The sequence below is a fragment of the Mesorhizobium japonicum MAFF 303099 genome, assembly GCF_000009625.1.
Lineage (GTDB): Bacteria > Pseudomonadota > Alphaproteobacteria > Rhizobiales > Rhizobiaceae > Mesorhizobium > Mesorhizobium japonicum.
In genome coordinates, this window is record NC_002678.2 from 2,870,338 (window position 1) to 2,982,903 (window position 112,566).

Below are 112,566 nucleotides of genomic sequence, written 5' to 3' on the forward strand. Positions count from 1 at the left end.
CGCGTCTCGATCAGCTCGATGACGGCGCGCAAATGGCGTTCGAGATAATTGCCGGGGTTCACCGAAAGCGTCGAATCGTCGACCGGCGCGCCGTCCGAGATCATCATCAGGATCTTGCGCTGTTCGGGCCGGGCAATCAGCCGGTTGTGCGCCCACAGCAGCGCCTCGCCGTCGATGTTTTCCTTGAGCAGGCCTTCACGCATCATCAGGCCGAGATTGCGCCGTGCCCGCCGCCACGGATGGTCGGCCGACTTATAGATGATGTGGCGCAGATCGTTGAGGCGGCCGGGGTTCGGCGGCTTGCCGTCCTTCAGCCACTTCTCGCGCGCTTGCCCGCCTTTCCACGCCCGCGTGGTGAAGCCGAGGATCTCGACCGAGACGCCGCAGCGTTCCAGCGTGCGCGCCAGAATGTCGGCACAGGTGGCGGCGACCGTGATCGGCCGGCCGCGCATCGAGCCCGAATTGTCGAGCACCAGCGTCACCACCGTGTCGCGGAATTTGGTGTCGCGTTCCTGCTTGAAGGACAGCGGCTGCATCGGGTCGATGACGACGCGCACCAGCCGCGCCGGGTCGAGGTAGCCCTCTTCCAGGTCGAAATCCCAGGACCGGTTCTGCTGCGCCATCAGCCGGCGCTGCAGCCGGTTGGCCAGCCGCCCGACGACACCGGACAGATTGGCCAGTTGCTTGTCGAGGAAGGCACGCAGCCGGTCGAGTTCTTCCTCTTCGCAGAGTTCCTCGGCGCCGACCGTCTCGTCGAAAGCTGATGTGAAGACCTTGTAGTCGATTTCCTTCGGAAGATTGGTGAAGGGGTTGTCGTTGCGGCGCGCCTCGCCGGGCGTTTCGGCGTCGGCATCGTCGTCGTCGGACAGATCGTCGGCGGTGGCGTCGGACGCCTCCGTCTCGGACGACTGCTCGTCATCGGCCGAAGCCTCGGCATCCTCGGACTGCGACTGCTCGGAGCCGGAATCCTCTTCCCCGCCCTCCTCGCTCTGTTCATCGCCTTGCGGCTGGTTGTCGTCATTGTCCTCGGAATCTTCCGTCTCCTGGTCGTCGCCGAGTTCCTCGGCCATCTCCATGGAGGCGAGCATCTCGCGCACGACGCGGGCGAAGGCCTGCTGATCGTCGAGCTTCGCGGACAGGCCGTCGAGGTCGGCCTTGGCCTTTTCCTCGACCCAGGGACGCCAGAGCTCGACCAGCCGCTCGCCGCTTTTCGGGACCGCCCGGCCGGTCAGCTTCTCGCGCACCATGAGCGCCAGCGCTTCCTCGATCGGCGCGTCGGCCTTGTCCTTGACGTCGACAAGATTGGCCTTGGCGTATTTGTCCTCCAGCATCGAGCCGATATTGTCGGCGACGCCTTGCATGGCGCGGCTGCCGATCGCCTCGACGCGGGCCTGCTCGACCGCGTCATAGATGGCGCGCGCCGCCTTGCCTTCCGGCGCCAGCTTGCTGTGGATGCGGGCATCATGGCAGGCGCGCTTGAGCGCCATGGAATCGCCGAGGCCGCGGGTGATCGCAATATCGGTCTTGGAGGCCTTCTTCGGCAGTTCGGGCAGTCGGGCGCGGCTGCCGGCAAGCGCCGGCCTGTCCTTGGCGAAGCCGACCTCCATGTCCTTGTCGCCGGCAATGGCGCGCATGCAGACGGTGACGGCGCGCTTGAAGCTGTCGGCTTCAGACCCCGTCTTCGACTTGTTGCGCGTGTTGTCGCCCGGACCCGCCATTATCTATCTCTATTTCGCCACAGGCTGTTGGCCAAGCTGAGAGCGGAGGAGGCCAACAATCTCTTCCACCGAGATTGTAAAGTAACCGCCCTTCCCACTGTCATATGCCTGTCTCCACAGACCATATCCATGGCCGAAGCCATCTGGAATTGTTCCCGTCCCCTCAAGCTCAACCACACTCTCCCTAAGCTGGTTGGCCGCTATAGGGAGGTGGGGAACAGTTTGCAGCGGCTTTCCGTCATTCGGTATCGGCGCATCGGTGACTGAAATCGACACGACCGGTTGATCTTCACCTTCCAGATTGTCGACCGCACCTATGATCACCCGCGAGGATATCGGCGTCGCTCCGCGATACGTCCAAGTCTGCCCGGGTTTGAATGGTTCGTCCTTGGCCATGGCTGCCTGTCCGAAACCAAAGCAGAGGATTGAAAAACTCCACAGGAACGTCCGACGGGTTGTTCCCATTGAGTGATGTTACCCCAGCACCACGTTGGCGGCGCTCTCGGGCAGATCCTCGCCGAAGGCGCGCTGGTAGAATTCGGCCACCACCGAACGCTCCAGCTCGTCGCACTTGTTGAGGAAGGTCAGCCGGAACGCCATACCGATATTGCCGAAGATCTCTGCGTTCTCGGCCCAGGTGATGACCGTACGCGGGCTCATCACCGTCGACAGGTCGCCATTGATGAAGGCCGAGCGCGTCATGTCGGCGACGCGCACCATCTTGTTGACGATGTCCTTGCCCTTGGTGTCGCGATAGTGCTTGGCCTTGGCCAGCACGATGTTCACTTCATTGTCGTGCGGCAGATAGTTCAGCGTGGTGACGATCGACCAGCGGTCCATCTGCGCCTGGTTGATCTGCTGCGTGCCGTGATAAAGGCCGGTCGTGTCGCCGAGTCCGACCGTGTTGGCGGTCGAGAACAGCCGGAACGCCGGATGCGGACGGATGACCCGGCTCTGGTCGAGCAGCGTCAGCCGGCCCGAGGATTCCAGCACGCGCTGGATGACGAACATCACATCCGGGCGGCCGGCATCATATTCGTCGAAGCACAGCGCGACATTGTGCTGGTAGGCCCAGGGCAGGATGCCGTCGCGGAATTCGGTGATCTGCAAGCCGTCCTTGACCACGATCGCGTCCTTGCCGACGAGGTCGATACGGCTGACATGGCTGTCGAGGTTGACGCGCACGCAGGGCCAATTGAGACGGGCGGCGACCTGTTCGATATGGGTCGACTTGCCGGTGCCGTGATAGCCCGACACCATGACGCGGCGATTGTAGGCAAAGCCGGCCAGGATCGCCAGCGTCGTTGCCTTGTCGAACAGATAGTCCGGATCGACGTCAGGCACATGTTCTGATGTCACCGAATAGGCCGGCACCACCATCTTGGAGTCGAAGCCGAATTTGTCCTTCACCGACACCGTCGTGTCGGGCAGGTTGGCGATGTCGCGATCGACCTTGTTCATATCTCTCAACGTCTCCACGGGCGAAACGTCCCGTTTCGCCGGCAATCGATTTTGTTCGGGGGCGGTCTTAGAGCCTTTTCCAACCTTATGAAAGTTGGAAAGCGACACAAACCGTAGGGTCGCTCAGCACAGGCCCGCCTGTTTGAGCACGCGATAGGCCTGCAGCACATCGCGGAACCGGTCTTCCGAACCTCTGTCGCCACCATTCGCATCCGGATGGTGACGTTTCACCAGTTCCTTATAGCGCGCCTTGATATCCTTGCCAGTCGCCTTTGTATCAAGGCCAAGCGTTTCCAGCGCCTTGGCCTCAAGTGGCTTGGCCTTGCGCTCGCGCGCCTCGCGCGGATCCTTCGGCCCCTTGAACAGGTCGAACGGGTCGCGCATGCGGTTGTAATAGCCGGCGCGGCCGGAGCGCATTTGCGCCATGTCGGGCGACGAGCGCGTCGAGGCGCCATTGACGCCCATCTTCCAGGTCGGCCGGTGACCGGTCATGGCTTCCTTCTGGAAGCGCGCGACCTCGGTGTCCGGCACGCCGGAGAAGTAGTTGAAGCCCTTGTTGTACTCGCGCACATGGTCGAAGCAGAAACGGAAATACTCGCCCTCCTTCATGCGCCCGACCGGCGCGCGATGGGTGCCCGGCTCCTTGCAGCCGTCCCACTGGCAGATCGGCGAGTGCGACTTCAGCTCCGCATCCTTCTCCGGGCGGATGCGAATCTTCTCGAAATATTTGGGATACGGCTTCATCTCACCCATTTATGGGGCGTTCGCAGATGCGAAACAAGAATTGACATTTTCGCGATCATCGCCCTAACCGCTGAATCGCGGCATAAAGCAGGCGAATGGCGGATTTAGTTGCGCAAGAGCGGCCCCCGGGCTGGTGCGCCAGCCATATGTGGTGAACGGAGACGGCAATGTCCATACAGGCGACCATGGAAGACAAGCTCAACAAGGCATTTTCGCCGGAGCGGCTGGTCATCATCAACGAAAGCCATCTCCACGCCGGCCACCATCACCACGGCTCGGACCATCACGGCGGCTATGACGGCACCGGCGAAACGCATTTTCGCGTCCGCGTCGTCTCGTCTGCCTTTGCCGGCATGAGCCGCATCGACCGCCACCGCGCCGTCAACGAACTGCTTGCCGACGAACTGAAGGCCGGCGTGCACGCGCTGGCGATCGAACCATCGGCGCCCGGCGAAAAGACCCGCTGGTAAGGTCAGTCCGCCCTGCCCCTCCGAGGCGCGGTCAGATCACTGCTTCGATCAGGAACGGCCCGCGCCGCGACAGGGCACTGTCCAGCAGCGCATCGAAGCGTTCGCATGTGTCGGCGCGCGCTGCCTCCACGCCCATGCCCTTGGCCAGCGACACCCAGTCCAGCGCGGGATGGTCGAGGTCGAGCATGCGCCTGGCGTTCTCGCCGATCGCGTTGACGCCGACATTCTTCATCTCGCCATGCAGGATCGCGTAGGTGCGGTTGGAAAAGACGATGGTCACCACGTCGAGATTTTCCCGCGCTTGCGTCCACAGGCCCTGCACCGTGTACATGCCGCTGCCGTCGGCCTCCAGATTGATCACCTTGCGGTCTGGACACGCGATCGCCGCTCCTGTCGCCATCGGAATGCCGCCGCCGATCGATCCGCCGGTGCCCATCATGTAATCATGCGGCGCGGCAAAGGCCGACAGGGCGAAGAAACGCCTGGCCGAGGTGACCGCCTCGTCGCAGACGATCGCATTATCCGGCAACTTGCGCGCCACCGACAGCGCGATGGCATCGTCCGTCAGCCCGCCGCTCGGCGCAGCCTCGTCGGGAAAAGCGGTTGCGAAGTCAGCCTGTAGCGATGGTTTGACGCCGAGTTCGTCGCGCAGCGCTTCCAGCGCCGCATGCAGATCATCGCCATGAGCAGCGAGCGTCAGCACCTGGCAGTCGTCGCGCACAAGCCGTCCCGGTTTTCCCGGATAGGCGAAGAAGGCAACCGGCTCCTTGCCGCCGACCAGCACCAGTACGTCGATATCTGCCAGCAGCGCCGTCGCCACATCGATCGGATAGGGGATGCGTGTGGGTGCGACGCGCCCACGCCCGCGTTGCATCCGGGCGATCAGGACCTCGCCGAACAGGCGGACATCGAAGGCCGTCGAAATCTGGCCGGCGATCTCGAGCGCATCGGCGCGCGCCGCTCGGCCGCGAACGATTATGCCGACACGCCCCTGAGCCGCACGGATCGCCGAGGCGACCTCGCGCACGGCGTCCCTATCGACGGCCGGCGGCGGCGGAAGCACGACCTTGCCCGGCGAGGCCGGGGCAGCATCGCCCCAGGCCGCATCCGCCGGCAGGATCAGCGTGGTGACACCTGGCGGCGTCAGCGAGGCGCGGAAAGCCGCCTCCGCTGCCGGTTGGACGTCTTCTGGCCCGGCAATGCGCCGCACCCAGTTGGACATCGGCGCCGCCAAACCCTCGATGTCGCTGGTCAGCGGTGCGTCGAGCGGCAAATGATAGGAGGCGTGGTCGCCGACGATGTTGATCATCGGGCTGAACGCACGCCGGGCGTTGTGCATGTTGGCCAGCCCATTGGCCAGGCCCGGGCCGGTATGCAGCAAAGTCGCGGCCGGGCGGTCGGTCATGCGCGCATAGCCGTCGGCGGCGCCCGTCACCACGCCCTCGAACAGGCCGAGCACGCAGCGCATCTCAGGCTTGCGGTCGAGTGCGGCGACGAAGTGCATTTCGGAGGTGCCGGGATTGGCGAAGCAGACCGTCACATCATTGGCCAGCAGCACGTCGCACAGGACATCGGCGCCATTCATGCAATTTTTCTCCAAGTCATGAGAACCAATTGCACCTAGCGATGTCCGCACGGCAATATCCTGCCGCTGCTTTTGGCATGATCCAGTTGCAGAAGGGGGCGGGCGGAAATCGGCCGCGATCAGCCGACGGTCGATTTCAGGAACGTCACCGCGGCAGCGGTCAGCGCGTCGCCATCCCTGCCGAAATCGCGGTTGATCGACATGTGCGTATAGGCGCTGCCGTCGAACAGCGTCACCTCGGTGCCCGTGGCGCGCAGGCGCTCGGCGAAGGCTTTCGACTCCTCGCCGCGGCCTGGCGCCCCCGAATACGCGATGAAGGTCGGCGGATGCTTGCGGCCATCGACATAACTGGCCGGCGAAAGTGCCGCCCATTGCGAAGGATCGGAAAAGACCCGCGCATAGGCCCGCACCATGCCGCCATTCTTCTCGAGCGCCGCAAGATCATAGGCCCTGGTATCGTCGAGAAGCAGGCCGGCGACGCCGGGCAGCCCGCCGCGCATGCCGGTTAGTGCGATCAGATGGCAGCCAGCCGAATGGCCCATGCCGACAATGCGCTTGGGGTCGCCACCATGCTTGGCGATGTTGGCCCTGACATAGGCATAGGCGTTTTCGACGTCGGCGGCCTGTGTAGCGACATCGGCCTCAGGCAGCATGCGATAGTCGATCGAGACGAAGCAGAAGCCATTGGCAAGCAGGAAGGCCGGCTTGGCGCCCACCTGGCTGCGCTTGCCGAACTCCCAGGCCCCGCCATGGACGAAGAAGACGACAGGCAGGCCGCTGGCGCCATCGGGCGCATAGATATCGAGCTTGGCCGGACCGTAGTCGAAGGTTTTCGGAGATGCTGCAGCGGCGGCAGAGGCGCCCGTCGGCAGAAAAGCCGCCATGGACGCCAGAAGCAGGGTTCGCCGATCGATCATCATCTTCTCCTGAACGCCTGGCGCAAAATGCACCGGGACGCCGCGAAGTTCCAATGAAGGATCGGTAACGTGGCCGAAAGTGACGCTACGCGATCGGCCTGATCCTCAACCGGGCGATCCGGTTCTTGTCGCGCTTCATGACGATGAAGCGCTTGCCGTGGAACGTAAAAGCCTGCTTCTCGTCGGGGATCGACTGCGCCTCGTGGATGACGAGGCCGGCAATCGTTGTCGCCTCCTCGTCCGGCAGGTTCCAGTCCAGCGCCCGGTTCAGGTCGCGGATCGGCACATTGCCGTCGACGACGACGGAGCCGTCGGCCTCCTGCTTGACGCCCTGGATGTCGACATCGTGCTCGTCGGCGATCTCGCCGACGATCTCCTCGATGATGTCCTCCAGCGTCACCAGCCCTTCGACCTCGCCATATTCGTCGACGACGACGGCGAAATGCGCCTTGCGGCGCAGGAAGGCGTTGAGCTGTTCCTGCAAGGTCGTGGTATCGGGCACGAACCAGGGCTTCGAGGCGATCTTCATCACGTCGATCTTGGAAAAGTCGTTGCCGACTTCGTTCAGCGCGCGCAGCAGGTCCTTGGCATGCAGCACGCCGACAATGTTGTCGAGCGAGCCTTTCCACAGCGGCATGCGGGTGTGCGGGCTCTGCAGGATCTCGCGCACCACCGCTTCCGGCGCATTGTCGGCATTGACCGAGCGCATGTTGGTGCGGTGGACCATGATATCGGAGACTTCGAGCTCTTCGAGGTCGAACAGGCCGCCGATGCGGTCGCGGTCCTCGCGCACCACCTGGCCATCGCGGCGGAAATCGTCAACCGCGCCACGCAACTCGTCCTGGCTCGAGCGCTGCGGCTCGATGTGCGACAGCTCGTAGCCGAACATGGCGAGAAGACGCGTGCGCACGGCAATGACCAGCAGGATGAGGATGGCAAGAACGGCGACGACGACCCAGCCGTTGTCCATTTCAGCCGGCTTTCCGGCTGGTTGGATGGTTTTCCCTCAGGAACGACAGCACTTCCGAAGCCGGAACGTCCTTGGCGATGAAAGCCTGGCCGATGCCGCGCGTCAGGATGAAGGTCAGCGCGCCGCGCGAAACCTTCTTGTCCTGGGTGATGAAGGCAAGCAGCGCCTCGGCATCGGGCAATTCACCTGGAATATCGGCCATCCGCCACGGCAGGCCAACGGCGCGCAGATGCGTCTCGACGCGTGCCGCGTCGTCGGGGCTGGCCAGATTGAGCCGCGAGGAGAAGCGATGCGCCAGCGCCATGCCGATGGCGACCCCCTCGCCATGGACGAGGCGGGCGCCGTCATACTGCGTGGCGGCTTCGAGCGCATGGCCGAATGTGTGGCCGAGATTGAGGAGCGCCCGGTCGCCGGTCTCGAACTCGTCGCGCGCGACGACATCGGCCTTGGCGCGGCAGGCTTCGGCAATCGCCTGCGCTCGCTCCGGCCCGCCGGCGAACACCTTCTGCCAGTTCGCCTCCAGCCAAGCGAAAAGTTCCGGCCGGTCGATCAGCCCGTACTTGGCGAGTTCGGCATAGCCGGCGCGGAATTCGCGGATCGGCAGCGTGTCGAGCACTTCCGTGTCGGCCAGCACCAGTTTCGGCTGCAGGAAGACGCCGACAAGGTTCTTGCCGCGCGGGCTGTTGATGCCGGTCTTGCCGCCCACCGAGGAATCGACCTGCGCCAGCAGCGAGGTCGGGACCTGTACGAAATTCATGCCGCGCCGCACGATGCCCGCGGAAAAACCGGTGAGATCGCCGATGACGCCGCCGCCCAGCGCGATGACGACGTCGCCACGCTCCAGCCTTGCGGCCAGAATCCCATCGACCACCTCTTCGAGATGGGCAAAGCTCTTGGTCTTCTCGCCGGGCGGCATCGTGATGACGGTGGGCTGGATGCCACCCTTCTCGAGCCCTGCCTTCAACGTATCGAGATGCGCGGCAGCGACATTCTCGTCGGTGACGACAGCCGCGCGCGTACCCGGCAGCCGGCGCGAAATCTCTTCGCCGGCGCGCGACAAAAGGCCGGAGCCGATCAATATGTCGTAGGCCCGGTCGCCAAGGCCGACTTCGACGGTGACTGGCTGGTCCGCGCTCACGATTCGATCTCGCCCGTCGCTGCAATTTCATCGATGCCGAAATGCCGGCACAGCGCATTCAGCACCTCGGCAGCGATGACTTCCTTGCGGTCGTCGCGGGTCGGCACGGTGACATCCGATGTCGCGTAGACCGGATACCGCTCGCTCATCAGCCGCTCCAGCACGGCGCGAGGATCGGCACTCTTCAACAGCGGCCGGTTCTGCTTCTTCGAGACCCGGTCCATCAGAAGGTCGAGCTCGGCCTTCAGCCACACCGACACGCCATGGCCGGCGATGGCCTCGCGCGTCTGCGCGTTCATGAAGGCGCCGCCGCCGGTCGACAGCACCTGCGGGCCATTTTCCAGCACGCGCAGGATGACGCGCTGCTCCAGGGCCCTGAACTCGGCCTCGCCATAGCGCTCGAACAGCTCCGGCACGGTCATGCGCGAGACGCTCTCGATCTCCTGGTCGCTGTCGATGAAAGGCAGCGAAAGCATCGTCGCCACCTTGCGCCCGATCGCCGTCTTGCCGGCGCCCATCAGGCCGACAAAGACGATGGACCGGCTGCCCAGCCGGCCAAGCAGCGCGGCGAGGCTCTCGCCTGGGGGATTTGCCTGGTGCGCGTTCATCAGCTGTTTCTTGGGCCCTCTTTGCCGGCGTATCGACATGAAAAGCCGGTTTGCGTCAAGCGTGCCGAGCATAGGCAAGCCTATATCGGGTGGAGGATGCCTGCATCAGAAGTTGCTGACAGGCCTCCGCTTCTTCCTTGAATTGGTCGGATTGGCGTCCCATAAGGGCACAGGGTTTGGAAACGCAGAACAAGAAGACGGGCGAAAATTGATGCCGACACTGTTTCGCTTTGTCGTGATCCTCGCGATTCTGGCCGGCATAGCCTATGGTACGATGTTCGCATTGGTGATGTTCGTCGAGCCCAAAAGAGCGGAGATGAGCGTGCGTATCCCGCCGGAAAAGCTGAACCCCAAGAAAAACTGACCCAGAAGAAAACTGATCCCCGAGGATGAACAGCGCCGCCCGCATCGAGGCCTTTCTGGAAATGATGAGCGCCGAGCGCGGCGCCGCCGAAAACACACTGTCCTCTTACCGCCGCGACCTCGAAGACGCTTCGAGCGGGATCGATGGTGGGCTTGCCGGTGCGGCCGCCGCCGATATCCGCGCCTATCTCGATGACATCGCCGAGCGCGGCTTCGCGCCGACCTCGCAGGCGCGCAAACTGTCGGCGATCCGCCAGTTCTTTAAGTTCCTCTACGCCGAGGGCCTGCGCACCGACGACCCGACCGGCACGCTGGACAGCCCGAAAAAGGCCCGTCCGCTGCCCAAGACGATGAGCGAGGCCGAGACCGGCCGGTTGATCGACCGCGCCGCGGTGGAAGCTGGCGACGCCGGGCTCGGCTACAGTGACAGGCTGGCCGCCCTGCGCCTGCATGCGCTGGTCGAGGTGCTCTACGCCACCGGCCTGCGCGTTTCCGAGCTGGTCGGCCTACCGGTGACGGTTGCGCAGCGCGACGACCGTTTCTTCATGGTGCGCGGCAAGGGCGACAAGGAACGCATGGTGCCGCTGTCGGCCAAGGCGCGGGTGGCGATGCGCGCCTGGCTTGCCGCCCGCGCCGGAGTGCCCGCCTTCGCCGACAGCCCGTTCCTGTTTCCGGCCGCGTCCGACAGCGGCTATCTCTCGCGCCAGGTCTTTGCCCGTGACCTGAAAGGGCTGGCGGCGCGGGCCGGCATCGCCTCGGCCAAGATATCGCCGCATGTGTTGCGCCATGCTTTCGCCAGCCATCTCCTGCAGAACGGCGCCGATCTCAGGGCGGTACAGCAGCTGCTCGGCCATGCCGACATATCGACGACACAGATTTACACCCATGTGCTGGAGGAGCGGCTGGTGCGGCTGGTCAACGATCATCATCCGCTTGCCGACTAGGCCTCATATCGCTATGTGAGGACGATATTTCACCGCCGGGAGCCTTGGTTTCAAGGGTTCCGCAGTCCTTGCCTTCCGACGTATCGGTCCGCTCAAGCATGTATAATTACCTCGATTTCGAAAAGCCGGTGCAGGATCTCGAGCTCAAGATCCTCGAGCTCAAGAAGCTTGCCGAGAATGGCGAGGCGGTCGATGTCGCCGATGAGATCACCAGGCTGGAGAAGCGTTCGCGCGACGCGCTGCGCGATCTCTACAAGGCGCTGACGCCCTGGCAGAAGGTGCAGGTGGCCCGCCATTCCGACAGGCCGCACTGCGTCGACTACATCAAAGGCCTGTTCAGCGACTTCACGCCGCTCGCCGGCGACCGCAATTTCGGCGAGGACCAGGCGATCGTCGGCGGTTTTGCCCGCTTCCGCGGCGAGCCTGTCGCGATCATCGGCCAGGAGAAGGGCTCGGACACGACCAGCCGCCTGAGGCACAATTTCGGTTCGGTGCGCCCGGAAGGCTACCGCAAGGCGGTCCGGCTGATGGAACTGGCCGACCGCTTCAAGATCCCGCTGTTGACGCTGGTCGACACGGCGGGCGCCTATCCCGGCGTCGGCGCCGAGGAGCGCGGCCAGGCCGAAGCCATTGCCCGCTCGACCTCGGCCTGCCTCGCACTGAAAGTGCCGTCGATCTCGGTGGTCATCGGCGAAGGCGGTTCGGGCGGCGCCATCGCGATCGCCACCGCCAACCGCGTCTATATGCTCGAACACGCCATCTATTCGGTGATTTCGCCGGAGGGGGCGGCCTCGATCCTGTGGCGCGACACCACGCGCTCCAAGGACGCGGCGACCAATATGAAGATCACCGCGCAGGATCTTCTGGAACTGAAGATCATCGACGCCATCATCCCCGAGCCGATGGGCGGTGCCCAGCGTGCGCCCGAAAAGGTGATTGCCGCGACCGGCGACCTCATTGCCAAGACGATGAAGGAATTCGCCGGCGCCAACACCGACTTCCGCGAACAGCGCCGCGAGAAATATCTGGCGATGGGCCGCAGCCTCTGACGGCATCTGCCGGTGGACAAGGCCATTGGAAGCCCCGCGCCCGCGGCAATGTGGCGGCAATGTGCAATTTCGCCACAAAAATGCCGCCGGATTCGGGTCAATGAAATTGCCGTGAGGGGTTGGTCGTAGCTTGCGGTAAGGAATTTTCAAGGTTAACGGGCTTACGGTCCGTCGGTGTTCAGCATACGGGCTCGGCCGTTTCGAAGCCATTGGCCCGAGGGAAAAGACATAGCCGCATCCATGTTTGCCAAGCTCGCCCGCACCGGAGTCCTCGCCGCCTCGATAGCCATCGCCGGCTGCAATGATTCGTCGATGAAGGACTTTGCCCCGGAAGCCAACAAGCCGCTGCCGGACAAGATCCTTGCCGACATGAAGGCCAAGGGCATGGTGCGCACCTCCTCGGTGATGGCGCGCATCTTCAAGGAAGAGGGCAAGCTCGAGATCTGGAAGGCCAAGACCAACGGCCGCTACGACATGGTGGCGAGCTACGACATCTGCAAATGGTCGGGCAAGCTGGGTCCCAAATACACCGAAGGCGACCGCCAGGCGCCGGAAGGCTTCTACACGGTCCGCCCGTCGCAGATGAATCCGCGTTCCAACTACCATCTGTCCTTCAACATCGGCTTTCCCAACGCCTATGACCGCGCCAATGGCCGCACCGGCCAGAACCTGATGGTGCATGGCGCCTGTTCGTCCTCGGGCTGCTATTCGATGACCGACGCCCAGATCGAGCAGATCTATGCCTTCGGCCGCGACGCCTTCCAGGGTGGGCAAACGGAGTTCCAGGTCGAAGCCTTTCCGTTCCGCATGACCGCCGCCAATATGGCGCGCTATCGCAACGACCCGAACTACGAGTTCTGGAAGATGCTGAAGGTCGGCTACGACAATTTCGAGGTCACCAAGGTGCCGCCGAAGGTCGATGTCTGCGAGAAGCGCTACGTCTTCAACCAGGTCGCCGCCGACGGCCAGACATTCGATCCGACCGGACCATGCCCGGCAACCACGCAGCCGGATTCGCTGAAGAGCGCCTATAACGCCTATCAGAGCACCTATGACGCGGCCTTCAACAGCGCGCTCAAGGCAAGCGTGCCGCCACCGAAGCCGACCATCGCCGGCGTCAAGGAAGCCAGTATCGTTTCGGACTGGTCGAAGCGCCGCGCGCGCGGCGAGCGCGTGCCGATCGATCCGCCCTCGCTCAATTCCGACGGCTCGGTGACCGAGACGGCGCGCATGGGCCGCATCGATTCGCCCGCCGGCCGCAAGATGGCGGCACTGGACGCCGAAAAGGCCGCCAAGCAGAAGGCCGAGGAACAGAGGCTGGCCGCCATAGAGGCCGCCAAGCAGGCCAAGGAGGCCGCAAAGGCGCAGGCGCTGGCCGAAAAGGAAGCGGCCAAGGCGCAAGCCGTGGCGGCAAAGGAAGCGGCCAAGGCCGCCAAGCAAGCTCCAGTCGCCACCGCCACCATCGCCGCCCCGACGGAGGCGGCGCCGGAAGCCGAAACGCAGGCAGCGAGCGCTGATGAGAGCCGGGTGACGAAGCTGAAGAACAAGCTGCTCGGCATGTTCGGCGGCTGAGCTTGGTCTTGGCCGGGGATACCGCTATCTACGACCTGAAAGGGCTGAACTGCCCTTTGCCGGTGCTGAAGGCAAAGAAGCGGCTGGCGGGAATGCAGCCGGGCAGCCGTCTCTGGCTCGAGACCACCGATCCCCTCGCCGTCATCGATATTCCCGCCTTTTGCTCGGATGCCGGCCACCAGCTGGTTGAAACAGCGGCGGTATCAGGCGGCCACCGGTTCCTGGTCGAGCGCGGCGAGACCGTCTGAATTTCGATGCAAAACGCTATCGTCCGGCAATCGCCAGCGGGTTGTTTTCCAATGCCGCGCGGTCGGGTGTGTCGATCGACGGCCGGTTGGTGAAGGCGGCGAACAGCCGGCGCACATAGTCTTCCGGCATATCGAGCGTGATCAGCACCAGCCGCGTGCCGCGCTGGCCGTCCGGCCAGGCGGGCAGCCTTGCCGGCGGATGCAGGATCTTCTGCACGCCGTGGATGACCAGCGGGCGTGACGGATCTTCGCTGAGTTCGATCACGCCCTTCATGCGCAGCAGCTTCTCGCCATGCGTCGAACGCAACAGGTCGAGGAACATTTCTATCGCTGAAAACGGCACCGGACCGTCATGGACCAGCGAATAGGAGCGCACGCGGGAATCGTGGCGATGGCCATGATCATGACTGTGATCGTGGTCATGCCCGTGGTCATGACCGTCATGGTGATGGCCGTGGGCATGGTCGTGCGCCGCTTCCTCGCCGAGCCAGCGGCGCACATCGGCGGATTTGGTGGCGGGGTTGTAGAGGCCGCAATCAAACAGCGCCGCCACGCCGGTTGTTAAATGGCCGGCATCAAGCAGTTCGGCGCCCGGATTGATCTGCCGCAGGCGCGCCCGCAGCGTGTCGAGATCGCCGGTATCGGTCACCAGGTCGACCTTGCTCAGCACGATGCGGTCGGCGACGGCGACCTGCTTGACTGCCTCGACATGAGCGTCGAGCGTGGCATTGCCATTGACCGCATCGACCAGCGCGATGACGCCGTCGAGCCGAAAAGCCTGGACAAGCGCCGGATGCGCCATGATCGACTGCAGCACCGGCGCCGGGTCGGCCAGCCCCGTGGTCTCGACGATGACGCGGGCGAGACGGGCGATACGGCCGGTCTGCAGCCGGTCGACCAGATCGGCCAGCGTGTCGACCAGTTCGCCGCGCACGGTGCAGCACAGGCAGCCGTCGGAAAGCTGGATGATGCCGTCGGAAGCCTGCTCGACCAGCAGATGGTCGATCGCCACCTCGCCATACTCGTTGATGATGACCGCGGTGTCGGCCAGCACCGGGTCTTTCAGCAGCCGATTGAGCAGCGTGGTCTTGCCAGCGCCGAGGAAGCCGGTCAGCACCGAGACGGGAATCGGGAACCCATTCATCGGGCTCTGTCTCTTTGTTTGAGCATGATCTTTTCCGAAAACCGGATTCCAAGTTTCGCTGACGCGGACCTTCGGTTCGGGATCATGCTCTAGTTCGCGACCTTGACCGGCTGGTCGCCTTGCGCGGCGGAACCGGCAACGGCCGGACCGGCGCCGGTCGGCGCCGGCTGATCGGGCCGCCAGTTCGGGATCGGCACGTCAGCATATTCCTGGCCACCCTGGTCGAGCATCGCCTTCGGCGCCGGACCGGTGGCGCCGCCGAGGCCGACGGCAACCAGCGTCGGCACATGGTCGAGCTTTTCCTGATAGGGCGATTTCGGCGCGTCCTTGGCGGCAGCCGCAGGCGGCGCCTCGGACTGCTCCTCCGACGTTTTCTTCTTCTTGCAGATCTCGTCATGCATGTCGTTGGGCGAGACCGTGTCGCCATAGGGCGCCAGTGTGGCGACGGTGGCCGAACCGGCCGTGGGCGTGTCAAACCCCTGGTCGAGCAGTTTTGCCGCGGCCTCGGCACGGCTGACCGCCGACTTCTCGCCGAGCACAACCGCGACCAGCGTGCGGCCGTTGCGCGTCGCCGAACCAATCATGTTGAAGCCGGAAGGACAGACGAAGCCTGTCTTCATGCCGTCTGCGCCGGGATAGCGGCCGATCAGGAGATTGTAGTTCGGAATGGCCTTCTTGCCGACCGCAAGACCTTCGATCGAGAACCATGGCGCATATTGCGGGAACTCGCGGCGGATCGCCATCACCAGGACCGAAAGGTCGCGCGCCGTCGTGTACTGGTCGGGCGAGTAGAGGCCGTTCGGATTGACGAAATGGGTGCCGTTCATGCCGAGCCGCGCCGCTTCGGCATTCATCCTTTCGGCGAAGGCGGCCTGCGAGCCGCCGACATTCTCACCGACCGCCATGGCGATGTCATTGGCCGATTTGACAAGCATCATCTTCAGCGCATTGTCGAGCCGCATGACCGAGCCCGGCTTGAACCCCATCTTGCTTGGCGGCTCGCCGGCGGAATGCTTGGTCACCTTGATTGGCGAATCGAGCTGGACCTCGCCGGCAGCGATCGCCCGGAAAGTCACGTAGGCGGTCATCAGCTTGCTAAGCGAGGCCGGATACCAGCGTTTGAAGGCATCCTGGTGCTGCAGGATCTGGCCGTTCTTCAGGTCGAAGACAACCACCGGATTGGCCAGCGCCGACCCGGCCAGGACCGACAGCATGATTGCGCCAGCCGAGAATAGTTTGAGGAAATGCCTGTGCCGCATGATCTAATCCGAAATCGCCTCTTGCCCTGATTGCCCCTGGCTCCGTAAGATTTCGTTACGCGACCGCCAGCACAATGAGTCCGCCCCTCAAAAACGGACCACATCGGTGCGGTGCTATTTACCCTATGTGACGCCAACATGGCAAAGTGCCTGACAATCACAATTCCAAAACCCCGGCGCAATTGCAAAACCCCGGGCACAATTGCAAAACACCAGGCTGAAGCCGGCTGCTCCAACAACGAATGGAACCATCATGCCAATCCTGAACCGCGCCGCTGAAATGCAGGACGAAGTCGCCGGCTGGCGCCGGCATCTGCACCAAACGCCGGAGCTGAACTTCGATGTCTTCAAGACGGCGGCTTTCGTCACCGAAAAGCTGAAAGAGTTCGGTTGCGACGATGTGGTCACCGGCCTCGGCAAGACCGGCGTCGTCGGCATCATCCGCGGCCGCCAGGGCGAAGGCGCCACCATCGGCCTGCGCGCCGACATGGATGCGCTGCCGCTCAACGAAATCACCGGAAAGCCCTATGCCTCGACCGTCCCCGGCAAGATGCACGCATGCGGACATGACGGCCACACGGCGATGCTTTTGGGGGCCGCGAAATATCTCGCCGAGACGCGCAATTTTGCCGGCTCCGTGGCGGTGATCTTCCAGCCGGCGGAGGAAGGCGGCGGCGGCGGCAATGAAATGGTCAAGGACGGCATGATGGAGCGTTTCGACATCTCCAAAGTGTTCGGCATGCACAACATGCCGGGCTTGCCCGTCGGCCAGTTCGCCATCCGCCCGGGTCCGATCATGGCGGCAACGGCCGAATTCACCATCACCGTTAAAGGTCGGGGCGGCCATGCCGCGATGCCGCACGGCACGATCGATCCGATCGTCATCACCAGCCAACTGGTCGGCGCGCTGCAGACGATCGCCTCGCGCAGCACCGATCCGGTCGAGGCCGTGGTGGTCTCGGTGACCAAGTTTCATGCCGGCGACGCCTACAACATCATCCCGGAATCGGCCGAGATCGCCGGCACCGTGCGCACCTTGCGCAAGGAGATCGCCAAGAAATCCGAAGAGTGCATCCGCACCATCTGCGACGGCCTGGCGACCGCTTTCGGCGCCAAGATCGAGGTCGACTACCAGGCAAATTACCCCGTCACCTTCAATCACGCCGAAGAGACGGTGTTTGCCAGCGATATCGCGGCCAATGTCGCCGGAGACGCCTATGTCCACCGCGGCATCCAGCCGGTGATGGGCGGCGAGGATTTCTCCTACATGCTGGAGGCCCGCCCCGGCGCCTTTATCTTCATCGGCAATGGTGACACCGCCGGCCTTCACAACCCGGCCTACGATTTCAACGACGAGGCCATCCCGCACGGCATGAGCTACTGGGTGAAGCTGGCGGAAACCGCGCTGGCCGCCTGATGAGCACCGCCCAAGGGGCCGGCCAATTGCATACGGCCGGCCTCTTGGCGAAACGGTCCGAAGCGGCTATGTGTCGGGCCGCGTGGTCCCGTAGCTCAGTAGGATAGAGCGGCAGATTCCTAATCTGTAGGTCACAGGTTCGATTCCTGTCGGGATCACCATGCATTTTCAAGAGCTTGGCGAAGAAGTACTGTACCTCTTTGCGAAATCAGGCCCGTTGAAGAGGACGAAGACATCACGCCCTCATGCGCACCCTTGATGAACGCCGGGCCGCGAAGGTGAGCGGGAAACCTCGCTTGCATTGGCATTTCGGTATTCGTCTGCTGCATTGGCTGACCGTGGCCGCATTCGCGGCGCAAATCGCCATTGCCTTCGGGCCGATGCGGGGGCCGGGCATGACGATGATGAACTGGCTGCCGCTTCACATGTCGATCGGCGTGACGATCCTGGCCGTCATCGTCCTCAGGCTTTGCTGGCGCAGCTTCACCCAGGCCCCTGTCAGGCCAACCTCACGGTTCGTGCGGTTCGCGACGGCTTTCTTCCACATGTTTCTCTATGTCACGATCCTCGCCGTCCTGATAACGGGATGGCTGGGCTACCGGCCAATGCCTTTCATGCCTCCCGCACGGCTTTTCGGAACCTTGCCCGTGCCGCTGGCGCCATCCGTTGGCGCGCTGTCGGCAAGGGGTTTCGCGTTCGTGCATCAGAAACTGGTCTGGATAATGCTTGGACTTGTCGGCATTCACGTCCTGGCCGCCATGGTGCATTTGGTGCTGTTGCGCGATGGCGTCATGCGAAGCATGGTCTTCGGCCGGCCAAGAACGGCCCCGCGCGAATGAAAATGCTGCTTGCGGTCGACGATGTGGACGATGGCTCACGCCGTCGCCCACAATCCTCCCGCGACGATCACCGCATAGCGTGCGGCCTTGCCTGTCGCGACAAGAGCGACGAACACCGCTAGGTTCACGCGTGCGGCGCCCGCGGCAAGGGTAAGAGCATCTCCGACGACCGGCAGCCAGGCAAACAACAGCGTCCATTCGCCAAAGCGACGGAACGTTCGGCATGCCTGCTCATAGCGATCGGCAGTGACTGGAAACCAGCGCCTGTTGCGCAGCCCGTCAATGCCACGCCCCAGAACCCAGTTCACCACGGAGCCGAGCGTGTTGCCGATCGTGGCGACGGTAAGGAGCAGCCAAGGGTCACCGCGGCCGGAGACGATCATGCCAGCGAGCACAGCCTCCGACGAAACCGGCAGGACGGTTGCGGCGAGGAAGGCACTGATGAACAATGCGCCATAGAGCGCCACCACGCCGGACTATGCCTGCACGTCGACTACGCCCATCATGCCGAGCTGCTCGTGCTCGAGGATGTGGCAGTGATACATCCTCGGCCCCGGCCGGTCCTGCCGAAGCAGCAGCCGCACCGCCTCCCCGCGCGCGACATTGACGGTGTCTTTCCAGGCGCGATAGGCCGGCTTTGATATGTTGCCGCCGCGTTCGTGCTCGACCACCTGGAACTGCGTCCCGTGCACATGGAATGGATGATCCATGTCCGCCTCGTTGACGATCTCCCAGAGTTCGACCTGCCCAGCCTTGGCGACGACGTCGATGCGCTGCATGTCGAAGGCGGCGCCGTTGATCAGGAAGCCCATCTCCATGCCGCTGGCGTTCATGGCCATGGTTTCGGTGAAGACGAAGCGGCGGCTGACGGCCGGGGCGCCGAGTTGTGCGATCGGCCGCAGCCTGTCGGGCAGTGGCGGAACAGGGTCCGCCTCGGTCTGCGAAACATTGACCGTCAGCAGCGTCAGTCCGGCATCGGCTGGTCGCCCGGGACCCATCCAGCCGCGGTCATAGTCGAGCGTCGTAAGCGCGGCCGCGCCGGGCTTATCGAACGAGACGACCAGTTCAAGCCGTTCCGCCGGGCTGAGCAGGATGTCGCCGGCCGCGACCGGGGCTTCTAGCAGACCGCCATCCGTTCCGATGATTGTCATCGACGCGCCGTCGAAGGAGAGCCGCAGAAAGCGCGCGTTGGTCGCATTGTAGAACCGGAAGCGCCGCTTCGCGCCAAAGGGCACCGTCAGTGTGGGATTCTTTTGGCCGTTGACCAGCACATGGTCGCCGACGCGCCCGTTCATCAGGTCCGTCATCGTGTTGTCGGGCAAGGTGCCATCGGCCGCAAGGCGCAGGTCGGTGAACACCAGCACGGTATCGCCATAGGCGGCCGGGATCGGATCGGCCTTCGGCTTAACCACGAACGCGCCGGCAAGGCCACGATAGACCTGCTCGGCGGTCTTGCCGTGCGGATGCGGGTGATACCAATAAGAGCCGGCGCTGGCTTCCGGCAGATCGAAACTGTAGGTACGATCGGTGCCGGTGGCGACCGGGTCCATTGGGTTGCCGTCCTGATCGGCCGGCACCGGCATGCCGTGCCAGTGGATGGTGCTTGCCTCGTTCGCGATCCGGTTGGCGAAGGTGATTTCGACGCGGTCGCCCTCGACTGCCTCGATCAGCGGCCCGGGGCTGGTGCCGTTGTAAGCGAGGATCGGCGTGTCCAGTCCCTTCGCAAAACGCGCCGTAGCGGACCCGGCCGTCAGCGTCGCCTTGAACAGACCCGGCCTGCTGGCTTCGTTCGCCAGCAGGGGCAATTCGCGCAACACCTCGCCCTCGGGCACAACGACCGTGCCTTGCGGCGCGGCGCCCATGTCGTGGCCCGCGTGACCGCCCATATCCATGCCCGGCATGTCGTCCATCTTCATCTGGGCAACGGCGCGCTCGCTCACAAGAACCGCCGCAAGACCTGCCGCCAGAAAACCTCGCCGATGCATCTGTCATTTCCTCGATCAGGCGTTGAACACCAAGGGCGCCCCTAGGAGACTGCCGATGGCCGGCCAGGTCAATGCGGCGTTTGGGCCGCCTGATCGGTTCGGTGTCCATAGTTCCTTGACATCGGGTATTTATCCGAAATTATGTAGGAAAGAAGGATCGCAGGCATGACGGGAATCGCGCTTTCGGGCGTATCGAAGCACTTTGGCGCAGTCGAAGTGATCCGCGACGTGAGCCTGGACATCGAGCCGGGAGAACTGGTCGTGTTTCTCGGTCCGTCCGGTTCCGGCAAGACGACGCTGCTGCGGATGATCGCCGGCCTCGAAAGCATTGACCAAGGCACGTTGACGATCGACGGGGTGCGCTCGGAGAACCTTGCGCCGGGCAGGCGCAACGTTGCGATGGTCTTCCAGAACTATGCGCTTTACCCGCATATGACGGTCGCGGAGAACATGGCCTTCGGGCTGCGGAACATTCGGGTCGCGCCGGATATCATACGCCAGCGGATCGCCGAGGCCGCGCGTATCCTGGAGATCGAAGCGCTGCTCCAGCGGCGGCCGTCGCAGCTCTCAGGCGGGCAGCGCCAGCGCGTGGCCATCGGGCGCGCGATCGTCAAGGAGCCCAAGGCATTCCTGTTCGACGAGCCACTCTCCAATCTGGACGCAGCGCTTCGAGCCCGCACACGCGTCGAGCTCGCCGAACTGCATCAGCGCTTGAAATCGACGATGATCTACGTCACCCACGACCAGGTGGAAGCGATGACGCTCGCCGACCGCATTGTGATCCTCAACAATTGCCGGATAGAGCAGATGGGAAGACCCGTCGATGTCTATGCACGTCCGGCGTCGCGATTCGTCGCGACCTTCGTCGGATCTCCGGCGATGAACATTCTGCCTGTCACGGTTTCGGGCTCGGGCGACAGGCTCAATGCGCGCTTGACGGATGGATCGCTCGTCGAACTTCCCGGCGCGCCGGTCAACATGGATTGGCGCGAACTCGGCGTGCGGCCGGAATCGCTGACTGTCGTCGCCGAGGGCAATGAAGCATCCGCCACGGCCACCGTTGTCGAGCGCCTTGGCGAGCGAACGCTGGTCTATGCGCGGCTCGCGGATGGGACGCAGGTGACGGCACAGGATCGCGGGCTTTCTAGCGTCAAACCGGGCGACGCCGTTCGGCTGAAGTTCGACACCACGGCCCTGCATCTCTTCGCCGCGGATGGATCGGCCTGGCACGCGGGCGCTGACGGGGCCTGAACCTGCCGAGCGAGGTCGTGCCCTCCGGCATTGCGGTGCACTTGCGGGCGCCTTAGCCCTTGATGCCTGCCGAGAGCGTTATCGCTTCGGTTACCCGGCGCTGGAAGAAGAGGTAGGCTAGTGCCACCGGCAGGCCGGCCAGCACGGCTGCCGACAGCTGGCGCGCGTAGTAGACACCGAAGGCATCATTGACCTGCGTGATGCCGACGGTGATCGTCATCATCTCGGTGCGGGTCACCGAGAGGAACGGCCACAAGAACGCATTCCACGTCCAGATGAAGCAGACGATCGACAGCGCCGTCGTCACCCCCCAGTTCATCGGCATGTAGATCTTGAAGAGGATTCCGAACTCGGATGCATTGTCCATGACCGCGGCCTCGCGGAAGTCCTTGGGGACCTGATCGAAGAACTGCTTGTACACGATGATGATGACGGGGTGGATAAGCTGCGGCAACATGATTCCGGCCCAGCTGTTGAGCAGGCCAAGGTTCGCGACCAGCACGAAATGATTGATGATAAGCGCCGAAGTCGGCACCATGAAGGAGGCGAGGATCAGCCACCATAGCGCGATGCGTCCCGGGAACCGCAATTGCGAGATCGCATAGCCGCACAGCATCGAGATGAAGATGGTGATGACCGTTACGCCGACCGCTACCGCCACCGAATTGACGTACCAGGCGCCGATCTGTGTGGTGGTCAGGGCGCTAATGTAGTTCTCCAGCGTCGGCGTCTCGGGCCAGAGTTCGATGTAAGGCCGGATGACCTCGTCGTCCGGCTTGAGCGATGAGATCACACCCCAATAGAGCGGGAACGCCCATAGGATGGCCCAGACGAGCGTCAGTGCCGTGATGATCCCGCCCCAGAAGTTCCAGCGTTGCGCAGCCACGGCGTTCATCGGCGCCGCCTTTCGGCGAACCGGAGCAGTTGGAATTGCAGGACCGAGACGACCACCACGAGCACGAAGAGGGTGACGGCGACAGCCGCCGCCCTGCCGCCCTGGTTCTGCTGGAAGGCCTTCTGGAAGATGTAATAGACGAGCACCATATTGTCGTTGGGCCGGCCGCCGATCGAGAACAGATAGACCTGATCGAAGATCTTGAGCTGTAGGATGAGCTGGATGGTGAATACCAGCGAGGTGATCGGCCATAGCAGCGGCCAGGTGATACGCCGGAACGTCGTCCATCGCGTCGAGTTGTCGAGTGCGGCGGCTTCGTAGATTTCCGCTGGTATGGACCGCAGTCCGGCGAGGAAGAGCAGGATCGAGAAGCCCGCGGTCCACCAGATCGTCACCCCGGCGACCGCCGGCAAGAACCAGACGCGCGACTTGAAGACAGGTACGCGCGGGATTCCCAGCCAGTCCAGCACGTGCATGGCGATCCCGAACTGGAAATTCAGCGTCCAGTCCCAGATCAGATAGACGACCGACACCGGCAGGATATAGGGCAGGAAGAACAGCGCCAGCACGATCGCCTGGAACCGGCCCTGGAGGCGTGAAACGCCAAGCGAGATCAACAGGGCGATGAGCGTCCCGGGGACGACTGTCATCAGCACGAAGTACGCGGTGTTCCAGACCGCGCGCCGGAACATCGGGTCGTTGTCGAGCCGCAGGTAGTTGTCGAGGCCAACCCACCGCCCCGCGCCGATCAGCGGCGCATCGGTGAAGGAGATGCGAAACATCTGAACTGTCGGATAGACAAACGCCAGCAGGTAGATCGCCAGGAAGGGAGCGACCAGCACCAGTGCGACAAGACGTTCAGTGCGGGAGTTGCGAAGCATGGCTCTTCCTCGAAACACGGCCGGGGCTGCCCTGGGCAGGACGGCCCCAGCCTTGAGCCTTACATGCTGTTCAACTCTTCCTTGATGGATTTCACCGCCTCGCCCGGGTCCATCTCGCCGTTGAGGGTCGGCACGAAATAATTGGACATGATGTCGAAGATCGGCCCGGCGACACCAGCCTTGGTCGACTTCGGATCGAAGATCATGTTGGCCGTCAGCGTCGAGTAGGTCGCATTGGGCTGCATTGCCTTATATTCGGCCGTCTCGGTGACTGGCTTGTATGCCGGGATGTGGCCTGCCGTGGCCCAGAACAGCGAGTGCTTGTCGATCCATGAGATCACCTCGAGAACGGCGGCACGCTTTTCCGGGCTGATCTCCTTGCCCTTGTTCTTCGGGATCGCGAACGAATGGCTGTCCGCATAGGTGCATGGTTTGTCGAAGATCACCGGGATCTCGACGGCGCCCCAGTCGAACAGCTTGCCTTGCTTGGCGAGGTCGGTCATCGTGGGAACTTCCCAGACGCCGTTGATCATCATTGCCGCCTTGCCCGAGGTGAACAGGGCGACGGTTGCGGGATAGTCGGTATAGGTCGACTGCAGCCCGGCCTTCGTCCACCCTTGCAGAACCGCCAAGGCGTTGGCCAGCTTCTTGCCGTTGTCGCCGGCGAGGAACTCGTTACCCGTCAGAAGCTCGCCGCCTTGCTGGCACACCAGCGAATAAATGGTGCGGTACATGAAGTTGCCGTCGGCGGTGACGCTGCCCAACGGGAATTCGACGCCGGCATCCTTCAACTTCTGCAGTGTCGCGGTGAATTCCTCCTTGTTTTTCATGCCCACCGGACGGCCGTCGTCGCCGAGCACGCCTGCCTTCTTCAGGAGGACGCGATTGTAGTACAGGACGATTGGATGGGTATCGAGCGGCACTGCGTATTGTTTGCCGTCGACCGTGACGGCGCCCATCGTCGTCTGGGCGAAGTCCGAAGCCGAAAGGCCCATCTTGCTCATGTCGTCGGCGGTGATTTCTTCGAGAAGGTCCTGGCTCACCGCCAGGGGGATGCGGCTTGCATGATAGGTCATGACGTCCGGCGCCTCACCGACCGCGGCCGAGGTCTGCACCTTCGCGTAGAAGGGCGTGCCCCACTCCAGCGTCGTGGCGTCGATCTTGATCTTGCCGACGTGGGCGGCGTTGAAGTCGGAGATCATCTGCTTCATGCGCACGCCGTCACCGCCGCCGAGGAAATCCCACCATGCGACGGTTTCCTCGGCCTGGGCCGCGACGGCCCAAAATCCTCCGGCCGCAACCACCGCTATAGCCATCATCCTGCGAAAGTTCATCTCAGCTTCCTCCCGAGTACGGCGGTTAGATCCGCCTTGAACGTTTCAATGCTACACCAAACCAAACCGCCTGCAACGGATTTTACGGTATATATCAGATAGTCGGATATTAACTCAGAGCGTCACGCGCACCATCGAGTAGGAGTGCGGCGGCAAGTTCAGCGTCATTCCCTTGCTGCTGAGCGCTGCCCCGTTGCCCTTGACCGGCGATACGGTGTCCGGCGCGTCCTTGGTGTTGCAGGCCCCGAGATCGTCATGACGGATGATCGTATGCTCGATGGACTTGGCGGCGAACCGCTCGAGGGCGACATCGGCCTCTATCGTCTCGGCCCCATGCCGGTTGATGGCGAAGAAGGTCAGCGTGCCGGCATTCGAATCGTGCACACCTGCGATGTCGAGCCATGGCACCTTGTCGGCCGCGGCCGCGTCATAAGTAGGCACCTCGACCGCGAGCTGCAGCGCGGTGCCGCGGCCGTGCCTGGAGGCCAGCATGAAAGGCCAGTAGATCGTCTGCCGCCAGGCGCCGCCGCCGGGATCGGTCATGATCGGCGCGATAACGTTCACCAGCTGCGCAATGCAGGCGATGCGAACAACGTCCGACCGGCGGATGAAGGTGTTGATGATGCAGCCGACCTGCAGCACGTCCTCGAAATTGTAGATGTCTTCCAAAAGCCTGGGCGCTTCCGGCCAGTCCCAGCCGCGCATGCGCTCGGCGTCCTGCTTGCGCTGATGGTACCAGACGTTCCACTCATCGAAGGAGATCTTCACGTCCCGCTTTGAGCGGGTCTTTGCCTTCACATAGTCGATGATACCCGCGACCGTGCCAATGTAGCGGTCGAGCTTGGCCGGAAGAGCGAGATATTCGGACGTATTCTTCTCGTAATTCTCGAAATACATGTGCAGGGAGATGTAGTCGACCTGCTCGTAGGTCGCCTCCAGCACGGTCGCTTCCCACTGCGGATAGGTCGGCATATTGGAATGCGACGAGCCGCAGACGACCAGTTCCACCGTCGGGTCGAGACCGCGCAGCGCCTTGGCGGTCTCGTTGGCGAGATGGCCGTATTCGCTCGCCGACTTGTGGCCGACCTGCCAGGGACCGTCCATTTCATTGCCGAGACACCAGAGGCGGCAGTTCCAGGGTTGCGCGCGTCCGTTCGTGGCCCTGAGGTCGGACCAGTAGCTGCCGCCCGGGTGGTTGACGTATTCGACGAAGGCCCGCGCCTCGTCGAGGCCGCGGGAACCGAGATTGACCGCAAGCATCATCTCGGTGCCGGCTTTTTCGGCCCAGTCGGCGAATTCGTGGATTCCAACCAGGTTCGGCTCCGTGGTGCGCCAGGCAAGATCGAGCCGCCGCGGGCGGTTCTCCTTTGGGCCTATGCCGTCCTCCCAATTGTAGGCGGACACGAAGTTGCCACCCGGGTAACGGCAGATCGGTGTGTCGAGCGCACGCACCAGCTCGATCACGTCCTTGCGCATCCCCTCTGCGTCCGCTTGCGGATGTCCGGGCTCGTAGATGCCCGTGTAGACCGCCCGGCCAAGGTGCTCGAGAAACGAGCCGTAGAGACGTTTGTCGATATCCGCGATGGCATAGGCCGCGTTCGCCGTGACTCTGGCCTTCATGATCCCTCCCTCTGCGGATTATAAATCCGACTATCCGATTTATATCCGGGTCATGGATCAATTAAGAGCGGAGTTCATCCGCCCGTCAAGGGCCTAACACGCCCTCAAGCCTTCAGCAGGCGCAGAACGATGTCGTTGCTGTAATTGCCGAAGCCGCTGCCGAAGATGTTTATGCCGCCGGGGTGACGCGCATCTTCCTTCACGCCGATGCGTATCCGGATCGAGCGGTGCCGCTCGAGCTCCAGATCAGCCAGCGAGCATTTGGAAACCTTGTCGTTGTTGCGATAGGTGCCGTTGTTGGTGACGCGCCAGTGCGCGAGGTCGCCATACTGCGATCCGGCCAGCTTCCACCAGCCGGGCGTGTGCTTGCCGCGCTTGTCGCCGTAGTCGGCCGGCGCCGTCCAGGTATCTATCTCGTGGCCGTTGATCGCGACCGTGATGTCCGATGGCCAGTCCTTCGATGTGCCCGGCACTTCGGACGAAAGCTCCATCGCCAGCTCCAGTCCGCCGACTTTGGCATTGGCAAGCGTCGCATTGTTGGGAAACTGGTATTCGACGAAGCCGCGCGTGAACCACAGCAGCCCGGCCCGCATACGGTCAGGATCGAGGAAAGTGTCGGGCACATCGAGAAGTCCGATGACGCCGTCCTTTGAACACAGGCCGCAGGGAGCGGAAACTTCGCATCTTGTGTAAAGTCCAAGCGGCATCGCCACTTCTATGACGCCGAGATCCTGCGCCGGAGTGCGGTCCTTGAAGACGACAACCAACTCGGAGAAGGTCGAATAACAGACCTTCTGGCTTCCCTTGCGCGCCTTCTGTGATTTCGTCTCGATCAAACCGACATCGACTAGAACCTGGATGTTCGCGGAAATCGTCGATTGCGGAAGACCCAGTTCTTCGGCCACTTGATTGACGTTTTTCGGCCCCTTGCGGTGCAGCAGTTCGAGAATCCGGACCCGGACCTCGCTCGCGAGGCTCTTCAACAAATCGAGCCGCTCAAGCGGATCGACAACCATGATTTCATTCGACATATGGCCCCGCACTCGTCATACGGGTTATGTATCAGCAGATCAGATACAAATAAAGCCGCGGCGTTGCGAATTGAACCACGTGGTCCGCGCCACTTGCAGGTCGGCCCATTGCCGACCTGCAAGCTTGGCACAACCGAGGCGGCCGGTTCAGGCCACCCGGACGACGAAATGCTTGGTTACCGGCTCGATGATCTTCCAGGTTCCCTTGAAATCGGCTTCCACCACGAAAGCATCGCCAGGGCCGACTTCGACCGGTGTGCCGCCGTCGGGCGTGATGATGATGCGGCCGGCGATCATGTGCACGAACTCATAGTCGGTGTAGGTCGCGTGATAGGTGCCGGGCGACGCCCGCCACGTTCCCGACATCACCTTGCCGTCCTCCGTCGTGTGCTGGACAGCGGTTTGCATGGTGGGGTGGCCCTCGACCACGATCCAGCCAGGCAGGTCGCCGGCTTCCGCGTGTTCGACGGGGCCGAATTTAAGGATCGTCTTGTTCGTCATGCCGGGTTCCTTCTGCTTCATGTGTCGCAGAGGTCGGATAGCCGATGCATGGGACCGGGGCAATGCATGCGCGATGACAACGAGCGGCGTTTACGCACCCAGACAGCACGGCCTGGAGAGACCTGCCGCCCGCGGAGCCTACGGCTTGTGACGGGCCGAGACCAGTTCCGCCTTGCGCCGCGCCGTCTCCAGCCCAAGGCCGATGAAGGCGCGCGCGTGCTTGGCGAGCGCCATGTTGTCGGCCCACAGATTGCGCCAGATGGCAGTCTTCTTCGACAGGTTCTCGTCGACGATCTCCGACGAGAAGGATTCGAAGCTGAGATCGTCGGCATAGCCGACGGCGGTCAGCGCATCGAAAATCGCTGCGAAGTCGATATTGCCGGTGCCGAGGAAACCGCGATGGCTCTCGCCGATATGGACATAGCCGATCTTGCCCGCGGCGTGGCGGATGGCCAGTCCGACATCGGCCTCCTCGATGTTCATGTGGAACGTGTCGAGATGCAGGAAGATGTTGTCCGAGCCGGTATCCTCGATGAAGGCGAGACCTTGCGCGGCGGTGTTGAGCAGATTGCTTTCGAAGCGGTTGACGATTTCGAGATTGAGCGTGACACCGGCCGCCTTCGCCGTCTCGGCAACTTTCGCCAGTGCAGCAGTGCTGCGGCTCCATTGATCGCGCGTCGGCGCTTCGAGCTGCAGGCCATGGCCGGCCGACAGGATGCCGGCGACCTTGCGGCCGCCAAGATCGCGCGTCAGCGCGACGGTCTCGTTGAGGATCTCGACGCCCCGCGCGGCGACCGCCTTGTCGGCGCTCGATATGTCGCCGTCACCAGGCAATCCGATGCTGATCGCCACGCCGAGGCCGAGATCGGCGATGCGTTTGGCAAGCCCGCCAATGTCGACATCGGCCGGGTCGAGATAGGAGAATTCGATCAGGTCGAAGCCGGCCTCCCTGGTGTTGGCCAGCGTGCGTTCAAGCTCGCTCTGTGCGGAGCTTGCCGACCAGACAAAAGAATGGATTCCGATGCGCGCCATGATCGTCTCCGGTTTGCGGCGATGAAGAAAGACGCGGCCGGACAAATCCGGCCGCGCTTGTTGGAGTGATCAGCGGGCCGCGGTCCAGCCCTTGTAGTCCTTCAGGTTCTCGGCGGTGATCAGCTTCGGATCGAGCAGCACGGTGGCCTCAGCCGGCTTCTTGCCGGCGAGCAGCTCCGCCGCCATCGTCAGCGACTGGCCGGCCATCACATAGGGATCCTGCGAGGCCGAGGCCTTGATCATCGAGGAGCCGGAAGAAAGCTCCTTTTCGATATCGGGCGCGCCATCGACCGCGGTGAAGATGAACTCGGAGCGGTTGAGCTGCTTGGCGGCGAGCTGGGCGCCGATCGCCGTCGGATCGTTGATGGCGAACACCGCGTCGATCTTGTCGAAGCGGGTGAGCAGCGACTGGAACACTTTCAGGCCACCGTCACGCGAACCTTCGGCGTTCTGGTCGTCGGACAGGATCTTGATGTCGGCATGCTGCGAAAGCACGTTCTTGCAGCCCTTGACCCGCTCCAGGATCGACGATGATGCCGGGCCGTTGAGGATGACGTAGTCGCCCTTGCCGCCGGTGTGATCGACCAGATACTGGCAGGCCTCCTCGCCGGCCTTGACGTTGTTGGTCATCACGGTGACATCGGCGCCCGGCGCCGAGACGTCGAAGGCGGCAACGATGATGCCGGCAGCCTGTGCCTTCTTCACCGCCGGCGCGATCGCCTTGGCGTCGACCGCGTTGAGCATGATCACGTCGACACCCGCGGCGATGAAGGAATCGACCTGCGAGACCTGCTTGTTGAGATCGTAGTCGGCCGACACCGACGTCACCTCGACCTTCGGATTGATCTTCTTGGCCGCGTCCTCGATGCCCTTGATGGTGGCTACGAAGAAGGGGTTGCCGAGCAGGCCGACCGAGATGCCGACCTTGTTGAGGTCCTTGGCCGATGCCGGCGCGATGGCGACGGCCGCGAACGCGGCGCCGCAGAGCAGTTTGGCGATGGTCTTCATTACGCTTACTTCCTCCTGATGCCCCGCGCCTCTCACGGTGCGTTACACAAGCCGGTCTTTGATGCCGGCGACTAGGTCACTCACGTTCTCGCCCCTGCCTGGAGCCGGTAGCGGTCGAGGGCGACCGCCACGATGATGACCAATCCCTTGATGATGTACTGCCAGATGTCCGAGACACCGGCCAAGATGAGCCCGTTGGACAGAACCGCGATGATCAGGCCGCCGATCAGCGTGCCCCAGATCGAGCCGACGCCGCCGACGAAACTGGTGCCGCCGAGGATGACGGCGGCGATGGCGTCGAGCTCGTAGGACTGGCCAAGCTGCAGGCCGTTGGCGGCGTAAAGCCTTGCCGCCGACATGGCGCCGCCGAGGCCGGCGAGCAGGCCGGACACGCCATAGACGAAGAGCAGCACCAGCGGCACCTTGATGCCGGTCAGCCGCGCCGCCTCGGCATTGCCGCCGACCGCATAGATCCAGGCGCCGAGCACGGTGCGCTTGAGCACCAGCCAGGACAGCACGACCACCGACAGCGCGATGACGACCAGCCAGGGAATGCCGAACAGCGAGCCATTGCCGATGAAGTCGAACGGCAGGTCCGAATTGAACACCGTCGTGTCCTGCCCGAGCAGGCGGGCAACGCCGCGCACGGCCGTCAGCGAACCCAGCGTGACGATGAAGGGTGGCAGCCTGATATAGGCGACGAGCAGCCCGTTCACGAGCCCGAAGCCGAGGCCGACGAGGATGGCCGCCGGCACGCCGAGCAGGCCCCAGTCGGGCACCAGTGACACCAGCACCGCCACCATCGCCGACGCGGCGAGGATGGAGCCGACCGACAGGTCGATGCCGCCGGTCAGGATGACGAAGGTCATGCCGGCGGCGAGCACGATGTTGATCGACGATTGCTGCGTGACGATGAGCAGATTGGTTTCGGTGAGGAAGCGCGGATTGATGAACTGGAAGCCCGCCGCCAGCAGCACCAGCACCGGCAGCATGCCGAGCGCCGCGAAGGCTGTGCGCAGCCGCCGGCTCCTGACCGCCGCCTGATCCACGCTCGTCGTCGTTCTGTCGGTCATTCCTGGGCCGCTCCCGTCGCAAGTTCCATGATCGCCTCCTGACGCAGCGGCTCGCCTCCGGATGCCGTCACCTCGCCTGCTATGGCGCCGTCGCGCATCACCAGCACGCGGTCGGCGACGCCGATCACCTCGGGCAATTCGCTTGAGATCATCAGGATGGCGATGCCCCGGTTGGCGAGGTTGTCGATCAGCCGGTAGATTTCCGACTTGGCGCCGACATCGACGCCGCGGGTCGGCTCGTCGAGGATGACGACTTTCGGCTCGGTCTCCAGCAGCCGGGCGAGCAGCACCTTCTGCTGGTTGCCGCCCGACAGCGAGCCGGCATTGGCCTGCGCCGAGCTGGTGCGGATCGACAGGTCCGCGATCGCCTTTGCCGCGCGCCTTTCGGCGGCGCCGAAGTCGCGCAATCCGCCGGTCAGCGCGTCCCTGGCCAGCACGCCCATGCTGATGTTGTCGGAGATCGACATGTCGAGGAACAGGCCGAGTTCCTTGCGGTCCTCGGTCAGGTAGGCAATGCCGGCGTCGAGCGCTTCGCGCGGCGAGCCAATGGAGATCGGTTTGCCGTCGAGCTCCAGCGTGCCGGCGCTGCGCCTGTCGGCGCCGAAGATCAGCCGGGCGAGCTCGGTGCGGCCGGAGCCGACGAGGCCCGCCAGGGCCAGCACCTCGCCCTTGTGCAGGTCGAACGAGCAGTTCTTCAGCAGGCGCCCGTCGGACATGCCGCGCACCGAGAGTGCGATGGCGCGCTTCGCGTCCGGCGGACGATGATCCTTCTTGTAGAAGGCGGAGAGATCGCGGCCGACCATCATCGACACCAGCCGCGAGGCGTTGAGGTCGGCGCGCTCCAGCGTGCCGACATAGCCGCTGTCGCGCAGCACGCTGACACGGTCGGCGAGCTGGTAGACCTCTTCCATGCGATGGCTGATGTAGATGATGGCGATGCCTTGCGTCTTCAGCGTCGCGATCACTTCAAACAGGCTATCGGTCTCGCGCGACGTCAGCGACGTCGTCGGCTCGTCCATGACGATGATGCGCGCATTGGTCGACAGCGCGCGCGCAATCTCGACCAGCTGGCGCTCGCCGAGCGACAGGCTGGAGACCAGCGCACGCGCCGAGAAGGAGACGCCGAGCCGCGCGATGATTTCGTTCGCCCGCCGGTTGCACTGATCGCGGTCGACAATGCCGAACCGCCGCGGCTCGTTGCCGAGGAAGATGTTCTGCGCCACCGTCAGATTGGGCGCCAGCGACAGCTCCTGATAGATCACCGCGATACCTGCGGCACGCGCCTTGATCGGATCGCCGGTTGCGGCGGGCGCGCCATCGATCAGGATCTCGCCGCCGGCATCCGGCCGATAGGCGCCCGACAGCACCTTCATCAGCGTCGACTTGCCGGCGCCGTTCTCGCCCATAAGAGCATGCAGCTCCCCGGCATGGACGGTGAGTGAAACATCATGCAAGGCGCGGATCGCACCGAAGGTCTTGGAGATGTGCCGCATCTCCAGCACCGGATGGCTGCTTGCCTGTTTCTGCGCCGTCGCGCTCATCGTGCACCACCCGCCGCCTTGATGGCGGTGCCCTGCCCGCCAACGCGATCGCGCCAGGCGTCGCGATAGCCGGCAAGGCCGGCGAAGCGTGCCGCATGCACCGGCTCCGGCGCCTCGGCGACGAAGTCGCGCCCGACGCTCTCGAAGGCTAGTGCTGCCGCGCCCGTGGCGCTGCCCTCCAGCGTGGCGCCCTGCAGGAAGGCCTGGCCGGGACGCAGCTCAGCCAGCAGTCCGGCAAGCAGGCCGCCAGCGTTCAGCCCGCCATCGACGATGACGGTGTCTTGAGACTGGATGAGGTCAAGGCAGAGATCGACCATCAGTGCCACATAGAGCAGCGCCGCCGCGGCGCGTTCTGCGGCATAGGGCGTGCGCCCGACCAGCCGGCCGGGGCGGTCCGGCATCGGCCCGCCCGGCGCGAAGCTCGGCAGCGCCATGATGCCGGCATCGATCGCTTGCTGGACCGCGCCAGGCGGGATCGCGCCTTGCCAGCCGGCGCTGATGGCGGCGAATTCGCGCCCGCCCATGAAGCGGATGGTCGGCACCGGGCCGCCGTCGACATCGACATTGACCAGCATGTCGCGGTCACGGTCGAGCACGTCCAGCGGGCAGCCGGGATTGAGCACGACGACCCAGGTGCCGGTCGACACCACAGTCAGCGGGCCAAGCTCCTGGCGGCGATAGGCATGGAGCGCAGCATTGGAGTCGTGGACGCCATTGTGGATGGCGATCGGCCGCGAGCTGCTCCCGAGACGCCGTTCGCCGATGACCGCGCCGGCGCGTGCGAAGGCCGGCATCTGGCCGCGCCACCCCTCGGCATCGACCAATGATGAAAAGTCTTGGCTGCGCGGCGCCCACAAATGCGAATGGCAGCCGAGATAGGACACCTCTGAGACCGGCCTGCCGCCGAGACGCCAGCTCCAGTATTGGGGGTAGCCGAGGATCGATTTCGCCGCCGCGAACGCATCGGGATCGACCTCCTGGACCCACAGCATGTGTCGACCATAGTTGAAGCCAAGCGGCAGACGGGGCGAGAACGTCTCGGCGAAATCCGGGATGCGGTGATCGATCCGGGCAGCGATTTCGGCCGGCGGCTCCTGCTCGTAGTCGAGGATCGGATGCGTCAGCGCCGCGTCGTCCACAAGGGCAAAGGTACAGCCATGGCCCGACACCATCACCCCTTCCACGCCATGGTTTTCGACCGCCTCCGTGACGGCACCGAGCGCCCAGTCATGGAGGGCGGCCTCGTCAAGCACGCTGAAGCCGTCCTGGTGCGTCCATTTCGGCTGGGTCCGGCGTTCGTCAAGGATGCCTCCATCCTGGCCGAAGACGAACAGCTTCGAATTGGTCTTGCCGAAATCGAGTACCGCCACTTTCACGGGACGGCTCCCGAGGTGGACGCGATCCGCACCATGACGCCGGCATCTTCCAGCATGCGCGCATCGGCATCGGAAAGACCGTCGTCGGTGATCAGCGTGCCGATGCGCGACAGCGGCAGAGCGACATTGCGCGCGTGGATCGACAGTTTGCGGCTGTCGGCCAGCACCACGATCTGGTCGGCGCAGAGGCTGAGATCGACAATGGAGCGCACCAGCAGCGGATGCGATTCCAGCACGCCTTCCTGGTTGAGGCCCTGCGCGCCGAGAAAGAATTTCGAGGCGTAGAAGGGCGTGGCCTGGGTCAGCGAATGGATAATGCCGGGTTCGCGATGGAGCTCGCCGCCGGCAACCGTCAGGCTGCAATAGCCATGGTCGCTGAGATAGGCCGCCAGCGGCATCGAATTGGTGTAGAGGCGGATGTTGCGCTCAGCGAGCTTGACGCCGAGATGGAAGCAGGTCGAGCCGCCATGGACGATGACGGCGTCGCCATCGCGCACCATGGTCGCCGCGATCGCCGCGATCTGCCGCTTGGCCTCGACCGCGAGGTCACGGTTCTCGTCATAGGGCCGCGCATAGGCCACGCCCGCATGCGATGCGCCGTCGAGCGCGGAGATACCGCCATAGACCTTGCGCGCCTCGCCGGCCTCGTCGATCCGGTCGATGTCGCGCCTGACCGTCGCCGCCGAAACGCCAAGCCGCTCCTGCAGCTCGCGCACCGAGGCGAACGGGCGGTCCCGCAGCAGTTCGACGATCTGACGCTGGCGGCCGGAATCGCTCAACTCATTCCTCCCAAGTGCCATTTTCCACGGCAGTTGGTGCAACTTACTCAACATTAGTCAGATTGCAAGCTAGTTTTGATGATAGTAGATCACTGTTGACGTAAGTCGCTCGCATCTGCGATATCAGCGCCAACACCGGCCCCAGCGGCGGGATTCCGGGCAAACGTTGAAGGAAAGGCGCATGGCATCCCAAGCTGACGCGCAGGAACTGGCGGCCTTGCGGGCGCTTTCGGCCAGCATCGGGCTCAACCCGCATATGACCCAGGCTGCAGGCGGCAACACCTCGCTCAAGGCCGGCGACACGCTGTGGATCAAGGCCTCCGGTACCTGGCTGAAGGATGCGCTCAGCGACGACATCATGGTGCCGGTGGCGATGGCGCCGCTGCTCGAGGCGGTCGAAGAGGGCGATCCCGCCGCCGACAAGCCGCAGGCCTTCGCCATTAATGAACTCAACCCGCGCGGCCTGCGCCCGTCGATCGAAACCACAGTGCACGCCTTGATGCCGCAACGCGTGGTTCTGCATGTCCACTGCGTCGACACGATTTCGCTTGCCGTGCAGGCCGATGGCGAGGCCGAGGTCGCCAGGCGGCTCGGCGGCATCGAATGGGCCTACGTGCCCTACTGCCGGCCGGGCCTGCCGCTCGCCCGCGGCATTTCCGAGAAACTGCGGCCTAATGTCGATGTCCTGATCCTTGGCAATCATGGGCTGGTCGTCGCCGCCGACACCGTCGCCGAGGCGCAGCGGCTGCTCCACCGTGTCCGCTCGCTATTGGCTCGGCCGGCGCGCGCGACAGCCGCGCCCGATATCGCGGCTCTGACGGCGCTTGCCGCCGACAGCGCCTATCGGTTGCCGGCGGATTTGGAAGCCCACGCAGTTGCGCTCGATCCGCAAAGCCGCCGCATGGCGGAGGCCGGCAGCCTCTATCCGGACCATGTCATCTTCCTCGGCCAGGGTTCGGTGGTGGCCAAGCCGGGCGAGAACGCGGCGGGGGTCGCCACGCGCCTCGGCGCGGCACCCGTGGCAATCCTGTTTCCCGGCGCCGGCGTGCTGGTGCGCGGCGACGCCAGCGCCGGCGCCGACGCCATGCAGCGCTGCCTCGCCGATGTGACGGCACGCGTCGATGTCGCGGCGCGGCTGAATTATCTCACCGCTGCCGAGAACGACGAACTGGTCAATTGGGACGCCGAGCAGTATCGCCAGAAGCTCAATGCCACAGGCGGCTAGCAAAGGACTGAAGACATGATGCCCCTTGTCATTGGCATCGACATCGGCACGTCAGGCGCGCGCGCTGTCGCCATGCGCCCGGATTTTTCCATTGCCGGCCAGTCCGCCGTTCGGCTCGACAAATTCGGTCAAAATCCCCGCGAGCCCTCGGCATGGTGGCAAGCGGTCCAGGCGGCTCTGATGGAACTTCTTTCGGGCATCGACCGCACTGCTGTCCGCGCCATCGCCGTCGACGGCACGTCGGGCACGCTGCTGCCGGTCGACGCCGCCGGGCGGCCGCTGGCCGAACCGCTGATGTACAACGACAAGGTCGACGACGCCGACATCCTGGCCGCCATCGCCCGCGAGGCGCCGGACGCGAGCGCCGCGCACGGCGCGACTTCAGGCCTGGCCAAGGCGTTGCGGTTCCAGCATCTGCCCGGCATCGCGGCCGTGCTGCACCAGGCCGACTGGATCGCCGCAAACCTCTCCGGCCGCTTTGACGTGAGCGACGAGAACAATGCGCTGAAGACAGGTTATGATGTCGAGGCGCGCCGCTGGCCGGACTGGATCGCGGCCACCGGCATGCGCATGGACTTGCTGCCTGATGTCGTCGAGCCGGGCGACGTCACCGGCACGCTCACCGCGGCCGCCGCGGATCTGTTCGGCCTGCTACGCGATGTGGCCGTGGTCGCCGGCACCACGGATGGCTGCGCCTCGTTCCTGGCGACGGGCGCCACTGCCACCGGCGACGGCGTAACGGCGCTGGGATCCTCACTCACCATCAAGATCCTGTCCGACCGGCCGATCTCGGCGCCGCGCTTCGGCATCTACAGCCATCGCCTCGGCGACACCTGGCTGGCCGGCGGCGCGTCGAATTCCGGTGGCAAGGTGCTGGCCCGGCATTTTCCGCTGGCGCGGATCGTCGAACTCAGCTCGGCAATCGACCCCGCGACGCAAACCGGCCTCGACTACTATCCACTGAGTACGCCGGGTGAACGATTTCCGATCGCCGATCCCACCTTGCCGCCGCGTCTTTCGCCACGACCAGCTGATGATGCCGACTATCTCAAGGCGATGTTCGAGGGCATGGCTGCGATCGAGGCGCTCGGCTACCGCAGGCTGACCGAACTCGGCGCGCCGGCGCTGACCTCTGTCAGGAGCGTCGGCGGCGGCGCGGCAAACGCGGCTTGGACGGCGATCCGGCAACGCAAGCTCGGCGTCGATTTCCTGCCCACGCTTTCCGACGAGGCGGCCGCCGGAACGGCGCGGCTGGCGCTCAAGGGCGCAAACAAGGCGGGACTGGTATGAGCGCGAAAACAATCGAACGCCTCGACGGTATCGGCCCGCTGGCTGAGCGCTACCAGGTCTTCCTGCTCGACCAGTTCGGCGTGCTGCATGACGGTCAGGCTCCTTATCCCGGTGCGGTGGAGGCATTGTCGGCGCTGAAGCGCGCCGGCAAGACGGTGGTGCTGATCTCCAATTCCGGCAAGCGCGCCAGGCCCAATGAGGTCCGTCTCCTGAAACTTGGCTTCGCCGCCGGCAGCTGGGACCATTTTGTCTCCTCCGGCGAGGTGGCGTGGCGATCCTTCAACGACATGGCGGCATCGGGAAAGCTACGTCCGGGGACAAAATGCCTGCTGATCAGCCGCGACAACGACCGCACGGCGATCGAGGGCTTGCCCTTTGTGCTGGCCGAGGCCGGCGAGGACGCCGAACTGGTGCTGATCTCGGCCAGCGAAGGCGATCGCTACGACCTCGACCATTATCGCGAACTGCTCGCCCCGGCGGCGGCGCGGCAGGTGCCTTGCTTCTGCACCAACCCCGACAGGATCATGCTGACGGCGGTCGGGCCGCGCTTCGGCGCCGGCGAGATCGCCGATCTCTACGAAAGCCTGGGCGGCAGCGTCATCCGCGTCGGCAAACCCTATCCGGCGATCTTCGATGCGGCTCTTGCGCTGGCCGGCGAGCCTGAGCGCGGCAGCGTGGTCTGCGTCGGCGACAGCATCGAGCACGACATTGCTGGCGGCAACGGCGTCGGCATCGCCACGGCGCTGGTGCTCGGCGGCATATTGGCGGACACACCGGATCTTGCCGCCGTTTTCGACGAGCAGCAGGCCTGGCCCGACTATGTCACGGGGTCCTTCAGCCTTCGCTGACCGCTTCGAGCATGCGCTTGGCGCTTTCCTCGTCGGTGATCAGGATCGTCGGCGCGATCAGGTTCATGGCGCCGAGCAGCGCCTCGGTCTTCTCCTCGCCGCCGGAGGTGAGGATGCGGATCGGCGCCGCGCGCAGGCGGTCGACTTCCACCGACATCACATGGCTGTTGACGGGATGGTCGACCAGATCGCCATTTCGGTCGAAGAAATGGAACAGAAGGTCGCCGACGGCGCCACGCTCGAGCAGGGCCTCGCGGTCTGCTTCCCTGAGAAAGCCGCCGCGGGAGAAGGTGGTGGCCGAGGCGATGCCGCCGACGCTCAGCAGAACCGCATCGAGCACGTTGGCCATCTCGAAAACCTCCTGCAGGCCGCAGCGCTCGACCAGTGCGATCTTCGTCTCGACGCTGTCGACGACGGCCGGCGTCGGGATCAGATAGCCGTCGCCCTGGAATATCTGCGCGAACCGCCAGGCGAACTCGGCCGGGTTGTAGCGCCGCACGACGCCGACACCGCCGAGCAGCGAGATGACCTTGAAGTCTGAGAGCGACTTGGCGCTGATGAAGGGCAGGCTGGAGAACAGCGTCCGGCCCCAGCCGACGCCGACGCGCATGCCGGATTTCATCGTGTCGGACAGGAAAGCGCCGGTCTTGGCGCTGATCGCCGGGATCGGATCGGCATTGGGTGCGGTGAGCGGGGCGACCAGCGCCTGCTGCAGGCCGAACGTCCGCTCCAGGGCGCGCTCCAGCCGCACGATCTCCGACAATTCGCTCTCGATGGTGATCTTCACCTCGTTGCGCGAACGCGCCTCGGCCAGCATGCGCACGATGGTGACGCGGCCGACGCCAAGCACGTCGGCGATCTCGTTCTGCGTCATCTGCTCGACGAAATACATCCAGGCGGCGCGAATCCTGAGGCGGTCCGTCCGGCTTTCACTGGCGACCTGCTCGGTCGCCTCGGCTCCTGCCCGCCTCTCTTCGGCCCGCCCCTCTTCGGTTTGTCGTCGCCTGGCCAATCATCCCTCCCCCGCGGCGACGGTCGAGCGCGCCGTCGCCGATTCTGCGTGCTGGTCTAGTATCGCCTATTGATCTACCAATCGATAGGAACAATGTAGAGTCGGCGGCTGGCCCCTCGCCGGCCGCCCTTCAAGCTACTTTCGAGGCAGACCGCGATGCTCCGACAAATCTCCGAAGACGTCCGCGTCAATTTGAAGGATCGGTTGCGGGAAGTCCGCGACATCATCCGGCAAAGCCGTCATGACGGCACCGGTGACGCCAGCGTGCTGCGCGAAGCGACCAGCCATCTGCCGCCATTTCCGGGCAAGGGCATCGAAGGCCTGCTCAGCCATGCCGCCAGCGCCGTCGACGAAGCGCTGTCGATCGCCGAATCCTTTGTTCCGCATGAGCGGCCGATCAAGGTGGACGGCACGACCGTGAAAGGCCTCGGCACCTATTTCCCGGCCGGGAACGAAGACCAGCAGTTGAGCGCCGAGCGCCTGTTCCGGCGCGACATGTACTATTTGACCAAGGCGGTGCTCGCCGGGCTGAAGATCGACAATGCCCGCATCCACGAAGCCGATTTCGCCGCCGCGCATGCCACGATGCGCAAGCGCCATGGTGATCTCCTGGCCGCGTTGACCGCGCCGGGCGCCGGGCTGCAGGCAATCGCGGCCACTTGCGCGGCGCTGCTGGCCGAACTGCTCAACCAGCGTCCGGTGCACCTTGGCGAAGCCGCGCCGGAAACGGCCGGGGAGCGCGCGCTCGACATAAGCTGCCTGGCGCCGGTGGTTCTGGCCTGCGGCCTGGCGACAACCGGCCGTGACGGCGCGCCGGAGCCCGACATGCTGGAGATCGCGATCCTGGCTGCCGATATCCGTCACGACCGCATCGCGCAGGCCTGCGCCAAGGCAAGCCCGGTCGAGGAACTGACACCAGTCTTTGCCACCTTGCTTGCGCATTTGCCGTAAGCTTCCGGCGCGCACGCGAACACAATTGCTTGCGTCGAATGTCGGAATTGGGCGCCAGCTCAGCGCATTTCATAGCGACTCCCTCACTATGGCCGGTATAAATTATCGATCAGGTCAGTGACTCGGGGAGAATCTGCATGCGCGGTCATTGCTTATGCGGCGCTATTGCTTTTGAAGTCGACGGCCCGACACAAGCATGCGTGAGCTGTCATTGTGAAAGTTGTCGGCGGCAATGTTCTGCGCCGATGACCACCTACATTGGCGTCTTGGACGACCAATGGCGGTGGCTGGGCAAGCCACCGAAGATATTCAACTCTTCTCCCGGTGTGGAAAGAACATTTTGCGATCACTGTGGCTCGCCGCTGTCCTTCTGCTCAAAGAACATGTCCGGTGTCATGCATTTTTTTGCCGCGGCGATGGAGGAGCCGGAAAAATTTGCACCAACGCTGCACGTCGCTTTTGAGGAGAAGCTGCCTTGGTTGAAACTCGCCGACGGCCTGCCGACACGTGTAGGGCCTGACTATACGAAAGACTAGGCTTCGCACTCCGCCCAAGGCGAACCAAAGCGCAAGGTGATATCGCCCATGTCCCATGATCAGTCTCCCATCAAGGAGATCGAAGCATTCTAGAACTTGCTAGCCTTTATGGGTATGCAGGCTATTCCCCAGCGGCCATGGCCGTGATTGTCTTCTTGGCGCGCTGGATCGAGGCCGGGCTCATCGAAAGCTCGGTCAGGCCCATCTCGATGAAGGCCGGGATCAGATCCGGGCGTCCGGCCGCCTCGCCGCACATGCCCACCATGATGCCGGCGGCGACGCCGGCTTTGGCCGTCAGCTCGATCGCCGACATGACCGCCGGATTGGTGACGTCATTGAGCTTGGCGACGGTCGGGTTGAGCCGGTCGGCGGCCATGATGTACTGGGTCAGATCGTTGGTGCCGATCGAGAAGAAGGCCACTTCCTTGGCCAGCGCCGGAGCGATCAGCACGGCGGCCGGAGTTTCGATCATCACGCCGAGATCGAATGTTGCATGCGGCACGCCTTCGGCCTTGAGTTCGGCGGCGCATTCATCGACCAGTGCGCGGGTGCGCGTGACTTCGGAAATATCGGACACCATCGGCAGCATCACCTTGATGTTGCCCTGCACGGCCGCCCTCAGCAGCGCCCTGAGCTGGCGCTTGAAGATATCCGGCCGGTCGAGGCACATGCGGATGCCGCGCCAGCCGAGAAAGGGATTGTCCTCGTCGGGAAACTCGATGCCGGCGATCGGCTTGTCGCCGCCGATGTCGAGCGTGCGTACGATGACCGGATGGGGGGCGAAGGCCTTGGCCAGCGCCGCATAGGTCTCGGCCTGCATGTCCTCCGAGGGGAGGTGCATATGGCGCATGAACAGCAACTCGGTGCGGAACAGCCCGACGCCCATGGCGCCCGCTTCCTGCGCCGCCTCGATTTCCTCGAGCGAACCGATATTGGCCGCAACCTCGATCACCTTGCCGTCGGCGCGCTTCGGCGTCACCGTCTTGAAGGTGGTCAGGCCGGCGCGTTCCTTCGCCGCTGCTTCGACGCGGCCCCCATAGTCGGCGCGTGTCGCCGCGTCCGGGTCGACGATCACATGGCCGGTGTTGCCGTCGAGCGCGACGTCGCGCGCGGTGCGCAAGGCATTGACCTGGTCGCCAAGGCCCAGCACCGCCGGAATGCCGTGCGAGCGCGCGATGATGGCGATGTGCGAGGTGGCGCCGCCATGGCCGCAAATCACCCCGCCAATGCGTTTCAGCGGCGCACGCGCCAAATCCCAGGCGCCGATATCGTCGGCGATCAGAATGGCGCCTTCGGGCATGCTTTCGAGGCTGACGTCGTCCTGGCCAAGCAGCACCAGGCAGATCTGCCGTCCGACGGCATGGACATCGTCGGCCCGCGCATTGAGGTAGTGATCGTCAACCGCGCTGAAATCGGCGGCGATGGTGGCGGCTGCGGTAATGACGGCCGAGACCGCGTCGTTGCCGCCCCTGATCGCCTTTTCGGCCTCGCCGGTCAGGCTGTCGTCGGCGGCGATATCCCTGAGTGCCGCGACGATGCCTCGGTCTCCGGCCGACAGGCTGTCCTGCGCCAAGGCCCGGTCCATGCGCGCCTGGACGGCGGCGACGGCGGCACGGAACCTGTCAATCTCGCCGACGATCTCGCTGGCCTGCAACACGCGGCCCTGTGCGGCGATCTCGGGCGGGAAATGCGCGAAGGCCGGCCCGATCGCGACGCCCTCGCTGGCTGCGACACCGCGCAAGCCGTTCGCTTCGCCTGTTACAGCCGGCACGGATTGGGGTGCCGGTGCGGGTGCCGCCTGGCCGGCATCATTGGCCGGGCTCTGCGGCTCGGCCTCGTCGTCGAGACCCGCCTCGGGGTTTTCCAGATAGCCGATCAGCGCTTCGATCGCCTCGATGGCATCGGCGCCGTTCGCCCGCACGGTGACTTCCTGGTTTTCCTTGACCGCCAGCAGCATCAGCTTGACGGAGCTCTTGGCGCTGACCGCCTTGCCGTCCTTGACCAGTTCGACATCGGATTCGAAGCCCTTGGCGAGCTTGACGAACCGCGTGGCGGGACGGGCGTGCAAACCTTCATGCACTCTGACGATGGTCGAGCGTTCCATGGCAAATACTCTGCTTTTCCTAGAGCAATTCGTCGTTTCTCGGAAACGGCGAATTGCTCTAACTCTTTGTTCTAACGCAATTCCGGGCGGAAAACCGTTTCACACTTTTCCTAGAATTGCTCTGGAGCCAAAACCAGATGGGCTGCGGCGCGAATGCTTCAGGCGGCGATGGTGATGATCGCGTCCGTCTTCAGGGCGGCTACGAGCGCCTGGGCATCGACCTGCGATGCACAGATTTCGCCCGGCCTCTCGGCCTCGGTGGCGCCGTTGAACGAGATGACGACATGGCCCATCTCGAGCACCTTGCTCCACGCACTGGAGCCGACGGCGGTTATGACAGCGGAAACCGGACCAAGGGTGATCGACGCGCCCTTTTGCGGCGCGCCGTCGCTGGGTCCGAGCTCCGTCTTGTGGAGCACCGAAACCTCGGCAAGCTCCGGCGGCGAGCCATCCGCAAACAGGATGACCACGCCCCCTTCGGCAAGATCCGCCACTTCGGGTCCGATGGAAGTGACCCTTGTTCTCAGCAGAACCGACATGTGGCGAACCTCATTTCCTTACTGTTTTTAAAACACGATCAGGCTGACGACCCAGGCGATCAGCACCGAGACCGGACCCATGATCTGGCGGCTGATGAGCACCGCCGGCACACCGATTTCGATCGTCTTCGGCTTGGCTTCACCGAGCGCCAGGCCGACGGGGACGAAGTCGCAACCCACCTGGGTATTGTAGGCAAACAGCGCCGGCAGCGCCATTGCCGGCGAAATCGTGCCGTTGGCGATCTGCGGGCCGATGATGGCGACGCCGATGACCTGCGCGATGACGGCGCCTGGCCCGAGGATGGGCGACAGGAATGGCAGGCCGCAAATGGCCGAGATGATCAGCAGGCCGACAATATTGTTGGCCAGCGGCCCCATCGGCTGGGCGAGCACGTCGCCGATGCCGGTGTAGAGGATCAGGCCGATGAGCATGGTCACGAAGGCCATGAACGGCAGCACGTTGCGCACCACCTGGTCGATCGTGCGGCGGCCGGCATTGAAGAAGATGCCGACCACCCGGCCCATGACGCGGCCGATCGAGCTGATCAGGCCGATCAGCCCGCCTTCGCTCGGCAGCGGCTGTGGCGCCGCGGCAGCAGTGTTATTGCCTGAACTCATCGATGCTGCTCCCCCCGCAGTGGTGACCGCCTCGGACCCGTCCGCCATAGTGACGTTGGCCGGCTTCACGCCCGAAACGTAGATGTCCTCCGTGATGAACTGGGCGAGCGGCCCAGCCTGGCCGACCGGCGTCAGATTGACGGTCGGGATGCGCTTGCGCGGATAGACGCCGCAACGTGCGGTGCCGCCGCAATCGACGACGACCACCGCCATCTCACCTTCGATTGGCGGCGCCTTGAAGCCGTCGACGGCCGTGGCGCCGGTCATGTCGGCGATGAGTTGGGCGACGGGATGGATGCCGCCGCCGGTGACGGAGACGACCTTGTCGCGCTGCGCGGTCGGCTCGATGACGAGCGGGCCGCCCCAGCCTGTGTTGCCCCGGGAGATCTTTACGGCTTTGAATGTCCTGTCCATGATGTCCTCCCCGCCCTTACAGCTCGACGCCCTGGCGGCGTGCCATGATGGTGGTGATGCGCTCGGTCAGCATGCCCTTGAGCAGGATGACGACGAGGCCGACAATGGCGTACCAGATCGCCACTTTGACGTGGTAACCGGCGACGACAACGCCCTTTTTCTCGAGCTCGAGCAGAGCCACGAGAATGCCGCCCCAGACGAAATATTCGCCGGGATTGATGTGCGGGAACAGGCCGAGCGGCGGATGCACGTAGGACACGGCCGCGTCATAGAAGGCCGGCTTGTGCTTTTCTTCCAGAAACGATCCGAACGTGTAGGCCATCGGATTGGTGAGGAAGAACACCGCCAGCAGCGGCAGCAGCGTATAGCGGGTCAAGGCAATCCTGCCGGCGCCGCGCGCCAGGCCATGCACGCGCTCCTCGCCGACCAGTTCGGTGACGGCGTAGAAGGCGGTCATCAGCACCACCAGCGTCGGAATGATGCCGGTGACGAAGCCGGCGAACACTTCGCCGCCCTTCTGGAAGATGCCGATGAAGTACTTGCCGATGGCGGTCAGCCAGCCGAGCTGCTCTTCCTGCTGGACTTCCTTCAGCTTTTCCTTGAACTGATCGACGGTTATGGGTCCGCTGTCTGCTTGCGCCAGGACAACGAGATGGTCGGAAGCATGCTCGACGGCGAGCTTGCCATGCAATGCAGCATCCGAGACCATGGCACCTGCGACATGCAGATTGTGCACGGCCATGTCGGCATGCTGCGCCAACAACGAAAATACAGACATTTCTCCTCCTTATGCCGCCCGCCGGTTATCCCAGTCGGTGCGGCCTCCTCTAGGCCCTTGCTACGTTCAAACCGGATAGACCCGGCTTCTTCCCCGGCTCCGACCGTGCTTTGTCGATCTGTTCGATCGCCCGCTTCACGGCCTCGGCCACACCGGGTTCCCCCTCCCCCATGATCGCAGGGTTGGACCGGACTCGATCGAGGGGAACACCCTCGAATTCTTCATGTCTTTTGAATTTGGTGAAGACGGACCGGCCGCTCATCACCATCAGGCGGCGCACGATCAGGTCAGGCGTCACCACGACGAGCGCGATGGTGCCCTTGGCCAGCCGGCCGCGAAAATTGCCGGCTCCGACGAAGCCGTCCTTGTACTGGTCGGTGACGCCCCGGAAGACATCCGAATAGTGCCGCATCTGCAGCCAGACGCCGAGCGACTGCAGCGCCCACACAATAACCAGCAGAAGCAGTCCCCACTGCCAAATCGCCATTCGGTTCTCCTCCCGAAGCCTATGTTGAACCGCACCTTGGACCGGCACGCGACAACATCAAAGTGAGAACATTTGTTTCCGCGAATGTCAATATGTATGATATTGGCCTCCGCTACGCCATCCACAGGGCCGTCTGCCGATTTCGGCGGCGGCATGGCTGTGGTAGCCTGTCGTCAAACGGGATGCATGAAATGGAACTGCCCTTCAGGGATGAACTGGCCCTTATGCCCGACCTGCGCCACCGGTTGCGGCAGCTGCGCTGGTTCCGCGCCACTTTCCGCGGCAGCGCCAAGGTGGTCTCGGACACATTCGGCGTGCGCTTCGAGATCGACGAGGCGAAGTTGACCCGAGCTTTTCTCGACTGGGTCGAGATCATGGAGGCACAAAAGCGCTTTGCCGCGATCGACCGCGCCGACTTCATCGTCTTTGCCGCCGGCCTGGTGCTGCGCGAGTTGATCAAGCAGGCGCCGGCCCGGGAAATCTCCGGCCTCGCCGAGCTCATCGAAACGGATCAGAATGCCGGCACGCTGGAAATCATCCGCTTCTGGCCGGAAGGTTTCCTCTACACCAACTACTGCGTCTCGGTGATTTCGGCGATCTATGAGCAGGAGTTCGGCAAGGCGCCCAGCATCGACAAATGCGCCGACGATCTGCGCACCTGGTGGTCCTATCGCGAGAATGTCACCGAGATGCCGGCCTACGCGGTGGCTTTCCTCGACCGCTTCCTCGGTGCCGAGCCGAACTGGATCACGCCGGACCGCGCACAGTCCCGGCAAGCCATGCAACGGGCGCTCGGATCCGGCCGCGCAAGCGACGCGCTGCGCCAGCTTTGACTGCCCGCCATTTCAGCCCCAAATCGTGCCCGAGACATCGCACTATTGAACATCTGACTTTTTGCCGATAGCGATGTGCGGAATTGACGTGAGGAGACGAGCGCGTGGCGCGACCAAGGCCTATCATTTTCGATTGCGACGGTGTTCTCGTCGACAGCGAGCCGCTGGCCGCCAGGGCATATGAGCGCGTCTATGAAAAGCACGGCATGCCGGGCGTCCATGGCGGCATCATCGCCCAATGCGTCGGCATGAAGCAGTCCGACATCATCGCCCGGATCAGGGAACTGACCGGCCACCAGTTTCCCGCTGCCGCCGATGGCGATATCTGGGCAGAGACCAAAGTGCTGTTCACCGAGGAATTGAAGCCGACCCCGGGGATCGCGGCATTTCTGGAAACGCTCGAGGGCGACCGCTGCGTCGCCTCATCGTCCTCCGTCGAGCGCATAAACCACAGCCTTGCCGTCACCGGGCTGGCGCATATCTTCGGCGAGGCGATCTACAGCTCCTCGATGGTCAAGAACGGCAAGCCGGCGCCCGACATCTTCCTGTTCGCCGCCGCCAGGATGGGCGCCGACCCGGCCGACTGCATCGTCATTGAGGATTCGCCCTTCGGCATCCAGGGCGCGGTCGCCGCCGGCATGACGGCGATCGGCTACACCGGCGGCGGTCACACCTATGCCGAGCACGCTGCGCGACTGACGGCGGCCGGCGCCGATTTCGTCTGCGCCGACTGGCACGAAGTTAGCCGGCAATTGTCCGGGCTCGGCGTGCCGGCCTGATCTAGTAGGGACTGGGTAATCTGAGAGCGGCCCATTCGCTGGGCGGAATTGGTGCGCCCACGCGGAAGTTGAAGGATACGACCTTCGTCGCATCGGTGTCGACCTCGCACCGAAAGCTCAGATGGTACCATGTGGTTGTCGTGCTGAACGCAACATCCGGGGCGTCTAGAATATTGCCCACCTTCAGCGGAATAGACGGTACCCATTTGGGAAAATAGGAAGCATCCAGCAGCTCCTGCTGCAATGCGCTGGCGCAGAGTTTGGCCGCACGCTGACCGCGAGGCACCCCGCCCATCGAGGTCGTGGCCAGCGCATCGCCGGTAGCGCCCTGCGAGTAGAGCCTGCGAACACCCGGAAGGCCCGAGTCCTTCCGAGATGCAGACTTCAAGGCCTTTGAGAGACTCGGCTTCGGCGCATTTGCGGGTTTGGGCTTTGGTGCTTCGGCTGATGTGGGAAGCTCGATCTCGCCGCCGCTATCGGCAGCCAAAGGCGCTGGTGCCGCGCCCTGTTGCTTGGCGTCGTCGAGCGCCGCCTGTTTGTCTGGCTCCTGTTTAGCTGCCTGTTGTTTATCCATCTCCGTGCTTGAAGCTGCCTGCTGCTCGGAGTCTGGCGGCGTGACAGGTTGGCTGTCTGCAGGCTTCGGCACGGCAGGCGGCTTCGAATCGTCATCCTTGGCCGGCGACGGCGAGCTGTCTTGGGCGCTGGCCCCATCCAGGGATTTCCTCGGGCCGGTATCCTTGTCGCCGTACTGAAAAACAGGCTTCAGGACCTCGACTGGCGGTGCCTTCGGCTGCTTCTCCGACGGAGGTTGTTTCTCAACTTTCTGCTCAGGCGGCTTTTCAACCTTCGGTTCCGGTGGCTTTGGCGCCGGCGGAACAGGTTTCGGCTTTGGCTGATCGGGCGGAGGCACGATGGCGACATTGACTGGCTGCTCCTCGCGCGGCTGTTGGGGAGCCACGGGCAGGCCATACACAAGGAGCGTCGCGACAAGCACGTGCAGGATCAGCGATGCGGGGATGCCCCACATCAGATTCCGACGCCGTTCTCGTGCCTCGTCCTTCATCATGACCGATGTGGAATGAAATAGCGGCGGCTTCAAGCACAGGCGCGGGATTGGCGCGGTTTAGCCGCTGGCAGCTTGTCGATTTGGATCACCACACCCAGGACGAGCCGGCCAAGGCGCTGGGGCGGCTCAATGAGCGGCCGCCCACGATCCGATCCATCAAGACCTGAGATCAGCCAGTTCGCCGCCAGGATGGGTGCCGACCCGGCCGACTGCATCGTCATCGAGGATTCGCCCTTCGGCATCCAGGGCGCGGTCGCCGCGGGCATGACGGCGATCGGCTACACCGGCGGCGGCCACACCTATGCCGAGCACGCCGCGTGACTGACGGCGTTTCGTCTGCGCCAATTGGGAAGAAATTAGCCGGCAATTCTGCTTTGCGTGCCAGCCTAATTTAGCGGATACTTGGTGAAACCACGGCTGGCCCATTCGCCAGGCGGGACTAGTGACCCCACACGGAAGTTGAAGGATAGGACCCTCGTCGCATCGGGGTCGACTTCACATCGGAAGTTTAGATTGTACCAAGTGTTTCTGGTGCTGAAGGCCGCTTGAGCTGGGTTGAGAACATTGCCTTTGTCCAGCGTAATGGTTGGCACCCATTTGACCGAATAGTCGGCACTTTGCAGTTTCTCGCTCAGAACATTGCCGCAAAGGGTGGCCACGCGCTGACCCCGCGGCACATTCTCCATGGAGCTTGTGGCGAAGGCATTGCCGGTTGCGCCTTGCGAATAGAGCTTTCGCACACCGGGAAGGCCCGAATAGATCGGCGATCCCGCGGCTGCGGCGTCGTTCGTGGGACTTGGCCTTCTGGCATTCCCGCTTGGGGCCTTAAAGGCTTTTGCGGATTTGAAATTCATCGTCTTTGCAGGTTTTGGCTTTGCCTTTTCGGCAGAGGGTGGCGGCGCTGGCTTATCACCAGTCTCAGCCGCCAAGGGCTTTGGCGTCACAACCGCTTGCTTTTCGGCGGGTTGCGGTGCGAGCTCCCGTTTGTCCGCCTGCTGTTTGTCAGCGTCCTCGGTCGCCTGCTTCTCCTCGTTTTGCGCAGGTTTGGCGTCCGGCGCGGCGGCCTCCTGCTTTTCCTCGCCTTGCGCGGGCTTTCCATCCGGCGCAATAGTGGCCGGCTTCTCGTCAGGCTTGCTGGGCTCTGCCTTCTGCTGTGGCGTTGCAACCGGGGCGGGCCGGGTCGGCACGGGTGTCGGTGTTATAGGCGGCTTCACCGCCTCATCCTTGGCCGGTGACGGCGTGTTGGGTTTAGCGCTGTTTCCGTCGAGCGATTTCTCCGGCCCCGTATCCTTCTGGCCGTACTGGAAAACGCGCTTCAGAACATGGTCGTCTGGCGGTTTCGGGGGCTCCGGAGGCGGCTTTTGTTCAGGCGGCTTTTCAGCCTTCTTTTCAGGTGTCGGCTCCGGTGGCTTTGGAGCAGGTTTCGGCTTAGGCTTCTCGGGTGGCGGCACAATCGCGACATTGACGGGCTGTTCCTGCTGATCCGGCTGCTGCTCGGATCTCGGCACGCCAAAGAACAAGAACGCTGCGATCAAGGCATGCAGGATCAGCGATGCGGCCAAGGCCCATCGCCAATTGCGAAACCACTCTCGTATCTTGCCGTTCATTACGCCCGATGTGGAATGAAATAGCGGCGGCTTCAAGCACAGGCACGGGATTGGCGCGGTTTAGCCGCTGACAGCTTGGTGATCGGGATGGTCAAACACGGGGCAGCTTTCACCGGTCCGCTGACGCGCATCAATGAGAAGCGTCCATCCTGACATTCACGACAAGCCGGTACTTATCAAGCCCCGAGGCTCTGTCCCGCGACCGCCACTGCCGCCGGGATCAGCCAGCCGGACTTTATGCGCAGCCGCGCCTGGGCTCCGCTCTCCAGCGTAAGCGGGTCTGGCTGCTCGAAATGCAAAGTGAGGTCAGGACCAGCGGCAGGCGCGAATTCGATGCGCGCGCCGCCACCCTGGTAGATCACCCGTTTGACGAGGCCGTCGAAGCCCGGGCCGTCGGTTGACACGTCGAGATCGGCCGACCGGCAGCAGATCTTCGCGCCCGCGCGTGGCGGTTCGCCAGCGCGGCAGCGGACCACCAGCTCGGTTCCGAGAACCCTGACCTTACAATGGCCACCGTCTTCGCCCGTCAGGACATCCGCCGGCAGCAGGATGCCTTGCGAGATGAAGGAGGCCACCATCTCATTTGCCGGCTCATGATAGAGTTCGCGCGGCGTCGCCAGCTGTGCCAGGCGCCCATGGTCCATCACCGCGATGCGATCGGCCAGCGCCATCGCCTCGGCCTGATCGTGGGTGATGTAGACGATAGTCGTGCCGGTGCGCTTGTGGAAGGCGGCGAACTCGTCCTCCATCGAGGCTCTCAGATGGACGTCGAGATTGGCGAGCGGCTCGTCGAACAACACAAGCGACGGTGCGGCGACAAGACAGCGCGCCAGCGCCACACGCTGGCGCTGACCACCGGACAGATTGGCCGGCCTGCGCTCGCCCAGCCCCTGCAGATTGACCAGAGCCAGCGCGTCTTCCACCTTCTGGCGCGCGACGACCTTGTCGAGCTTCGCCACCTTCAGCGAATAGCCGATATTCTCTGCCACCGTCATGTGCGGCCACAGGGCGTAGTTCTGGAAGACGATGCCGACACGCCGCTTTTCCGGAGCGACGCTGCCGCCGCTGTTCGACATGACATCGTTGCCGATGCGGATTTCGCCCGAGCTCACTTTCTCGAAGCCGGCGACGAGCCGCAGCAACGTCGTCTTGCCGCAGCCGGACGGCCCGAGCACGGCCAGGAACTCGCCGTCGGCGACGTCGATCGAGACGTCCTTCACGGCGTCGAAGTTGGCGAAGCTCTTGGTCACATGGTCCAGGCTCAGTCGCGCCATGGCAGCACTCCGTTGGGAAGGTAGGGGGCAAGCAGATTGGTCACCAGCATCAGCACGAAGGTGACCGCGACCGTGACGACCGACATTGCCGCCGCGTAGTTGGAATCGCCGCCCTGTTCGAAGGAAAACATCACCACGCCGATCGTCTCCGAGCCTGACGACCACAGCAGCGCCGAGACGGTGAGTTCGCTGAGTGCCGTCATGAAGATCAAAAGACCGCCGGCGATCGCCGCCGGCGCGACCAGTGGAAAGATGATGGTGCGCATGCGCGTGAACAGCCCGGCGCCCGCCGTCTGCGCGGCCTCCTCCAGCGCCCGGTCGATCTGTTGGTAGCCGCTGATGGTCGGCCGCAGCGCCAGCACCAGGAAGCGGGCGAGGTAGGCGTAGAGGATGATCCAGACCGTGTTGTAGAGTTGGATGCCGGTCAGTGGGATCGGCCTGAGGAAGAGCAGCAGCGAGGCGATCGCCAGCACCACGCCGGGCAAGGCATAGGGCAGTTCGACCGCCAGATTGAGCAGCCGCACCCAGCGCTGCTTGCCCCAGGCGATGAGATAGCCGACCGGCACGGCGACGACGACCGCGAAGAAGGCGGCCGCGATCGACAGCCAGAAACTGTTGAAGAAGGCGCGATTGGCGGCATCATGCTCGAACAGCACGAAACGATAATTGTCGAGCGTCATCGTCTTGGCGGTGAGCGCGATGCCATAGCCCGGCACCAATGAGGTCAGCACCAGCCCGAACAGCGGCAGGAACAGCACCAGCACGATCAGCAGCCACATGCCGACCTGAACAACGGGCCGCCAGCCGCCGAGTTCGTAAGGTTCGGCCGGCAGCGATGTCGAAGAGATGCGGTAGTCGCGGCGGCGGCTCATCACCTCCTGGGCGATAATGCCGGCCATCGCGATCACGCCGATCAGCACCGAAAGGAACGCGGCCTCGCCGAGCACGGCCGGACCACCGCCGGCCAGCTTCTGATAGATGAGCGTCGGCAGCACCAGATAATTGGCGGGAATGCCGAGGAAGGCGGGAATGCCGAAATTGCCGACGCAGGACACGAAGGCCAATGCCGCGGCCGCCATGATCGACGGCGTCATCAGCGGCAGCACGATGGTGGCGAGCACGGTGGACCAGCCGGCGCCGCCGGCGCGTGCGGCCTCGACCAGTTCGCGCGGCAGCTTGCGCAGGCCGGCCCGCACCAGCAGGAAAACCAGCGGGCCATATTGCACGCCAAGCAGCAGGATGATGCCCGAGGTCGAGTAAAGCGGGTTTTTCGTGCCGAGCGGCGGTGCCGCGCCGAACAGCTTGAGGAATGGGCTTGCCGGGCCGAACAGCTGCAGCCAGGCCAGCGCCGTCACCTGCGGCGCGATCATCAGCGGCATGACGTAGCACAGCACCAGGGCGCTGCGGCCGCGTATGTCGGTCAGCGAAACCAGCACCGCCACCAGCGTGCCCGACAGCACCGCAAGCAAGGTGCCACCGATGCCGACGACCAGCGTATGCCATGTCGCGACCCAGGTCGCCGGGCTTCTCAAGCCCGCCTCCACGGCCACGGTCGACAGCGTGCCGCCAGGTGCGATGATCTCCTTGATGAGGCGCAGCATGGGCAGCAGCGAAAGCAGCACGATGACGACGGCCACCGCCGCCGTCAGGACCATTTCCTGGCCCCGGCTTTCCCTGATGCGTGTCGACATAATTGCGCTTCCTGGGATCGGTGCGGGCGGGACGCCGCCGGAAACGGCATCCCGCCGCGATTGCCGGCTCAGCCGCCGAACAGTTCCTGGAACTTCGCCTTGTCGGCGTCGGTCTTGGCGACGATCACCTTGGTGTCGAACGGCATCACCTTGACCTTGACGCCTTCCGGCAGCCATTCGGGATGACCGAGCGAGGCGCGCGCCGGCAGGTACCCCATGGACAGTGCCAGCTTCTGGCCTTCATCCGACAGAATGAAGTCGACGAACTTCTTGGCGCCGTCGACATTCCTGGCGGTCTTCATGATGGCGACCGGTTCGGTCACCGCCGGCACGCCTTCGCTCGGGAATACGAACTCGACCGGCGAGCCCTTTTTCTTGGCGTTCATCGCCATGAAGTCGACGAGGATGCCATAGGGCTTCTCGCCTGAGGCCACCGATTTCAGCACCGCGCCATTGCCGCGCACGCTGACGGTGTTGTTGGCCTTCAGCTTCTGGAAGAAATCCCAGCCATAGTTGGTATCGCCGGCAAAACCGGAGAGCAGATAGGCGGCCGCACCCGAATAGAGCGGGCTCGGCATGACCAGGCCATCGGCATAGGCGGGCTTGGCGAGATCGGCCCAATGCTGCGGCTTTTCAGCAGCCCCGGTGTTGTAGACGATGCCGGTGGTGATCAACTTGCTGCCGAAGTAGGTCTTGTCGGCATCATAGGCATCGGCCTCGATGCCGTCGAGCTTGGCCTCGGGATAAGGCAGCAGCCGGTCGTCCTTCTTCAACAGCTCCATCGAGACCGCGTCGGCGATCAAGAGCACGTCGGGCTGCGGGCTGCCGGCGGCGAACTCGGCCGCCATCTTGGTCAGGATGTCGCTGGTCCCAGAGCGATAGATAGTCACGTCGATGCCGGGCTGCGCCTTCTTGAAGGCATCCACGGTCTTGGCCGCATCGGCTTCCGGCTGCGACGTGTAGAGCGTCAGTGTTTCGGCATTTGCCACGCCGGCAAACAAAGTTGCCGCGAGCGCCAGCTGGCTGGCCAGCAGCTTGATGAGTAGCGTCTTCATGAGACCTCCTGTCTTGTCTGTGCATGACCGGTCCGGCTCCTGGCCGGCTCCGCGTCCCTTCCTCCCTGCACGGCGCATATGACTGGTGGATGACAGCGGACATGCGCGATCAGATCAAGCGACGGCTTGGCGTGAGATGCTCTCACGGCACGACAGGAAGGCCCACGGAATTGGCTTTCCGCGAGCCTCATGGGCGCGACTGCACGCCGGACTAGGAGCTATGTTTCCCGATGCTGGTAAAAGGTGCCTCGACTGCCCCTACACCAGCATGCCCATCGGGTTCTCGATCAGCCGCTTGAAGGCGACCAACAATTCGGCGCCGAGCGCGCCATCAACGGCGCGATGATCGGTCGACAGCGTCACCGACATCACGGTGGCGATTTTGATCTCGCCATTCTTGACCACAGCCCGCTCTTCACCGGCGCCGACCGCCAGGATCGTCGCATGCGGCGGATTGATGACGGCGGCGAAGTCCTTGATGCCGAACATGCCGAGGTTGGAGACCGCCGTCGTGCCGCCCTGATACTCTTCCGGCTTCAGCTTGCGGCTGCGGGCACGGCTGGCCAGGTCCTTCATCTCGTTGGAAATGGTCGACAGCGTTTTTTCGTCCGCATGCCGAATGATCGGCGTGATCAGGCCGCCGGGGATCGACACGGCGACGCCGACATCGGCATGCTTGTGCTTGACCATGGCGGTTTCGGTCCACGAGGCATTGGCATCCGGCACCGCCTTCAGCGCCATCGCCATCGCCTTGATCACCATGTCGTTGACCGACAGCTTGTAGGCAGGCACGTCACCCTTTTCGGTCTTCTTCATCGGTGCGGCGGCATTGATCTGCGTGCGCAAGGCCAGCAACGCATCGAGTTCGCAGTCGAGCGTTAGATAAAAATGCGGGATGGTGGACTTGGCCTCGACCAGGCGGCGCGCGATGGTCTTGCGCATATTGTCGTGCGGGACGAGTTCGTAGGAGCCTTGCTCGAACAGCTTCAGCACTTGGTCGTCCGACATCGGCTTCACAGCCGGCGCGGGAGCGGCAGCCGGCGCACCGGCCGGAGCCTTGGCGGCGGGCGCTGCCTTGGCACCACCGCCGGCAATCGCTGCATCGACATCGGCCTTCACCACACGGCCATGCGGGCCGGTGCCGATGATGCCGGCAAGGGCAAGACCTGCCTCACGAGCCAGACGTCGGGCAAGCGGTGTCGCGCGTTCGCCTGGCGGTGATTGGCCAATCTCCCCCCTTGTGGGGGAGATGCCCGGCAGGGCAGAGGGGGGCATGACAGAATGCGACGTTGGTGGGACGACGTCCCCCTCTGTCGACTTCGCCGACATCTCCCCCACAAGGGGGGAGATTGGCGCCGCGTCTTGCTTGGCCCCATAAGCCTCATCGTCGGCGTAAATCCACGCAACCGGCGCGCCGACGGGAATGTCGACGCCTTCCTTGCCTGAGACGTCGCGCAGCACGCCGCTGGCCGGCGCATCGATCTCCATGGCCGCCTTGTCGGTCTCGATCTCGAACAGCACATCGCCCTTCTTGACCCGGGCACCTTCTTCGGCGAACCAGCGCGAGATCTGTCCGGTCGCCATGTCCATATCGACCTTGGGGAGAATGACTTCGGTCGGCATGTCTCAGCGAACCCCTTTCACGAGGTCGCGCGCGGCGCTGATGATGTCGGGAACCTGCGGCACCGTGGCCTTTTCGAGCTCCGGATTGTAGGGGATCGGCGTTTCCGCGCCGCCCAACCGCACGATCGGCGCGTCGAGATAGTCGAACGCCTCGCTCTCGGCGATCATGGCGCTGACCTCGGCGCCGATGCCCAGCGTCTTGACCGCTTCGTAGACGCACATCAGCCGCGACGTCTTCTTGACGCTGTCGATGACGGTCTGCTTGTCCATCGGCCGGATGGTCCTCAGATCGACGACTTCGACGTCGATGCCTTCGGCTTCCAGCGTGGCGGCGGCGTCGAGCGCCTTCTGCACCATGATCGAGGTGGCGACGATGGTGAGATCGCGGCCCTCGCGGCGGATGTCGGCCTTGCCGATCGGCACGGTGTAATAGCCCTCTGGCACCGGGCCCTTCATCTTGTAGAGCAGCTTGTGCTCGAAGATCATCACCGGATCGGGATCGGCGACCGCAGCCAGGAGCATGCCCTTGGCATCATAGGGCGTCGCCGGCTGGATGACCTTCAGGCCTGGCACATGGCCAAGCCAGGCTTCGAGGCTTTGGCTGTGCTGCGCGGCCGCACCCGTACCCGAACCGGCGGGAAAGCGCATCACCACGGGAACCGAAACCTCGCCTCCCAGCATGAATCGCATCTTGGCCGCCTGGTTGACGATCTGCTCCATGGCGAGCGTGGCGAAATCGGAAAACTGGAATTCGAAGATCGGCCGCATGCCGGTGAGCGCCGCACCCACCGCCACCCCCGCGCCGCCCAGTTCCGAGATCGGCGTGTCGATCACGCGCTCAGTGCCATAACGCTCCACCAGATCGCCGGTCACCTGGAAGGCGCCGCCATAGACGCCGATATCCTCGCCCATCAGGAAGACGCGCTCGTCCATGTCCATGGCGATCGCCATGGCTTCCTGGATCGCCTGGGCGTAGCTCAGTTCACGCACCGTCGCGTCCATCACGCCTGCTCCGTATACACGTAATTTCCGGTCTCGCTGACGTCAGGCGACGGGCTCGCCTTGGCGAACTCGATGCCGTCGGCGATCTCCTGCGACACCGCACTGCGAATGGCCTCGATGCCCTTGTCGTCGATGAAGCCGAATTCGCGCAGCTCGTTCTCGAACAGCGTGATCGGGTCGCGGTTCGACATCCAGTCCTCGATCTCTTCCTTGGTGCGATAGCGATTGCGGTCGCTCTTGGAATGGCCGCGATGGCGATAGGTCTTGGATTCGATCAGCGTCGGCCCTTCACCGGCGCGGGCGCGCTCGACGGCCCTGTAGGACGCCTCGGCGACTTCCGAAAAAATATTGCCGTTGACGATGACGCCGGGCATCGAATAGGCGGCGGCGCGGTCGGCGATGTTCTTCACCGCGGTCGAACGGGCGGTCGAGGTCGACATGCCATAGCCATTGTTCTCGCAGACGAAGATGACCGGCAGCTTCCAGACCGCCGCCATGTTGAGCGCCTCGTGGAAGGCGCCTTCATTGTTGGCGCCGTCGCCGAAGAAGGAGACGACCACCTTGCCGGTCTTCATCATCTTGGACGAGAGCGCCGCCCCGACGGCGATCGGAATACCGCCGCCGACAATGCCGTTGGCGCCGAGATTGCCCTTGGCGACATCGGCAATGTGCATCGAGCCGCCGCGGCCCTTGCAGTAGCCCGTGGTCTTGCCGAAGAACTCGGCGAACATGCGCTTGACCTCGGCGCCCTTGGCGATGCAATGGCCATGGCCGCGATGGGTCGAGGTGATCTGGTCATCCTCGCCAAGCGGCATGCAGATACCCATGGCGCTGGCTTCCTGGCCGATCGACAGATGCATGGTGCCGTGGATCAGGCCGCGCATGTAGCTTTCCTCCGCGCCCTCCTCGAAGCGGCGGATAAGATACATCTTGTAGAGCACCTCTCTGAGCTGCTCGGCGCTGTACTGGCGATAGACGAAAGGCAGGTTGGCGCGACTGTCCGCGACGGCTTTGCTGGCACCAGCCATGATCAGGCTCCCACGGTTCCGTAGACGAGCTTGTCCTGGCGGGCGCGCAGTTCGGCGATCTTGGAGCCAGGGGCAGGCACCGCATTGGCATAGGTGATGAGCTCGCCCTTCTTGATCGGCGCGGTGACCGAGCCGCCCTGCAGCAGGCCGCAGGGAATGGCCTTGGCGGCATGCGCTTCCGGCGCCGTCATGATCCAGGCGCGGTAGCAATATTCGCCGATCGCATCGAGCTTCTCGCCGGGCTGCATGTCTTTCTTGGCCACGGCGGCGACTTCGGCCACGGGCTTGGCCAGCGGCACCATGTCGGCCTTGCCGTAGAGCACGACGCGGGCACAGGTCAGCGGCACTTCGAGCGAGGTCAGGTGATAGGGGCGATGGAAGGTGAAATACGGACCCTTGCCCATCTTCAGATCCTCCATGCGTTCCGAAATGCGCGGATGCGACATGTCGGCAACGACGAAGACGCCAGGCGCCACACCCTTGCCGATCGAGTAGTCGACGACGCCGACCCTGGATAGCACGCCGCCATCCTTTTCAGGCACCAGCACTTTCGAGAGCTCGCCGAGCGTCGCCGCGGGGCCATGCATGCCGGCCTTGTCGGGCACCAGCCCGGTGGCATTGGCGATCGCCGCCATCTCGACCATGGTCTTCGAGCCGTCGACGAATTCAACCAGCATGCGCACATTCATGTGCCTGCGCTCCGCCTCTTCCTCATGGGCGGGCGGCGTGGCGTCGATGTTGAGCGGATTGTTCTTGCCCTTGCCGGCGGCCACGATCGGATGGCCCATGGCCGAGACGAATTCGATCAACTCCATGCAGGAGGACGGCTCGTCGCCGGCGCCCAGCGAATAGGTGACGCCGAGCCTGTCGGCCTCGCTCTTCAGATAGGCGCCGATGGTGACGTCGGCCTCGACATTCATCATCACCAGATGCTTGCCGTGTTCCATGGCGCGCAGCCCGATCTCGGCGCCGACGGCGGGAACGCCGGTCGCGTCGATGACAACGTCGATCAGGTCATTGTTGATGACCAGGCTGGCGTCATTGGTGACCGCCACCTTGCCGGCCTCCATGGCAGCCGTCATCGCCGAGGCGTTCGACACTTCGCGCGCATGGCCGGTTTCCTGGAAGGCGATGTCCACCGCCCTGCTGGCGGCGGGCAGGTTCAGTTCCGAGATCGCGCCGATCTCGATGCCGGACATATGGGCGACGCGGGTGACGATGTCGGTTCCCATCTCGCCGGAGCCGATCAGGCCGATGCGGATGGGCTTGCCCGACTTGCCGCGCTCATCGAGATCGCGGGCAAGGCCCGTCAACGAAATATTGGAAGCCATACCGCTCATTCCTCCCACATTGCAGGCTTGTTCATTCGCTTGACGGGTATTGAACATCTGTATTTCTGTCAAGACTAATGTCCAATTCCGTGTGCTTTTTGGCACCCTTTCGCGGAGACCATGTGTGCGCCAAAAACGCCGTGAAGGACGGCAACCGCGCAGGACGGTACGCAGGCAGACGTTCGCCGGGATACTATCCTTGGTGCACGGGAAATGGGCGGCCTCGTTTGGCCGACCGCGACGCTCGCCGCGTCACGGTCAGCGGAAGCCCTTCTCGGAATCGGGAACTTTACAGAACTCGATCCGATAGCGGCGGCACCGGAAAATCGTGGAAATGGACGATGACGCCATCCGCATCGATGAAGATCACCGCATAGGCGGGGGGCTCATGACCCAGGCTCCAGCTCTGCGAAAAATCGAGCGCGGTCTGATGGTTGGTGCTGCGCAGCGTGCTGACGGGAATCCCGCGCCAGCTCCCAGCGATCGACCGATGGACATGGCCGGCGAAGATATGCCGGACATTGTCGTGGCGCGACAGGACGTCATGGAAGGCATCGGCGTCGGCGAGCCTGACCTCGTCGAGCACCGGCATGTGTATCCGGAACGGCGGGTGATGCATGAACAGGACGACCGGCCGGTTCCCTGCCTCTTGCAGCCGTTCATCGAGCCATTCGAGCCGCGCGGCGCACAGCCTGCCCTCGACATGGCCGCTGTCCAGCGTGTCGAGCAGGATCAGCCGGCCCTCGCTGCCATCGAACACGCTCTGCACGAACCCTTGCTCGGCCCTAGCGTCGGGAAACATTTCGAGGAAAAGCGCCCGGTCGTCATGGTTGCCGAGCATCAGCCGGCAGGGCGCAGAAAATTGCGACAGCCTGTCCCGCAACGCCGCATAGGCTGCCCGCTCACCATCATTGGTCAAGTCGCCTGAGATCACCACCAGTTCGGCATCGGCGTGGTTCTTGCCGATGTCGGCAATGCAAGCCTCCAGCCTTGCCAGCGGGTCGGAGCCATAGAGGCGGCCACCCGGCGTCATCAGATGCGGATCGGAGAGCTGGATGATTTTCATGGACCTTGACCGCACCCTTCCCGCTGGCGCCGCGTGGCGCCAGCCAGAAACGCAACGCCTTGACTGACCCTCTACTGCGCCGTCCAGCCGCCGTCCATCGGCAAGGTCGTGCCGGTGATCTGCCTGGCCGCATCTGAGCACAGGAACAGTGTCAACGCCGCAAGTTCCTCCACGGTGACGAATTCCTTCGTCGGCTGTGCGGCGAGCAGCACGTCATGCTTGACCTGTTCCTCGGTCATGCCGCGCGCCTTCATCGTGTCGGGGATCTGTTTCTCGACCAGCGGCGTCCAGACATAGCCGGGCGCGATAGCGTTGACGGTGATGCCGTCCTGCGCCACTTCCAGCGCCACCGTCTTGGTCAACCCTGCAATGCCGTGCTTGGCCGAGACGTAGGCCGACTTGAACGGCGAGGCGACCAGCGCGTGGGCCGAGGCCGTGTTGATGATGCGGCCCCATTTGCGCGCCTTCATCCCAGGCACCGCCGCCTTGATGGCATAGAAGGCCGCCAGAAGATTGATGCGGATGATGGCTTCCCATTTGTCGTCGGGAAACTCCTCGATCGGCGCGACATGCTGGATGCCGGCATTGTTGACCAGGATGTCGAGGCTGCCGAATGCAGCCTCGGCGTCATGCACCATGGCGCTGACCGCGGCGCCATCCATCATGTTGGCGTCGGAGTAGCGGCACTTGACGCCGAAATCCTTCTCGATGCCCGCGCGCTCCTGCTCGATGGCCGCCGGATCGCCGAGACCGTTGATGGTGACATTGGCGCCCTCGGCGGCGAAGGCGCGGGCGATGGCCAGGCCGATACCACTGGTCGAGCCGGTGACGAGGGCATTCTTCGAAGACAGGGAACCCATGGTGATCTCGCGAGAGGTGGGAGGGGAATGAGAGGATATAATTGTGCGTCGCAACATGACAATGACAGAGCCATGTGTCGATGCGATTACAGCCAGACGACAGCGCCGGCATGGCTCTCGACCGCTGCGAAACCACGGTCGTTCGACTGACACGGCACTGTCATGGTGCCGTGCAACATAATCGGCTGCGCATTCGCGCGGTCATTCCTGAACGAAATTCATCCGACAGAATCTTGGGGGTGCAGCTTGGAAATCGCCGATGTCGTGAAGCGCGCCTATGCGATGCCGCTGACCAATCCGTCCTTCCCGCCTGGTCCCTACCGATTCTTCGACCGCGAATACATCATCATCACCTACCGCACGACACGCGAGGCGCTGGAGGCCGTCGTGCCGGCGCCCCTGGAAATCGACGAGCCGCTGGTCAAGTATGAATTCATCCGCATGCCCGACTCCACCGGCTTCGGCGACTACACCGAGACCGGCCAGGTCATTCCGGTGAAGTACAAGGGCCAGCATGGCGGCTACGTCCATTCGATGTATCTCGACGACGACGCCCCGATTGCCGGTGGCCGCGAGCTGTGGGGGTTTCCGAAGAAACTGGCCAACCCCAAGATCGTCCATGAAGGCGAGGTGATCGTCGGCACGCTGCATTATGGCAGCGTTCTGTGCGCCACCGGCACGATGGGCTACAAGCACCGGGAAGCCGATCACGATTCCGTGCTCGCATCGCTCGCCGCGCCCAATTTCCTGATCAAGATCATCCCGCATGTCGACGGCGGCCCGCGCATCTGCGAGCTGGTGCGCTACTACCTCACCGACATCACGCTGAAGGAAGCCTGGACGGCGCCCGCGGCACTGGACCTGCGGCCCCATGTCATGGCCGACGTGGCGAAGCTGCCGGTGCTCGACATCATATCCGCAGTCCACTTCAAGGCCGATTTGACGCTTGGGTTGGGCGAGGTCGTCCACGACTATCTCAGTGATCACAACCGGCTCGCAACCAGCACGACCCAGCCGGAGAAAATTCGTGCTTGAACGTCACCGAAGCAAGGAAGCCGCCGCCACGATCGCGGAGATATCGGCGCAGTATGACCGCATCGCTTTGGTGTTCCAGGGCGGCGGCGCGCTTGGCGCCTACCAGGCCGGCGTCTACCAGGCGCTGGCCGATGCCGGCTGCGAGCCGAGCTGGCTGTCCGGCGTGTCGATCGGCGCCATCAATGCCTCGATCATCGCCGGCAATGAACCCAGCCGCCGCCTGCAGCGGCTCGAACAGTTCTGGCAGACCATTTCAGGCCGCAAGATCTGGAGCTACACGCCGGAAGGCGACATCTACCGAGACATCCGCAACCGTACCTCGTCCTGGATGACGATGACCATGGGCCAGCCCGGCTTCTTCAAGCCACGCAACCCCAACCCATGGTTCGAGCCGCAAGGCGCCGAGGGTGCGACCAGCTTCTACGACACCGCCGAGCTGAAAGACACGCTGGAGAGCCTGATCGACTTCGATGTGCTTAACGACGGCAAGAAGCGGCTGAGTGTCGGCGCGGTCAATGTCCGGACCGGCAACTTCGTCTATTTCGACACGGAAAAGGTGCGCATCGGACCCGAGCACATCATGGCCAGCGGCGCGTTGCCACCGGCCTTTCCGTCGGTCCGCATCGAAGGCGAATATTATTGGGACGGCGGCATCGTCTCCAATACGCCGCTGCAATATTTGCTCGACCAGGAAGAGGACCGTTCGTCGCTGGTGTTCCAGGTCGACCTGTTCAGTGCCCGCGGCGTGCTGCCGCGCAGCATGCCGGACGTGCTGTCGCGCCACAAGGACATCATGTATTCCAGCCGCACGCGCCAGAATACAGACAATTTCAAGCGCATCCATGGCCTGAAGATGCGCCTGCTCGATGCGCTGAAGCGCGTACCCAAGGAGCAGCTGACACCGGCGGAAGAAGCGCTGATCGCGGACTATTCGGACGCCGGCCTGGTCAACATCGTGCACCTGATCTACCAGCACAAGGGCTATGAAGGTCACGCCAAGGACTACGAGTTCTCCGGCACCTCGATGCGCGAGCATTGGGAGACCGGCCTGGAAGACACGCAGCGCACCTTGCGCCATCGCAAATGGCTGACCATGCCGGCCAATGCCGACGGCGTTACCATCCACGATCTGCACCGCGAAGACCCGACCTGACATTTGCGTCCAGGACAAGCGGAGCAATCTTACAAAGCGGACTTCGCCCGCGAACGGAATCCTTCGCTGGTTGGTCAACCGACGCCGCGCATCGTGCCTGTCACGAGCGCTGCCCGGACGTGCGGGACAAGGATGCGATCCGCCTGGCCGTCACCATGAGTCCCGCGGCAGCTCGGCGAAACTACGGTGCAAACGCGTAGGCACGCCGTCGAGCAAGCTCGGCCGGACTGTGAAGTTCTTCTTCACAGCCTATCAACATTATCGCGGATATTAGCTCGCTGAAAGCAGGCGTACATCTGAGCGCAGGCAAATGCGCTGGGCTCAATGGAGTACCGCTGATGACCGTCGAAGCTGTTTCCCCTGCAGTCGTTCCATCGCGTGACGCCTGGCGCAGCCTGCTCTGGTTTGCGCCGCTCACGTCGCTTTGGCTCCTGGTGATCTACAGATGGCCGGCGATTCCGGCCACTGGCGTTCCGACCACGGCCCATCAGCTCGCTGCCCACGGGCTCATCGCGCTGGGATTATGGCTCGGCCTCGAACACACGAGCCTGACGCCAGCTCAACGCCGTACGACCTGGCTGGCGATCATGATTCCGGACACGCTGTGGCTCGCCTTCGCCTGGAGCGCCGCGATCAACGGCGCCTTTCACGCGGGCACCGCGTCTTTTCCGGTATTGCCATCGGCGATCTTCCTACCGGTGATCATCGCGGCGCCGCTCTTGCTGCTCTCGAAGCGGATCGGGCTAGTGCTCGATGCGATGCCAGCGAGCTGGCTCGTCATGCTTCAGCTCTACCGCGTATTCGGCACCTGGGCTGTCGCAGCCTGGCTGCGCGGTGCGCTGCCCGGCGCGTTCGCAGCGCCGGCAGGCATCGGCGACATGCTGACCGGATTGTTCGCGTTGCCGGCTGCGATCGCAGTGGCGACCGGCACAGACAAAGGCCGGAGGGCGGCAATTCTCTGGAACATCCTCGGGCTTGCCGACTTCGCTGTCGCGATCACCATGGGCATGATCACCTCGCCCGGCCCGTGGCAGTTGATTGTCCCGGATGTGCAGAGCATCGGCGCCGGCGATTATCCGGGTGTGCTGACCCCTGCTTTCGTGGTGCCAAGCTCGATCCTGCTGCACATGTTGTCGCTACGCCAGTTGCGCCGCCGTAACAGGGCGGAAGTTGCGCGGCGGTGGGAGCCGGCCAACGGGCCCATCGAAAGCTGAACCGTTCGAAGCGGCGCGCCCGTCTGGGAAGGCGCGCGCTCTGACCCTTCATTGGTCTTCGCAGGATGGGCCGACAAAGAGAAACGGCGCCACAGGTGGCGCCGTTCTTTCGAGGGGCTGACGCTCAGAACACCTGGCGGAAAACGATGAACAGCACGAAGGCGAGCGTGATCGAGCACGGCAGGGTCAACACCCAGGCCAGCAGCAGGTTGCGCACCGTCGACCATTGCAGGCCCGAGCCATTGGCGGCCATCGTTCCGGCGACGCCGGACGACAGCACATGGGTGGTCGACACCGGCAGGCCGAGCCGGTCGGCCATGCCGATGGTCACCATGGCGACGAGTTCGGCGGCGGCACCCTGGCCATAGGTCAGATGGCTCTTGCCGATCTTCTCGCCGACCGTGACGACGATGCGTTTCCAGCCGACCATGGTGCCGAGGCCAAGCGCCAGCGCCACCGCGACCTTAACCCAGATCGGGATGAACTTCGTCGCGTTGTCGACGGCCTTATGATAGTCGGTGACCGCCTTGAGATCGGCAGCCTCCATCGGCAGCAACTTCTTCTTGTCGATCAGCTTGAGTGCCTCGCCGATCAGGTAGATGTCGTTGCGGGCGTTGCTGACTAGATCGGTCGGCACGTTGTCGACAGTGGCATAGGGCTGCAGGCCCGCTGTCGTATTGTGGATATAGGTCTGCAGCGCGGCCGTCGTCTGGTCGTTCCAGGTCCGGGTGCGCACGGCATCCTGCACGGCTGCCTTGGCATCCTTGGCATCGGTGACGGTGACTCCCGGCTTGACATATTTGCCCAGCGCGGTCTCGACGTTGACCGAAGCCGCCTTGTAGGCCTCGAGATAGTTGATGTCGGGCGTCCGGTTCAGCGCGAAGGCCGTCGGCACGACACCGATCAGGATCAGCATGATCAGGCCCATGCCTTTCTGCCCATCGTTGGAGCCGTGCGCGAAGCTGACGCCGGTGCAGGTGAAGATCAGCAGCCCACGGATCCACCATGGCGGCGGCGTGTTGCCTTTCGGTGCTTCGTAGAGGGCCGGATTGCGGACGAGCAGCTTCATCGCATAGAGCAAGATCGCCGCGGCGAAGAAGCCGATGATCGGCGACACCAGCAAGGTGATGCCGACATTGGTTGCCTGCGACCAGTCGACACCGCTGGTGGCACTGCCGGCAGGCGCCATGAACTGGTTGGCGAGGCCGACGCCGATGATCGAGCCGACCATCGTGTGTGAGCTCGACGCCGGCAGGCCGAGGAACCAGGTGCCGAGGTTCCACAGGATGGCGGCGACGAGCAGCGCGAACACCATGGCAAAGCCGGAGGACGAGCCGACCTGCAGGATCAGCTCGACCGGCAGCAGCGACAGGATACCGAAAGCGACCGCGCCGCTGGAAGTGAGAACCCCGAGGAAATTGAAGGCACCCGACCACATGACAGCGAATTCGGCCGGCATGGAGCGTGTGTAGATGACCGTCGCCACCGCATTGGCCGTATCATGGAAGCCGTTGACGAATTCGAAGCCGAGCGCGATGAGCAAGGCGATGCCGAGCAGGATCCACGGCACGGTCTTGGCCTCGGCCAGATCCTGGCTGAGCGCGTAGCCGACATAAACGACGCCGACGAGCACCAGCACGCCGAAGGCCGGCAGGAACCACTTCGCGCTACCCGAACTGTGCAGCGGATGATCCGGTCTCGGAATGCCCGCTTCACTAGAAACTACGTCCACCATGTCCCACTCCTATTGCATTGCAGCAAAGAACCGGGACGAACGCTATGTCCGCACAATGAACCCTGTATGACGATATCGAACACAACCTCTGAGGGATATCCCAGGCGAAAAGCCGGGCGGTCGACGCTTCAGGCGCCGCTGGATCGCGTCTTCAGGATCGCCGAGAACAGCGGATCGAAGGCGCGGCTGATCGGTGCCGCGGCAGCGCCCAGCGCGATCGACCAGGGGTCGGTGGTGCCGAGTTGCAGGCGCGGCAGGTTCCTTCCTGGCCGGTCGGCGATCGACGGCAGCAGCGGGTGCATCGCCTCGACGAGCCGGCGCGCCAGCGCTTCCGGCGCGCCGCTGGTCAGGATCACGGTCTGCGGATCGAAGATCGTCTCGATGAGATGCACGCTCCAGCGCAGATCATGCGCGGCCCCGTCGATCCAGGCCATCATCTTCGTATCTTCGGCCAGCACCAGGGCGTTCATCTGCTCGTAGATATCGCTGTCCGCCGGGTTGAGGGCGAGATGCTGGTAGAGCGAAGCCAGCGAAGCGCGATGCTCGAGCGGCGTCGAGCCCGGGCCGGCCGGCGCCAGCAGCGCCATGCCGATTTCGCCGGCATTGCCATGGCCGCCGCTGTAGAGTTCGCCATTGAGGATCAGCCCGGCGCCGATGCCGTAGCCGACATAGAGGCAGACAGCGTGGTCGACGCCATGCGCCGCGCCGACGATACGTTCGGCGGTGGCGCAGGCGGCGGCATCGTTCTGCAGGCCGACATTCAGCCCCGTGCCTTTGGCCAGCGTCTCCAGCAGCGGAAATTTCTGCCAGGCCGGCATCATCCATTTGTCGTCCGAATCCTTCAGTCCGAAAGGACCGGGCATGGCAACGCCGAGACCAACCAGGCGTTTTTCCGACTGCGCCGAAATGTCGGCCAGGTCACGGCGCACACCTGCAATCAGCTTCAGGATGATCTCGACGCCCTTCGACGGCTCATCGAAAGGCAGGTTCGCCTCGGCCCGCGCCAGCACGCTGCCCATCAGGTCGACGGCCACAGCGCGCGTCAGATGGCGGTCGATATGCAGGCCGATGGCGAAGGCGCCCTCGGGCACCAGCCTGTAGGGGGTCGACGGCTGCCCCCTGCCCTTGCGCACTGCATCGAGCGCGACGACCAGGCCGTCGCTTTCGAGGTCCTCGATGATGTTGGAGACCGCCTGCTTGGTGAGCTGCGTCGCCCGCGCCAGGTCGGCTCGCGACAGGGCGCCATTGAGGCGCAGCGCCTCGATCATGACCCGGCGATTATGTGCGCTGGTGCCTTCCTGGTTGGTGCCGCTTTTGGCGCGGATCGGGCTGATGTCGTCCACCGGCTTTTCCCCTCTTGACTCCATTAGAATATTGATCGACTAATTAAGTCAAGCGAGTTGACTTAATGCAAACCGAATGTCCCAAAACAAGATGGCCAAGGCGCTCCGCCTGTCGCCACTGGTCAGCCGGGTAAGCATCAGGTCACGCGACATGGATCAGGGAAGGCGATGCGACATGCGCGTATCGCCGGCCCGTCAACACCGGAAATGGGAGAAGAAGATGCTTAGGACAATCACCAAAACACTGGTCGGCGCGGTCTTCGCCGGAGGACTGCTAGTCCCGCACGCTTTTGCCGAAACGACGCTCAATGCGCTGTTCATGGCGCAGGCCGCCTACAGCGAGGCCGATGTGCGCGCCATGACGGACGCCTTCACCAAGGCCAATCCGGACGTCAAGGTCAATCTCGAATTCGTTCCCTATGAAGGCCTGCACGACAAGACGGTGCTCGCCCAGGGTTCGGGCGGCGGCTACGACGTCGTGTTGTTCGACGTCATCTGGCCGGCCGAATACGCCACCAACAAGGTGCTGGTCGACGTCTCGTCGAAGATCACCGACGATATGAAGAAAGGCGTGCTGCCCGGCGCCTGGACCACGGTGCAGTATGACGGCAAATACTATGGCATGCCGTGGATTCTCGACACCAAATATCTGTTCTACAACAAGGACATCCTGGAAAAGGCCGGTATCAAGACGCCGCCGAAGACCTGGGAAGAGCTTGGCGCGCAGGCCAAGATCATCCAGGACAAGGGCCTGCTGAAGACACCGATCGCCTGGAGCTGGTCGCAGGCCGAAGCCGCGATCTGCGACTATACCACGCTGGTCAGCGCCTATGGCGGCGACTTCCTCAAGGACGGCAAGCCGGACTTCCAGAATGGCGGCGGCCTCTCGGCGCTGAAATACATGGTCGACAGCTACAAGTCCGGCCTCACCAACCCGAATTCCAAGGAATTCCTGGAAGAGGACGTGCGCAAGGTCTTCGAAAACGGCGACGCCGCCTTCGCGCTGAACTGGACCTACATGTATAACATGGCCAACGATCCGAAGGACTCGAAGGTGGCCGGCAAGGTCGGCGTCGTGCCGGCGCCGGGCGTCACCGGCATCAGCGAGGTGTCGGCCGTCAACGGCTCGATGGGCCTTGGCGTCACCGCGGTCTCGAAGCATCCGGACGAAGCCTGGAAATACATCGAATACATGACTTCGCAGGCGACGCAGAACCAGTATGCCAAGCTGTCGCTGCCGATCTGGGCCTCGTCCTATGACGACCCGGCCGTCACCAAGGGCCAGGAAGAACTGATCGCCGCCGCCAAGCTCGGCCTCGCCGCCATGTATCCGCGTCCGACCACACCGAAATACCAGGAACTGTCGACCGCGCTGCAGCAGGCCATCCAGGAATCGCTGCTCGGCCAATCCTCGCCGGAAGACGCCCTGAAGACCGCCGCACAAAACAGCGGCCTCTGAGCACTAGTCTCCAGTTGCGGGCGGCACTACAGCGCCGAGCGTCCCTTGGACGCGCAAAGGACGCTGTAGCGCTTTTGATCTTGCGCATGATCCTTTCCGGAAGTCGGTTCCGACTTCCGGGGTCATGCGCGAGTGCCGCCCGTGCTATGTCTGAAATCACCGTGAATCAAGAGAGGCTGCTCCGATGTCGAGCACCTGGATGACGACCCGTGCCTGGTTGCTGATGCTGCCGCTGCTCGTGGTCATGGTCGCCGTCATCGGCTGGCCGCTGGTCGATACGGTCGGTCTTTCCTTCACCGACGCCAAGCTGGTCGGCACCGGCGGCAATTACGTCGGCTTCGACAATTACACCAACATGCTGTCGAGCTCGAATTTTTCGCGCACGCTGGTCACCACGACGCTGTTCGCGGTGATTTCGGTTGCTGCAGAAATGGTGATCGGCGTTCTCGCCGCCTTGCTCCTCAATCAGCAGTTCCACGGCCGCGCCATCCTGCGCGCCCTGATGATCCTGCCCTGGGCATTGCCGACCGTGGTCAACGCCACGCTGTGGCGGCTGATCTACAATCCCGAATATGGCGCGCTGAACGCCGCCCTGACGCAACTCAATCTCATCGACGCCTACCGCTCCTGGCTGGGTGAGCCGGGAACGGCGCTTACGGCGCTGATCGTCGCCGACTGCTGGAAGAACTTTCCACTGGTGGCGCTGATCGCACTCGCCGCTTTGCAGGCGGTGCCACGCGACATCACCGCCGCCTCGCTCGTCGATGGCGCGGGACCGTTCAACCGCTTCCGCTTCGTCATCCTGCCCTATCTCGCCGGCCCGCTGATGGTGGCGCTGGTGCTGCGCACCATCGAGGCCTTCAAGGTCTTCGACATCATCTGGGTGATGACCCGCGGCGGCCCGGCCAACAGCACGCGCACGCTGTCGATCCTCGTCTACCAGGAGGCCTTCTCCTTCCAGCGCGCCGGCTCCGGCGCGTCGCTGGCGCTGATCGTCACCTTGCTCGTCACCGTGCTCGCCGTCGCCTATGCGGCTCTGGTCAGGAAGACCGCCGGGAGTGCCGCCTGATGGAACGCAGAAGCCCCGCCTTCACCCTCTTCATCCATGCCTGCGCGCTGCTGCTCGCCGCCATTATCCTGGCGCCGATCGCCTGGCTGTTCATCATGAGCATTTCGCCGGCCGCCGATCTCGCCGCCAAGCCGCTGCGCTGGTGGCCGCAGGCCGCCGACTTCTCCCGTTACCAGACATTGCTGTCGACCGCCGAAAACAGCGCCGGTGCCGCCTTCACCTCGTCGCTGCGCAACAGTCTGGAGATCGCCGGCATGGCGACGCTGGCGGCACTCGCTCTGGCCATCCCCGCCGGCTGGGCGGTGTCGCGAACGCCGGCGATCGGCTGGTCGCTGTCGATGGTCATCGCCACCTACATGCTGCCGCCGGTGGCGCTCGCCGTGCCGCTCTATATGGGTCTGTCGCATCTCGGCCTGCTCAACAATGTCTTCGGCCTGGCGCTGGTCTATCTGACCATATTGGCGCCCTTCACCACCTGGCTGATGAAATCCGGTTTTGACTCGATCCCGCGCGAGATCGAGGCGGCGGCGATGATCGACGGCGCCGGCCTGTTCCAGACGCTGCGCATCATCACGCTGCCGCTCGCCGCGCCTGTGATGGCGACATCGGCGCTGTTTGCCGTGCTGCTTGCCTGGGACGAATTCTTCTACGCGCTGCTGTTCACCTCCGACCAGCGCGCCAAGACCTTGACCGTCGCCATCGCCGATTTGGCCGGCGGCCGTGTTTCCGACTACGGGCTGATCGCCACCGCCGGCGTGCTGGCCGCTTTGCCGCCGGTGCTGATCGGCCTCGTCATGCAGCGGGCGCTGATCTCGGGACTGACCAGCGGCGGTGTGAAAGGATGACGATGACTGCAACAAGATCTCGGCCGGTCGGATTGGCCGCCATCGACCGCGAAATGGCGCGCCAGCATGCGGATGCGCGTGCTTCGTTCGAACACAACACCGCCATGGCGGCTGAGGTCGCCGCCTCGATCAGGAAGACCGGCCGGCTGCTGCTGCTCGGCATGGGCGGCTCGCATGCCGTCGGGCGCGCCGTCGAGCCGCTCTATCGCGCGCATGGCATCGATGCGCTGGCGCTGCCGCTGTCGGAACAGCTCGGCCAGCCGGTGCCGCTGGACGGCAAGACGGTGCTCGTCACCTCGCAGTCCGGCGAGAGCGCGGAGGTCGTCAGGTGGTTTGCGGAAGCCGGAAGCGTTGCCGAGGTTTTCGGGCTGACGCTCGAAGGCGGCTCCCTTCTCGCCCGCACCGCACCTTGCCTGGTCGGCGCCGGCGGCACCGAACTGGCCTTCGCCGCCACCCGCAGCCTGACCGTGACCTTCGCCTTGCATCTGGCCATCCTGGCTGCGTTGGGTGAGGACCCAAGTGCCGCCCTTGGCGCGCTGGATCACAAACAGGACAACGACATCTTGCAGGCGCTCGCGGCGTTTGCGGAGGTGACGACCATCGTCACCTCGGGCCGCCGCCTGCAAGGCGTGGCCGAGGCGCTGGCGCTCGGCCTCACCGAACTGTCGCGGCTGCCCTGCTTTTCGCTCGAAGGCGGCCAGTTGCGGCACGGACCGATGGAGATGCTCGGCCCGAAAATCGGCGTCATCCTGTTTCGCGGCGACGATCCTACGGCCGAACTGGTGACGGCGATGGCCCTTTCCGTGGTCGAGGCCGGCGCACCGCTCGTAATCTTCGATGCCTCCGGGCAATCGCCGGTCGCGGGCGCCGTCACGCTCTCCTTCAAACCGGCTTCGGGTCTCGCCGCGATAGTCGCCATGCTGCCGGTGGCACAGCGCCTGATGATCGCCTTCGCCGACAGCCGCGTCGACAATGCCGGCACGCCCGTGCGCTCCACCAAGATCACCAGGAGCGAGTGATGCGTCCGCTCGCGGTGATCGGCAATGTCAATGTCGACCTGATCGTCGGCCCGGTCGCGCCGTGGCCGAAGGCGGGCACGGAAACCGTCGTCGACCATGATGAATTGCGTGTTGGTGGACAGGCCGGCAATACCGGGCTCGCCTGGCAGGCGTTGGGCATTGATTTCGAGATCGCCGCCAATGTCGGCGACGATCAGTTCGGCCACTGGCTGCGCGAGGCGTTCGGCAGCCGTGCCGACAAATGGCCGGTACGCCCGGAGAGTACGACGCTGTCCGTCGGCATGACCCACCCCGACGGCGAACGGACCTTCTTCACCACGCGCGGACACCTGCCCCGCTTCAGCCTTGCCGATGTATTTTCGGTGCTCGATGGCACGCACCTCACCGGCGGCTATGCGTTGCTGTGCGGCTCCTTCCTTACCGATGATCTCACCCGCGACTACGAGGCGTTCTTCGACTGGGCGGACCGGCACGACATCGCGGTGGCGCTGGACACCGGTTGGCCGATTGAGGGCTGGACCACGGCGAACTGCAAGGCGGCGCGCACCTGGCTCGCGCGCTGCGACCTTGCTCTGTTCAACGAGGTGGAGACCGTGACCCTGGCCGGCCTGCCCGATCCGGTCGAGGCGGCGCGGCAAATCCAGTCCAGCATGAAGAAGGGCGCGACCGCCGTCGTCAAGCGCGGTCCCGAAGGGGCGATCGCCATCGGCCCCGGCGGAGCGCTGGTCACGGCGACCGCTCCCGACGTCAAGGTCGTCGATACGATCGGCGCCGGCGATGTTTTCAATGCGGCCTTCCTGGCCGCACTGGCGCAGGACCAGACGCTGACCGCCTCACTTGCAGCAGCGACGCAGGTGGCGTCGCGCGCCATATCAACCTTGCCCCGTAACTACGGCGAACCGATGCATCCAAGGGAAGCCACGCATGAGCGCGCTTGAAATCCGCAACGTCCGCAAGAATTACGGCAGCGTCGAAACGCTGAAAGGCATCGACATCGCGCTGCAGAGCGGCGAATTCCTTGTGCTGCTCGGCTCGTCGGGCTGCGGAAAGTCGACGCTTCTCAACATCATCGCCGGCCTCGCCGAAGCGACGAGCGGCGACGTGTTGATCGGCGGCCGCTCGATCCTTGGCGTTCATCCCAAGAATCGTGACATCGCCATGGTCTTCCAGTCCTATGCGCTCTATCCGAACCTGACCGTGCGCCGCAACATCGGCTTCGGGCTGGAGATGCGCGGCGTCGCCGCCGATGAGCGCGAAAAGGCGGTGGCCGAGGCGGCAAGATTGCTGCAGATCGAAGCCCTGCTCGATCGCAAGCCGAGCCAGCTTTCCGGCGGCCAGCGCCAGCGCGTCGCCATCGGCAGGGCGCTGGTGCGCAAGCCGCAGGTGTTCCTGTTCGACGAACCGCTGTCCAATCTCGACGCCAAGCTGCGCCTGGAAATGCGCACCGAACTGAAGCGCCTGCACCAGATGCTGCAGACCACCGTCGTCTACGTCACCCACGACCAGATCGAGGCGATGACGCTGGCGAGCCGCATCGCGGTCATGCGCGACGGCAGGATCGAGCAACTCGGAACGCCGGAGGAAATCTACAATGAACCGGCAACGCTCTATGTCGCCGGCTTTGTCGGCGCACCGTCGATGAACATGCTCGAGGCCACCCTCACGGACGGCAAGCTGGCAATCGATGGTTCGGACGCGCGGCTGCCCTTGCCTGCCCGTTTCAGCCATGCGGTTGCGGACGGCGCGCGCGTCATAGTCGGCATAAGACCCGAAGCACTGCGGGTCGCGGCGGATGCATCAGCGCCGTCACTGCCGGTGGAAATAGAAGTCGTCGAGTTGACCGGTCCCGAACTGGTCACCACCGCGCGGATCGGCACACAGCGGCTGACGGCCTGCCTGCCGCCGGCGTCCCGCGTCGCGAAAGGTCAGGCAGGCAGCTTCGCCTTCAGCGAGCACGCGCTGCGGCTCTTCGACCCTGACACGGGCAAGGCTTTTTGAGTCAGAAACCGGCGCCTGCCGGCTGAAGGCCTTCAGGATTGCGTCCCGGAGGCATGCTCGGCATCGGGTGATCCGGCGATTTCCAGCAGGGACGCTACCAGCAGTTGCCGTTCGTCCTTGGACAGCACGTCGGAATCGAAGAGGTTCATGCTGCGCAGCCCCTCGATGGCAAGATAACACACCAGCAGCGATTTGAGGTTTGACGTTTCGCCCTTCAGCCGTTCGAACAGCTGCCGCTTGAATGTCTTTATCGGCGTCATGAAATCGGGATCCTCGGCGATCGCCGAAAATATCCAGGAGGCCGAGGGTCGCTTTTCCTCGCAATCATCGGCCGACAGCCTGATGTAGACGGCGAGCGGATTACTGCCATCGTCGTTGCTGCCGGCGGTCTCCAGCGCCTGTTCGAAATCGCGCAGATAGCCTTCGACCAGCCCTTGCATCAATTTGGCCTTGGTCGGGAAATTGTAGAGCAGCCCGCCCTTCGACACGCCGGCGCGGCTGGCGACGGCATCCAGCGACAGGCTGCCGGGCCCGGATTCGCGGGCAACATCAGCCGCTGCCGCGAGTATCTTCTCGCGCGAGTTCGGTCGTTGGGCTCTCATGGCGCCTCCCTTCGCAAGCTTAGGCCCAATTGACAAGACCGTCCAGACGGTACAGTAAAGCCGCCACTATTTGAAATCGGGACCCGCAGTCGATATGTGTCCCGATGTCCGCGCTTCGCGCCGGATTTCGACTGAGGGGACTTCCTTGTTCAAGCGCATACTCCGTATCTTTCTCATCATCGTCGTTCTGGCTGTGCTGGTCATTGTGGTCGGCGGCATCGTCGGTTTCAACTTCCTGCGCGACAACGGCATCAAGCAGTATTTCGCCACGATGAAGCCGCCGGCGGCGACCGTGTCGACGACCATCGCCAAGCCGTCGAGCTGGACGCCGGGCGTCGAGGCGATCGGTACGGTGCGAGCCGTGCGCGGTGTCGACCTGACGGTCGAGACCGCCGGCATCGTCAAGGAAATCCCCTTCCATGCCAACCAGAAAGTGGCGGCCAATGCGGTGCTGCTGCAGCTTGACGACGCCGTCGAGCGCGCCGATCTCGACGCGCAGAAGGCGCAGGCCGCGCTCGATCAGGTATCGCTCACCCGCGCCATCGAACTGACCAGGCGTGGCGTCGGCTCCGACTCGACGCTGGACACTGCACGTGCGGCGGCCTCCGCTTCGGCGTCCCAGGTCACCAAGCTGCAGGCCGTGCTGGACCAGAAGCAGCTGACGGCGCCGTTCGCCGGCACGGTCGGCATTCCGAAGATCGATATCGGCCAGTATATGGCGCCCGGCACCGCCGTGGTAACGCTGCAGGATCTCGACACGATGCGGGTCGATTTCTCGATTCCCGAACAGCAGCTGCCGCTGCTCAAGATCGGCCAGACGGTTCGGCTCGGCTTGAGCGGCGCGGACATGCCGTTTGCCGGCGAAATCCGGGGCATCGACCCCAAGATCGACCCGTCCAGCCGGCTGGTGAACATTCGGGCGGAAGTCGCCAATCCCGACGGCAAACTGACCCCTGGCCAGTTCGTGCAGGTGCGTGTCGAACTGCCCGAGGAGCAGAACGTGCTGGCGCTGCCGCAGACGGCGCTGACCACCAGCCTCTATGGCGACTATATCTTCGTGGTGCAGCCAGCCAAACCCGCCGGCACGGCCCCGGCGCAGCCCGCCAGGCCGGAAGAAAAGCCAGCCGCGGCGGCCACCGACAAGCCGGCTGATGCCAAACCCGCGGATGCGATGAAACCGGCTGCTGATGCCATGAAGCCTGCCGCCGATGCGGCCAAGCCAGCGGACAAAGCCGCTTCCGATGCCACCAAACCGGCTGCCGACCCGGCCAAGCCGGCGGTGGAGGGCGACAAGCCCGCTTTGGTGCTGTCGCAGGTCTTCGTCAAGCCTGGCCGCCGCAATCAGGGCATGGTCGAGATCGTTGAAGGGCTGAAGGCCGGCGACGAGATCGTCACCGCGGGTCAGAACCGCCTCTTCAACGGCATGTCCGTCAATGTCGACAACACCATCGACCCGACCAAATCGGCGAACAAGCAGGCCGACCAGCAATGAGCTTCTCCGATCTCTTCATTCGCCGGCCCGTCCTGTCGACGGTCCTTGGCTGCCTGATCCTGCTCCTGGGTTTCCAGGGCATCTTCAACCTGTCGATCCGGCAGTATCCGAAGGTTGACGAAACCGCGATCACCATCACGACGGCCTATCCAGGCGCCAGCGCCGACCTGATCCAGGGCTTCATTTCCGCCCCGATCGCGCGCGCCGTCGCCTCGACCGAGAACATCGACTACGTCACCTCGTCCAGCCGTCCGTCCTCCAGCACCGTGACGGTGCAGATGAAGCTTGGCTCCAACCCCGACGTGGCGCTGACCGAAGTGCTGTCCAAGGTCCAGGGCGTGCGCGGCACCTTGCCGGACGCCTCCAAGGATCCGGTCATCGTCAAGGGCACCGGCCAGCAGTTCGCGATGATGTACATCTCGATGCAGAATCCGAACATGACGAAGGAGCAGCTGACCGAATATATCGAGCGCGTCATCCGGCCCCGCATGTCGACGGTCGAAGGTGTCGCCGACGTGCAGATCTTCGGCGCCCAGGAATACTCGATGCGCGTCTGGATAGATCCGATCAGGCTTGCAGCGCGCGGCGTGACGGCGGCGGAAGTGCTGACGGCGATCAACAATTCCAACTTCCTGTCGGCGCCCGGCAATACCCAGAACGAATATGTCGTCTCGTCGATCAGCGTGCGCTCGACGCTGCAGACACCGGAAGCCTTCGCCGAACTGCCCCTGCGCTCGACCGACGGCAATGTGGTGCGGCTGCGCGACGTCGCCCGCGTCGAACTCGGCGCCGCCAACACCGATACCAGGGTCAGCTTCAACGGCAAGCCTGGTACCTTCCTGGCCATCTTCCCGACCCCGGCAGCCAACCCGCTGACTACGGCGGCAGCGCTCACCAAGCTTGTGCCGCAGATCCAGGAAACGCTGCCGAAAGGCATGACGATCGAGGTCGTCTACGACGCGACCGGGCAGATCAGCGCCTCGATCGAGGAGGTGTTCAAGACCATCGGCGAGGCGGTTGCCATCGTCGTCGTGGTCATCCTCCTGTTCCTTGGCTCGTTCCGTTCGGTGATGATGCCGATCATCACCATTCCGCTGTCGTTGATCGGCGTCTGCTTCCTGTTGTTTGCGGTGGGCTATTCGATCAACCTTCTGTCGCTGCTGGCCATGGTGCTGGCGATCGGTCTTGTGGTCGATGACGCCATCGTGGTGGTGGAGAACATCCACCGCCACATGGAAGAAGACCACATGACGCCCATGCAGGCCGCGTTCAGCGGTATGCGCGAAATCGCGTCGGCCATTGTCGCCATGACCATGACGCTGGCCGCCGTGTTCGCGCCGCTGGCCTTCACCGGCGGCCTGACCGGCGCGCTGTTCCGCGAATTCGCGGTGACGCTCGCCGGCTCGGTCGTGCTGTCGGGCGTCATCGCCGTCACCATCACCCCGATGATGTCGGCGCGCCTGTTGAAGGCCGGCACGCCAGGCCGTTTCCAGCGCATTGTCGACGGCATTTTCGCGCGGGTCGAGCACGTCTATGAGCGTGCCGTCACCGGTTCGCTGAACTATCGTCCTTTGACGCTGATCATCGTGCTGGCGCTCGTCGGCGTGACCGGCTTCATGTTCACCAAGACCTCGAGCGAGCTGGCGCCGGAAGAGGATCAGGGCTTCCTGCTCTCGCTCGTGACCGCACCGACCTATGCGACATCGGATTACACCGAAACCTATGTGAACCAGATGCTCGGCCTGGTGAGGGATATTCCGGAAACCCGGGCACAATTCTCGGCGGTCGCCTTCGGCGGCACGACGAACAGCGCCTTCGTCGGTTTTGCCTTCAAGGATTGGGCGGAGCGCAAGCGCAATTCCAAGGAACTGCAGGCCGACATCACGGCTCGTCTCGCCAAGGTGGCGGGCGTGCAGGCCTTCGTCTTCGCACCGCCGACGCTGCCGGGCTCCGGTGGCGGCCTGCCGATCGCCCTGGTGGTGCGCTCGACCGGCGATTCCGCGGAAGTGTACAAGGCGGCCGAGCAGATCAAGAACAAGGCCCAGGCCTCCGGCCGTTTCATCGTCGTGCAGAACTCGATGTCTTATGACTCGCCGCAAGTGACGGTGACCATCGACCGCGACCGCGCCGCCGCGCTCAACCTGCCGATCGCCGATATCGGCCGCACGCTGACGCTGCTGGTCGGCGGCGCCGAAGTGGCGCAGTTCGACCGCGACTCCAACAGCTACGACATCATCCCCCAGGTGCCGCAGCAGTTCCGCGACAACCCCGAAAGGCTCGGCGAGTATTTCGTGCGCAGCGTCACGGGCGAGATGGTACCGCTGTCGGCCGTGGTGAATATCTCCAACAATGCCTCGCCGGCGGCGATCGAACAGTTCAATCAGCTGAATTCGTCGACCATCTCGGCGCTGCCGCTGCCCGGCGTCACCACTGGCGACGGGTTGAAGGTCCTCGAGGATATCGCCAGGGAGAGCCTGCCCGACACCTTCTTCATCGACTATTCCGGCCAGTCCCGGCAGGAGAAGGAACAGGGCAACACCATCCTGATCGCTTTCGCAGCGGCCGTCATTGTCATCTACCTGGTGCTGGCGGCGCAGTTTGAAAGCTTCCGCGACCCGCTGATCATCATGATGGCGGTGCCGCTGTCGATCTTCGGCGCGATCGTGCCGCTCAATCTCGGCCTCGGCACGCTCAACATCTACACGCAGGTCGGTCTGATCACGCTGATCGGCCTGATCACCAAGCACGGCATCCTGCTGGTCGAATTCGCCAACCAGCAGCGCGAGGCGCATGGCATGCGGCGGCGCGACGCCATCATCGCCTCGGCCAAGGTGCGCCTGCGGCCGATCCTGATGACGACGGCGGCGATGGCGCTGGGCGTCGTACCGCTGATCACATCGAGCGGCGCCGGTGCGGCGGCCCGCTATTCGATGGGCCTGGTCATCTTCACCGGCATTCTCGTCGGCACCATGTTCACGCTCTTCGTCGTGCCCATGTTCTACACCTTCATCGCCAGCAAGGACCTGCCGCATCTTGCGGAAAAGCCGGATCCGAGGCTGATGCCGGCATTGCCAGACTGATAGAAGCCAAAAAAAGAGGCCGGGAATTCCCGGCCTCTTTTTTTGGCTGCGCTCGATACCGCCGGGATATTCCGGAGGGAGTCCTGGACTTGCGCGGCAGTCCGCCGGCCCGTTCCTCAGCCTGCTACTTGACGATGACGATGCTGGTGTTGGCCGGCCCGAAGGTCTCGACAAGCTGATAGAAATCGGCGGCATTGTCCGGGTGCAGCCGCACGCAGCCATGCGAGGCCGGCTGGCCGAGGCGCTTGATGGCATAGGTGGCGTGCACCGCGTAGCCGCCGCTGAAGAACACGGAGTGCGGCATCGGCGCGTTGTCGTACTTCTTCGAATACCACATCTCATGCATGCGCGTTGGCTTGAACGAGCCGGTCGGCGTCACATGCGCCCTGTCGCCGGTGGAAACCTTCCAGGCGAAGGTCGGCCGTCCATCGACCGAGACCTCCATGATCTGCTGCGAAAGCGAGACCCGCGCCACGATCTTGTTGGCGGCATGGGCTGCGTTGACGCCGAACAGAAGCGCTGCACCCGTGAACGCAGCGGCGGCGATGTTGATGAGCTTGGCGGAAATGGTGGTGTGCATGATGTCCCCTCTCTCTGCCGGTCAGGCCGGCTCCAATTCGATGAACGGCTTATCGTTGCGGCGTGTTTCGAGGAGATTTCGCGAAATGCTCGTTTGTGTTTCGAATCTGTTTCCTCTGGTTAACGGGCCAAGCGATCACCGTAACGACGATCGCACCCGAAGACGGCGGCGAGATGCAGCACATAGGTATTCCCGGCAAAACGAAAGTTCGAGTTACCTCCATATGAAAGATTAGAGGCCAATCTCGAAACCAACCAGCAACAGAGCGCGGCTTTGGGCGGCATGATCCGGATACGGGCCACACGCAGGGTTGACGTAACGAAAGCAGACGGCAACGACCATGGGAACGAAAACGAACACACGGTTCTGGCTCTTCAGGATCAGCATCGCGGCGGCAGTCACAGGCGGTGTCGGCACGGTTGCCGGCGGCCCGGTGGCAAAGCTGGCGGCGATGAGTTCGAGCGAGATCTCTACCCTGCACGTCGCCCTGTTTTCCGCCTCGGTCTGGATTGTTTCCAGCCTGCGCATTACCCGGCTCAAGGACCTCTGGCGGGTTGGCCTTCGGTTGCTGGCATTGCGCGGCCCCTCCGGCAACTTGCTGCCGAGAGGACCGAAGGCCCGCGCCGCAGCGGGGGGCTCCGTGAGCGGCGCGGGCACTTCGGGAGTTTCCTGAAGCGACCCGCGACATATTCATTTTTGAGGAATTCTGGGAGTTGGAACAATGAAGACGAAATTCGCCGCCTCGGTGCTTTCCGCACTGCTCTATGCGCAGGGCCTGCTTGGCTTTGCCGCCCTGGCCACCGTGCTCCTCAAGGAGCGTGCTCACGCGAACGAACTCGTCGTGAGCAGCGACATGCCATCGGGGCCGTCGCTGCTGGTGGTGCGCTGAACCGCGAGAGCATCGGCAGGAGGAAAATCCGATGCTCAGCCAGAAAGATAGCCCGGGTACGCCGCCGTCAGTCGGTGAATTGCCGTGGCGGATCGAACCGGTAGCCCGCGCCACGTATGGTGGTGATGGTCTCTGTGTCGAGCTTGCGGCGCAGCCGCACGATGCGCGAATCGATCGAACGATCGAAGGCGTCGGCATTCTCGGCCGGTGCCGCGGCGATGATGTCGTCACGCGTCAGCACCTTGCGGGGGCTCGCCAGGAACAGCCTGAGCAGCGCCACCTGGCCGGGCGAAAGCTGTTCCTCGGTACCGGACCGGTGCATGACGATGGCCGATCTCAAATCGACGGTCGCGTTCTCCAGCACGATCAGTTCCTGCGTGCCCCTGCCACGACGCGACAGCAGGCCGCCGACCCTGGCGGCAAGCTCCCTGACATTGAGCGGGCTTTCGACGACGTCGGCCGCACCCAGTTCGAGCGCCAGAACCTTGTCGACGAGATCGGACGGCCGGCAGATCAGGATGAAATCAGGGCCGTCCCGGCCGCCCTCGCCCTGGCCGCCATAACGCCTGAGCAGATCCCGCCCTTCCGCCTGGCTGAGACTGTCACCGACGACAACGACATCAATGCCTCCGCCCGCCAGCAGCGATTCCGCCTCCCAGGGCTGCCGCGCCTGGCGCACATCATGGCCACGCCGCTCGAGATGGTCGGCAAGTTCGGTCGCGACCACGTCGGCGACGGAAACAAGCGCAATGACGGCTCGTGCAGCCATGTTTTCCAACCGTTCCCTTGCAACCGGATATGAGTGCTGGACATGATGTTTATACCCAATCTACTTTCCACTGAAAGTGGGAGCGAGAGCATCGTGCGGGCAAGAATAGTGATCGTCGAGGACGAGCCCGACCTGAGGGACGCGGTTGCCGAATATCTCGGCGCCGCCGGCTATGATGTGGCGACCGCCGAAACGGCCGCCGCCGCGCGCAGCCTGATCGAGACCCAAGCCTTCCATCTGGCCATTCTCGACATCGCCATGCCCGGCGAGGACGGGCTGTCGCTCGGCCGCTGGCTGCGCTCGAGAATGCCGATCGGCATCATCTACGCGACCGCCGCCGGCACGGCGCTCGACCGCATCGTCGGGCTGGAGCTCGGAGCCGACGACTATATCGTCAAGCCATACGAACTGCGCGAAGTGCTGGCGAGGGTGCGCAGCGTGCTGCGGCGCGTTCCGCAGCCGACCGAACTGCTCGACAGGAAGACCAGGACGGACCGCCGTTCCGTCACCTTCGGCCCGTTCCAGGCCGATCTCGACGGCAGGCTGGTCACCGGCGCCAACGGCACCGTGATCGACATGGCCAAGAGCGAATTCGACGTGCTGGAGGTTTTCCTGACCCGCGCCAACCGGCTGCTGACCCGCGCCGCGATCTCGGAGGCGATCGGCTTCACCGAGGATCCGGAATCGTCGCGCGCCGTCGACATCCGCATCATGCGCCTGCGCAAGAAAATCGAGGCCGATCCGGCCAACCCGAAATTCCTGCGCACGGTGCGCGGCGAAGGCTATATCTTCTCGCTGCCGACCGGCGACAGCAACTGAGCGCGAGGGCCTGTAGGGGTCACAGGTTCACAGCCGTTGTTCGCCGATCGACTGGGCCGATCGGATTGACGTGACTTTGGAATAACGGCTGAAAATGACGGGCGAAGCAACAAGCAGGGATATGCAGGGTTTCAGGCAGGGCGCGGCGATGGCGGCCGTGCGCGTCGTTCGCCGGCTGCGCGAGGCCGGCGACTGGCAGCGCGAGATGGTCGGCATACTGGAAACCCTTTGCCGGGCCATCGAATGCCAGCGCGGCATCCTGTTCCGCTTGCGCGAACTGCCGGGCCAGGGTTTTGCCCAGTCGGTTGCCGCCTACTGGATCGATCCCGACTTTGGCGGCGAACTGGCCTCGCCGACCGTCATTGTGCAGTCGATCGTCAATTCGGATCCGCTGCTGGAGCGCGTCGCCGAGGACGAACGGCAGGGCAAGATCTTTGCCGGGCATACGCGCAATCTCGAAGGGTTCCTGAGAACCGATTTCGAAAAGCAGAACATCAAGTCGTTCCTGTCGGTGTCGGTCTTCGCCCATGGCCATCTGTGGGGCACGCTCGCCGTCAATGACTGCGTCGACGAGCGCGAATGGACCGACGAGGAAGAGGCGACGCTGCACATCATCGCGCTCGCCATCGGCGACGCCATCGAACACTCGCCCTCCGACGCCCATGCCAGCGAAGTGATCCGCCGCACCATGCTGCAGGCTTCCCTCGACGCCATCATCGTCATCGACGAGGCCGGATCGATCATCGAATTCAATCCTGCCGCCGAAAAGATGTTCGGCTTCCAGCGCAGCGATATCCTCGGCAAGGACCTGCTCGACACCGTCGTGCCGGAATACTACCGCAAGGGCTATTCCTCGGGCGCCGACTACATGTCGGGCCGCGGTGCGCCGATGGTCGGCCAAAGGCTCGAGACCGTGACGCAGAATGCCGCCGGCGAGGTGTTTCCGATCGAGCTGACGGCGACCGAGATGCGCGTCGCCGACCGCCGCCTGATCTTCGGCTCGATCCGCGACCTGCGCGACAGGCTGCGCGCAGAGGAAGAGATCAACCGGCAGCGCGAGAAGCTGCACCAGAACGAGAAGATGGCGGCGATGGGCTCGCTGCTTGCCGGCGTTTCGCACGAGCTCAACAACCCGCTGGCGGTGGTGGTCGCGCAATCGACGCTGCTGCACGAATTCGCCTCCGACCCGCAGACCAAGGTCCGCGCCGAGAAGGTGCGTGCCGCGGCCGAGCGTTGCGGCCGCATCGTCAAGAGCTTCCTGTCGATGGTCCGGCTTCATCCCGCGGCCCAGGCCGAGACCGATCTCAACCAGGTGATCCGCGCTGCCCTTGAGGTGACCGCCTATGGCGCACGCTCGAGCGGCATCATCATCGACACCGATTTCGCGCCCGGTCCGCTGCTGGCCATGGCGGACGCCGACCACGTGACGCAGGTGGCGGCCAATTTCCTCATCAACAGCCAGCACGCGCTGGCAGGCATTGCCGGCGACCGGCTGATCAAGGTGCGGACCTTCCGCAGCGATCGCGACAATCCCTGCTTCTCGGTCGAGGACAACGGGCCTGGCATTCCCGAAGCGATCCGCAACCGCATCTTCGAATCCTACTTCACCACCAAGCCGGTTGGTGTGGGCACCGGCATCGGCCTGTCGATCTCGAAATCGATCATCGAGCGGCACAATGGCAATGTCTGGTTCGAGGAAGTGGAGCCCCGAGGCGCGCGTTTCGTTGTCCAGTTGCCGCCCATTTCGACGGGCATCGCCGCTGCCGGCGAAAGCCAGCCACGCTCGAGCGGCCTGCGTCATGCCTTGATCATCGACGACGAGCCTGATGTCGCGGGCTCCTTGTCCGACATTCTCGAATTGATGGGCATCAAGTCGCGCATCGCGCCGGTGTGGGAATCGGGCGCCGCCACCTTGAGCGGCCACATACCGCCCGACATCGTCTTTTCGGACCTGCGCATGCCCGGCACATCAGGCATGGCCATCTACCGCGAGCTGCTTGCCGAGCGGCCCGAACTGGCACGGCGTTTCGTGCTGGTCACCGGCGATCTCATCGGCGCCAAGGCGGAAATCGAAGCCTTGCCGGCGCAGCAGCGGCCGCAGATCCTGGAAAAGCCGTTCAGCACGCTGGACGTGCGCAGCGTGCTTTCATCCATTGCTGAGCAGGCCGCGTTGAAGGGCTAGAGCAGTTGACCGTTTCACTGAAACGGCGAACGGCTCTAACTCTTTGTTTTGACGCAATTCCCAAGGAAAGCGCTACGCGCTTTTCCCGGGGAAAAACCGCTCACACTTTTCCTGGAATTGCTAAAAAAGAAGCTCCCGGCCGACTGTGCGGCGGGAGCTCAATGGAGCGCTGGAGGAGCGCTCGGGGAGGTCAGAGCAGGATCCCGAAAGGGAACGGTTCCGGGATCACGCTTCGACGGAAATCAGAAAATGTTTGGCGTGTTGGTCAGCGGCGCGGCATTGGCGATCATGCGGATCGCGCGGGCCTTGTGCGTCCCGGACTGTTCGGCGATGGCGCGCAGGCAATCGACGCTCTCGGCGCCCCATGCCTGCCCCTTGCAGGCAAAGTCGAGCGCCGTCATCGGCAGGCGAGCGGTCTTGATTGTCGTTGGCGCCCCATCGAGCACATTGGCCGGCGGATTCAGCGAGGCGAAGGCCGGCCCGACTGTCGGCGTGAGCGCCATGCCGATGACGGCGCAAGCAGCCAGCCCCATGAACATGGCCATGGGGTGATCGCTGGCGCGTTGGCGTAGCGCCAGTTTCGGGCGGCGGTCAGCGCGCTCCGGAGCCTGGAGGCGGTGTTCGCTGGTGATGATCTCGACTTTCGCATGCATTGCCTTCCCCTTCGCTGCGTTTCTTTTAATGATGAAACGAACTTAATCGCACTTTGTAACAGCACAAAATTGGTGTAGCTCTGGTAATGTAACCATATTGAAACGAGGATATCGGGCAAAACCGGGCATAATCGGTCAGCCCACTCGCCTTCCACCGATACAAGCAACCTCAGCCCCGACTCCGCCGGGCCGCCCAATCCAAGCGCCTGCCGAACAGCAGATCGGCCGCGGCGCGGCGAGCGTTTTGCCACCGGCAAGGTGACTTATTCTGCAGCCGTGCGCTTTGCCAAATCACGCTGAAATGGCGTTTCGGAAACCGGAGCTAACACCCGGATTCTCCGCGGTTTTCTCGGGCATCCGCAGCATCGAATTCAGCCAAGAACGATGCCTGGACTCCGTCCAAAAATTCTTGCTATTTCCACAAGCCATTGCATTTCAATGCAAAATATGATTTTATTGAATGATTATTCAACAAAAAGAAGAGACGTTTTATGAACCCGCACCTCCGTGACGTGGCGATCCCCAACGATTGGGACCGGCGGGGACTACCGGGCTGGAGTTACCATTCCGATGCCCTTCTCGAGCTCGAGAAGGAGCATGTCTTTCGCAACCACTGGCAGATCGTCGGCCATGTCTCCGACATCCCGAACGCCGGCGATTATCTGACCATGGATGTGGTCGGCGAACGCGCTTTGATCGTGCGCGGCAAGGACGGCGTCGTGCGCGGTTTCAACAATATGTGCCGCCACCGCGGCAGCCGTGTCGTCGCCGACAGCCAGGGCAATTGCAAGAACGCGCTGGTGTGCCCGTTCCATGGCTGGGTCTACAATCTCGACGGCACGCTGCGCGGCGCCGCGCGCCCGCGCTCCTTCCCCGATCTCGACAAGACCGAGTTCGGCCTGATGCAGCTCGATCTCGAAGTCTGGATGGGCTTCATCTTCATCCGTTTCCGCAATGGCGGGCCGCAGCCTTCGGTCGCCGAGCTGATGAAGCCGATCGAGCCCGAATTCGCGCATTACAAGGCCGCCGACATGGTGCCGTCCTGGGGCATCTGGACCCAGAAGACACCGGTCAACTGGAAGTCGGTGCGCGATGTCGACAATGAGGGCTATCACGTCGCCATGGCGCATCCTGCCCTGCAGGACCTTTATGGCGCGACCTATTTCGACGAGCCCTTCATCAACGGCGTGTCGCGCTCCTTTGCCACCTACAACCCGCATGCCGGCCGCCGCTGGAGCGTCAAGAACTACGTCAAGATCGCGCCAGAGCCGACGCATCTGCCGGACCATCTGAAGAAGGCCTGGGGCTATTACGGCATCTTCCCCAACGCGGTCATTTCGGTGATGCCGGAATCGGTGCAGTTCTATCAGGAGTTTCCGCTGTCGACGGGCGAGACCCTGCTGCGCGGCGCCATCTACCGTTACCGCGACGAAAGCCGCGAACAGGCCGCCGCCCGCTACCTCTCCTTCCGCATCGACCGCGACACCATGTCGGAAGATGTCCAGCTGTCGGTGTGGTCGAACGAATCCATGCTGTCAGAAGCCTTCGAGGGTTTTTACCTCTCCGACCTCGAATATGGCGTGCGCACCCATCACGACCATCTGCGCAAGATGCTGCCCGTGCTGGGCCTTGAGACGGCGCCGGAGGAGAAGGACATGTGGAATTTGAACGACGCGCTGAGGTCGCGGTCGTAGCTTCCTTCTCCCCGTGAAACGGGGAGAAGGAATGATGTTACCCCCGCCACACGCCCTCTTTCCACAGATCATCCATGGTCCGCGAAATGCCTTCGCGCAAAATGCCGACCATGTCGTCGATCTGCTCGCGCGTGATGATCAGCGGCGGCGACATCACGCACATGTTGATCAGTGGCCGTACCAGCAGGCCGAGCTCATGGCAGTGGGCGTCGATGCGTTTGCCGACATCCTTGTCGAGCTGCAGCGGGTTCTTGCTTTCGCGGTCGGCGACGCATTCGACGCAGCCCATCAGCCCGGCGCCGCGCACCTCGCCGACCAGCGGCAGCTCTTCCAGCGTCTTCAGCTGCGCCTGGAAATAGGGCGCGACCGCCTGCGTATGGGCAAGCACGCTCTCTTCCAGCAGGTCGAGGTTTTTCAGCGCCACGGCACAGCCGACGGGATGGCTGGTATAGGTCAAGCCATGGCCGAACATCGCATCGGGATGGTTCGAACGGCGCAACTCCTGCAGCAGCCGTTCCGAGATGATGACGCCGCCGAGCGGGAAATAGCCTGAGGTGACGCCCTTGGCGAAGGTGATCATGTCGGGATCGATGCCGAACACGTCACCCGAGGCGAAGACATGGCCAAGCCGGCCGAAGCCCGTCACCACCTCGTCGGAGACGTAGAGGATATCGTTGACGCGGCAGATCTCGCGGATGCGCTTGAGATAGCCGTCGGGCGGGATCACGACGCCTCCCGATGCTTGCACCGGCTCGCCGACGAAAGCGCCGATTTTGTCTGCGCCGACACGGGCGACCGTGTCGCGGAACTGGTCGACGAGGAAGTCGGTGAAGGCGGCAAGGCTCATGCCTTGCGGGCGGCGGAACGGATCGGGAGAGGACAGTTTGATCACCAGCTCGTCGGCGCCGTCCATCCAGTCGCGGTCGCGCGGGCGGCCATTGAGCGAGGCCGATAGATAGGTTGAGCCATGATAGGCGCCGCCGCGCGACAGGATCAGCTTCTTTTCCGGCCGGCCGCGCACATTGTTGTAGAACTGCATGAAGCGCAGCGCCGTCTCCACGGCCGAAGAGCCGCCGGTCGTATAGAAGACATGGCTGAGATCATCAGGCGCATGGCCGGCGATACGCATGGCAAGTTCGGCCGACGGCGCGTTCATCGTGTACCAGGGCGTGTTGTAGGACAGCGCCATCGCCTGGTCGTACATCACCCTGGCCAGTTCCTCGCGGCGGTGGCCGACATTGACGCACCACATGCCGGCAGGCCCGTCGATCAGCCGCTTGCCGGTGTTGTCGGTGATGTATATGCCGTCGCCTTCGCCAATCAGCGCGCGGGCTTCGGCACCGACGGAACCGGCATAAGGCCAGGGCTGGATGAGATGGCGCTTGCCCAGTTCAATGGCATCGTCACCGCCGGACGCTGCCATTTCGGTCGCCTTCAGGTCTCTCACCGCAGCCATTGTCGTCTCCACATCTCTGTCGATTATTTCTTGGACCTCAAATTCGGCGGCAATGGCCGGAAATGCCGGCTTTCTTCACCTAATTTTGAATGTCCATTCAATCAATATCTCAGAAATAGCGCTTGATTTCAATCCACGGATGCGCGCATGATGAAAGAAAGCCGGCAAGCTAGGAACGCGACCAGCAAAAGTGGTCACCGGTTTTGCGTTCGATCGCGTTCCAAGGATAAGTGGGAACAAACAGCCGGCGTCAGCACAATGGGATGCCGCATGGCGGAACAGTCCAGGCCAGCAACCGAGATTACGCCCGGAGCCTTGCCCGCCGGAGTCTTGCCCGCCGGAGTCTTGCCCGCCGGAGTCTGGCCCCCCGGAGGCTGGCCCCCCGGAGGCTGGCAATGACGGCGGCAGTGGAAGGGTCGCCCCCGTTGCGCATGACGCGGGCCAGACGAAATGCCCTTCTGCAATCCGAACCCGTCCAGGGCTTTGCCCTGATCAGCCCGACCTTTCTCTACGCCCTCATCCTGCTGGTCCTGCCGATCCTGGTGGTCATCGCCCACTCCTTCTGGACCCAGCACTACCTGACCATCGACCGCACCTTCACGCTGGAAAACTATCGCGTGGCGCTGACCGAGCCGATCTATCGCGATCTGTTGTGGCGCTCGCTCTACATCTCGCTGACCGTCAGCCTGTTCACTGTCATCCTCGCCTACCCGATCGCCTACTTCATTTCCTTCCATGGCGGCCGTCACAAGAGCCTGTGGCTGTTCCTCATCACCATCCCGTTCTGGACCAGCTATCTCTTGCGCGTCATGTCGTGGAAGGTCATCCTCGGCTATAATGGCGTGCTCAATTCCGGCCTGATGGGCCTCGGCATCATCGACGAGCCGTCGACGGCGCTACTCTACAATTCGAGCGCCGTCATCATCACGCTGACCCATGCCTGGGCGGCCTTCGCCATCCTGCCGATCTTCGTCTCGCTGGAAAAGGTCGACCGCACGCTGGTCGAGGCAGCCACCGATCTCGGCGATGGCCCCTTGCGCTCATTTCTGCGCGTGACCTTGCCGCTGTCGGCGCCGGGAGTCATCTCGGCGGCGCTGATCGTCATGATCCCGACCGTCGGCGACTATGTCACGCCGAAGCTGGTCGGCGGTAAGGACGGCGTCATGATCGCCAACGCCATCCAGGCGCAGTTCGGCAAGGCCGCCAACTGGCCGCTGGGTGCCGCGCTTTCCGTCACCACCATGCTGATCGTCACCCTGATGGCCGGCGCCACGGTTCTGATCATCCGCGCACTGCAGAGGCTGGCACGATGAGGGTGCGGGGTTTCCTGTCGGGCGGCTGGCTGTCCGTCTATGCGTTCCTCTATATCGTCTTCCTCTATCTGCCCGTGATCTTCCTGCCGATCTTCTCGATCAACACGGCGCCGACGCCGAAATTCCCGCTCACCGGCTTCACCTTGCAATGGTATGCGGACCTGCCGCACACGCCGGCTCTGCTCGACGCCGCCTGGAACAGCCTGAAAGTCGGCGTCTGCGCCTCGGTTCTGGCCACCGTGCTCGGCATCCTCGCCGCCCGTTCGATCACCCGCTACCGCTATCCCGGCCGCCGCACCATCAACGGCCTGATCATGGCGCCATTGGTGCTGCCCGAGGTGATCGTCGCCATCTCGATGCTGCTGGTGATGCTACAGCTGGGCCTCAGCCTCTCGCTGTTCACCGTCGTGCTGGGCCACGTGCTGGTCTGCATCCCCTATTCGATGACGGTGCTGACCTCCGGTTTCGAAGGCTTCGACCGCAGCCTCGAGGAAGCTTCCGCCGATCTCGGCGAAAGCGCCTTCGGCACCTTCCGCCGTGTGACGCTGCCGATGGTGGCGCCGGCCATCATCTCCAGCCTGCTCGTCTGCTTCACCATCTCGCTCGACGAGTTCATCATCGCCTTCTTCCTGACCGGCACCGAAGCGACGCTGCCGATCTACATCTGGGGCCAGTTGCGTTTCGCCTCGAAACTGCCCGGCGTGCTGGCACTGGGCACGCTGCTTCTGGTTGCCTCTTTCCTGTTGATGACAATCGCCGAAATCCTGCGCCGCCGCGCGGCCAGACGCACCCAGAACGAGGGAGGCCTCTATGCCTGAACAGCCGATCGAGCGCCCCCAATCTGACCAGGCCCAGTCTGACCGGGCCCAATCCGATCGGGCAATGATCGAGATCCGCAACGTCACCCGCAGCTATGGATCGTTCAAGGCACTGGACGATGCCTCCCTGACCATAAGGGAGGGCGAATTCTTCTCGCTGCTCGGCCCGTCCGGCTGCGGCAAGACCACGCTTTTGCGCATGATCGCCGGCTTCGACAACCCGACCAGCGGATCGATCGCGGTCGGCGGCCAGCCGATGGAAGGCATTCCGGCCAACCGCCGGCCGACCAACATGGTGTTCCAGAGCTACGCGATCTTCCCGCACCTCAATGTCGAGCAGAACGTCGCCTATGGGCTGAAGCGGCTGAAGCTGCAGGGCGGCGAGGAGAAACGCCGCGTCGAGGAGGCGCTGGCGCAGGTGTCGCTGACGGGGCTCGGCAAGCGGCTGGCGACAGAATTGTCCGGCGGCCAACGCCAGCGCGTGGCGCTCGCCCGCGCGCTGGTCATGCGGCCCAAGGTGCTGCTGCTCGACGAACCGCTGTCGGCGCTCGACAAGAAGCTGCGCGAGCAGATGCAGGTCGAGCTCCGGCGCCTGCAGCAGGCCGTCGGCATCACCTTCGTGCTGGTCACTCACGACCAGTATGAGGCGCTCGCCATGTCCGACCGCATCGCGGTGATGTTCGGCGGCAGGATCGCTCAGGTCGCCTCGCCCAAGGAAATCTACCAGCGCCCGGTCAACCGCCAGGTCGCCGACTTCCTCGGCGGCATGAACTTTGTGAAAGCCGAGATCGTCGAGGAGAACGGCGCGTCGCTGATCGTCGACACGCTCGGCTTCGGCCGCGTCAAGACCGACAAGCCGAAGGCCTTCGTGCGCAATGGCGGCGGCGCTACACTCGGCATAAGACCCGAGCGTCTGCGCGTGCTGTGGGACAATGCGACGGCAAAATTCGAGGTCGCCGGCAAGGTGGTCGAACGCCATTATTTCGGCGAGATCACCCATCTGATCGTCGAGATACCCGGCTTGGAAAAACCGCTCTCGGTGACCGAGACCAACGATTTCGGCGCCGACGACATTCCGGTCGGCACCACGATCCGACTTGCCTACGATCCCGAGGCGCTGGTGGCGATGGGGGATTGAAGCTCGGCGATTATTTTTCTGGCCGCGATGCGCCCGGCGACGATCGCGCCTTCGACATAACCGGGAAATGACGGCGACAGCTCCGAAGCGGCGAAATGCACCGGCGGCGCACCCGAAAGAATCGTCCGCTCGGCATCCCTGGCCGTCACGTCGACGATGAGGTCGCTATAGGCGCCGCCGCTCCAGCGATCCTTTATCCAGTCGCGCGAGCTGAAATCGATGATGTCGCCGGCATCGGGGCCGAGCGCCTCCTGCAATCGGCCGGTCACTTCCGCGCGCAGCCCCGCCTCGTCCAGCACACGCCAGCGCAACGCCAGCGGCCCGCCGACGAAGACGACGAGCGCGGCATGCTCCGCGTCCTTGCTGGCGTCGCAGGCAAACAGCCCCGGCAGATCGCGCCACATCACCATGCCGCTCAAACCCTGCTCGCGCCAGAATGGCCTGGGATAGCGCACGAGGATCTTGATCACCGCGCCACTTTCCCAGACGCCAAGCGCCTTCGCGAGTCTCGCCGGCAAGGTAGGCGCGAAATCGAGCTTCGCGGCCGTCGCCGGCGGCAGCGCGACCAGCAGCTGGCGCGCTTCCATCGCACCTTTGCCCGTGACGACACGAACGCCCTGCGGCCTATGCTCGACGCGCGTGGCCGGTTCGCCGAGCCGCACCCGGTCGCCGAGATCACCAGAAATATCCTCGGCAAGCGACTGCATGGTCTCGCGCAAGGAATATTGCAGCTCCGGCACCTCGTTGGTGATGCGCCGATCATTGTCGATCAGGTACCAGAGCGGCACCCTGTCCATCGGCAGGCACCACAGGCCTTCGATCATCGAGCGGAAGGCCGTCCTGGCATCGATGGGATCAGGCTGGCGCTCGAGCCAGGCGGCGACACTCATGCCTTTTATCGACGGGTCGTCCGGCTCGATGCCGTTCATGCGCTCGCGGATCGCCATCGCGCCGTGATAAGTCTGCTTGGCGTCTTTGGGCGGCATCGACGGATGCGTGATGAAGTCGCCCTCGACATAGGTTTCGACGAATGTCTTGCCGCGCGCCCTCGCCAGCGCCATCAGTTCCGGCATGTCCTCGCACAGGAATTGGCCGCCGCTGTCGATGCGCTCGCCAAGTCCATTCCGAACGGCTTCCACCCGTCCGCCGACACGATCGCGTGCCTCCAGCAGCACGAAATTGATGCCAGCCCGCTTCAGTTCAAGCGCCGCCGACAGGCCGGTGAAGCCGGCACCAACGATGACGACGTCGGTTCTTTCCAGTTCGTCCGTCAATAGCCGGCCTTGATCTTCTCGAATTCGTCGACCATGCGCTTCTTCAGCTCGGGCGCGACCGGCTGCTGGAACAGCGTCTTGTCGAGGAACTTGTCGATGTCGTCGAAACCGCGCTCGGCCAGCACCTTGTGGTCGATCGCGGCCATGCCCGCACTGTTGCCATGGCCGTAGCCGAACGTCGTGACCATGTATTTCGAAATATCGGGCGCGTTGACCGCGTTCAGGAAATCATAGGCCTGGTCGAGCTTGCCCGGCGCGTCCTTCATCAGCACGTAGCCGCACACCCAGGTGGACATGCCTTCCTTGGTATCGCGGTTCATGGCGATGGGAACACCTTGGCCGCTCATCGCGATCAGCGTCTGGCCCCAGCCCCAGGCAAGGTCGACCTCATTGCCGGAAAAAGCCTGGTCGATGTCGCTCGAGTCAGTCCAGTAGAGACGCACGTTTTTGTGCACCTGGCGCAGGAAATCCGACGCCTCCTTGAACTGCGCGTCGGTCATCTTGGTCCAGTCTTTCAGGCCGATGACCAAGCTCGCCAGCGCGTAGGCATCGTCGACATTGTCACCGATGGTGACTCGGCCCTTGAATTTCGGATCGGCCAGGATGCGCAGCGACTGCGCTTCTTGAGCCGTCACGTTGTCGGTGCGGTAGAGCAGTGCCGTGTTGCCCCAGTCGAACGGCATGAACCAGGCCTTGCCGTCGGCCGTGGTGGTGAGGTTCTTCATCGCCATGATGCCGGGATTGAGGTCTTTCCAGCCCGTGATCTTTGACGTGTCGAGCGGCTGCAGCAGGCCCGCGTCGCGCCATTTCGCCACGCTTTGCGAACAGGGATGGGCAATGTCGGCCTTGAAGCCCGCCCGCATCTTCTCGAAGGCCTCGTCCTCGTCACCGAAGAAGGCAAAGGTCGGCTCGGCGCCGTGTCTGGCGGTGTAGGCGGGATGCAGCAGTGGGTCCTCGTAACCGGACCAGTCGAACACCACGAGATCGCCGCCACCTTCCGCCCAGGCATAGACCGCGCCGGCGCCGATCATGCAGGCGGCGGCAAGCGCCAGGCGGCTTAGCATTGGCATCATGGCAAATCCCCCATCGCGAAAAAGCTGCTGCGAAGTTAGGAGAAATCATCCGCTTTGGCGAGGCCCGCCCGCCCGCCATGACGGCAACGGGCGGGCCGTCGTGCCGATCAATACCCGGCTTTGATCTTCTCGAATTCGGCGATCATCTTCAGCTTGAGGTCGGACGGCAGCGGTGACTGGAACAGCGTCTTGTCGACGAATTTCTGCACGTCGTCATAGCCTTTTTCCCTGAGGATCGACTGGTCGACGCCGGCCATGCCCTTGGCGTTGGCCTGGCCATAGCCCCAGTCCTTGACCAGCACCTTGGCGGTTTCCGGATCGTTGATGGCGTTCAGATAATCATAGGCCTTGTCGATATTGCCGGGCGCGTCCTTGAACAGCACATAGCCGCAGACCCAGGTCGAGATGCCTTCATTGGTATCCTTTACCGACTTGATCGGCACGCCTGCCTTGACGGACTGCACTGTCGCGTCGTTCCAGGCCCAGGCGAGGTCGACCTCGCCGCCGGACAGCAACTGGACGATATCGGTGGTGTCGGTCCAGTAGGAGCGGACGTTCTTGTGCACCTGGCGCAGGAAGTCGGAAGCCTGCTTGAACTGGTCGTCCGTCATCTTGGTCCAGTCCCTCAGGCCGATGGCGAGGCTCGCCAGCGCATAGGCGTCGTCGACATTGTCGCCGATCGACACCCGGCCCTTGAACTTCGGATCGGCGAACGCCTTCAGCGACTCCACATCCTTGGCGTCGATCTTGGAGGAGTTGTAGGTGAGCTGCGTGTTGCCCCAATCCCACGGCATGAACCACGCCTTGCCGTCGTCGGTGGTGGCCAGATTTTTCATCGCCATGATGCCGGGATTGAGGTCTTTCCAGCCTGTGATCTTCGACGTGTCGAGCGGCTGCAGCAGGCCCGCCTCGCGCCACTTCGTCACGCTCTGCGAACAGGGATGACCGAGATCGGCCTTGAAGCCCGAGCGCACCTTCTCGAATGCCTCATCCTCGTCGCCGAAGAAGGCGAAGGTCGGCGAATCGCCGTTCTTCTCGACATATTTTGGATGGAAGCTCGGATCCTCGTAGCCGGACCAGTCGAATACGATCAGGTCCTTGTCGGCGGCGACGGCAAACGCTGCCGCCGAAGCCGCAAGCGCGCCGCCCAGCGCCAATGTCAATGTCAGGCGTCGGCTAAGGTTCTTCATGCTGTTCCATCCTCTTTTGGTCTTGCCGGTCTTGGCGGCCGGCTGTTGCTAACCGTAATGCTTCGGGAAGGCAGCGGCCAAGAAAGCGTTGGCGGCCTGCAAGGCTGTTTCGCGCGTCGTGTCCTCGGTGCCCATCATCAGCCGCAGCCACAGCCCCTCCAGCATGGCCGACAGCGCCAGCGCCATCACCTGCGGCTCATAGGCATATGAGCCGCTTTGCTTGAGCGTCGTGCAGAGATCGATGAAGACCTGCTGGTAATAGGCATCACGCGAACTGCTCAGCGCCTGATAGGTCGGACGCGATTTGGCCTCGCCCCAAAAGGCCAGCCAGGCGGCGAGCTTGCGCTTGTTGCAGATCGAGCGGTCGAAGTCGGCCCAGACCAGCTGTTGCAGCTGCCGCGCCGGATCGTCGCCTGCCTTCTCCAGGGCGGCGCGCCAATGCGCCGAATACTCGTCATACATGTGCTGCAGCGTCGCGATCAGCAGCTTTTCCTTGCTCTCGAAATGGAAGTTGACGATGCCACGCGAGAGGCCCGCGCCATCGGCGACATCGGCCATCGTCGTCTCGGCATAGCCGCGTTTGGCCAGCGAATCGATCGTCGCCTCGATCAGCTGCAGCTGACGGACCTCCTTCGAAGCCTTGCGTCCGCGCTTTTCGGTCTCGGCTTTCCCCGCCGGTTCAAGGAGGGCATCCTTGGCGTCTGCCGTTTTCATGGGTGTGATCGTCTCCAGCATCGCCGGCTATCCAATCGCATCCGGCTTCCAACCGCGCAGATGAGTGGGACGGTGCTCGCCACTGTCAAGCACCTTCTGCATGGCCTCCCAGGTTCGGATGTTCTTGTCGACATAGGCAGCGCCGACCACGGCGGCGACCGGCGTATAGAGCGGTCCTTTCAGCCTTTCCAGCTCGCCGCGCGCCACCTCGCGATACCAGGGGTTGCGGTCCCTGACGGTGACATCGGCAAAGCCGGCGTTGCGCATCGCGTGCGCATAGCGCGCCGGCGAGGCCATGGCGAAGGACAGCCCTTCGGCGGCGATATAGGCCTTCATCTCGGGCGACGGTTCACTGTCATGCCCGATCATCCAGTTGGAGGCGGCAAAGACGCCACCCGGCTTCAGCACGCGGAAGATTTCGGCGAACACGCCGTCCTTGTCTGGCACATGCAGCAGCGCGTCCTTGGAAAAAACGGCATCGAAGGAGCGATCGGCGAAAGGCAGCGCTCCGGGTGGCGCCTGGACGAAGCTGGCGCGGTCCGAGAGCCCGCGCCCGGCAGCTCGCCGCCTGGCCGCCTCGATCACTGGCTGTTCGACATCGAAACCGGTGGCGCGGGCAGCGCCATGGCGCTCGACCAGATGCAAGGTGATGCCGCCGGAGCCGCAGCCGATATCGAGAACCGTCTTGCCCTCGAGCGAAAGCCCTTCGACGACCCGGTCGACCTCTTCAGGTCCGCCCGGAGACAGGTAGCCATCGCCCCACAGCGCCTCGAGGAAGCGGATGGCGGTGTCGTCATACTCGGCATCTGCCGTTTCGATCATCAGCCCTCGATCCCAACCGATGAATGCTCAGTTCGAACGCCGGCAAAGCCTAGCGCATGTCTGGGAAAACGCAACATCATTTGTTGAACATTCATTCAGTATGGCTGGACAGAATGGCCGATACCGTGCCAAATTCCGTATATTCGGGAACAGATCACGCAAAAATGAACAGCGGGTCGCACAGGGCAATTCCAGGAAAAATGTGGGCGGCTTTCCCTTGGGAATTGCGGAGAAACAAAGAGGCTGGGCCACAATGAAAGCTTGGGATGCGATCGTCATCGGCGGCGGACACAACGGCCTCGTCAATGCCTGCTATCTGCAGCGCGCCGGGCTCGACGTGCTGGTGGTGGAGAAGAACGACTGGGTCGGGGGCGCGGCCACCAGCCGCGAGTTGACGCCGGGCTTCGTCTATTCCAATTGCTCCTATGTCTGCTCGCTGTTCCGCCCCGAAATCATGCGCGACCTCGAACTGCCGCGCTTCGGCCTGCAGGTCATTTCCTATGAGGGCGGCGCGGTGTTCACCCGCGACGGCGATTACCTCGCCAATTACCGCGACCATGATGCGCACCGCCGCGAATTCGCGCGCTTCTCCAGGCGCGACGCCGAAGCCTATGACCGCTACGCCCGCGACGTGACGCGGCAGTGCCGCTTCATCCAGCCGCTGCTGATGCGCACCGCTCCGGACCCGACCAGCTTCAAGCCGCGCGACATCGGCGAGTTGCTCTATCTCGGCAAGAAATTCGCCGGCCTGTCGGCGGAGGAAATGGCGCTGACGCTGCGCTTCTGGACGATGTCGATCTCGGATTTCCTCGACGAGTATTTCGAGACGGATGTCATCAAGGCGAACTTCGCTTTGTCCGGCATCATCGGCACCGCGCTCGGGCCGATGTCGCCCGGCACGGCCTACGTGCTGCTGCACCACTATATGGGCGAGGTCGATGGCTCGGTCGGCGCCTGGGGCTATGCGCGCGGCGGCATGGGCGCCGTCACCAAGGCGCTGGCCGCGTCGTTCAAGGCCTCGGGCGGCACCATCCGCACCGGCGCCGAGGTCGACCACGTGCTGGTGAGCCGCGGCAAGGCCAAAGGCGTGGTGCTGGCCGGCGGCGAGGAGGTTTACGGCAAGCTCGTCGTCTCCAATGCCGACGTGAAGCGCACCTTCCTGAAGCTGGTCGAGGAAAAGGAACTGCCCGATATTTTCCTGCGCCGGGTGAAGAACTTCAAGATCCGCGGCTCGTCCGGCAAGGTCAACATCGCGCTCGATTCGCTGCCGGAATTCCCGGCGCTGGCGAAGGATTCGCCGGTCTATCGCGGCGACATGCATTTCACCGATTCGATCGAGCGCATGGAGCGCGCCTATGACGACTGGAAGGCCGGGCGCTGGTCGGCGGACCCCTTCCTCGACATGGTCATCCCGACGACGCTCGACCCGACCATGGCGCCGCCGGGCAAGCACTTCATGAGCTGCTTCGTGCAATACGCCCCGCCCAAGGTGAATGGCCGCGACTGGACCGACGCCGATCGCGACGGCTTCGCCGAGAGCGTAGTTGCGCAGATCGCCGAGTACTCGCCCGGCTTCCGCGACCGCATTGTCCATATGGAGGTACGCACGCCGCGCGAGATCGAGGCCGAGGTCGGCTTGACCGAAGGTAATATTTTCCAGGGTGAACTGACCTTCGACCAGCTTCTGTTCAACCGCCCGGTGCCCGGCTACGCGCAGTACCGCTCGCCGGTTGGCGGGCTCTATATGTGCGGCTCCTCGACTCATCCGGGCGGCGGTGTCATGGGCGCGCCCGGCCGCAATGCCGCCGCCGAAATCCTGCGCGATCTCGCCAAATCCACCTCGCATATGAGCCTCGCCCATGACGTCATTTGATGCAATCGTCATCGGCGGCGGCCACAATGGCCTTGTCGCCGCAGCCACGTTGGCCAAAGCCGGCCGCAAGGTGCTGGTGTTGGAGGCTGAAAGCGAAGTCGGCGGTGCCGCGCGCACCGAGGAATTCGCCCCGGGCTTTCGCGTCTCGTCGATCGCCCATCTGCTGAACCGTCTGCATCCCGATGTGGTGAAGACGCTGGAGCTGGAGACGCATGGGCTGCAATTCGCACGCGCGGACTTCCTGCCGTCGGCGGCGCTGTCGAAGGACGGCCCGGCGCTGATGCTGCATGGCGCCTATGGCGAGGTGCTGACGGGCGCCAGTCCCTCCGAACAGTCGGCCTGGAAAGACCTGCGCGCGCAGCTGCTACGCTATGCCGGCATCCTGAAGCCCTTCCTCACCCGCCGGCCGCCCGATCTCGCCGGCATGTCGTTGATGGAGACCGCTTCGCTCGGCCAGACCGCGCTGGCGCTGAAAAAACTCGGCAAGGAAGACATGCGCGACTTCCTGCGCGTTCTGTTGATGAACGTCGCCGACCTGCTCGACGAGCAACTCAGGGATGACAGGCTGAAAGGCCTGCTCGCCTTCGACGCCACGCTCGGCAGCCATCTCGGCCCGCGCTCGCCGACCTCGCTGCTCGGCCTCTACTATCGCCTGGCTGGCGAGGCCGGCGGAGCGGCCGGCGCGCAGGTCCTGCCGCAAGGCGGCATGGGCGCCGTCGTCGCCGCCATTCGCGCCGCGGCGGAGAAGGCCGGCGTCACCATCCGCACGTCGGTTGCAGCAGCAAAAATCATCGTCGAGAAGGGCCATGCCGTCGGTGTCACCCTCGGCACTGGCGAGGAACTGCGCGCCAGGACTGTTGTCTCGGCGATCAATCCGGCGACCACTTTTCTCGACCTTGTCGGGCCGCGCGAGATCGACACCGGCTTCGTGCGCAAGGTGAAAAACATCCGCATGAAGGGCGATGCCGCCAAGCTGCATCTGGCGCTCGACCGGTCGCCGCAATTCACCGGCGCCGATGCTGCCGCTCACAAGGGCCGGCTGGTGATCGCGCCCTCGCCCGATCATGTCGAGCGCGCCTTCAACCCTTGCAAGTATGGCGAATTCTCGCCTGAGCCGGTGCTGGAAATCACGCTGCCCAGCCTCGCCGATCCATCGCTCGCGCCGGATGGCGCCTGTGTGCTCTCGGCGGTGGTGCAATACGCGCCCTACGCGTTGAAGGAGGGGTGGGCTGCGGGCAAGCCGAAATTCATCAAGGCAGTCATGGCGCAGCTCGAGGCTTACGCGCCTGGCATCGGCAAGAGCGTTGTTCACGCCGAGCTTTTGACGCCGGCCGATATCGAGACGCGTTACCGCATGCCCGGCGGTCACTGGCACCATGGCGAGCTGCAGGCCGACCAGATGCTGATCTCACGACCCGTCTCCGGCTGGTCAGGCTACGACACGCCGGTCGAAGGGCTATTCCTGGCCGGCGCCGGCTCGCATCCCGGTGGCGGCGTCTCCGGCGCTCCTGGCTTGAACGCCGCGCGGCGCATCATTGCGATGAAGGGATAGGTCATGGCCCAGGCAACCAGGAAGAAGCCCGTTGCAAAGACGGCCGATGCGGCTGTCTCCGCCCGCATCGCCGCGCAATCGCATTTCCGCACGCTGCGCCTCGGCACGCCGTTCCAGCCGCGCCTCGATGCGCTGGCCAAAACGCAGGACTGGTACAATTGGGCCGGCTACCGTGCGCCACATTCGCTGTGGGACGAGGAACTCGAATATTTCGCCATCCGCAGCCAGGCGGCGCTGTTCGACATCTCGCCGATGACCAAATACCGGATCGAAGGGCCGGATGCCGAAGCCTTCCTCGACCGTGTCACGCTGCGCGATGTCACCAGGCTCAGGCCCGGCCGTGTCCATTACACGGCATGGTGTGACGACGAGGGGTTTGTCCTCGACGACGGCACGCTGTTTCGCCTGTCGCCGACGCGTTTCCGCCTGTGTTCGCAGGAACGGCATCTGCCCTGGCTGCTCGACAGCGCCATTGGTTTCGATGTGACAGTCGAAGAAGAGACCGAGGCCGTCGCCGGGCTCGCCCTGCAAGGCCCCACCTCTTTCGCTGTGCTGCGCGAGGCGGGCTTCGCCGGAGTCGAAAAACTCAAGGTCTTCGACCTTGCCGATTTCCCGCACGACGACACAACCGTCATCATCTCGCGCACCGGCTTTACCGGCGATCTCGGCTACGAACTGTTCGTGCCGGCCGACAAGGCGCTGAGCCTCTGGGACCGGCTGATGACAGCGGGCGAGCTGCGCGGCATCCGCGCCGTCGGCTACACCGCGCTCAACCGCGCGCGGCTCGAGGCCGGGCTGATCGTTGCCAATGCCGACTTCACCACCGCCGGGCACGCTATCCGCGCCGATCGCTTGCGCAAGCCCGACGAGATCGGGCTTGGCTTCATGATCGATCCGGAGAAAACCCATTTCAACGGCCGCCGCGCCGTCCTCGAGGCGCGCGCCAAGCGCAAGCTGCGCCATGTGCTGGTCGGGCTGGAGATCGAAGGCAACATCCCCGCCGAACACGCCATGGTCTACCACAAGAAGCACCAGGAGGTCGGACTGGTCAGCGGCGCCATGTGGTCGCCCATGGCCAAGCGCAACATCGCCATCGCCTCGCTGGCGCGGCCCTATGGTGATACTCTCGTGGAAGACCTCTGGGTCGAGATCTACGCCATGCGCGAGCTGCAGTATCAGAAGCTGATGAAACGGGCCAAGGTGGTGGCGCGGCCCTTCATCAAGCTCGACCGCCGCACCGCCAATCCGCCGGCGGATTTCTGACCATGGCCGGCGAAGCAGAGCTGGAGGCGGCCGAGCAGTGGGAGCTGGTCAACACGCCACTTGGCGAGAAATGGTCCGGGCGCACGCGCTATGCCGCCGCCATGTTCTTCTACAAGCGCGGCGAGATGAGCGCCGAGACGCTCGAGGTCTACCGCATCTGCGCGCGGCTTGATTCGGAAAACCCGCTGCCGATCATCCGCGACCGCGACGTCGGCAAGAATTGGCTCAAAAGGATCGGCTTCGAGTAGCGCCTGCGCACTAGCCAATGGTTCTTTCGAGCATACCCAGCCAATTGCGATACGCGATCTTCTCGATCAGCGCGCGGCCAAAACCACGCGCGGCCAGGGCATCGATCAGCTTCGGCAGGCCGGCGACGTCGCCGATGACGGCCGGGATCATCGCGCCGTCGAAATCCGAGCCGAGACCGACGCCGTCCTCGCCCAGCGCCTGCAGCAGGGAATCGACATGACGCACCATGATGTCGAGGCTGGTGTCGGCATTCATGCGGCCGTCCTCGCGCAGGAAGCCGGTGGCGAAGTTCAGCCCGACCATACCGCCGGACTCACGTATGGCGCCGAGCTGCCAGTCGGTGAGGTTGCGTGAATGGGTGCAGAGCGCATGCACGTTGGAGTGGGTGGCGACCAGCGGCGCGTCACTGAGACCGGCGACATCGCGAAAACCCTTCTCGTTGAGATGCGAAAGATCGATCATGATCTTCAGTTCGTTGCACGCCTTGACCAGCGCCTTGCCGGCATCGGTCAGCCCCGGGCCGGTATCCGGCGAGGACGGAAAGCGGAACGGCACGCCGTGACCGAAAGCATTCGGCCGGCTCCAGACGATGCCGAGCGAGCGCAGGCCGGCGGCATGCAGCACGTCGAGCATGGTCAGTTCCGGATCGATCGCCTCGACGCCCTCGATGTGAAACACCGCGGCGATCGTGCCTTTGGCCATGGCGTTGCGCACATCGCCGGCGGTGCGGCAGACGGCCAGAGCCCCGGCCCGTTCCAGCCGAAACAGGATCGAGGCCATCGCCATCGTCGAGTTGAGCGCTTCGGCGCGCGGCACCTCCGGCGGCAGCGGCTCGCTGTCGCTCGGCGCCAGGGGCACGGCGCTGCGCCTGGCTTTCTCGACCGGCGGCGGAAAGATCGCGAACATGCCGCCGGCAAAGCCGCCCGCCTTGGCGCGCGGCAGGTCGATATGGCCGCCCGACTTGCCTTCGACGAACAGCTTTTCGACGTCCCTGTCCTTCGATTGATACAGCCTCAGCAGCGTATCGTTGTGGCCGTCGAAGACGGGGACGAGGTCGGTTTCGGTCATCGGGGGATCATTCAGTTCGTTTGTCGGCACGGCGAGACATCATATCTAGGCAAGATATCTGGTCGCGGCAAATGACAAAGCCAACCGGCAGCGGGGACTGCCCCTTTATCCCCCCGCTGCCTATCGATGAAGCGCCTGCGCCTCTTAGTGCTTGAGCACGTCAGCCCATTCCGCGTGGCGGCGGAACTGGGCGTTGGCGAACGGGCACAGCGGGATGATCTTCTTGCCCGCCGCGCGCGCATCCTCGACGGCGCGGGTGACGAGCCGAAGCCCGGCGCCCTGGCCGCGAAAAGCGTCCGGCACTTCGGTGTGGTCGATGATGATCTGGTGTTCACCGATCTTGGTGAAGGTCATCTCGGCCTCGGCGCCGCCGGGGCCACGCAGCACATAGCGCCCTTTGGAGCCGCGGTCTTCCAGTTCGATTTCAGGCAGTTGGTCGGGCATGTCTAAACTCCTTGAGCGACACCGGCAAAGAGCCGCCGCGCCGCTTCGATTTCATTTGGCCGCACCTCGTGCCCGCCTTCGTGCCACTCCACTGTGACATCGGCGCCGTCGGCACGCAAATAGGCCTCGAGCCGCGTCGTCAGGTTCGGCGGGCAGATCGGATCGCGCTTGCCGGCGGTCAGCAGCATGTGACGGCCGGTGAGGCTGCCCTGAACCTGCGGTTCGAACGGGATCAGCGGATGCATCAGCACCGTGGCGTCGAACAGCTTTGGCTCGGCGAACACCACGGACGCCAATATGTTGGCGCCGTTGGAATAGCCGAGGCCAAGCACCGCCGAGGGCTTCGCTGCCTCGACATGCGCCTTGACGAAGGCCGCCATCTTGCTCGTCCCCCGCGCCAGGTCGTCCATGTCGTAGACGCCCTCGCCGGTGCGACGAAAGAAGCGCGCCGCGCCATATTCGGACACATCGCCGCGCGGCGAGATGATGGTGGCCTGGGGCACGAGATCGCGCCCCGGCGACAGAAGCTGGCTCTCGTCACCGCCGGTGCCGTGAAAGACGAAAAGCATGGGGCCGCCCGGCGAACCGGGCAGCACCTTGTTGATGTAAGAGTCCTTGCTCATGACCTCAGCCTTCCAGCTTCTGCAGATGCTGTTCGAGATAGGGCCGCAAATGCTGATGCTGCGTCGGCAGCTTCAGCGCTTCGCCCAGATGCGCAGTGTCCTCATCGCGGTCGAAGCCCGGCTCGTTGGTTGCGACTTCGAACAGAACGCCGCCCGGCGTGCGGAAATAGATCGCCCAGAAATAATCGCGGTCGATCACCGGCGTCACGCCGTAGCCCGTGTCCATCAACGCCTTGCGCACTTCGAGCTGCTTGGCGCGGTTCTCGACGGCGAAAGCGACGTGATGCACCGAGCCGGCGCCGAGATCGGCGAAGGCCGCGGTCGGCAGCGATTCAATATCGACGACATCGGCGCCGTTGCCGTTCTTCACGGCAAGCCGTCTGACATTGCCTGATTTGTCGACTTCCTCGTAGCCCATGAACTTCAACAGCTCCTCGGTGGCGCCGCCATCCTTCAGCCTGAGCGAAACCGAGTGAAAGCCGCGGATCGCCTCATCGGTCGCAATGCCGCCTTTGGCCCACGGCGCTCTGCTATCGGCCTTGTCCTCGACAAGCGCGAAACCGTCGCCATCGGGGCCGGCGAATCTGAGCCGCTTCTCACCAAAACTCTCCTCGTGGGAAACACCGCTCACGCCTTCGTCGGCGAAGCGCTTTTCCCAATAGGCGAGCGTGCCTTCCGGGACAGAGTAGACTGTGGTGCCGACTTCGCCGACGCCGGGGCGGCCCTTGCCGATGTTGGGAAACGGGAAATAGGTCATCACCGAACCGGGCGTGCCAACCTCGTCGCCATAATAAAGATGGTAGACGTCGGGCGCGTCGAAATTGACCGTCTTCTTGACCCGGCGCAGGCCGAGCTTGTGGGTGAAGAAATCATTGTTCTGCCGGGCATCCCTCGCCATCGAGGTGACGTGATGGAGACCCTTGATCTGGTCGAGCATTGTCTTGCTCCTTCATTGTTGTTTGTGCGGCCCTCGCCGCTGTCCACGCCAATATGAGGACGCGGCCGCTTGCGGCAAAGGCGGCAAACACAGAATGGACTGTGCTGTAAAAGTGAACAATAAAAAGAGCCTTGTTCACCGAACGACTACCACGGGCGGTCTTGCGCCCTTGCTGGAAATCGGTTCCATGAATGGCATTCGACCATGCAGCGAAAGGTATCGCGAGTGACAGGAAAAGCCAGACGCCCGAACGTTCTCCTGATCACCTGCGACCAGTGGCGCGGTGATTGCCTGTCGGCTGCCGGCCATCCCGTGGTGAAGACGCCGAATGCCGACGCGCTGGCCGCCGAGGGCGTGCTGTTCAAGCAGCATTATGGCGGCGCGGCCCCTTGCTCGCCGGCACGTGCCTGCCTCTATACCGGCCTCTACCAGATGAACAACCGCGTCTGCCGCAACGGCTCACCGCTGGACGCCCGTCATGGCAACATCGCGCAGCACGCACGCAGCATCGGCTACGATCCGACGCTGTTCGGCTACACTGACGTGGCGCTCGACCCGCGCCTGCTGACCTCGGGTGATCCAAGGCTGAAAACCTATGAAGGCGTGCTGCCGGGGTTCACGGTACGCCAGCTGCTGCCGGAGCATCAGAAGCAGTGGCTCTCCTGGCTGAAGCAGCAGGGCGTCGACGCCAGCGCCGGATCTCCAGGCATCCACCGTCCCGTAGGCGATGAAGACGATGACAGCGTGACCGAGGCGCCGCCGATCTATTCGAAAGACCATACGCCGGCGGCTTTCCTTGCCGGTGAGTTCATCCGCTGGCTCGGCGAGCAGGAGCAGGCCGCCCCCTGGTTCGCGCATCTGTCCTTCATCAGTCCGCACCCGCCTTTCATCGTGCCAGAGCCCTACAACACGCTATACGATCCGGCCGACGGCCCCGCCTTTTACCGCGCCGACAGCTGGCGGGCCGAAGCGCAGAGCCATCCCTATCTCGCCTATGATCTCAGCCAGCGGAATCGCGCGAATTTCCGCCCCGGCGCCGCAGGCAAGGTGCATGACTGGAGCGAGGATGATTTCCGCCGCATCCGGGCGATCTATTACGGCATGATCTCGGAGGTCGATGCACAGCTTGGCCTGATATGGCAGGCGCTCAAGCTTTCAGGCACATGGGACGACACCATCGTTGTTCTCACCTCGGACCACGCCGAGATGATGGGCGACCATTTCATGCTGGGCAAGGGCGGCTACTTCGACGGCAGCTACCATATCCCGCTGATCATTCGTGACCCGCGGCATCGCAAGGCGGCCGGCAGCGCGGTCGATCGTTTCACCGAGGCGGTGGATATCTTGCCCACGCTCATAGACCTGCTTGGCGAGCCGCCCGAGCCGCATCTCGACGGATGCTCGCTGAAACCATTCCTGAGCGGCGGAAGCCCCGCCGCCTGGCGCGACGCCGCACACTGGGAGTTTGATTTCCGCTCGATCGCGGACGGCGAAGCCGAAGCGCATTTCGGCATTGGCTCGCGCCAGTGCAACCTGGCTGTCATCCGCACCAAAAAATTCAAATACGTGCATTTTGGCGGCGGTTTGCCGCCTCTGCTTTTCAACGTCGAGGCAGACCCTGGCGAACTGACCAACCTCGCCACCAGCCCTGCGCATCTGTCCACCCGTCTGCAATTCGCCGAGCGGCTTCTCGCCTGGCGGGCCGAACATCTCGACCAGTCGCTGGCGCTGGCGGAGCTGACGGAAAATGGCGTGGTGGGACATGTCAGCAAGGGAATAGGCAGTAGGGAATAGGGCTTGCCTACTGCCTACTGCCTACTGCCTACTGCCTACTGCCTACTGCCTTACTTCACAATCATCCGCTGCTGGTCGCGCTTCTCGGCATAGCTGCCCTTGTCATAGGCAGGCTGCGCCTCGAGCTGTTCCTTGGTGAAAGTGGTATAGAGATACTTCTTGCCGTTCTTGTCGGTCATGAACTTCAGATTATCCAGGCCGACCGCCACCTCCTTCGTGCCGATGCCAAGGAAGCCGCCGACATTGACGATCACCGCATCCGTCTTCTTGTCGGGCGTCAGCACGACATCGCCGATCTCTCCGACCTTGGCGTCATTGGCGCCGTAGACAGTGGTGCCCTTCAGATCGCTGGCCTTGATCTCGCCGACCGGCATCGCGGTCAGCGTCGACTTGTCGATGGCAGCGGTCTGCGTCTGGTCAGGAGCGGTCGTGGCCGCCGGTGCTTCGGCCGTCTTGCCCGTGGGGGCGGTGGCAGGAGCCGTGGTCGCGGCCGGAGCTGTTGCCGCCGGCGCATTCGATGCCGTCGTTGCCGGCGCTGGATCATAGGCCTTGCGGTTGAAATCCGGCTGCGCCTGCAGCGCTTCCTTGGTGGTCTGAGCCACCAGCCAGCGGTCACCGTTCTTCTCCGCCCACTGCGCCTTGTTGAAATCATAGGTGACATTCTTGGCGCCGAGGCCAAGGAAGCCGCCTACGCCGATCACTAGGGATTCGGCCTTGCCTTCCTTGGACAGCACGATGTCGTTGACGCTGCCAATATTCTGCGCATCATCGCCCGTGCCGTTGTAGACGGTTTTGCCAATGATGTTGGTGGCTAGGTTGCCGTCGGCGCGCTTCACCGGTTCGGCCGGGGCGGCTGCGGGAGCCTGTGCGGTATCCGTTGCCGCAGGCGTTTTCGGTGCTGCCGCGTCGGTCGAAGTGGCAGGAGCCGGCGCAGACCCATAGGGCTTGCTGTCGAACTCCGGATGCGCCTTCAGTTCATCCTTGGTCGTCTGGGCAACCAGCCAGCGGTCGCCGTTTTTCTCGGCCCATTGCAGCTTGTCGTAGTCGAAGGCGACGTTCTTTGTGCCAACGCCGAGGAAACCGCCGACGCCGATGACGACAGATTTGGCCATGCCGTCCTTGTCGAAGACGACATCGCTGACCTTGCCGATGTTCTCGGCATCATCGCCGGTGCCGTTATAGACGGATTCGCCGATGATGTTGGTGACGATGTTGCCTTCAGCGCGCGGCACCGGAACGGCCGCGGCCGGCTCCTGGACGGACGGTGCGGTGGCAGGTGCGGGGGTCGTCGTGCTCTGCGCGAAGGCGCCCGTCGAGATCAACGTTGCGAGTGCGGTCGTGGCTAAAAGGGTGCGTATCATGGTAGTCTCTCCTGGTGCGTGATTTCGTGCACGCCGCGCCCGCTTGAACCGTCGCTGGGAAGATCGGGCGCGGCATCTCCACGGGTTCACAACGTCGTGACCATGCTGTTGTTCCGACAAAATTGGCGTGGATTTCGCGCCGGAAAAACACGCAGCAGTTGCGCGGGCGGCTGTGAACACGCGCTGAATCGCACCGTTTCCAACGGAACCTTTCCGGCATCGCCACGTTTCAGCCTGCGGCTGGGTTCGTCCCGGCCCTTTTGGGCTGACCTAACGGAGCGGGGCATGAAATTTGCTGCGGTGCTGAACCGGGATGGCGGCACCTTGCGCACCACCGACCTCGCCGCCTTTTCCGACAGGATGCGCCAGACGCTGGAGGCGGCAGGCCATTCCTTGAGCATTGACGTGGTTGCCGGCAAGGACGTTGTGGAAACCCTCGACAACGCTGCCTCGCGCCGCGCCGTCGATGTCGTGCTGGCGGGTGGCGGCGACGGAACCATTTCGGCGGCGGCCGCGAGGCTGATGGGCAAGAAAAAGGCGCTTGCCATCCTGCCGGCCGGCACCATGAACCTGTTCGCGCGTGGCCTGGGCATTCCGCAGTCGCTCGACGCCGCGCTGAAATCCTTCGCCGACGGTGAGATCATCGCCGTCGACATGGCCACCGCCAACGGCCGGCCCTTCATCCACCAGTTCTCGATCGGCATGCACGCCAAGATGGTGCAGTTGCGCCAGGGAATGGAATTCGGCTCGCGGCTGGGCAAGATCGGTGCTTCGGCCAAGGCGGCATGGGCGACAATCAACAACCCGCCGGCGATGAACGTCACGCTCGCTGTCGGCAAGGCCGAGATGACGGCGCGCATCTCAGGCATCGGCGTCACCAACAATCTGTTCGGCGAAGGCCATCTGCCCTATGCGGACAACCCTTCGGGTGGGGTGCTCGGCATCTATGTCACGGTGGCGCAGCAGCGCGCCGAACTGGTGAAATTCTTCTTCGACGTGGCGCGCGGCAGATGGCGCGACAATGAACATGTCGAAATCCATCAGGCCGACCGCACCGTCCTGAAAATCCATTCCGGCAGCAGAAAGTTCCGCGCCGTCATGGATGGCGAATTGGTCAGGCTCGAGCGGGAGACGACGATCGAAATCCGGCCCGGCGCGCTGAATGTCCTGGTGCCGGCCAGCATCGCCGCGGCTAAGGCCGCCTGATGCGATCTCCAACGATGACGGCCGAAAATCTAGCCGCTCGGCGCACTTCCTTGCTGCGTCGCCGGTGTCTTGGCCACCTCGCCATAGATTTCAGCGATGCCCCAGGCCGCAACGGCCAGAAGCAGCGCGGCGATCAGGATGCGCAAGCCATGCCAGCCCCATCGGCCCTGCCGCGCTTTGTCCTCGGGAATGATCTTGATCATGGCCGGTCCTTGTTTCGTTTTGCGCCTGTCGGCGCACTCGGCAAATCACGGTCGGGTAACGGTTCCTCGTTAGGATGGTTCCGGGAGGCCAGCTTGTCACGGGCCGGTGCATCGGCAAGACGGCGAAGACCGGCATGGGCATTTGGGGATTTGGGTGGATAGCAAGGCGGAAATAGGGGCGAGCCTGCCGGCCGAGGTAGCGCTCGCGGTCAATGCTGAAGACCGGCTGGCCGTGCTGCACGGGCTGGAGATGCTGGATACGGCGGCCGACCCGGATTTCGACCGCATCACCAGCCTTGCCGCGGCCGTGATGCAGGCGCCCACCGCCCTCGTCACGCTCGTCGACATCGAGCGGCAATGGTTCAAGTCGTGCTTTGGTCTCGACGAGACCGAAACCGCGACCGGCATCTCCTTCTGCGCCCACGCCATCGCCGCCGGCGACGAGCCCATGGTGGTGACGGACGCAACGACGGACCCGCGCTTCAGAACCAACCCGCTGGTCACCGGCAAGCATCATGTGCGCTTCTATGCCGGCGCGCCGATGGTGGTGGCAGGCGCCAGGATCGGCACGCTGTGCGTGCTCGACCGCAAACCGCATGCCTATCCCTCCGGCGCCAAGCTCGATCAGTTGAAGACGCTGGCCGGCCTCGCCGCCAGCTTGTTCACCTTGAAGGACGCGACCCGCAGCGGCGCCATTGCCGAGGCAGCGCTGGCGCGCGAAGAAAAACGGCGCGCCATCGCGCTCGACGCGGCATCGCTCGCCAGTTGGGCATGGGACATCCGCACCGACATGATCGAGTGCGATGTCCGGCTGTCGGAACTGTTCAACCTGCCGCGCTCGACCCGGCTGCGGGCGCGCGACATCCTGACCGCCATCGACCCCCGCGACGTCTACCAGACCGAAACCCGCTTTCGCGACGCCCTGTCCGGCAGCGACGACTATTTCGGCGAGTACCGGGTGAAGGACTTTCATCCGCCGCGCTGGGTGGCCACGCGCGGCCGCGTCATCGAGCGCAACGGCGACGGCAAGCCGACGCTGATCTTCGGCGTCAACTATGACATCTCCGAACGCAAGCTCGGCGACGAGCGGCAGCGGCTTCTGCTGCGCGAGCTCAACCACCGCGTCAAGAACACGCTGGCGACCGTGCAGGCGCTGGCGACGCAGACCGTGCGCCATGCCCGCCAGCCCAGCGAATTCCTCGAAGCTTTCAGCGCCCGGCTTCAGGCGCTCGGCATCGCCCACAACCTTTTGTCCGACCGCGAGTGGCGCGGCATCGGCATCCGCGAACTCGTCCAGATCGAGATCAGGCCCTTTGACACCGCCGACCAGCCGCGCATCACAATCTCCGGCGCCGATCTCTTGCTGTCGCCCGACCAGGCCGTCGGCCTCGGCCTCATCCTGCACGAACTGGCCAGCAACGCGCTGCAACATGGATCGCTGTCGATTGCATCGGGCAAGGTCGATCTCGACTGGAAGACGCAAGGCAGGAAGGGCCATCGCCGCCTGGTGGTGACCTGGCGCGAAAGCGGCGGCCCCGAAGTCGCCCCGCCGGAGCGCCACGGCTTCGGCTCGATCCTCATCCGCCGCAGCCTGGCCAAGGTCATTTCAAGCCAAGTGACCCATGAATTCCGCAGGGAAGGCGTGTTCGCCGAAATAGCGATGCCGCTGGAAGATCTGTCCAAGTGACGGATCTCTGATTCCAGGCCGGACGCCGGCGTTATTTCCCCTCCCCGGGATCGTCGGGCTTCACATTCTCCCGGTAGATGGCATAGGCGGCGAGCGCTATAGCCGGGCCCAAAATGACCCCGAGGCCGCCTTTTCCCTTGAGCAATGCCGGCAGCACGGCGAGTGCGGCCGTGATGCCGATCGCCTTCATGTCGGCACTGCGCCGCCTTGCCTCGCGGCGGGTACGGGCACCCGACATCAAACGATGGACCAGAAGAACGAGGCCGGCGATCACCAGAAAGCCGACACCGAAGCCAAGCGCCACGGCGAACGATCCATAGCGGGCGGCGGCCCAGATATAGGCTGCCCCGACCAGAAAGCCGAGACCGCACAAGGCCGCCAAAGCGGCAAGCGCATAGACGATGGCCGCCGTACGTGCGCGACGTATGGCGGCCACGGTTTCACCCGAAGCGAAACCCGAGAGCAGGGATGCCAACAGTCCCATTGGGTGGAACTAGCGCCGCGCGAGCAGCGCGAAGAGGAAGCCGACGCCGGCGGCGATCGCCAGCGATGTCACCGGCTTTTCGCGGACATTTGCCAGCAACTGCGCCTCGATGTCCTTGGCACTGCCGCGCAGGCTGTCAAACGCAGCTTCGCCCTGTGCGCGCAATTGCTCGACGCCCTCGGTGGCCGCGCGGCGGGCAGTGCCATAACCATGCTCACCAGTCTTGGCCAGCTGCTTGGTGAGCTTGTCGATGTCGGCCTTCAACTGCCTGATGTCGGCCTCGAGGTCCGAATTCGCCCGCGCCTCGTTGGCGGTCTTTCCTGTGGCGGTTGCCATTGCTTAACTCCTTGTGATTGCTCGATTTCAAACGCGCCTTGCGTCTCAAGGTTCCGGCATCGGGATAAACTAGCCGAAAACATGCGCATACGCACCAATCGCCAATCCATGGCCAGAAGCGCGTCTCAGATCAGGGGGCGACGCCCCTCGCCCAGCCCTTCCCAGCCGGCGAGTTGCTTGAGCCTTTCCGCATCGACCACCTCGCAACCACCATCGCGCCAGAGGATCAGCTTGCGATCCATCAATTTGCGGATCGTCTTGTTGGTATGAACCAGCGAAAGGCCAAGCGTGTCGGCGATATGTTGTTGCGTGACCGGAATCTGAATGGATTGCTTGCCGTTCAGCCCAACGACCTTGGCACGGCTGCCGATGAAGGCAATCAGATAGGCGGCGCGCTCGATCGCGCTGCGCCGGCCGACACTGAGCAGGTTCTCGTCCAGCATGCGTTCTTCGCGCGATGCGATCCAGGTGATGTCGTAGGCGAGGCCTGGATGGTTGCGGTAGAGTTCATGCAAATTGTCGCGCTCGAAGACGCAAAGCAGCATTGGCGACAGGGCCTCGACGGAATGCTGCATTTCCCCCATGACGCTCCCTTGCAGGCCGATGAGATCGCCGGGCATGAGGTAGTTGAGTATTTGTCGGCGGCCGTCCGGCAACAGCTTGTAGCGGAACGCCCAGCCGGACAGCACCGTGTAGAGATGGGCGCTGTGGCTTCCCTCCACGAGAACCGTGGCGCCCTTGTCGACCGCCAGTTCGCCCTTCTTGAAGGTGCTGATGAAGGCCAGTTCCTGTTTCTCAAACTCGCGGAAGACCGGCAATGGCCGCAAGGGACAATTCTCGCAAGGATACTGTCGGCTGGATAAAGCGCGCCCGTTCTGGCCTGGCATTCCAACCCCTCTTCGAAAGCCTGCCGGTCAGCAGGTATGTCGAAAACGTTTTGCCGGGATCGGAGTTCCGGGGTAGAGGCATGTCTTTTTTAAATGACAGCGCGCCGAATTGCGATCATGACTCCCGGCGTTTCAAGGAGCGATTGCCCGTGCCCCATTTGCTTGACGGATTGCGAATTCTTGTCCTGGAGGACGAATTCCTCATCGCCATGGATGTCGAGCAGCTGTGCCGCGACCACGGGGCCGGCGAGGTGGTTGTTGCACGCGACCTGGCCGAGATCGACGGCCGAAAGGTCGCAACGCAATTCGACGCAGCCATCGTCGATCTGATGCTGGGCGGCACCTCGACGCTCGAATTCGCCGCCGGCCTGCGTGAGACAGGCGTGCCTTTCGTGTTTGCT

107 protein-coding genes, 1 tRNA gene and 1 pseudogene (2 of these 109 cut by a window edge) are annotated in these 112,566 nt (G+C 63.7%); 44 read left to right on the forward strand and 65 right to left on the reverse strand.

Annotation, left to right across the window (positions count from 1 at the left end):
- The 4 genes from cobT to MAFF_RS15065 all read right to left on the reverse strand — a co-directional run.
- On the reverse strand, window positions 1–1,718 hold the 5' portion of the coding sequence (gene cobT / locus MAFF_RS15050; RefSeq protein ID WP_010911773.1) for a cobaltochelatase subunit CobT. It extends 181 nt beyond the left edge of the window; 1,718 of the gene's 1,899 nt are visible here — the first part of the coding sequence; the start codon lies at window positions 1,716–1,718; its stop codon lies off the left edge, out of view.
- A gap of 9 nt (window positions 1,719–1,727) precedes the next feature.
- Complete coding sequence (locus MAFF_RS15055) at window positions 1,728–2,114, reverse strand: hypothetical protein (RefSeq protein WP_244420794.1); 387 nt, start codon at window positions 2,112–2,114, stop codon at window positions 1,728–1,730.
- Between the two features lie 78 nt (window positions 2,115–2,192).
- Window positions 2,193–3,179: a cobaltochelatase subunit CobS gene (gene cobS / locus MAFF_RS15060; RefSeq protein ID WP_032931878.1), complete on the reverse strand. Its 987-nt coding sequence runs from the start codon at window positions 3,177–3,179 to the stop codon at window positions 2,193–2,195.
- A gap of 123 nt (window positions 3,180–3,302) precedes the next feature.
- A complete protein-coding gene (locus tag MAFF_RS15065; RefSeq protein WP_019861454.1) occupies window positions 3,303–3,932 on the reverse strand; it encodes a J domain-containing protein in 630 nt (209 codons plus the stop codon).
- Window positions 3,933–4,090: 158 nt separating this feature from the next.
- On the opposite strand from MAFF_RS15065, the gene MAFF_RS15070 reads away from it, so the two are divergent.
- Complete coding sequence (locus MAFF_RS15070) at window positions 4,091–4,393, forward strand: BolA family protein (RefSeq protein ID WP_010911777.1); 303 nt, start codon at window positions 4,091–4,093, stop codon at window positions 4,391–4,393.
- A 31-nt stretch (window positions 4,394–4,424) separates the two neighbouring features.
- On the opposite strand, the gene MAFF_RS15075 is transcribed toward MAFF_RS15070, so the two are convergent.
- The 5 genes from MAFF_RS15075 to MAFF_RS15095 all read right to left on the reverse strand — a co-directional run bounded on the left by MAFF_RS15075 (window position 4,425) and on the right by MAFF_RS15095 (window position 9,611).
- Complete coding sequence (locus tag MAFF_RS15075; protein WP_010911778.1) at window positions 4,425–5,978, reverse strand: acetolactate synthase large subunit; 1,554 nt, start codon at window positions 5,976–5,978, stop codon at window positions 4,425–4,427.
- Between the two features lie 119 nt (window positions 5,979–6,097).
- Entirely contained in the window at window positions 6,098–6,895 is a 798-nt protein-coding gene (locus MAFF_RS15080) for an alpha/beta fold hydrolase (RefSeq protein WP_044550952.1), read from the reverse strand.
- A gap of 85 nt (window positions 6,896–6,980) precedes the next feature.
- Window positions 6,981–7,865 carry an HlyC/CorC family transporter gene (locus tag MAFF_RS15085; RefSeq protein WP_010911780.1) on the reverse strand — a complete coding sequence of 295 codons (885 nt, stop codon included), beginning with the start codon at window positions 7,863–7,865 and terminating at the stop codon, window positions 6,981–6,983.
- 1 nt (window position 7,866) lies between these two features.
- A complete protein-coding gene (aroB, locus tag MAFF_RS15090; RefSeq protein WP_010911781.1) occupies window positions 7,867–9,003 on the reverse strand; it encodes a 3-dehydroquinate synthase in 1,137 nt (378 codons plus the stop codon).
- Window positions 9,000–9,611: a shikimate kinase gene (locus MAFF_RS15095; protein ID WP_010911782.1), complete on the reverse strand. Its 612-nt coding sequence runs from the start codon at window positions 9,609–9,611 to the stop codon at window positions 9,000–9,002. Before MAFF_RS15095 ends, aroB begins: the two co-directional genes overlap by 4 nt.
- A 211-nt stretch (window positions 9,612–9,822) precedes the next feature.
- On the opposite strand from MAFF_RS15095, the gene MAFF_RS15100 reads away from it, so the two are divergent.
- From MAFF_RS15100 to MAFF_RS15120, 5 genes are all read left to right on the forward strand, one after another.
- A complete protein-coding gene (locus MAFF_RS15100; protein ID WP_032931885.1) occupies window positions 9,823–9,975 on the forward strand; it encodes a hypothetical protein in 153 nt (50 codons plus the stop codon).
- Between the two features lie 25 nt (window positions 9,976–10,000).
- Window positions 10,001–10,918, forward strand: a complete 918-nt coding sequence (locus MAFF_RS15105; RefSeq protein ID WP_010911784.1) for a site-specific tyrosine recombinase XerD — start codon at window positions 10,001–10,003, stop codon at window positions 10,916–10,918.
- A 98-nt stretch (window positions 10,919–11,016) separates the two neighbouring features.
- A complete protein-coding gene (locus MAFF_RS15110; RefSeq protein ID WP_010911785.1) occupies window positions 11,017–11,967 on the forward strand; it encodes an acetyl-CoA carboxylase carboxyltransferase subunit alpha in 951 nt (316 codons plus the stop codon).
- 240 nt (window positions 11,968–12,207) lie between these two features.
- The gene (locus MAFF_RS15115; RefSeq protein WP_032931887.1) at window positions 12,208–13,539 is read left to right on the forward strand and encodes a L,D-transpeptidase family protein; all 1,332 of its coding nucleotides are present in this window, start codon (window positions 12,208–12,210) and stop codon (window positions 13,537–13,539) included.
- 8 nt (window positions 13,540–13,547) lie between these two features.
- Window positions 13,548–13,787, forward strand: coding sequence for a sulfurtransferase TusA family protein (locus MAFF_RS15120; RefSeq protein WP_010911787.1), 240 nt, complete (start codon window positions 13,548–13,550; stop codon window positions 13,785–13,787).
- Window positions 13,788–13,803: 16 nt separating this feature from the next.
- Here MAFF_RS15120 and MAFF_RS15125 read toward each other — a convergent pair whose 3' ends face one another.
- Both MAFF_RS15125 and MAFF_RS15130 read right to left on the reverse strand, forming a co-directional pair.
- Window positions 13,804–14,931, reverse strand: a complete 1,128-nt coding sequence (locus MAFF_RS15125) for a CobW family GTP-binding protein (RefSeq protein ID WP_010911788.1) — start codon at window positions 14,929–14,931, stop codon at window positions 13,804–13,806.
- 89 nt (window positions 14,932–15,020) lie between these two features.
- Window positions 15,021–16,190, reverse strand: coding sequence for a D-alanyl-D-alanine carboxypeptidase family protein (locus MAFF_RS15130; protein ID WP_010911789.1), 1,170 nt, complete (start codon window positions 16,188–16,190; stop codon window positions 15,021–15,023).
- A 253-nt stretch (window positions 16,191–16,443) separates the two neighbouring features.
- On the opposite strand from MAFF_RS15130, the gene MAFF_RS15135 reads away from it, so the two are divergent.
- The 3 genes from MAFF_RS15135 to MAFF_RS15145 all read left to right on the forward strand — a co-directional run bounded on the left by MAFF_RS15135 (window position 16,444) and on the right by MAFF_RS15145 (window position 18,446).
- Window positions 16,444–17,607: a M20 aminoacylase family protein gene (locus MAFF_RS15135; protein ID WP_010911791.1), complete on the forward strand. Its 1,164-nt coding sequence runs from the start codon at window positions 16,444–16,446 to the stop codon at window positions 17,605–17,607.
- A gap of 84 nt (window positions 17,608–17,691) precedes the next feature.
- Window positions 17,692–17,768, forward strand: a tRNA-Arg gene (locus MAFF_RS15140).
- A gap of 135 nt (window positions 17,769–17,903) precedes the next feature.
- Window positions 17,904–18,446 (forward strand): cytochrome b, encoded by a 543-nt coding sequence (locus MAFF_RS15145; protein ID WP_010911792.1) that lies wholly within the window; start codon window positions 17,904–17,906, stop codon window positions 18,444–18,446.
- A gap of 35 nt (window positions 18,447–18,481) precedes the next feature.
- Here MAFF_RS15145 and MAFF_RS15150 read toward each other — a convergent pair whose 3' ends face one another.
- Both MAFF_RS15150 and MAFF_RS15155 read right to left on the reverse strand, forming a co-directional pair.
- Window positions 18,482–18,916 carry a YqaA family protein gene (locus MAFF_RS15150; RefSeq protein ID WP_010911793.1) on the reverse strand — a complete coding sequence of 145 codons (435 nt, stop codon included), beginning with the start codon at window positions 18,914–18,916 and terminating at the stop codon, window positions 18,482–18,484.
- A gap of 6 nt (window positions 18,917–18,922) precedes the next feature.
- Window positions 18,923–20,431, reverse strand: a complete 1,509-nt coding sequence (locus MAFF_RS15155; protein ID WP_010911794.1) for a multicopper oxidase family protein — start codon at window positions 20,429–20,431, stop codon at window positions 18,923–18,925.
- Window positions 20,432–20,596: 165 nt separating this feature from the next.
- Here MAFF_RS15155 and MAFF_RS15160 point away from each other — a divergent pair, with 165 nt between their 5' ends.
- The gene (locus tag MAFF_RS15160) at window positions 20,597–21,682 is read left to right on the forward strand and encodes an ABC transporter ATP-binding protein (protein WP_010911795.1); all 1,086 of its coding nucleotides are present in this window, start codon (window positions 20,597–20,599) and stop codon (window positions 21,680–21,682) included.
- Window positions 21,683–21,734: 52 nt separating this feature from the next.
- On the opposite strand, the gene MAFF_RS15165 is transcribed toward MAFF_RS15160, so the two are convergent.
- From MAFF_RS15165 to MAFF_RS15220, 12 genes are all read right to left on the reverse strand, one after another.
- The gene (locus tag MAFF_RS15165) at window positions 21,735–22,577 is read right to left on the reverse strand and encodes a carbohydrate ABC transporter permease (RefSeq protein WP_010911796.1); all 843 of its coding nucleotides are present in this window, start codon (window positions 22,575–22,577) and stop codon (window positions 21,735–21,737) included.
- Window positions 22,574–23,458: a carbohydrate ABC transporter permease gene (locus MAFF_RS15170; RefSeq protein WP_044548357.1), complete on the reverse strand. Its 885-nt coding sequence runs from the start codon at window positions 23,456–23,458 to the stop codon at window positions 22,574–22,576. Before MAFF_RS15170 ends, MAFF_RS15165 begins: the two co-directional genes overlap by 4 nt.
- A gap of 59 nt (window positions 23,459–23,517) precedes the next feature.
- Entirely contained in the window at window positions 23,518–24,792 is a 1,275-nt protein-coding gene (locus tag MAFF_RS15175; RefSeq protein WP_044548358.1) for an extracellular solute-binding protein, read from the reverse strand.
- A 114-nt stretch (window positions 24,793–24,906) separates the two neighbouring features.
- Window positions 24,907–26,412, reverse strand: a complete 1,506-nt coding sequence (locus MAFF_RS15180) for an alpha-N-arabinofuranosidase (RefSeq protein WP_010911799.1) — start codon at window positions 26,410–26,412, stop codon at window positions 24,907–24,909.
- A 104-nt stretch (window positions 26,413–26,516) separates the two neighbouring features.
- Window positions 26,517–27,443 (reverse strand): ArsR/SmtB family transcription factor, encoded by a 927-nt coding sequence (locus MAFF_RS15185; RefSeq protein ID WP_010911800.1) that lies wholly within the window; start codon window positions 27,441–27,443, stop codon window positions 26,517–26,519.
- Window positions 27,444–27,590: 147 nt separating this feature from the next.
- On the reverse strand, window positions 27,591–27,944 hold the full coding sequence (locus MAFF_RS15190) for a cupin domain-containing protein (RefSeq protein WP_010911801.1): 354 nt from the start codon (window positions 27,942–27,944) through the stop codon (window positions 27,591–27,593).
- 138 nt (window positions 27,945–28,082) lie between these two features.
- Window positions 28,083–28,976: a sugar phosphate isomerase/epimerase family protein gene (locus tag MAFF_RS15195; protein WP_010911802.1), complete on the reverse strand. Its 894-nt coding sequence runs from the start codon at window positions 28,974–28,976 to the stop codon at window positions 28,083–28,085.
- Window positions 28,977–29,045: 69 nt separating this feature from the next.
- Window positions 29,046–29,984 carry an ABC transporter substrate-binding protein gene (locus MAFF_RS15200; RefSeq protein WP_032931897.1) on the reverse strand — a complete coding sequence of 313 codons (939 nt, stop codon included), beginning with the start codon at window positions 29,982–29,984 and terminating at the stop codon, window positions 29,046–29,048.
- 80 nt (window positions 29,985–30,064) lie between these two features.
- The gene (locus MAFF_RS15205; protein ID WP_010911804.1) at window positions 30,065–31,057 is read right to left on the reverse strand and encodes an ABC transporter permease subunit; all 993 of its coding nucleotides are present in this window, start codon (window positions 31,055–31,057) and stop codon (window positions 30,065–30,067) included.
- Window positions 31,054–32,598 carry a sugar ABC transporter ATP-binding protein gene (locus tag MAFF_RS15210; RefSeq protein ID WP_010911805.1) on the reverse strand — a complete coding sequence of 515 codons (1,545 nt, stop codon included), beginning with the start codon at window positions 32,596–32,598 and terminating at the stop codon, window positions 31,054–31,056. Before MAFF_RS15210 ends, MAFF_RS15205 begins: the two co-directional genes overlap by 4 nt.
- Window positions 32,595–33,974 carry a carbohydrate kinase gene (locus MAFF_RS15215; RefSeq protein ID WP_010911806.1) on the reverse strand — a complete coding sequence of 460 codons (1,380 nt, stop codon included), beginning with the start codon at window positions 33,972–33,974 and terminating at the stop codon, window positions 32,595–32,597. The genes MAFF_RS15210 and MAFF_RS15215 overlap by 4 nt, the downstream gene beginning before the upstream one ends.
- On the reverse strand, window positions 33,971–34,753 hold the full coding sequence (locus tag MAFF_RS15220) for a DeoR/GlpR family DNA-binding transcription regulator (RefSeq protein ID WP_044548359.1): 783 nt from the start codon (window positions 34,751–34,753) through the stop codon (window positions 33,971–33,973). Before MAFF_RS15220 ends, MAFF_RS15215 begins: the two co-directional genes overlap by 4 nt.
- 181 nt (window positions 34,754–34,934) lie before the next feature.
- Here MAFF_RS15220 and MAFF_RS15225 point away from each other — a divergent pair, with 181 nt between their 5' ends.
- From MAFF_RS15225 to MAFF_RS15235, 3 genes are read left to right on the forward strand one after another with little or no spacing between them, the layout of a single operon-like run.
- Window positions 34,935–35,978: a class II aldolase/adducin family protein gene (locus MAFF_RS15225; protein WP_010911808.1), complete on the forward strand. Its 1,044-nt coding sequence runs from the start codon at window positions 34,935–34,937 to the stop codon at window positions 35,976–35,978.
- A gap of 15 nt (window positions 35,979–35,993) precedes the next feature.
- On the forward strand, window positions 35,994–37,268 hold the full coding sequence (locus MAFF_RS15230; protein WP_010911809.1) for an FGGY-family carbohydrate kinase: 1,275 nt from the start codon (window positions 35,994–35,996) through the stop codon (window positions 37,266–37,268).
- Window positions 37,265–38,116 (forward strand): TIGR01459 family HAD-type hydrolase, encoded by an 852-nt coding sequence (locus MAFF_RS15235; protein WP_010911810.1) that lies wholly within the window; start codon window positions 37,265–37,267, stop codon window positions 38,114–38,116. Before MAFF_RS15230 ends, MAFF_RS15235 begins: the two co-directional genes overlap by 4 nt.
- Here MAFF_RS15235 and MAFF_RS15240 read toward each other — a convergent pair.
- Window positions 38,103–39,128, reverse strand: a complete 1,026-nt coding sequence (locus MAFF_RS15240; protein ID WP_032931905.1) for a sugar-binding transcriptional regulator — start codon at window positions 39,126–39,128, stop codon at window positions 38,103–38,105. The two genes, MAFF_RS15235 and MAFF_RS15240, sit on opposite strands and share 14 nt — an antisense overlap.
- A gap of 156 nt (window positions 39,129–39,284) precedes the next feature.
- On the opposite strand from MAFF_RS15240, the gene MAFF_RS15245 reads away from it, so the two are divergent.
- Both MAFF_RS15245 and MAFF_RS15250 read left to right on the forward strand, forming a co-directional pair.
- Window positions 39,285–40,079: a hypothetical protein gene (locus MAFF_RS15245; RefSeq protein WP_010911812.1), complete on the forward strand. Its 795-nt coding sequence runs from the start codon at window positions 39,285–39,287 to the stop codon at window positions 40,077–40,079.
- A 137-nt stretch (window positions 40,080–40,216) separates the two neighbouring features.
- A complete protein-coding gene (locus MAFF_RS15250) occupies window positions 40,217–40,615 on the forward strand; it encodes a GFA family protein (protein WP_010911813.1) in 399 nt (132 codons plus the stop codon).
- 121 nt (window positions 40,616–40,736) lie between these two features.
- Here MAFF_RS15250 and ptsP read toward each other — a convergent pair whose 3' ends face one another.
- The 5 genes from ptsP to MAFF_RS15275 form a co-directional block, all read right to left on the reverse strand.
- Complete coding sequence (gene ptsP, locus MAFF_RS15255; RefSeq protein ID WP_044548361.1) at window positions 40,737–42,719, reverse strand: phosphoenolpyruvate--protein phosphotransferase; 1,983 nt, start codon at window positions 42,717–42,719, stop codon at window positions 40,737–40,739.
- Between the two features lie 158 nt (window positions 42,720–42,877).
- Complete coding sequence (locus MAFF_RS15260; protein WP_010911815.1) at window positions 42,878–43,258, reverse strand: PTS glucitol/sorbitol transporter subunit IIA; 381 nt, start codon at window positions 43,256–43,258, stop codon at window positions 42,878–42,880.
- A gap of 27 nt (window positions 43,259–43,285) precedes the next feature.
- Window positions 43,286–44,290, reverse strand: a complete 1,005-nt coding sequence (gene srlE / locus MAFF_RS15265; protein WP_010911816.1) for a PTS glucitol/sorbitol transporter subunit IIB — start codon at window positions 44,288–44,290, stop codon at window positions 43,286–43,288.
- Between the two features lie 16 nt (window positions 44,291–44,306).
- Window positions 44,307–45,068 (reverse strand): PTS glucitol/sorbitol transporter subunit IIC, encoded by a 762-nt coding sequence (srlA, locus tag MAFF_RS15270; protein WP_027047456.1) that lies wholly within the window; start codon window positions 45,066–45,068, stop codon window positions 44,307–44,309.
- Between the two features lie 49 nt (window positions 45,069–45,117).
- Entirely contained in the window at window positions 45,118–45,555 is a 438-nt protein-coding gene (locus MAFF_RS15275) for a transcriptional regulator GutM (RefSeq protein ID WP_032931910.1), read from the reverse strand.
- Between the two features lie 191 nt (window positions 45,556–45,746).
- On the opposite strand from MAFF_RS15275, the gene MAFF_RS15280 reads away from it, so the two are divergent.
- Together MAFF_RS15280 and MAFF_RS15285 are read left to right on the forward strand one after the other, a co-directional pair.
- Complete coding sequence (locus MAFF_RS15280; protein WP_032933820.1) at window positions 45,747–46,388, forward strand: hypothetical protein; 642 nt, start codon at window positions 45,747–45,749, stop codon at window positions 46,386–46,388.
- A gap of 104 nt (window positions 46,389–46,492) precedes the next feature.
- Window positions 46,493–47,167, forward strand: coding sequence for an HAD family hydrolase (locus tag MAFF_RS15285; protein ID WP_010911820.1), 675 nt, complete (start codon window positions 46,493–46,495; stop codon window positions 47,165–47,167).
- Window position 47,168: 1 nt separating this feature from the next.
- On the opposite strand, the gene MAFF_RS15290 is transcribed toward MAFF_RS15285, so the two are convergent.
- Complete coding sequence (locus MAFF_RS15290; protein ID WP_044550962.1) at window positions 47,169–48,230, reverse strand: DUF930 domain-containing protein; 1,062 nt, start codon at window positions 48,228–48,230, stop codon at window positions 47,169–47,171.
- Between the two features lie 165 nt (window positions 48,231–48,395).
- On the opposite strand from MAFF_RS15290, the pseudogene MAFF_RS37700 reads away from it, so the two are divergent.
- Window positions 48,396–48,548: pseudogene (locus MAFF_RS37700) on the forward strand (HAD-IA family hydrolase); the annotation flags it as partial.
- 71 nt (window positions 48,549–48,619) lie between these two features.
- Here the strand turns inward: MAFF_RS37700 and MAFF_RS15295 are convergent.
- The 10 genes from MAFF_RS15295 to MAFF_RS15340 all read right to left on the reverse strand — a co-directional run bounded on the left by MAFF_RS15295 (window position 48,620) and on the right by MAFF_RS15340 (window position 60,770).
- Window positions 48,620–49,840 carry a DUF930 domain-containing protein gene (locus MAFF_RS15295; RefSeq protein WP_010911824.1) on the reverse strand — a complete coding sequence of 407 codons (1,221 nt, stop codon included), beginning with the start codon at window positions 49,838–49,840 and terminating at the stop codon, window positions 48,620–48,622.
- A 176-nt stretch (window positions 49,841–50,016) separates the two neighbouring features.
- The gene (locus MAFF_RS15300) at window positions 50,017–51,114 is read right to left on the reverse strand and encodes an ABC transporter ATP-binding protein (protein WP_010911825.1); all 1,098 of its coding nucleotides are present in this window, start codon (window positions 51,112–51,114) and stop codon (window positions 50,017–50,019) included.
- On the reverse strand, window positions 51,102–52,805 hold the full coding sequence (locus MAFF_RS15305) for an ABC transporter permease (protein ID WP_010911826.1): 1,704 nt from the start codon (window positions 52,803–52,805) through the stop codon (window positions 51,102–51,104). Before MAFF_RS15305 ends, MAFF_RS15300 begins: the two co-directional genes overlap by 13 nt.
- Window positions 52,806–52,873: 68 nt before the next feature.
- Complete coding sequence (locus tag MAFF_RS15310; RefSeq protein ID WP_010911827.1) at window positions 52,874–53,860, reverse strand: ABC transporter substrate-binding protein; 987 nt, start codon at window positions 53,858–53,860, stop codon at window positions 52,874–52,876.
- 258 nt (window positions 53,861–54,118) lie between these two features.
- Complete coding sequence (locus MAFF_RS15315) at window positions 54,119–55,483, reverse strand: pyruvate dehydrogenase complex dihydrolipoamide acetyltransferase (protein ID WP_010911828.1); 1,365 nt, start codon at window positions 55,481–55,483, stop codon at window positions 54,119–54,121.
- 3 nt (window positions 55,484–55,486) lie between these two features.
- Window positions 55,487–56,485 carry an alpha-ketoacid dehydrogenase subunit beta gene (locus MAFF_RS15320; RefSeq protein WP_010911829.1) on the reverse strand — a complete coding sequence of 333 codons (999 nt, stop codon included), beginning with the start codon at window positions 56,483–56,485 and terminating at the stop codon, window positions 55,487–55,489.
- Window positions 56,485–57,513, reverse strand: a complete 1,029-nt coding sequence (locus MAFF_RS15325) for a thiamine pyrophosphate-dependent dehydrogenase E1 component subunit alpha (RefSeq protein ID WP_010911830.1) — start codon at window positions 57,511–57,513, stop codon at window positions 56,485–56,487. The genes MAFF_RS15320 and MAFF_RS15325 overlap by 1 nt, the downstream gene beginning before the upstream one ends.
- A 2-nt stretch (window positions 57,514–57,515) precedes the next feature.
- Window positions 57,516–58,844 carry an NAD(P)H-dependent oxidoreductase gene (locus tag MAFF_RS15330; RefSeq protein WP_010911831.1) on the reverse strand — a complete coding sequence of 443 codons (1,329 nt, stop codon included), beginning with the start codon at window positions 58,842–58,844 and terminating at the stop codon, window positions 57,516–57,518.
- 289 nt (window positions 58,845–59,133) lie between these two features.
- Window positions 59,134–59,910 (reverse strand): phosphodiesterase, encoded by a 777-nt coding sequence (locus tag MAFF_RS15335; RefSeq protein ID WP_032931918.1) that lies wholly within the window; start codon window positions 59,908–59,910, stop codon window positions 59,134–59,136.
- A gap of 71 nt (window positions 59,911–59,981) precedes the next feature.
- Window positions 59,982–60,770 (reverse strand): 3-hydroxybutyrate dehydrogenase, encoded by a 789-nt coding sequence (locus tag MAFF_RS15340; RefSeq protein WP_010911833.1) that lies wholly within the window; start codon window positions 60,768–60,770, stop codon window positions 59,982–59,984.
- Between the two features lie 246 nt (window positions 60,771–61,016).
- Here MAFF_RS15340 and MAFF_RS15345 point away from each other — a divergent pair, with 246 nt between their 5' ends.
- The 3 genes from MAFF_RS15345 (at window position 61,017) to MAFF_RS15355 (ending at window position 64,172) form a co-directional block, all read left to right on the forward strand.
- Window positions 61,017–61,805 (forward strand): acetoacetate decarboxylase, encoded by a 789-nt coding sequence (locus MAFF_RS15345; RefSeq protein ID WP_044548362.1) that lies wholly within the window; start codon window positions 61,017–61,019, stop codon window positions 61,803–61,805.
- The gene (locus MAFF_RS15350) at window positions 61,798–62,958 is read left to right on the forward strand and encodes a patatin-like phospholipase family protein (protein WP_044548363.1); all 1,161 of its coding nucleotides are present in this window, start codon (window positions 61,798–61,800) and stop codon (window positions 62,956–62,958) included. Before MAFF_RS15345 ends, MAFF_RS15350 begins: the two co-directional genes overlap by 8 nt.
- Before the next feature lie 338 nt (window positions 62,959–63,296).
- Entirely contained in the window at window positions 63,297–64,172 is an 876-nt protein-coding gene (locus MAFF_RS15355; RefSeq protein WP_010911836.1) for a hypothetical protein, read from the forward strand.
- A gap of 124 nt (window positions 64,173–64,296) precedes the next feature.
- On the opposite strand, the gene MAFF_RS15360 is transcribed toward MAFF_RS15355, so the two are convergent.
- Both MAFF_RS15360 and MAFF_RS15365 read right to left on the reverse strand, forming a co-directional pair.
- Window positions 64,297–65,907, reverse strand: a complete 1,611-nt coding sequence (locus MAFF_RS15360; RefSeq protein ID WP_010911837.1) for an inorganic phosphate transporter — start codon at window positions 65,905–65,907, stop codon at window positions 64,297–64,299.
- A gap of 128 nt (window positions 65,908–66,035) precedes the next feature.
- Window positions 66,036–67,250 carry an ROK family transcriptional regulator gene (locus MAFF_RS15365; RefSeq protein WP_044548364.1) on the reverse strand — a complete coding sequence of 405 codons (1,215 nt, stop codon included), beginning with the start codon at window positions 67,248–67,250 and terminating at the stop codon, window positions 66,036–66,038.
- 220 nt (window positions 67,251–67,470) lie between these two features.
- On the opposite strand from MAFF_RS15365, the gene MAFF_RS15370 reads away from it, so the two are divergent.
- The 6 genes from MAFF_RS15370 (at window position 67,471) to MAFF_RS15395 (ending at window position 73,640) form a co-directional block, all read left to right on the forward strand.
- Window positions 67,471–68,709 carry an extracellular solute-binding protein gene (locus tag MAFF_RS15370; protein ID WP_010911839.1) on the forward strand — a complete coding sequence of 413 codons (1,239 nt, stop codon included), beginning with the start codon at window positions 67,471–67,473 and terminating at the stop codon, window positions 68,707–68,709.
- 184 nt (window positions 68,710–68,893) lie between these two features.
- Window positions 68,894–69,778 carry a carbohydrate ABC transporter permease gene (locus MAFF_RS15375; protein ID WP_010911840.1) on the forward strand — a complete coding sequence of 295 codons (885 nt, stop codon included), beginning with the start codon at window positions 68,894–68,896 and terminating at the stop codon, window positions 69,776–69,778.
- Window positions 69,778–70,623, forward strand: coding sequence for a carbohydrate ABC transporter permease (locus tag MAFF_RS15380; RefSeq protein ID WP_010911841.1), 846 nt, complete (start codon window positions 69,778–69,780; stop codon window positions 70,621–70,623). The genes MAFF_RS15375 and MAFF_RS15380 overlap by 1 nt, the downstream gene beginning before the upstream one ends.
- Window positions 70,620–71,642: an SIS domain-containing protein gene (locus tag MAFF_RS15385; RefSeq protein WP_010911842.1), complete on the forward strand. Its 1,023-nt coding sequence runs from the start codon at window positions 70,620–70,622 to the stop codon at window positions 71,640–71,642. The genes MAFF_RS15380 and MAFF_RS15385 overlap by 4 nt, the downstream gene beginning before the upstream one ends.
- The gene (locus MAFF_RS15390; RefSeq protein WP_010911843.1) at window positions 71,642–72,580 is read left to right on the forward strand and encodes a PfkB family carbohydrate kinase; all 939 of its coding nucleotides are present in this window, start codon (window positions 71,642–71,644) and stop codon (window positions 72,578–72,580) included. Before MAFF_RS15385 ends, MAFF_RS15390 begins: the two co-directional genes overlap by 1 nt.
- Window positions 72,567–73,640 (forward strand): ABC transporter ATP-binding protein, encoded by a 1,074-nt coding sequence (locus MAFF_RS15395; protein WP_010911844.1) that lies wholly within the window; start codon window positions 72,567–72,569, stop codon window positions 73,638–73,640. The genes MAFF_RS15390 and MAFF_RS15395 overlap by 14 nt, the downstream gene beginning before the upstream one ends.
- A gap of 32 nt (window positions 73,641–73,672) precedes the next feature.
- On the opposite strand, the gene MAFF_RS15400 is transcribed toward MAFF_RS15395, so the two are convergent.
- Window positions 73,673–74,242: a TetR/AcrR family transcriptional regulator gene (locus tag MAFF_RS15400; RefSeq protein WP_010911845.1), complete on the reverse strand. Its 570-nt coding sequence runs from the start codon at window positions 74,240–74,242 to the stop codon at window positions 73,673–73,675.
- A gap of 145 nt (window positions 74,243–74,387) precedes the next feature.
- Here MAFF_RS15400 and MAFF_RS15405 point away from each other — a divergent pair, with 145 nt between their 5' ends.
- Both MAFF_RS15405 and MAFF_RS15410 read left to right on the forward strand, forming a co-directional pair.
- Complete coding sequence (locus tag MAFF_RS15405; RefSeq protein ID WP_044548365.1) at window positions 74,388–75,734, forward strand: efflux RND transporter periplasmic adaptor subunit; 1,347 nt, start codon at window positions 74,388–74,390, stop codon at window positions 75,732–75,734.
- Complete coding sequence (locus MAFF_RS15410) at window positions 75,731–78,814, forward strand: efflux RND transporter permease subunit (RefSeq protein WP_010911847.1); 3,084 nt, start codon at window positions 75,731–75,733, stop codon at window positions 78,812–78,814. The genes MAFF_RS15405 and MAFF_RS15410 overlap by 4 nt, the downstream gene beginning before the upstream one ends.
- A 124-nt stretch (window positions 78,815–78,938) precedes the next feature.
- On the opposite strand, the gene MAFF_RS15415 is transcribed toward MAFF_RS15410, so the two are convergent.
- Together MAFF_RS15415 and MAFF_RS39765 are read right to left on the reverse strand one after the other, a co-directional pair.
- Window positions 78,939–79,394 (reverse strand): L,D-transpeptidase, encoded by a 456-nt coding sequence (locus MAFF_RS15415; RefSeq protein WP_010911848.1) that lies wholly within the window; start codon window positions 79,392–79,394, stop codon window positions 78,939–78,941.
- Window positions 79,395–79,625: 231 nt separating this feature from the next.
- Window positions 79,626–79,922 carry a hypothetical protein gene (locus tag MAFF_RS39765; protein WP_044548366.1) on the reverse strand — a complete coding sequence of 99 codons (297 nt, stop codon included), beginning with the start codon at window positions 79,920–79,922 and terminating at the stop codon, window positions 79,626–79,628.
- Window positions 79,923–80,115: 193 nt separating this feature from the next.
- On the opposite strand from MAFF_RS39765, the gene MAFF_RS40025 reads away from it, so the two are divergent.
- Window positions 80,116–80,283, forward strand: a complete 168-nt coding sequence (locus MAFF_RS40025) for a hypothetical protein (protein WP_010911851.1) — start codon at window positions 80,116–80,118, stop codon at window positions 80,281–80,283.
- 67 nt (window positions 80,284–80,350) lie between these two features.
- Here MAFF_RS40025 and MAFF_RS15425 read toward each other — a convergent pair whose 3' ends face one another.
- The gene (locus tag MAFF_RS15425; RefSeq protein ID WP_010911852.1) at window positions 80,351–81,052 is read right to left on the reverse strand and encodes a response regulator transcription factor; all 702 of its coding nucleotides are present in this window, start codon (window positions 81,050–81,052) and stop codon (window positions 80,351–80,353) included.
- Between the two features lie 45 nt (window positions 81,053–81,097).
- On the opposite strand from MAFF_RS15425, the gene MAFF_RS15430 reads away from it, so the two are divergent.
- Both MAFF_RS15430 and MAFF_RS15435 read left to right on the forward strand, forming a co-directional pair.
- On the forward strand, window positions 81,098–81,871 hold the full coding sequence (locus MAFF_RS15430) for a response regulator (RefSeq protein ID WP_169627214.1): 774 nt from the start codon (window positions 81,098–81,100) through the stop codon (window positions 81,869–81,871).
- A gap of 94 nt (window positions 81,872–81,965) precedes the next feature.
- Entirely contained in the window at window positions 81,966–84,053 is a 2,088-nt protein-coding gene (locus MAFF_RS15435; protein ID WP_044548367.1) for an ATP-binding protein, read from the forward strand.
- Window positions 84,054–84,295: 242 nt separating this feature from the next.
- Here MAFF_RS15435 and MAFF_RS15440 read toward each other — a convergent pair whose 3' ends face one another.
- Entirely contained in the window at window positions 84,296–84,706 is a 411-nt protein-coding gene (locus tag MAFF_RS15440; protein ID WP_010911855.1) for a hypothetical protein, read from the reverse strand.
- A gap of 491 nt (window positions 84,707–85,197) precedes the next feature.
- Between MAFF_RS15440 and MAFF_RS15445 the strand changes: the two genes are divergently transcribed.
- Window positions 85,198–86,400: an aromatic ring-hydroxylating oxygenase subunit alpha gene (locus MAFF_RS15445; RefSeq protein ID WP_010911856.1), complete on the forward strand. Its 1,203-nt coding sequence runs from the start codon at window positions 85,198–85,200 to the stop codon at window positions 86,398–86,400.
- A 37-nt stretch (window positions 86,401–86,437) separates the two neighbouring features.
- Here MAFF_RS15445 and MAFF_RS15450 read toward each other — a convergent pair whose 3' ends face one another.
- Both MAFF_RS15450 and MAFF_RS41435 read right to left on the reverse strand, forming a co-directional pair.
- Window positions 86,438–87,856 (reverse strand): aminotransferase, encoded by a 1,419-nt coding sequence (locus MAFF_RS15450; RefSeq protein WP_010911857.1) that lies wholly within the window; start codon window positions 87,854–87,856, stop codon window positions 86,438–86,440.
- Between the two features lie 301 nt (window positions 87,857–88,157).
- A complete protein-coding gene (locus MAFF_RS41435) occupies window positions 88,158–88,289 on the reverse strand; it encodes a pentapeptide repeat-containing protein (protein ID WP_080511867.1) in 132 nt (43 codons plus the stop codon).
- On the opposite strand from MAFF_RS41435, the gene MAFF_RS15455 reads away from it, so the two are divergent.
- From MAFF_RS15455 to MAFF_RS15465, 3 genes are all read left to right on the forward strand, one after another.
- Entirely contained in the window at window positions 88,252–89,169 is a 918-nt protein-coding gene (locus MAFF_RS15455; RefSeq protein ID WP_032931941.1) for an ABC transporter permease, read from the forward strand. The genes MAFF_RS41435 and MAFF_RS15455 overlap by 38 nt on opposite strands.
- Entirely contained in the window at window positions 89,166–89,987 is an 822-nt protein-coding gene (locus MAFF_RS15460; protein WP_010911859.1) for an ABC transporter permease, read from the forward strand. The genes MAFF_RS15455 and MAFF_RS15460 overlap by 4 nt, the downstream gene beginning before the upstream one ends.
- A gap of 64 nt (window positions 89,988–90,051) precedes the next feature.
- Window positions 90,052–91,125, forward strand: coding sequence for an ABC transporter ATP-binding protein (locus tag MAFF_RS15465; RefSeq protein ID WP_010911860.1), 1,074 nt, complete (start codon window positions 90,052–90,054; stop codon window positions 91,123–91,125).
- Here MAFF_RS15465 and MAFF_RS15470 read toward each other — a convergent pair.
- The 5 genes from MAFF_RS15470 to MAFF_RS15490 all read right to left on the reverse strand — a co-directional run bounded on the left by MAFF_RS15470 (window position 91,089) and on the right by MAFF_RS15490 (window position 96,198).
- Window positions 91,089–92,399, reverse strand: coding sequence for a flavin monoamine oxidase family protein (locus MAFF_RS15470; protein ID WP_010911861.1), 1,311 nt, complete (start codon window positions 92,397–92,399; stop codon window positions 91,089–91,091). The genes MAFF_RS15465 and MAFF_RS15470 overlap by 37 nt on opposite strands.
- Complete coding sequence (locus MAFF_RS15475) at window positions 92,396–93,472, reverse strand: extracellular solute-binding protein (protein ID WP_044548368.1); 1,077 nt, start codon at window positions 93,470–93,472, stop codon at window positions 92,396–92,398. Before MAFF_RS15475 ends, MAFF_RS15470 begins: the two co-directional genes overlap by 4 nt.
- A gap of 107 nt (window positions 93,473–93,579) precedes the next feature.
- Window positions 93,580–94,662, reverse strand: a complete 1,083-nt coding sequence (locus MAFF_RS15480) for an ABC transporter substrate-binding protein (protein ID WP_010911863.1) — start codon at window positions 94,660–94,662, stop codon at window positions 93,580–93,582.
- Between the two features lie 48 nt (window positions 94,663–94,710).
- On the reverse strand, window positions 94,711–95,397 hold the full coding sequence (gene betI / locus MAFF_RS15485) for a transcriptional regulator BetI (RefSeq protein WP_044548369.1): 687 nt from the start codon (window positions 95,395–95,397) through the stop codon (window positions 94,711–94,713).
- A 6-nt stretch (window positions 95,398–95,403) separates the two neighbouring features.
- Window positions 95,404–96,198: a class I SAM-dependent methyltransferase gene (locus MAFF_RS15490; RefSeq protein WP_010911865.1), complete on the reverse strand. Its 795-nt coding sequence runs from the start codon at window positions 96,196–96,198 to the stop codon at window positions 95,404–95,406.
- Between the two features lie 253 nt (window positions 96,199–96,451).
- Here MAFF_RS15490 and MAFF_RS15495 point away from each other — a divergent pair, with 253 nt between their 5' ends.
- From MAFF_RS15495 to MAFF_RS15510, 4 genes are read left to right on the forward strand one after another with little or no spacing between them, the layout of a single operon-like run.
- Window positions 96,452–98,071, forward strand: coding sequence for a phytoene desaturase family protein (locus MAFF_RS15495; protein WP_010911866.1), 1,620 nt, complete (start codon window positions 96,452–96,454; stop codon window positions 98,069–98,071).
- Complete coding sequence (locus MAFF_RS15500) at window positions 98,058–99,623, forward strand: phytoene desaturase family protein (RefSeq protein ID WP_010911867.1); 1,566 nt, start codon at window positions 98,058–98,060, stop codon at window positions 99,621–99,623. Before MAFF_RS15495 ends, MAFF_RS15500 begins: the two co-directional genes overlap by 14 nt.
- 3 nt (window positions 99,624–99,626) lie before the next feature.
- Window positions 99,627–100,886: an aminomethyltransferase family protein gene (locus MAFF_RS15505; RefSeq protein ID WP_010911868.1), complete on the forward strand. Its 1,260-nt coding sequence runs from the start codon at window positions 99,627–99,629 to the stop codon at window positions 100,884–100,886.
- 2 nt (window positions 100,887–100,888) lie between these two features.
- On the forward strand, window positions 100,889–101,134 hold the full coding sequence (locus tag MAFF_RS15510) for a hypothetical protein (protein ID WP_010911869.1): 246 nt from the start codon (window positions 100,889–100,891) through the stop codon (window positions 101,132–101,134).
- Between the two features lie 10 nt (window positions 101,135–101,144).
- Here MAFF_RS15510 and MAFF_RS15515 read toward each other — a convergent pair whose 3' ends face one another.
- The 4 genes from MAFF_RS15515 to MAFF_RS15530 all read right to left on the reverse strand — a co-directional run bounded on the left by MAFF_RS15515 (window position 101,145) and on the right by MAFF_RS15530 (window position 104,207).
- Window positions 101,145–102,203: a dipeptidase gene (locus tag MAFF_RS15515; RefSeq protein ID WP_010911870.1), complete on the reverse strand. Its 1,059-nt coding sequence runs from the start codon at window positions 102,201–102,203 to the stop codon at window positions 101,145–101,147.
- A gap of 144 nt (window positions 102,204–102,347) precedes the next feature.
- The gene (locus MAFF_RS15520) at window positions 102,348–102,647 is read right to left on the reverse strand and encodes a GNAT family N-acetyltransferase (protein ID WP_010911871.1); all 300 of its coding nucleotides are present in this window, start codon (window positions 102,645–102,647) and stop codon (window positions 102,348–102,350) included.
- Window positions 102,648–102,649: 2 nt separating this feature from the next.
- Window positions 102,650–103,270, reverse strand: coding sequence for an alpha/beta hydrolase (locus tag MAFF_RS15525; RefSeq protein ID WP_010911872.1), 621 nt, complete (start codon window positions 103,268–103,270; stop codon window positions 102,650–102,652).
- Window positions 103,271–103,274: 4 nt separating this feature from the next.
- Window positions 103,275–104,207, reverse strand: coding sequence for a VOC family protein (locus tag MAFF_RS15530; protein WP_010911873.1), 933 nt, complete (start codon window positions 104,205–104,207; stop codon window positions 103,275–103,277).
- A gap of 225 nt (window positions 104,208–104,432) precedes the next feature.
- Between MAFF_RS15530 and MAFF_RS15535 the strand changes: the two genes are divergently transcribed.
- Window positions 104,433–106,001, forward strand: a complete 1,569-nt coding sequence (locus MAFF_RS15535) for an alkaline phosphatase family protein (protein WP_010911874.1) — start codon at window positions 104,433–104,435, stop codon at window positions 105,999–106,001.
- Between the two features lie 50 nt (window positions 106,002–106,051).
- Here the strand turns inward: MAFF_RS15535 and MAFF_RS15540 are convergent, their stop codons facing one another.
- A complete protein-coding gene (locus tag MAFF_RS15540) occupies window positions 106,052–107,362 on the reverse strand; it encodes a PRC-barrel domain-containing protein (protein ID WP_010911875.1) in 1,311 nt (436 codons plus the stop codon).
- 285 nt (window positions 107,363–107,647) lie between these two features.
- Between MAFF_RS15540 and MAFF_RS15545 the strand changes: the two genes are divergently transcribed.
- Window positions 107,648–108,568, forward strand: coding sequence for a diacylglycerol/lipid kinase family protein (locus MAFF_RS15545; protein ID WP_032931956.1), 921 nt, complete (start codon window positions 107,648–107,650; stop codon window positions 108,566–108,568).
- Window positions 108,569–108,597: 29 nt separating this feature from the next.
- Here the strand turns inward: MAFF_RS15545 and MAFF_RS40030 are convergent, their stop codons facing one another.
- Window positions 108,598–108,771 (reverse strand): hypothetical protein, encoded by a 174-nt coding sequence (locus MAFF_RS40030; RefSeq protein WP_010911877.1) that lies wholly within the window; start codon window positions 108,769–108,771, stop codon window positions 108,598–108,600.
- A 154-nt stretch (window positions 108,772–108,925) separates the two neighbouring features.
- Here MAFF_RS40030 and MAFF_RS15550 point away from each other — a divergent pair, with 154 nt between their 5' ends.
- Window positions 108,926–110,458, forward strand: a complete 1,533-nt coding sequence (locus MAFF_RS15550; protein ID WP_010911878.1) for a sensor histidine kinase — start codon at window positions 108,926–108,928, stop codon at window positions 110,456–110,458.
- A gap of 31 nt (window positions 110,459–110,489) precedes the next feature.
- On the opposite strand, the gene MAFF_RS15555 is transcribed toward MAFF_RS15550, so the two are convergent.
- From MAFF_RS15555 to MAFF_RS15565, 3 genes are all read right to left on the reverse strand, one after another.
- A complete protein-coding gene (locus MAFF_RS15555; RefSeq protein ID WP_010911879.1) occupies window positions 110,490–110,942 on the reverse strand; it encodes a hypothetical protein in 453 nt (150 codons plus the stop codon).
- Between the two features lie 9 nt (window positions 110,943–110,951).
- Window positions 110,952–111,278 (reverse strand): DUF883 family protein, encoded by a 327-nt coding sequence (locus MAFF_RS15560; RefSeq protein ID WP_010911880.1) that lies wholly within the window; start codon window positions 111,276–111,278, stop codon window positions 110,952–110,954.
- A gap of 125 nt (window positions 111,279–111,403) precedes the next feature.
- Window positions 111,404–112,165: a Crp/Fnr family transcriptional regulator gene (locus tag MAFF_RS15565; protein ID WP_010911881.1), complete on the reverse strand. Its 762-nt coding sequence runs from the start codon at window positions 112,163–112,165 to the stop codon at window positions 111,404–111,406.
- A gap of 149 nt (window positions 112,166–112,314) precedes the next feature.
- Here MAFF_RS15565 and MAFF_RS36635 point away from each other — a divergent pair, with 149 nt between their 5' ends.
- A protein-coding gene (locus MAFF_RS36635) for a response regulator (RefSeq protein ID WP_244420796.1) crosses the window boundary here: on the forward strand, window positions 112,315–112,566 show its 5' portion. 129 nt of this gene lie beyond the right edge of the window; 252 of the gene's 381 nt are visible here — the first part of the coding sequence; the start codon lies at window positions 112,315–112,317; its stop codon lies off the right edge, out of view.

Bases quoted from the DNA above. Each gene is read 5' to 3' on its own strand.
- MAFF_RS15465 (WP_010911860.1), top strand. From the start codon at position 90,052: ATGATCGAGATCCGCAACGTCACCCGCAGCTATGGATCGTTCAAGGCA.
- MAFF_RS15525 (WP_010911872.1), bottom strand. From the start codon at position 103,270: ATGAGCAAGGACTCTTACATCAACAAGGTGCTGCCCGGTTCGCCGGGC.
- MAFF_RS15275 (WP_032931910.1), bottom strand. From the start codon at position 45,555: ATGGCGATTTGGCAGTGGGGACTGCTTCTGCTGGTTATTGTGTGGGCG.
- MAFF_RS15085 (WP_010911780.1), bottom strand. From the start codon at position 7,865: ATGGACAACGGCTGGGTCGTCGTCGCCGTTCTTGCCATCCTCATCCTG.
- MAFF_RS15530 (WP_010911873.1), bottom strand. From the start codon at position 104,207: ATGCTCGACCAGATCAAGGGTCTCCATCACGTCACCTCGATGGCGAGG.
- MAFF_RS39765 (WP_044548366.1), bottom strand. From the start codon at position 79,922: ATGCGCAGGCTGGAAACAATCCAGACCGAGGCGGAAAACAGGGCGACG.
- MAFF_RS40030 (WP_010911877.1), bottom strand. From the start codon at position 108,771: ATGATCAAGATCATTCCCGAGGACAAAGCGCGGCAGGGCCGATGGGGC.
- MAFF_RS15490 (WP_010911865.1), bottom strand. From the start codon at position 96,198: ATGATCGAAACGGCAGATGCCGAGTATGACGACACCGCCATCCGCTTC.
- MAFF_RS15250 (WP_010911813.1), top strand. From the start codon at position 40,217: ATGCGCGGTCATTGCTTATGCGGCGCTATTGCTTTTGAAGTCGACGGC.
- MAFF_RS15065 (WP_019861454.1), bottom strand. From the start codon at position 3,932: ATGGGTGAGATGAAGCCGTATCCCAAATATTTCGAGAAGATTCGCATC.
- MAFF_RS15440 (WP_010911855.1), bottom strand. From the start codon at position 84,706: ATGCATGCGAAAGTCGAGATCATCACCAGCGAACACCGCCTCCAGGCT.
- MAFF_RS15175 (WP_044548358.1), bottom strand. From the start codon at position 24,792: ATGAACTTTCGCAGGATGATGGCTATAGCGGTGGTTGCGGCCGGAGGA.
- srlE (WP_010911816.1), bottom strand. From the start codon at position 44,290: ATGGACAGGACATTCAAAGCCGTAAAGATCTCCCGGGGCAACACAGGC.
- MAFF_RS15545 (WP_032931956.1), top strand. From the start codon at position 107,648: ATGAAATTTGCTGCGGTGCTGAACCGGGATGGCGGCACCTTGCGCACC.
- MAFF_RS15375 (WP_010911840.1), top strand. From the start codon at position 68,894: ATGTCGAGCACCTGGATGACGACCCGTGCCTGGTTGCTGATGCTGCCG.
- MAFF_RS15115 (WP_032931887.1), top strand. From the start codon at position 12,208: ATGTTTGCCAAGCTCGCCCGCACCGGAGTCCTCGCCGCCTCGATAGCC.
- MAFF_RS15155 (WP_010911794.1), bottom strand. From the start codon at position 20,431: ATGCATCGGCGAGGTTTTCTGGCGGCAGGTCTTGCGGCGGTTCTTGTG.
- MAFF_RS15305 (WP_010911826.1), bottom strand. From the start codon at position 52,805: ATGTCGACACGCATCAGGGAAAGCCGGGGCCAGGAAATGGTCCTGACG.
- MAFF_RS15195 (WP_010911802.1), bottom strand. From the start codon at position 28,976: ATGGCGCGCATCGGAATCCATTCTTTTGTCTGGTCGGCAAGCTCCGCA.
- betI (WP_044548369.1), bottom strand. From the start codon at position 95,397: ATGCTGGAGACGATCACACCCATGAAAACGGCAGACGCCAAGGATGCC.
- MAFF_RS15565 (WP_010911881.1), bottom strand. From the start codon at position 112,165: ATGCCAGGCCAGAACGGGCGCGCTTTATCCAGCCGACAGTATCCTTGC.
- MAFF_RS15460 (WP_010911859.1), top strand. From the start codon at position 89,166: ATGAGGGTGCGGGGTTTCCTGTCGGGCGGCTGGCTGTCCGTCTATGCG.
- MAFF_RS41435 (WP_080511867.1), bottom strand. From the start codon at position 88,289: ATGCGCAACGGGGGCGACCCTTCCACTGCCGCCGTCATTGCCAGCCTC.
- MAFF_RS15450 (WP_010911857.1), bottom strand. From the start codon at position 87,856: ATGGCTGCGGTGAGAGACCTGAAGGCGACCGAAATGGCAGCGTCCGGC.
- MAFF_RS15205 (WP_010911804.1), bottom strand. From the start codon at position 31,057: ATGACCGACAGAACGACGACGAGCGTGGATCAGGCGGCGGTCAGGAGC.
- MAFF_RS15435 (WP_044548367.1), top strand. From the start codon at position 81,966: ATGACGGGCGAAGCAACAAGCAGGGATATGCAGGGTTTCAGGCAGGGC.
- MAFF_RS15455 (WP_032931941.1), top strand. From the start codon at position 88,252: ATGACGGCGGCAGTGGAAGGGTCGCCCCCGTTGCGCATGACGCGGGCC.
- MAFF_RS15110 (WP_010911785.1), top strand. From the start codon at position 11,017: ATGTATAATTACCTCGATTTCGAAAAGCCGGTGCAGGATCTCGAGCTC.
- MAFF_RS15385 (WP_010911842.1), top strand. From the start codon at position 70,620: ATGACGATGACTGCAACAAGATCTCGGCCGGTCGGATTGGCCGCCATC.
- MAFF_RS15190 (WP_010911801.1), bottom strand. From the start codon at position 27,944: ATGACGAACAAGACGATCCTTAAATTCGGCCCCGTCGAACACGCGGAA.
- MAFF_RS15390 (WP_010911843.1), top strand. From the start codon at position 71,642: ATGCGTCCGCTCGCGGTGATCGGCAATGTCAATGTCGACCTGATCGTC.
- MAFF_RS15335 (WP_032931918.1), bottom strand. From the start codon at position 59,910: ATGAAAATCATCCAGCTCTCCGATCCGCATCTGATGACGCCGGGTGGC.
- MAFF_RS15075 (WP_010911778.1), bottom strand. From the start codon at position 5,978: ATGAATGGCGCCGATGTCCTGTGCGACGTGCTGCTGGCCAATGATGTG.
- MAFF_RS15340 (WP_010911833.1), bottom strand. From the start codon at position 60,770: ATGGGTTCCCTGTCTTCGAAGAATGCCCTCGTCACCGGCTCGACCAGT.
- MAFF_RS15095 (WP_010911782.1), bottom strand. From the start codon at position 9,611: ATGAACGCGCACCAGGCAAATCCCCCAGGCGAGAGCCTCGCCGCGCTG.
- MAFF_RS15125 (WP_010911788.1), bottom strand. From the start codon at position 14,931: ATGAATGGGTTCCCGATTCCCGTCTCGGTGCTGACCGGCTTCCTCGGC.
- MAFF_RS15540 (WP_010911875.1), bottom strand. From the start codon at position 107,362: ATGATACGCACCCTTTTAGCCACGACCGCACTCGCAACGTTGATCTCG.
- MAFF_RS40025 (WP_010911851.1), top strand. From the start codon at position 80,116: ATGAAGACGAAATTCGCCGCCTCGGTGCTTTCCGCACTGCTCTATGCG.
- srlA (WP_027047456.1), bottom strand. From the start codon at position 45,068: ATGTCTGTATTTTCGTTGTTGGCGCAGCATGCCGACATGGCCGTGCAC.
- MAFF_RS15560 (WP_010911880.1), bottom strand. From the start codon at position 111,278: ATGGCAACCGCCACAGGAAAGACCGCCAACGAGGCGCGGGCGAATTCG.
- MAFF_RS15055 (WP_244420794.1), bottom strand. From the start codon at position 2,114: ATGGCCAAGGACGAACCATTCAAACCCGGGCAGACTTGGACGTATCGC.
- MAFF_RS15130 (WP_010911789.1), bottom strand. From the start codon at position 16,190: ATGCGGCACAGGCATTTCCTCAAACTATTCTCGGCTGGCGCAATCATG.
- MAFF_RS15315 (WP_010911828.1), bottom strand. From the start codon at position 55,483: ATGCCGACCGAAGTCATTCTCCCCAAGGTCGATATGGACATGGCGACC.
- MAFF_RS15400 (WP_010911845.1), bottom strand. From the start codon at position 74,242: ATGAGAGCCCAACGACCGAACTCGCGCGAGAAGATACTCGCGGCAGCG.
- MAFF_RS15260 (WP_010911815.1), bottom strand. From the start codon at position 43,258: ATGTCGGTTCTGCTGAGAACAAGGGTCACTTCCATCGGACCCGAAGTG.
- MAFF_RS15290 (WP_044550962.1), bottom strand. From the start codon at position 48,230: ATGAAGGACGAGGCACGAGAACGGCGTCGGAATCTGATGTGGGGCATC.
- MAFF_RS15555 (WP_010911879.1), bottom strand. From the start codon at position 110,942: ATGGGACTGTTGGCATCCCTGCTCTCGGGTTTCGCTTCGGGTGAAACC.
- MAFF_RS15360 (WP_010911837.1), bottom strand. From the start codon at position 65,907: ATGGTGGACGTAGTTTCTAGTGAAGCGGGCATTCCGAGACCGGATCAT.
- MAFF_RS15295 (WP_010911824.1), bottom strand. From the start codon at position 49,840: ATGAACGGCAAGATACGAGAGTGGTTTCGCAATTGGCGATGGGCCTTG.
- MAFF_RS15280 (WP_032933820.1), top strand. From the start codon at position 45,747: ATGGAACTGCCCTTCAGGGATGAACTGGCCCTTATGCCCGACCTGCGC.
- MAFF_RS15245 (WP_010911812.1), top strand. From the start codon at position 39,285: ATGCTCCGACAAATCTCCGAAGACGTCCGCGTCAATTTGAAGGATCGG.
- MAFF_RS15165 (WP_010911796.1), bottom strand. From the start codon at position 22,577: ATGAACGCCGTGGCTGCGCAACGCTGGAACTTCTGGGGCGGGATCATC.
- MAFF_RS15105 (WP_010911784.1), top strand. From the start codon at position 10,001: ATGAACAGCGCCGCCCGCATCGAGGCCTTTCTGGAAATGATGAGCGCC.
- MAFF_RS15200 (WP_032931897.1), bottom strand. From the start codon at position 29,984: ATGAAGACCATCGCCAAACTGCTCTGCGGCGCCGCGTTCGCGGCCGTC.
- MAFF_RS15395 (WP_010911844.1), top strand. From the start codon at position 72,567: ATGAGCGCGCTTGAAATCCGCAACGTCCGCAAGAATTACGGCAGCGTC.
- MAFF_RS15230 (WP_010911809.1), top strand. From the start codon at position 35,994: ATGATGCCCCTTGTCATTGGCATCGACATCGGCACGTCAGGCGCGCGC.
- MAFF_RS15355 (WP_010911836.1), top strand. From the start codon at position 63,297: ATGACCGTCGAAGCTGTTTCCCCTGCAGTCGTTCCATCGCGTGACGCC.
- MAFF_RS15100 (WP_032931885.1), top strand. From the start codon at position 9,823: ATGCCGACACTGTTTCGCTTTGTCGTGATCCTCGCGATTCTGGCCGGC.
- MAFF_RS15070 (WP_010911777.1), top strand. From the start codon at position 4,091: ATGTCCATACAGGCGACCATGGAAGACAAGCTCAACAAGGCATTTTCG.
- MAFF_RS15330 (WP_010911831.1), bottom strand. From the start codon at position 58,844: ATGGCTTCCAATATTTCGTTGACGGGCCTTGCCCGCGATCTCGATGAG.
- MAFF_RS15500 (WP_010911867.1), top strand. From the start codon at position 98,058: ATGACGTCATTTGATGCAATCGTCATCGGCGGCGGCCACAATGGCCTT.
- MAFF_RS15475 (WP_044548368.1), bottom strand. From the start codon at position 93,472: ATGATGCCAATGCTAAGCCGCCTGGCGCTTGCCGCCGCCTGCATGATC.
- MAFF_RS15445 (WP_010911856.1), top strand. From the start codon at position 85,198: ATGAACCCGCACCTCCGTGACGTGGCGATCCCCAACGATTGGGACCGG.
- MAFF_RS15380 (WP_010911841.1), top strand. From the start codon at position 69,778: ATGGAACGCAGAAGCCCCGCCTTCACCCTCTTCATCCATGCCTGCGCG.
- MAFF_RS15425 (WP_010911852.1), bottom strand. From the start codon at position 81,052: ATGGCTGCACGAGCCGTCATTGCGCTTGTTTCCGTCGCCGACGTGGTC.
- MAFF_RS15495 (WP_010911866.1), top strand. From the start codon at position 96,452: ATGAAAGCTTGGGATGCGATCGTCATCGGCGGCGGACACAACGGCCTC.
- MAFF_RS15160 (WP_010911795.1), top strand. From the start codon at position 20,597: ATGACGGGAATCGCGCTTTCGGGCGTATCGAAGCACTTTGGCGCAGTC.
- MAFF_RS15520 (WP_010911871.1), bottom strand. From the start codon at position 102,647: ATGCCCGACCAACTGCCTGAAATCGAACTGGAAGACCGCGGCTCCAAA.
- MAFF_RS15170 (WP_044548357.1), bottom strand. From the start codon at position 23,458: ATGCTTCGCAACTCCCGCACTGAACGTCTTGTCGCACTGGTGCTGGTC.
- MAFF_RS15410 (WP_010911847.1), top strand. From the start codon at position 75,731: ATGAGCTTCTCCGATCTCTTCATTCGCCGGCCCGTCCTGTCGACGGTC.
- MAFF_RS15505 (WP_010911868.1), top strand. From the start codon at position 99,627: ATGGCCCAGGCAACCAGGAAGAAGCCCGTTGCAAAGACGGCCGATGCG.
- MAFF_RS15310 (WP_010911827.1), bottom strand. From the start codon at position 53,860: ATGAAGACGCTACTCATCAAGCTGCTGGCCAGCCAGCTGGCGCTCGCG.
- MAFF_RS15325 (WP_010911830.1), bottom strand. From the start codon at position 57,513: ATGGCTGGTGCCAGCAAAGCCGTCGCGGACAGTCGCGCCAACCTGCCT.
- MAFF_RS15235 (WP_010911810.1), top strand. From the start codon at position 37,265: ATGAGCGCGAAAACAATCGAACGCCTCGACGGTATCGGCCCGCTGGCT.
- MAFF_RS15135 (WP_010911791.1), top strand. From the start codon at position 16,444: ATGCCAATCCTGAACCGCGCCGCTGAAATGCAGGACGAAGTCGCCGGC.
- MAFF_RS15210 (WP_010911805.1), bottom strand. From the start codon at position 32,598: ATGAGCGCGACGGCGCAGAAACAGGCAAGCAGCCATCCGGTGCTGGAG.
- MAFF_RS15080 (WP_044550952.1), bottom strand. From the start codon at position 6,895: ATGATCGATCGGCGAACCCTGCTTCTGGCGTCCATGGCGGCTTTTCTG.
- MAFF_RS15415 (WP_010911848.1), bottom strand. From the start codon at position 79,394: ATGCACACCACCATTTCCGCCAAGCTCATCAACATCGCCGCCGCTGCG.
- MAFF_RS15515 (WP_010911870.1), bottom strand. From the start codon at position 102,203: ATGACCGAAACCGACCTCGTCCCCGTCTTCGACGGCCACAACGATACG.
- MAFF_RS15370 (WP_010911839.1), top strand. From the start codon at position 67,471: ATGCTTAGGACAATCACCAAAACACTGGTCGGCGCGGTCTTCGCCGGA.
- ptsP (WP_044548361.1), bottom strand. From the start codon at position 42,719: ATGGAACGCTCGACCATCGTCAGAGTGCATGAAGGTTTGCACGCCCGT.
- cobS (WP_032931878.1), bottom strand. From the start codon at position 3,179: ATGAACAAGGTCGATCGCGACATCGCCAACCTGCCCGACACGACGGTG.
- MAFF_RS15430 (WP_169627214.1), top strand. From the start codon at position 81,098: ATGTTTATACCCAATCTACTTTCCACTGAAAGTGGGAGCGAGAGCATC.
- MAFF_RS15180 (WP_010911799.1), bottom strand. From the start codon at position 26,412: ATGAAGGCCAGAGTCACGGCGAACGCGGCCTATGCCATCGCGGATATC.
- MAFF_RS15225 (WP_010911808.1), top strand. From the start codon at position 34,935: ATGGCATCCCAAGCTGACGCGCAGGAACTGGCGGCCTTGCGGGCGCTT.
- MAFF_RS15480 (WP_010911863.1), bottom strand. From the start codon at position 94,662: ATGAAGAACCTTAGCCGACGCCTGACATTGACATTGGCGCTGGGCGGC.
- MAFF_RS15185 (WP_010911800.1), bottom strand. From the start codon at position 27,443: ATGTCGAATGAAATCATGGTTGTCGATCCGCTTGAGCGGCTCGATTTG.
- MAFF_RS15510 (WP_010911869.1), top strand. From the start codon at position 100,889: ATGGCCGGCGAAGCAGAGCTGGAGGCGGCCGAGCAGTGGGAGCTGGTC.
- MAFF_RS15320 (WP_010911829.1), bottom strand. From the start codon at position 56,485: ATGGACGCGACGGTGCGTGAACTGAGCTACGCCCAGGCGATCCAGGAA.
- MAFF_RS15300 (WP_010911825.1), bottom strand. From the start codon at position 51,114: ATGGCGCGACTGAGCCTGGACCATGTGACCAAGAGCTTCGCCAACTTC.